Genomic DNA, 111102 nt, shown 5'->3' with positions numbered 1-111102 from the left:
CGTTCGGATCGGGATAGGACAGCACATGGTTCGGGCAGATGTCCGCCGTCCGCTCGAACCAGTAGCGTGCCGTTTGGGTCAGAACCTGGCCCTTCCACGGGATGCAGGCGAGGATCCGGTCGAAGGCCGACAGCCGGTCGGAGGAAATGATGATCCGCCTGCCGTCCGGCAGGTCGTAATTGTCGCGGACCTTGCCGAAATAGGGATGCGGAAGTTCGGGGAAACGGGCTTCGGCCAGAATGCGCATGGGCTCTCCGGGGGGCTGGGGCGATGCGCCCTGTTGCGGCGAATGGCAGGGCTTGTCAATGGCGCAGGCGATCAGCGCAACATGCCCTGCTGCTCCGCAAGCCACATGAACAGCGCGACAAGCAGAAGCGCCACGATCACCGCACCGGCGATCTTCCACGCTGAATACGGGCGCTGGCCCTGCACCTCGCCGGTCTGGCCATTGACAACGAAGGTGAAGCTCCGCCCGCCATATTTATAGGCCGCGGTCCAGACGGGCAGCAGGATATGCTTGAACGTCTCGCGCCGCGCATCCGTTCTGACGGCCTGTATCTGCTGGGCATCGCCGCCGATGTCACGGCGGATGTCTCCTTCGATCACCGCATCCATCTTCTGCCGCGCCATCGCGTGGCCGTCCTCCAGATCGACCGTATATCCCTCGGAGAAGAAGCCGGCGAGATATTCCGGCGCATAGGGCTGCAGCGCGCCGAGATTCCACGGCTCCAGATTCTCCGCTTCCCGCCGGGGCAGGCTGGTCGAGGCCACAATCAGCACGTCGTCGAACTCCCGCGCGACCCGGCCCGCGACAGGCGTCCAGCGGATCTTCTGCACCGGTTGCCGCTGCTGCTGGGGACGGCCATCCACCATCACGGTGACGGTCTGATACTCGACATAAACGGTGCCGCGCAGGCCGCGATACTGCGTCTCCGTCTGCGCATCGAAGGTCCAGTATGGGACGTATATTCCGGTGAGCCGCTTGTCCTTGCGGGCATATTGTCTGAGGCCGTTCGGCGCGAACCAGAGGGAGCCGAGCCAGCCTGTCATGAGGGTTAGCGCGCGTTCTTCCGGGATGGCAAAGGGCACCACGGCTTGTGCCCGGAACAACTGCTCCAGCGCCGGTTCACCGATCAGGGCCGTGGCGCAGAACGGGCAGGTGGTGGCGCGGAGGTTCGCTTCCACCTCGATCTTGGCGCCGCAGTTCGGGCAGGCAAGGATCTGGAGGGTGTCCAGCGCATTGGGAAGCCGTCTTTCGATCGCCGCGCGATAATCTATCTCCGCCAGCGCCCGCCGCCGTTCAGCGGCAGTCGCTCCCGGAATTTCCTGAACATGCCCGCAATAGGGACAGACGAGGGATGTCTGCCCCGGCTGGAACACCAGATCGGCCCCGCAGGCGGAACAGGGGAAATGCAGCCCCTCCGGACGCGCGGTCACCGCGTTTTCCGCCCCCGCGCCCCCCTGACGGGAGACGCGCGGGATGTCACTTGCCATTCGCGATCAGGCCCCACCCGCGGGCGGCAGCGGCGGAGGCGGCGGAGGTGCGACCGTGAAAAGCTGTGCAAGTTCAGGGATTTCGCCTGCAGGCTTCCAGCCATCCTGCCCCGCTGTCCAGACCAGCGTCTGCCGCGTCAGGCTGCCGTCCGTCGCCTGTCGTCCGAGAGACGCACGGGAAAACGGCCCCTTCGCCTCCCCGCCGATAGCAAGATGCCAGACCCTGTCCACGGGCGGCGGAGGGGGCGGCGTGGCTTCTGCGGGCGCCATGCCCCACGGTCCACTCCGGGCCATGTTCATGCCCATTGCCATGCCGAGACCCGCACCGATCCCGTCACCCATGCCGCTTCCGGGCGTACCCGCCGCACGTGTCATGGCTTCGGCGGCGGAGATCTGGGTGTAGGCGGCTAGGTCGCCCTTCAGGATGCCCATGGAGGTGCGTTTGTCGAGCACGGCTTCCACCTCATCGGGGAGGGAGATGTTCTCCACATAAAGCTCGGGCAGGGTCAGGCCGTAGTTGGCGATGGTGGGGGCGATAGCCTCTGCCACGATACGGCCGAGATCGGCGGCATTCGCCGCCATGTCCAGGACCGGAATCCGCGACGATGCCACAGCGCGGGAGAACTCCTGCACGATGACATTGCGGATCTGGAAGGTGATCTCATCGGCGGTGAACTGACCGTCGGTGCCCACGATCTCGCGGATGAATTTCGCAGGATCCGTGACGCGGACGGAATAGGTGCCGAAGGCCCGGATCCGCACCACGCCGAACTCCGGGTCGCGACAGATGATCGGGTTTTTCGTCCCCCATTTCAGATCGTTGAACCGGGTGGTGTTGACGAAATACACCTCCGACAGGAACGGCGACTGAAAGCCGTGGTCCCAGTGCTGGAGAGTGGTGAGGATCGGAAGGTTGTTGGTTTCCAGCATGTAGAGACCGGGGCCGAAGACATCGGCGATCTGTCCCTCATGGACGAAAACCGCGGCCTGACCCTCCCTCACCGTCAGTTTTGCGCCGTATTTAATGGCATGGCCGTAACGCTCGAAGCGCCAGACCATCGTGTCGCGGGTATCATCGGTCCATGCGATGACGTCGATGAACTCGCCCTTGAGCAAGTTGAAAAGTGCCATGGGATGAGCGTCCCCCAAAACGTTTTCTGTAACCGTCCGTCGGGCGATACCCGGCCAGACCAACTATAACCTTTCGGGGCTGCCCCGTGCGAGATATTTGCTCAGCTCGTGATTTCAGGCGGTTCCGCCTGCGATTTCTCAAAGAATTCCTTCAACTTCGCTTCGGATTCATGGGAAAGCGAGGTGCGGATGATCTTGCCCTTCGCCCGGAACGGCTCAAGGGCGGTCATTACCTTGTCAGCGGTGGCGGAGCGGATCAGCGCAAAGACAGCGGCAGTTCCGGGTGTGAGTGTTTCGCCGATCTCTTTCATGACCTTGTCGTCGATGCCGATATCCGTGAAGGCGCCTGAAAGCGCGCCGGCACCGGCACCCACCGCTACCCCCAGGATCGGGTTGAGGAAAAGCACGCCGACGAGCAGACCCCAAAGTGATCCAGTTGCAGCGCCTGCAGCCGTCATGTTGACGGCTTGATGCAGCTTGACCTTGCCGTTCTGGTCATGAGTTACCACGACGATATCATCCATCTCCAGAAGGTAGTCCTTCTGTAGTTTCGCGAGCTCGGCGCGTAGTTCAAAAGCCGTTGCGTCGTCATTGAAGGCGACCACGATCAGATCGGACATTCGATCCTCCTGCATTCATGAATGTGCAGGAGAGAGGATGGCGCAACAGAAAGAGCGGGCAAGCGTCCAGCGCGCGCTCATGTCAAAAAGGCCCGCGATGATCGCGGGCCTTTCTCATCGTGCTGCTGGAAGCGCTCAGCTCTCGTGGCGCGGAAGCGCCTCAAGCTGCTCCTTCGTCATAGAGACGTAGACCCGGTAGGTGTCGCCATCGACCTGCTTGTGAACGTCCATCTCGTTGAAGGGCAGGGCGACAGGTTTCGCGCCGATCCCAAGGAAGCCGCCCACATCGACGATTACCTGTTGCACGTGACCATCTGCGGACATCACGAGGTCGGACACTTTGCCGACGTCGACGTTGTTCGCATCATAGACATTCACGCCCTTGATCTGCTCCGCCGTCAGACCCGAGGCCAGCACACGCTCATAACCCTCGTTCGGTTCCATCCAGCCGGTGCTTGCTGCTGCACCCGTCGCCGCCGCTCCGGTTGCCGCCGCGCCGGTGGCATTGGTGGCAGCTTCCATGTTGCTCATACGCTCCGGCCGCTGATACTCCGGCGCATTTTCCAAGGCTTCACGGGTTGCAGTGAAGACGAGGAAATAGTCGCTCGGGTTCTCACCGTCAGGAATGATACGGATAGAGTCCATGTTCACAGCGACGGTGCGGGCGCCGATGCCGAGGAAGCCACCGACATCGACGAGAACGGCCTCAATGCTTCCGTCGCGCGACATCACCAGGTCATTGATATTGCCGACGTGGTGCCAGTCCCGGTAAAGCTCGGCGGAATTAGCATTCACCTCTACTTCCACATCGCTGGTGTAGAGCCGCTTACCAATCAGATCATCCGCATACAGGGCCTCGGGCTTGGGGGCTGCAAGGAACACGGTTTCCGACGCAACAACCACCGCTGAGCCTCCGGCAGGCGCGGTCTGCGCAAGCGCCGGCAGGGAGGTCATCGCAACGATGGCGGTGGTGACAAGGAGTTTTTTCATCGAACGGTCCTTTCGTTGGGCCTGTCCTGTGCGCAGGACTTACAACCGCCTAACGTCTGCGCGATCGAATGCGTTCCAAGAAAAATAAACGAAATCAACGGGTTTTTATGGAACGTTTCCTTGTCGTCTGCGTTCGCGGGTAAAGCGGGGAATTCCCGCTCCACCTCCGCAATGTCAGTAGTCGCGTTCGAAATAGATGCCGATACCGGTGTTGCCGTCCTCCCCCACGCTTCCCCGAACGGTGAATGATTTGGTGAGGTCGAGGTTGAGGTTGATCTGGGTCTGGTTGCCCGACCCGACGACCACTTCGGTGTAGATGTTCTCCGAGAGGTAACGACCCGCTTTCACGCCGGTGTTGCCTTCTTCATCCGTCACGAGGTCGAAGTCATCCAGACCGACGCTGCTGCGGAATCGCCCGACGAGACTATCGCCCCCGCTGCCCGTGAGCATGGCAACGGCGGAAGCCAGTTGCGCTGCCTGGAGCGGGGAGATGCTGGAAAGGTCGCGGCCGAAGATGATCTGCGCCAGCACCTCCTCCTCCGGGAGAGATGGATTGGACGTGATATTGATGTCGGGATCGTTGACGGGGCCCGTGACGTTGATGATGGCGGTCAAGCCGCTCCCGGTATTGGTCTGCGCCGTGAGGTTGACGAAGCCGTCGAAATTTCCCTGCAGGAAGAAGCTGCCACTGGTGAGGTCAAACCGGCGGTCGAGAAAGTCCAGGCGTCCCCTGACCAGGTCGAACTGCCCCGATGGCACGATATTCGCGGTCGTGCCGCCGATATTGATTGAGCCGCCGAGTTCTGCGTCCAGCCCGCGGCCGCGGATGAAGATGCGGCTCGGCGCGTTTATCGTGACATCCAGCGTGAAAACCCCACGCCCACTCTCCGAGGGTCTCGTTTGGGTCTGAATGAGGTCCGCCCGCGCCCGTGTGGCTCTTGCGGCGGCAGGCTCTGCGATATGGCGGATCGTGGGGATGGTGAACGTGCCGCCAAAGCTGGAAGGTACGCGCACGTCGGTCTGCCCGAGGTTCATCGTGCCCGCGATCCTTGCACCTCCCGTCAGCGGGCCGGTAATCGCGACCGATCCAGTGAGCGAGGTTGTGTAGAGCTGTGGATCCTGCAGCCGCGCCGCCTGCGCATTGACCTGAAGATTGGCGGTAAAGGGCGCGGTCATGGCAATCGTGCCTGCTGCGGTCAGGGTGCCGCCCCCTTCGACGCTGGTGTTCGCATCTATCCGAGCAGTGCCGGACGCCAAGGTCACCCGCGCGCTTCCGCCGCTCAGGGCGATGTTCAGCGCCGGATCGACGATGCGCAGATTGCTCGCAGTCACCGTGCCGCCGAGAGAGTTGAGTCCGAGAGGACCGTTCATTGTCAGGTCGAAACGGACAAGTCCCTGAGCGGAGCGCGCGCCAAGGAAGGGGTTTATCAGCCCAAGCTGAGAGGAGCCGGTCAGCGCCAGGTCAGAGCGGGAGAAATCCCGCGCCATGGTTCCGGTCAGCCGGGTATCGATCTGACCTGGACCCTGCGCCGCGAGGTTGAGGCGGAGTTGATTTTCCGCATCGACAACCGTCCCCCGCAGGGTCACCGGCCCCGGGAAGCCCGGCACGACGATGGCCAGGTTATTCAGCCGTGCATCGACGGTCAGATTGCGCGCTTCGCCCTGCACCTCCCCGTTCACATTTGCGGAAAGTTGCGGGTTCTGAAAGGTGAAGCGGTCGATCTGCAGGAAGCCTTCGGGCGTCCGAAGCACATTGAGTGCGAGCGTGCCGTCGCCCCTGAGAAGCGCGTTCACCTCCGGCTGGCCGCCGAGTGCAAGGCCCGAAGCGCGGCTGTCGGCCGTGATACGGATACCGCCCGGCTCGCTGACAGCGCGTGCGTCGGCCGTAAGCGCGCCGCGGAACCCGCTACCCAGAACGCCAAGATCGGAGAAGTTGAACGCGGCCTGCAGGTCCGTGTCATTGGGGTCGTAGCGGCCGCTTGCCGTAAGCGTCAGAGTCGTCGCGTTTACCGCAAGCCGGTCGAGGGTGATCCGCTCACCGTTCTGCACAGCGGCAAGGTCGATGCGGCTCTGCCCGCGGAGCAGGCCATCCGCCTGTTGCTGACCCACGCGCAGGTCGTTCCCGGACACGTTGGTCTCAAGCCTGAGGCCGTCGGGCGTATCGTGCACCCGCGCCGTCGCGGTACCCGCACCGCCATAACCCTGACCCAGAACGGAAAGGTCGGTGAATGCCCCGTCAAGCGAGACGTCGGTATTGCCCGGCGCATAACGCCCCGTCGCAGTCAGGTTCAGGGTCGTGGCATCGACGGTGGCCGTGTCTATGGTCAGCACATGGCCGTTCTGCACGCCGGCAAACCGGATACGGCTTTGGCCGCGCAGCAGCCCATCCGCCTGCGGCTGGCCGACGCGAAGATCGTTGCCCGTCGCGTCAAGCGTCAGCCGCAACCCTTCGGCCACCTGCCAGGCACGCCCATCAATGTCCACCGAGCCGGAAAAGCCTGGTCCGAGAACGCGTGCATCGGCGAAACGCCCGTTGAGCCTTACATCCGTCGCGTTGCTGGTGATATTGCCGGAGGCCTGCAGGCTGAGCGTCCGGGCGGTAAGCTGGGCATCCCGGATTTCGGTGCCGGTTTCATCCCGCTTGGCGGACAGCGTTATGCGGGATTGCCCTGCGAGGAGCCGGTCGAGCTGCTCCTGCGAAGCCGTCAGGTCCGTCCCCGTCACATCTGCGACGACATCGAACATGCCGGAAAGCGGCTCGAAAGCACCGCTGGCCGCTGCCTCGGCCTCACCGGAAAGCGGACGACCCGCCAGGTCGGAGAAGCGGGAGATGTCGTCAAGGCTCGCCGTCAGCTTGCCGGATACCCTGAGCGCCGCGTTCAGGCCATTGAAGACCAGATCGGCAACGGCGGAATAATCCTCCCCCCGAACGTTAAGAACCGGCATCGTCACGACCCCGTCGCCTGATTGCCAGACAAACACCGTCGTCCCTTCCACCCGGGGGCCCACGGCACGGGCGAGGGCAGGGTCGTCAAGGGCGATGCCATCCCCGCTGAACCGCAGGTTGGCGTCGAGCCGTGGCGCGTCCTGTGCCGTTTCCCGCATGACACCGCCGCCGCCCTCGAGCCGGAGGGTGGAGATCGTCATGCCGGGTCGCTTGAAATCCCGGGCGGTCATGTCGATCGTCCAGGTCTCGCTCACCGTGTCATCATAAGCGATGGCCAGATCGGCGCCCGACAGCTCCGTCGGCGTGGCGATCGGCAGGACCACCGGGCCTTCGGTCCCAGCGGGCGGATGGATGGAGCCGTTCACATCGACAAAGCTCGGCAACCCGTCGGCCGCGATGCGGAGTTCGCCGTTCAGGTTGATGGCCTCGGCGCGCAGCATGAATTCAGGCACCACCATGGAACTGTCAGGCTGGCGGGTGGCATCCGCCGTGAGGGTCAGTTGCGATCCGAAGAAGGCGCGGAACTGCTCGGGCAGCAAGGCCCGGATGTCGCCTTCGAGGTTGAAGGTGAAATGCCGTGCCGACCCCGCCGGCTGCCCCGCCGCCGCCTCAACCGCGCGGGCGGTGACCTGTCCTGTCAGACGGTCCTGATTGGCGGTGGCAAGCCGGATGTCGGCAGCGAAATCGTCAATCGGTGCGTCGCCCTTGACGGAGAGCGTGAGCGCAGGCGCGCCCGGCAGTCCTGCCAGCGTGGTGACGATGCCGCCCGGACCCTCGTCAAGCTCCACATCCACGGTCAGGTGGCGGCTGCTATTTGCGTATGCCCCCGCAATGTTGAAGACGCCGCGCTGGCCGTCCGTCCGCTCCAGCCGGAGTTGTAGCGCGCCTTCACCTCCAGCGAGATTGGCCGAACCGGACGCGCGGGAGACGTTGGCGATGCCGAAGACCGGCTCACCAATGTCCAGCCGGTCGATACGGAGACTGTCTATGTTGATGGAAACCGGCAGATCGGGAAGGGAGAAGGGCTCTGCCTCCGGCGAGGGCGGCGCGGCTTCCGTCTGCGGCAGGCGGGACAGCACCACCTCGGCGGCGGAGAATTCCTGCACCTGAACGCGGCCGGTCAACAGGGCGAGGCGGCTCCAGTTCAGCACGACGTCGCGGGCGGAGAACCACTGACCCTGATCGTCAGAAATCGCCAGCTCCTCTATTCGCGCGGTGGAGGAAAGCGCGCCGGAGAAGCCCCGGATCGTGACCTGCCGCCCCGCGCCGGACAGGCTGCTCTGCAGCAGGCTTTCCAGATAGGATGCACCGTCATTGTCCTGCGCGCGGACGGGGGCCGGCAGCCAGAAGCTCAAAAGGGCGATGAAGAGGATAAGGAACCGCATCAGAAGGCCTGCCCGATACCGACATAAAGTTGAACACCGTTGCCCGTGTCCCCGCCGAGCGGGGCCCCGACGTCTAACCGGATGGGGCCGATGCCCGTGTTGTACCGCAGGCCAAGCCCGATGCCGCCCTGCCAGTCGCCGCTGTCGTCGAAGAACTTGTCCGCGGAAACGTAGCCCGCGTCATAGAACGCGACGACGCCTATGCTTTGGGTCACGCGGGTGCGCACCTCGCCCGAGAGGCCCAGGAAATTCCGTCCACCGATGGTGGCGTCCCGTGACAGGTAATCCGGGTTCGGCACGCCGAGCGACTGGAAGGGCTGGCCCCGTACCGTGCCCGCGCCGCCCGAATAGAACAGGTATTCCCGCGGCGTTTCCGTGATGTCCGCGCCCAGAACGGAGCCGAGTTGCACCCGGCCTGCCAGAACCACGCGCTTGCTTTCGCCGGGGCTCCAGAAGGCGCGGCCATCGAACCGGACCCGGCCACCGGACCCGGCATCGTCGTTGATCCCGTAGAAAGGCCGCGCTTCGCCCTCCAGAAAATAGCCGCTGGTGGCGTTCAGCTTGTCATCGCGCCGGTCATACGTAGCACCCGTGGGCAGCGAGAGGATTTGCAGGTTCGTGGTCTCTCCGAACTCGCGGATACGATAGAAGCCGTATTCCAGCCCGATACGCCCGGTGAGATATTCGTTGAAATAATGCTCCACACCCCCGGTGATGGTGAAGCTGTCGCTGGTATAATCCTGTTCATCGGTGCGCTTGAGCTGGGTGCCGAGCTTCAGCGTCGTATCCGGATCGAAGGTCGCGGGACGGGAGAAGAGAGCGCCGATGCTGTACTCCTGATCGTCGCCGCTTCCCAGACCCTGTCCCTGCAGGTCGAAGCGGAGGTTCTCCGCCCCTCCGAACAGGTTCCGGTGCATCCAGTAGCCGTTCAGGTTCACCCCGTCGGAAGAAGATACCTCGGCGCCGAAGCCGAAGCGGCGGGGCAGGGATTCCACCACCGTCGCAGTGATATCCATGGTATTTCCCGGTCCGAGACGGTCGGCCTCCTGTATCGCCACGGAGGAGAAGGCGCCGGCGCGACGCAGCCGCCGGGCGCTTTCTTCCAGATCGGCGGGATCAAAGACCTCGCCCTCCGGAAGACCGGCAATGGCGTGGACGCGCTCCGTCCGCACATTCTCGTTTCCGGCGACAATGAGCTTGCCAAAGGTCACACGTGGCCCCGGCAGCATGCCGATATCGACGTTCAGGAGGTTCTGCCGATGATCGGCCACGATATCCTGCTTGCCCGTGGCAACCTTGGCATAGCCTGCGTCACGCCATCCGGTCGTCGCCGCATCCACGCCCTGCTGGATCAGCGTCGAGCGCGCGCGTTCCCGCGCACGAAGATCGGAGGGCAGTGTGGTGGAGGGCGTCAGCGGCGCGATGGAAACCTGACCAAACTGAAAGGTGGGGCCGGTCTCGACATTCACATCTATGCGGCGGATCGCTCGGGGGGCCTGCAACGTGGGGATATTTGCCGCCTCGCGCCCGTCCACGAGGATGTTGATGACCGGGGCGTAGTATCCGCGCGAATAGAGAGCACCTATCAGGCGTGCGTAATCGGCCCTGGCAGAAGCGATGAGTTCCTGCGGATCGCCCTGCCGGTTCTCGGCCGCGGCAGAAAGCAGCGACGCCCCGCGCAAAAGGGTTTCCAGATCATCGTCGCGACCACCCCGGATATTGAAATGTATGCCGTCCCGCGACTGCTGGCGCTGTTCCGCGGGCTGGTTTTGCTGGGCGAGAAGTACGGCAGGCACGAAGGAGACGCTACAAATGGCAGCCGTCGCGCATAGCAGGGCGGCATTCCACTTCCCGTCGGTCCTGCGTGTCATCACTGCCCTGCCTTCAGTTTGTGTTTTTCACACAACCTAGCATGCAGGATTCCGTTCCCATTTCCAGCTGGTCAGACACATTGCCTCAGACGGTGAGCCACCTGCGCAACTCCGGCTCTCGCTCACCGCTCATCTCAACCTGAATGCCATCCATCACCACCTCGCCTCTGTCCATGACATAGAAGCGGTCCGCCAGCTCGCGGGCGAAGTCGAAGAACTGCTCCACCAGCAGGATGGCCATGCCCGCTTCATCCCGGAGGTAGCGGATGGCACGGCCGATGTCCTTGATGATGGAGGGCTGGATGCCTTCGGTCGGCTCGTCCAGAACCAGAAGTTTCGGCCGCATCACCATCGCCCGGCCGATGGCAAGCTGCTGCTGCTGCCCGCCCGACAGATCGCCACCGCGGCGCGCCATCATCTCTTTCAGGACGGGGAACAGGGCGAAGACGTCATCCGGTATGGTCTTGCGGCCGCGGGGCAGGGCTGCAAAGCCGGTCTCAAGATTTTCGCGCACCGTGAGCAACGGGAAGATCTCGCGACCCTGCGGCACATAGGCGATGCCGCGCTGGGCGCGCTCCACCGGGGAGAGACGGGCGATCTCCGCCCCCTGCCAGCGGATCGCGCCGGCGGTGATGCCGTGCCGCCCGACGATGGCCCGCAGCAGAGAGCTCTTGCCGACGCCGTTCCGCCCCAGCACCGTCGTCACCTCTCCTTCGCGCGCGGAGACGGTGACCGATTTCAACGCCTGCGCGGCGCCGTAGGACAGGTTGATATGGTCGACTTCCAGCATCTCAGCGTCCCAGATAGACTTCTATGACTTCGGGCATGGCGCTCACCGTCTCCAGGTTGCCCTCCGCCAGAACGCTGCCCTGATGGAGAACCGTCACCTTGCAGTCGAGCGCGCGGACGAAATCCATGTCATGCTCGACCACGATCACCGCGCGCTCCCCGGCGATGGCGCGCAGCAGTTCCGCAGTCCGCATCGTCTCGGCATCGGTCATGCCGGCGGCGGGTTCATCCACCAGCAGAAGCTGCGGATCCTGGGCAAGCAGCATGCCGATCTCCAGCCATTGCTTCTGCCCGTGCGACAGATCGGCGGCTGGGCGGTGGCGCGCATCGCCAAGGCGCACGATCTCCAGCAGCTCCGCCACCCGCCGGGTTTCGGCGGCGGTGGTCTTGTGGAACAGGCTGGCGAACACACCTCGGTCCCCCTTGATCGAGAGGCGGAGATTGTCCTCAACCGTATGGCTCTCGAACACCGTGGGCTTCTGGAACTTCCGTCCGATACCCAGTTGCGCGCAGTCGGCCTCGTCCAGTTTCGTGAGGTCGAGCTGCTGCTCCCAGAGCACCTTGCCGTCATCGGGGCGGGTCTTTCCGGTGATGATGTCCATCATCGTGGTCTTGCCCGCCCCGTTCGGGCCGATCACCGCCCGCAATTCTCCCTTGTCCACCACGAGCGAGAGGTTGTTGATCGCCTTGAAGCCATCGAAGGCCTTGGTGACGCCGTCCAGTTGGAGTTGCTGCACCGTGGCGCTGCCGGGGATGGTCGCGTGCGCGGTCATGCCTCTACCTCCACGGGGTCGCTGGATCGCTGGCGACGGAAGCGTTTCCCGGTGCCTTCGATGGCGCCCAGCACGCCGTTCGGCAGGCCGATGGTCACGAGGATGAACATCGCGCCAAGGAAGAAGAGCCACGCATCGGGGAACCAGCTCGTCAGCAGCGTCTGCGCGAGCGAGACGATGATTGCGCCGAGCGCCGCACCGACAAGCGTGCCCCGCCCGCCCAGCGCCACCCAGATCACGATCAGGATGGAGTTTGCGGCGGAGAATTCAGACGGGTTGATGATGCCGACCTGCGGGGTGTAGAGCGCGCCCGCCACCCCGGCCATCATCGCCGAGACGACGAAGATGAAGAGCTTGTAGTGCTCTACCCGGTAGCCGATGAACCGCGTCCTGCTTTCCGCATCCCGCACGCAGACCAGCACCTGCCCCAGACGTGACTGGGTGATCCAGCGTCCCAGCAACAGCCCGCCGGCCAGCGCCAGGCCCGAGATTACCATGAGCGCCGCCCGCGTGCTGTCAGCCTGAATCGAGAAGCCGAGGATGTCCTTGAAGTCTGTCAGCCCGTTGTTGCCGCCAAAGCCCATCTCGTTGCGGAAGAAGGCCAGCATCAGCGCATAGGTCATCGCCTGCGTGATGATCGACAGATAGACCCCGGTCACCCGGCTGCGGAAGGCGAACCAGCCGAAGACGAAGGCAAGCAATCCCGGCACGAAGAGCACCATCAGCAGGGCGAAGGGGAAGTGGTTGAAGCCTTGCCAGTACCACGGCAGTTCCTGCCAGTTCAGGAACACCATGAAATCGGGCAGGTTCGGGTTTGCATAGACGCCGCGATCCCCGATCTGGCGCATCAGGTACATGCCCATCGCATAGCCGCCGAGCGCGAAGAACGCCCCATGCCCGAGCGACAGGATCCCGCAGTAGCCCCAGACCAGATCCAGCGCCACGGCCAGCAGCGCGTAACAGAAGTATTTCCCGATCAGCGCGACGATGTAGGAGGGGATGGGCCGTTGCTCCATCATCAGGTTGCCAACCGGCACCGCGACAATGACGATAAACAGAACGATGAGCGCGATGACGAGTCGGCGGTTGAAGAAGGTTTCCTGCATCCTCTCAGCCCTCCACAAACCGGCCCTTGACGGCGAACAGGCCGCGCGGACGCTTTTGGATGAACAGGATGATGAAGACGAGGATCAGGATCTTCGCCAGCACCGCCCCTGCAAAGGGTTCCAGGAACTTGTTGATGATGCCGAGCGAGAAGGCAGCCGCGAAGGTGCCCCAGATGTTGCCGGCACCGCCAAAGACGACGACCATGAAGCTGTCCACGATATACCCCTGTCCGAGATTGGGGCTGACATTGTCGATCTGTGACAGGGCGACGCCCGCCAGCCCGGCGATGCCCGCGCCAAGCCCGAAGGTCAGCGCGTCCACCCGCCCGGTCCGGATGCCCATGTTCGCCGCCATCGGACGGTTCTGCGTAACGGCGCGCATCTGGAGGCCGATGGCCGTGCGCTTGAGCACCACCAGCAGGGTCGCAAAGACCACGAGCGCAAAGACGATGATCCAGAGCCGGTTCCATGTGATGGTCATCTGGCCGATCTGGAATGCGCCCGACATCCAGGAGGGATTGCCCACTTCACGGTTGTTCGGGCCGAAGAATGACCGCACCGCCTGCTGCAGGATGAGGCTGACACCCCATGTCGCGAGCAGAGTCTCCAGCGGGCGGCCGTAGAGGTGCCGCACGATGCCGCGCTCGATCAGCACGCCGACCCCTCCCGCCACGGCAAAGGCCAGCGGCAGGGCGATGAGCAGCGACCAGTCGAACAGCCAGGGTGCGTTCTGGCGGATCGCCTCCTGCACCACGAAGGTCGTGTAAGCGCCGAGCATCACGAGCTCTCCATGCGCCATGTTGATGACGCCCATCACGCCAAAGGTGATGGCGAGCCCGACCGCCGCCAGCAGCAGCACGGAGCCGAGAGACAGGCCGAACCACACGTTCTGCGCGGTGTTCCAGAAGGCGCGCGATCTTTCGATCTCGGTGATCGCGTTTCCGGCGGCGGCGGCGATGGCAGGTTCCGGCGAGGCGAGCAGCGGGGTCAGCAGCGAAAGGGCGGACTGGTCGCGGAGATCGCCGATGAGGGCCACGGCCTTTTCCTTCTCGACCACCGGCCGGTCGGAGGCCAGTACCGCCGCTGCATGGGCGAGGGCGAGCCGCGCACCGACCGCCGCGTTGGTCTCCGCCGCCATCGCGGCATCGAGCGCGGAAAGCTGCTCGGGGTCCGGCGCGCGAAATGCGGCTTCCGCAGCGGAAAGGCGTTTGGCCGGGTCGGGATCGCGCAGGGTCAGCACACCGAGCGCTGCGCGGATGTCACGCCGCAGGGAGTTGTTGACCTTCACCTTTTCCGCGGTGCGGCCGGGGTCGGGAATTGCCTCTCCCGTCAGCGCGACGCGGGCCTCCCGGCCCTTCACGATCACCACGGTCCCGTCGGATTTCAGAGCGGCGAGATCGCCTTCCACCAAGGCATTCAGAACATCGACGACGCGCGGATCGCCGGTTGCGGCCAGAGCGCTCACCACGCGTGCGCGATCATTGAAACTGCCGGCAGGCAACTGGGTCACCAGCTCATCCACGCTTTGCGCAGCGGCCATTCCAGCGAGAGTGATGCCGAGGGCGGCAAGAAGAAGACGGAAGAAGGTCATGCACCTGTCCCGGAAATACATGCGGCGCGCGGAAAGGCGCGCGCCGCGACAAGCGGATCAGTTGGCGCCACCGCAGGTCTTGGTTTCGGTGTTGAAGTTCCCGCAGTTCAGCGGTGCCCGCCACACCGAGATCAGCGGCTTCGATTCCGGCAGGAAATCGGACCATTCGTCGCCGAGAACCAGCCCGGGGGTTTCCCAGACCACGTCGAACTGGCCGTCCGCCTGAATCTCGCCGACCAGCACTGGTTTGGTGACGTGGTGATTTTCGCCCATGGAGGCGATGCCGCCCGTCAGGTTCGGTACTGCGACGCCGACGATGTTCTCGATGATCGCGTCCGGATCTGTGGTGCCAGAGGCCTCGACCGCCTTCACCCACATGTTGAAGCCGATGTAATGGGCCTCCATCGGGTCGTTGGTGACGCGTTTTTCGTCCTTGATGAACTTGTGCCAGCCTTCGATGAAGGCCGCGTTCTCAGGTGTGTCCACCGACATGAAGTAGTTCCAGGCTGCGAGGTGGCCGACCAGCGGCGCGGTGTCGAGCCCGGCGAGCTCTTCCTCACCGACAGAGAAGGCCACCACGGGGATGTCTTCGGCCTTGATGCCCTGGTTGCCGAGCTCCTTGTAGAAGGGCACGTTCGCATCGCCGTTGATGGTCGAGACGACGGCCGTCTTCTTGCCGGCTGAGCCGAACTTCTTGATGTCGGAGACGATGGTCTGCCAGTCGGAATGGCCGAAGGGCGTGTAGTTGATCATGATGTCTTCGGCGGCGACGCCCTTGTCCTTGAGATATTGCTCAAGGATCTTGTTGGTCGTGCGCGGATAGACGTAGTCGGTCCCCGCCAGAACCCAGCGCTCGACGCCCTCGTTCTCGGCCAGATAGTCGACCGCGGGGATCGCCTGCTGGTTCGGTGCCGCGCCGGTGTAGAACACGTTGCGCTGGCTTTCCTCGCCTTCATACTGGACCGGGTAGAAGAGCAGGCCGTTCAGCTCCTCGAACACCGGCAGCACGGATTTGCGGCAGACGGAGGTCCAGCAGCCGAACACGGCGGCGACCTTGTCCGTCTCCAGCAGCTGCCGCGCCTTCTCCGCAGCGAGCGGCCAGTTGGAGGCGATGTCCACGACGACCGGCTCCAGCTTCTTGCCGAGCAGGCCACCCTTCTCGTTCTGCTCCTCGATCAGCATGAGCATGACGTCTTTCAGCGTCGTCTCCGAGATCGCCATCGTGCCGGAAAGCGAATGCAGGATGCCGACCTTGATCGTGTCTTCCTGGGCGCGAACAGGCGCACCAAAGACGGCGGCCAGCGCTGCTGCCGCCAGAAGGGATTGTCCCAATTTCATTCTGTTCAATACTCCCGGTCGATGGCGGCAGTCCGCACGACGCGCCGCACGCGACCGCCGTTCGTCTCCCCCCGTTGTTGTTGTCCCGCGGTCCGCCGCAATGGCGCGGCGTTATCCCGGTCCCGCATTCCGGCGGGATGACGGAGCCTTGCCACGCCGCTGCCAGCCGGCAAAGGATTCTGGAAGAGCCGCCAACCGCCCCACCTGAGATGCACATTTTGTGGGCGCTTCTGAAGCGGAGAAGCTTATAATATGTGCGTGAAGCAATTTTCTTCGACAAAGCGTCGCCTTCACGCAAGACTCTCCTGCCGGTTTTCACGCGGGATCACGGCAGATCAAAAAACATGCATGGGGCAGGTTGACGCAGGACGGTGTTTTGCTACGTGTTTGCGCAGCGCCGGAGGGGAAGCTCCCGGTGCGGAAACCGGTACCGGGCCCCTCTGGCGAGAGTTCATCGGCGCTCTCGCGATGTCGGTGCCGCTGTGGAAACAGCCGGCGGAACTATGAACACATGAACAACGCGACCAACGGTCGTGCAGCGGCGGGCCGGGCCTGCGCTTGCGCGTTTGGCCACGGGGAGCTGCGCGGATGAGCGACGCGAGCCACAAGAACACGCTCTCCTATTTCAAATGGGCTTTCATCGTCACGGCACTCGGTCTCGGGCTGGGCGCGTGGCTGGGCTGGCAGACAACCGGGACGACGCAGGGGATGCTGTCGGTCTTCTTCATCTGCTGTGTGCTGGCGGTGCTGGAGATCTCGCTCTCCTTCGACAATGCCATCGTGAACGCGAACAAGCTGAAGGACATGACCCCGGAGTGGCAGCACCGCTTCCTGACCTGGGGTATCCTGATCGCCGTCTTCGGGATGCGGATCGTGTTCCCGCTGCTGATCGTCGTCATCGCGGCCAAGGTCGGCCCCTGGCAGGCGCTCGTCATGGCGGCGAGCCAGCCCGAGGAATACTCCCGCATCATGCATGATGCGCATCTTCCCATCGCGGCCTTCGGCGGCACCTTCCTGATGATGGTCGGCCTGACCTTCTTCTTCAACCACGAGAAGGACGTGCACTGGGTCAGGTGGGTTGAGGAAAAGGCCGCGCGCTATTCCTCCGTCAAGGGGATCGAGATCGCGGTCGTTCTCATCATCATGCTGGCCTTCTCCCGCATCATCCAGTCCGATCCGGACCTTGGCCCGGTCGCGGCGAACACCTTCTTTCACGCGGCGGTCTGGGGTCTTCTGACCTTCCTGCTCGTGGAGGTGGTCGGTGGTGTGCTGGACAAGCGCGAGGAGACGATGTCGGCCGCCGCCAAGGGCGGGCTGGGCGCCTTCATCTATCTTGAGGTGCTGGACGCCAGCTTCTCCTTCGACGGGGTGATCGGAGCGTTCGCGCTCACCAACAACCTGTTCGTCATTGCCATCGGTCTGGGCATCGGGGCGATGTATGTCCGCTCCATGACCATCATGCTGGTGGAGAAGGGCACGCTCGCCCATTTCCGCTACCTGGAGCACGGGGCGTTCTACGCGATCCTGATCCTGTCGGTCATCATGTATGTGCAGTCGCTCGTGCATATCCCGGAGGTCATCACCGGGCTTGGGGGCGCGGCGTTGATCGGGATCTCGCTGTGGTCCTCGATCATGTACAACCGGCGTCATCCGGAGCATTCGGATGCTTCGCCCTCCGGCCCGCAGGGCGACCGGCTGTAACAGTGAAAAGGGCGGCCATCACGGCCGCCCTTGATCGTTAGTCCCGGTTGAAGACGCGCACCGGATGCAGCTCACCGCTCCGGTAGGTGCCGACGGCGACCGCCTGCCCCTCGAAGGAGGCCCATGCCTCCTCCCCATATTCCACATCGGAAGTGGGAAGGACGATGCCAGGGTTGCCGTTGCGCAGTCTGGCGGCACCCTCCGGCGTCGCCCGCAGTTCCGGCAGATCCTCCAACCCCTCCTCCAGCGGCTGGACGAGGGCGTCCAGCTCCGGTTTCCGGGCCAGCTCCTCGATCCGGTCCATGGTGACGCCCTTCTCGGCCTCGAACGGCCCGGACCAGACGCGGCGCAGCCATTCGACATGGCCGTAGCAGCCCAGAGCCTGCCCGAGATCACGTGCGATCGACCGGACATAGCCGCCCTTGCCGCAGACCATCTCCAGTTCCACGTGATCCGCATCGGGCCGCAGAACGATCTCAAGGCTCTCGACCCAGAGCGGGCGGGCGGCGAGCTCCATCTCCTCGCCCTCGCGCGCCAGCGCATAGGCGCGCTCGCCGTCCACCTTCACAGCGGAAAACTGCGGCGGCACCTGCATGATCTCTCCCCTGAAGGCCGGGAGCGCGGCGGCGATATCGGCATCCGTCGGGCGATTGGCGGAAGTGGCTATGACCTCTCCCTCCGCGTCGTCTGTGTTCGTCGCGGCACCGAGGCGGATGGAGAAGCGGTAGCATTTCAGCGCGTCCGTGACATAGGGCACGGTCTTGGTCGCCTCTCCCAAGGCGATGGCGAGAACCCCTGTCGCTGCCGGGTCGAGCGTTCCCGCATGGCCTGCCTTCTTTGCGTCAAGCGCCCAGCGGACCTTGTTGACTACCGCGGTGGAGGTGATGCCCGCAGGCTTGTCCACCACGAGCCAACCCGAAATGTTGCGTCCCTTGCGCCGTGCCAAGCTCCGCTCCTTCCCTGTTTCCGAAAGCGGGCTTGCTAGCGCCCGCGGACCGGGTCGTCAATCGTCGGCGTTCTCCGCCGTGACCAGCCCGAGGATCGGGCCCATCGGAAAGCCGAAGTCGTTGCGCCGGAGCGCGGGGGCATAGAGCCGGGAGATCTTGCCGTCGAGGTAAAGGGCGTTCGGTGTCTTCAATCCGTCTAGGAACAGCCGGCCGAACTCATAGAAGGTCACGGGTCGATCGGAGATCGCGAATACCGCAGTCCCATCCTGGCGGACACCGACACCGTTGCGGATGAAGCGGGAGTCGCTGTCGGGCAGGAAACGGGGATGCAGCTTGCCGTCGATCACGAGCATGGGCCCGGACTGGGTGGCAAAGCTGCAGGGCAGGGGATGGCGGGCAAAGGCCCGGCTCTCGACAACGGCGAAGCCGCTCTCGCCGATGCAGAAGAGGCCATTCGGCAGCATGCCGAAATTGCCCGTGCTCGCGCCTGTGACGAGGGGAGTGTGCTCGACGCCTTCCGTCACAAGCAGCCCGACAGGCGCACGGTCGGCGTGATACATGCCGCCGTTCATGGCAAAGCCGAGACGCCGCCCCTCCATCCGCAGGTCATTGTCGATCCGCCGGAAAGAGCCATAGAGGCTGCCGGAGGCATCACTGTGCCACACGCGAAGGTCGGCGCCCTTTGGCACGGTGCACAGCACGTAATCCTCGCCCTCGAACGTCATCCGCTCGCAGGGCGCCGCTGCTGCGGGAGCAGCAACGGGGATGAGGCTCATCAGGGCGGCGAGGAAGAGCAGGACAGGCGCGAAGGGCCCCTCAATCCTGCCGGTCATCGTCCCTGTCGTCTTCCTCATCACTCTCCAGATCGCGGCGCACGTCATCGCGGGCGAAAAGGCGACGGGTCTCGTCCATCCGGTCGAAGGTCTCGTCCAGCGTGAACCGCAGCTCCGGCGCGAATTTCAGCGACAGGCCGGAAGCGACCAAGCGGCGAAGCTCATGCCGGTTGCGGCGGAGGGCGGCCAGAGCCTCCTCCTGTCCTGCACCGCCGAGCGGCATGACATAGGCCGTCGCGACATGCAGATCGGGGGAGGTGCTGACCTCCGCCACGGTGATCGACATGCGGGACAGGTCCGGATCATGGATGTCGCCGCGCGCCAGCACCTCCGACAAGGTGCGGCGGATCAGCTCGCCGACACGGAGCTGGCGTTGCGAGGGGCCGGAGCCCCTGTGTGAATCCCGAGGTGTGCGCTTCTGTGCCATGATCCTCCATCTAGGTCATGCGAGGGCCGCCCGCAATGCGCCGGTTTGCCAAGACTGCGCCTGCCGGTTAGGGAGAGGCAAACGGAGGGCGTGATGACGGAACTCGAAGCAGGCGAAACCCGGCCCGGCGTGGTCGTCACGGGGGTATCCGGGCGGATGGGGCGGACGCTCGCGGCCCTGGTGCTCGACAGCCCGGACATGCGGCTGGTGGGCGGCCTGGAACGGCCCGGTGGTGCGGCGGTGGGTGAGGATATCGGCCGTCTGCTGGGCCGCGATCCGGTGGGCGTGATCGTCGAGGACGACCCCTTGCCCGCATTCGCGCGAGCGCAGGCGGTGATCGACTTCACCTCTCCGGCCGCGACCGTGGAATTCGCCGCGCTGGCCGCGCAGGCGCGTGCCGTCCATGTCATCGGGACCACCGGTCTGGAAGCCGGCGATCTGGCCCGGATTGCCGCCGCCGCGCGCCATGCGACGATCATTCGCGCAGGTAACATGAGCCTCGGCGTGAACCTGCTGCTCGGCCTGACCCGCAAGGTGGCGCAGGCACTGGGGCCGGAATTCGATATCGAGATCGTGGAGATGCATCACCGCCACAAGGTGGACGCACCCTCCGGCACCGCGCTGATGCTGGGAGAGGCCGCGGCGGAGGGGCGTGGCGTGGCGCTCGCCGATGTCTCTGACCGGGGGCGCGACGGAATCACCGGGGCTCGGGAGCCGGGCCATATCGGGTTTTCCGCTGTTCGGGGCGGAGATGTCGTGGGCGAGCATGACGTGATCTTCGCCGGTCCGGGAGAGCGCGTGATCCTCCGGCATGTCGCCACGGACCGCGCGATCTTTGCGCGGGGCGCGCTGCACGCCGCGCTCTGGGGGCAGGGGAAGGCGCCCGGAGAATACACGATGGCGGATGTGCTCGGGCTCTAGCGCTTCAGCAGCTCCTCTACCCAGGAGGGCACGATCTCGGTGGCAAGGCCTTGCCGCGTCTCATCGAAATCCGAATGGGTGGCGGAAGCTTCCAGGTTGAGTTCGATCGTATATGCGCCTGCGCGGGCCGCATCCTGCACAAAGGCCGCCGCCGGATAGACATTGCCGGAGGTGCCGATGGCGACAAAGATCTCCGCCTTCCGGAGGGCGTTCCAGATCTCCTCCATGTGATAGGGATATTCTCCGAACCACACGATATCCGGGCGTCCGGCCGGCGCGCCACAGGCCGGGCAGACCTCCTCTACCGCCATGATCGCAGGTGCTGCCCAACGATGGGCACAGGCCGCGCAGAGCGCTCCTTCCAGCGATCCGTGCATATGAAGCACATTCCGCGATCCTGCCCGTTCGTGCAGGTCGTCGACGTTCTGCGTGACGATCATCACCTCACCCGGCAGCATCGCCTCCAGCCGCGCGAGCGCCGCATGGGCGAGGTTGGGCACAGCCGCGCGCGAGGTGCGGCGGCGGGCGTTATAGAAGGTCTGCACAAGATGCGGGTTGCGGGTGAAGGCTTCGGGCGTCGCCACATCCTCGATGCGATGATCTTCCCAAAGACCATCCGAATCGCGAAAGGTTCTGAGCCCGCTTTCGGCGGAGATCCCCGCCCCCGTCAGGATGACGATACGCATGTCTATGCTCCTGTCGCGCATACTTTTAAATATTTCCCGGAAACCGACTGTATTTCACTTTATGGTTAACAAGGACGTGGTAGTCTCGCTGCACGGTCATCGTACTTTGCATTATCGGAGTTTTATAAAATGACCCGCGTTTCCATTCTTGCGACTACCGCCACTCTCGTTCTGCTTTCTCCCCTTGCTGTCAACGCTGCCGTTATCCGCGTGACAGAAGATAACTTTACCGCCGCAGCAGGAAAGCTCACCTTTTCCGAATTCGCCTACGGCACAGAAAATCCCGTTTACACTCCCGCCGACTATGGCGGGGGTACGGATTCTCCCACGGTCTATACCGGTGGATACTTCGTTGGCCAGTCGATCAGCGCCGACCCCTTCACCGACTGCCCCGGCGCTTCCCCTACCGGCTGCATTGTCGGTTCGCCCACAGGGCCGCTGACGCTCGACGACACCGCGCCGCCCGCGTTCATAACGACGGACGGCGCCTTTCCTACCTCTCCCACCCTGAGCGGCACCCCCCGCTTCAATGGGCCGGTCGCTCTTCTGTTCAGTGAAGATCAGACCGGAGTGGGCTTCGAAGCGGGTTACTTCGATGCCGTGGGCAGCACCGGCATCACCGCTTTCGCGCGCGACGGCTCCATCCTTGGAACCGTCGTGAACACCGTGACCGGTATCGAGTTCCTTGGTCTCGTCACAGACGACCTGAAACCGGCGATCGCCGGGGTGTTCCTCGATCTCGTGGGGTATGAACCCGCGGGCTATAACATCGACAACGTGCGCTTCGGTGTGGGTGACGAAATCATCCCGCCGATCTCCACAGTGCCGCTTCCCGCAGCGCTGCCCCTGTCGCTCGCAGGGCTTGGGGCGATCGCTCTCCTCCGGCGCCGCAAGAACGCCTGAGTATCGTATAAACTGTGGCAAGGGCGTCCTCCGGGACGCCCTTTTCGCTTTTGGTGGCTTGTGCGGTGGCAGGGCGCGTGCTGCAGTATGACGATACAACCGGAGGGCGTTCATGCCGGTCAAACGCATCCTTTTCGTCTGTCATGGCAACCTCTGCCGCTCCCCCATGGCCGAGGGGGTCTTTCGCAGGATGGCTGCAGAAGCAGGGCTTGCTGTCTTGGCGGAGAGTGCGGGCACCGGCGTCTGGACCGGGGGCGCGCCGCCAGATCTGCGGGCCTTCGAAGCGACGGAGGCGCGCGGCTACAGTCTTGAAGGCATCCGGTCCCGGCGGCTTGCCGCGGCAGATTTCTCCACCTTCGATCATGTGATCGCAATGGACAGGGCTAATCTCGCTGTCGTTCGGCGTCTGGCCCCCGCCGGGTCATCGGCGGAGACGGGCCTGCTGCTCCGACATGCCGGGCGATGGCTTCGCGTGCAGATCCCCGACCCTTACACCGATGGCCGCTTCGATCACGCGCTCGATCTCATCGAACGCGGGTGCAGGGGTCTCGTCGCATCGCTTCAGCGGAAGACGGCGGCTCAGCGGGAGCAGTATGTCTCAGCGGCGGTGCCGAAGCTGCGGTAGCGTGTCCAGAACTCGTTGTCGGACGTCTTCTTCGACACGCGGACTTCCTGCGCTTCGTTCGGATCCTTGAAGAACCGCGCGGCGCGGCGTTGGTCGGAGCCGGAGAGGGTCATGTCGGCAACCTGCTGGATGCAATTGCACATGGCTCCCGCCCGTGCGCCCCTGTCTGAGCCAAGGCAGGCGTTTTCTATCGCTCCGCGCGCCTCTGCTCCGGTTGCGATGGCAAGACCGGAGACGGCCATGCCGATGGCCAGAATCACGTATTTCATGCTGCTGTCCTCGTTCGCCCTGGGGTGGCGTTGTCTCGCCCCCCGATTTGTTGATCCGATGACGCTAGCACGGCAGAACCCTTTTCGCTACCTTTCCGCCATAGGCGATATGCAGTGGATCCAGCGTCGCTTCGCTACAAGATCGGTCCCTTGGGGCGGCTTCCGCCCGCGCGAATCAGACGCCCGCTTGACCGCCTGCCGAAACCCGCTCATATGGCGCCATGACCGAGCTTTCGCTGATCCGCAACTTCTCCATCGTGGCCCATATCGACCACGGCAAATCCACTCTCGCCGACCGGCTGATCCAGCTGACCGGGACGGTGGCCGAACGCGATATGAAGGCGCAGCTTCTCGACTCGATGGATATCGAGCGGGAGCGGGGGATCACCATCAAGGCGAACACCGTGCGGATCGACTATCCGGCGAAGGACGGCAAGACCTACGTCCTGAACCTGATCGACACGCCCGGCCACGTCGACTTCGCCTATGAAGTCTCGCGCTCCATGCGCGCGGTGGAGGGCTCGCTCCTCGTCGTGGATGCGACGCAGGGGGTGGAGGCGCAGACGCTCGCCAACGTCTACCAGGCCATAGACGCGGGGCATGAGATCGTGCCCGTGCTGAACAAGATCGACCTGCCGGCCTCCGACCCGGAGCGTGTGAAGGAACAGATCGAGGATGTGATCGGCATCGACGCCTCCGACGCCGTGCCGATCTCCGCCAAGACCGGTCTCGGCATTCCGGAAGTGCTGGAGGCTATCGTTCACCGTCTGCCCGCACCAAAGGGCGACCGTGATGCGCCGCTGAAGGCGATGCTGGTCGATTCATGGTACGATCCCTACCTCGGCGTTGTCGTCATGATCCGCGTCATGGATGGCGTGATCCGCAAGGGTGATCGCATCAAGATGATGCAGACCGGCGCGCTGTACGGGGTGGACAAGCTCGCCGTGCTGAAGCCGCAGATGGTGGACATCGCGGAACTCGGCCCGGGTGAGATCGGCGTTCTCACCGCCTCCATCAAGCAGGTGCGCGACACCCGCGTCGGCGACACGATCACGCATGAGCGCAAGGGCACCGACACACCGCTTCCGGGCTTCAAGCCGGCGCAACCGGTGGTGTTCTGCGGCCTGTTCCCGGTGGACAGCTCCGAGTTCGAGGCTTTGCGCGACGCGATCGAGAAACTGGCGTTGAACGACGCTTCCTTCAGCTATGAGATGGAGACCTCCGCCGCGCTCGGCTTCGGGTTCCGCTGTGGCTTCCTCGGGTTGCTGCATCTTGAGGTGATCCGCGACCGGCTGGAACGGGAGTACGACATCGACCTGATCACCACCGCGCCCTCGGTGGTCTATCACGTCTATATGCGAGACGGCTCCATGATGGAGCTGCACAACCCGGCCGACATGCCCGATCTCACCCATGTCGATCATATTGAGGAGCCGCGGATCAAGGCGACGATCCTCGTGCCCGACGAGTATCTGGGCGACGTGCTGAAGCTCTGTCAGGATCGGCGGGGCGAGCAGCTCGACCTCTCCTATGCGGGGAGCCGGGCGATGGTGGTCTATGACCTGCCGCTGAACGAAGTGGTGTTCGACTTCTATGACCGGCTGAAATCTGTGACTAAGGGCTATGCTTCTTTCGATTACCAGATGGCGGGTTATCGTGAGGATTACCTCGTCAAGATGCAGGTGCTGGTGAACGATGAGCCGGTGGATGCGCTCTCCATCATGGTGCACCGCGACCGTGCGGAAGCGCGGGGCAGGGCGATGGTGGAGAAGCTGAAGGAGCTGATCCCCCGTCACATGTTCAAGATCCCGATTCAGGCGGCCATCGGCGGGCGCGTCATCGCGCGGGAAACCATCTCCGCCATGCGCAAGGATGTGACCGCCAAATGCTATGGCGGGGACGTGACGCGGAAGAAGAAACTGCTGGAGAAGCAGAAGGCCGGTAAGAAGAAGATGCGGCAGTTCGGCAAGGTCGAGATCCCGCAGCAGGCCTTCATCAATGCGCTGAAGATGGACAACTGACCGCGCGCTCTGCGCCCGGTCACGCCCGTAGCTTCAGGATCATATCGCAACGGTCAAGTCCCTCGCCGAAGCCATCGGGCGTGATGGCTTCGGCGGTGAAGCCGAACCGCTCGTAGAACGCGCGGGTGTGCTGGCTCGTGGCGAGAGCAATCTCTGTAATGTCCGGCAGGCGCCGCGCGATCGCGAGTCGCGCCTCGGTGAGCGTCCGACCCAGTCCCTGGCCGTGAGCGGTGCGATCGACCATGCCCCAGGAGAGAACAGCCCGGTGCGCTTCAACGGTGACGCCACCGCAGGCCATGACCCGCCCATTGGACATGAGCACCAGATAGGTCGCGGCATCCATGGTCCGCAGCTGAGTTTCGAACGCCTCCCGCTCCGCTGGCGCAAAGAAGCGGGGCACATTGCTATCGAATATCGCAAGGCAGGCAGGCATGTCCTCTGACAGCCAGCTACGGATGGCAATATCGTCCGGCTCAACTGTCATCGGTCTTTGCCAATTAAAAGGGCTGCCCGGCGGCAGCCCTTTCTCAGTTCGTCATACGGCTCACATCTGTGCCTGGGTCTTCCGCGCTTCCCCGGTGAGGGCGGCGCCGCCGGACTGGATGTCACGTCCAGCACCTGCCATGGTGTTGCACGCGGCAAGGCCGAGAATTGCCAGCAGCGGCAGAAGGCGAAGCGAGCTTTTCATGTCGAATACTCCTTTGGAATGCTGCCGTCTAACATTCGGGAAAGGGCATGAGTTCCCGCTCAAGAAAGAAATTTCTCGGCAGCCGCCTCAAACTCGCGTGGACGTTCCGCGTGGAGCCAATGGCCTGCACCGGCGATCTCCTCGAACACCGCGTTCGGGAACAGTTCCTGAATGCGCGCGTGCATCTCCGGGCGGACGTAGCGGGACTCGGCTCCGCTGAGAAACAGGGCAGGGCCGTCGAACCGGCCGGAGACTTCCGGGAAGCCCACGGCATTCGACATACCGCGTTCAAGCTCGTCCAGATTGAGTTTCCAGCGGGGGCCACCCTCGGCGCGCAGGTCGAGCGACTGAAGCAGGAAAGCGCGTGTGGACGGATCTTCGACGCCAGCCGCCAGCCGCTTGTCCGCTTCACCGCGGGTCGTGAGGTCGGAGAGGTCGAGGCCCTTCATCGCGTCGATCAGCGGCTGCTGCGTGTGACGATAGGCCACTGGGGCGATGTCGGCGACGATGAGCCGGCGGATCAGCGCCGGCTGTTGAAGCGCAAGGATCATCGACGCCTTGCCGCCCATGGAATGCCCCAGCACATCGGCCCGGCCGCCATGCGCGCCGATCACCTCGGCGATATCTGCGGCCATCGAGGGATAGTCATGCGGCGTGGCCCAGGCGCTGTCGCCGTGGTTGCGCTGGTCGACCGCGATGACCTGACGCCCCGCCGACAGGCGCTTTGCGATGACATTCCAGTTCCGCGCCGAGCCGAAGAGGCCATGCACGATGACGAGCGGAGGGTTCTCGGCCGGTTCGCCGGTGATGATCGTGTTCAGCATATCCGCGTCATATCGCCTGCCATGCGTTCCGCCAAGGGGTTGCTGCGAACGCAGGGCGCACTAGTTTCCTCACGGAAACGCGAGGTAGGTGATGCGCAGGACGGATGACCGGGCGGGCGATATTTCCACGCTGCTGTCGCGGCGCGCAGGGCTGCGCGGCCGGACTCTCGGCGACAAACTCTCGCATGCGCGCGGGGTGGTGCCGGGTTATGTGCGGAAAGAGGCCGGGCTGCTGGCAGAGGCGGAGCGCCTTCGCGGTCACCCGAAGCTTGCCGGACGCATCGCGGAGCGTGATCTCGACCACGCCTATCGCGTCTGCCGGGGCCATCTGGAGGGGCGGGACAGGCGGGGTCTCCGCCGGTCCCGGTTTCTCGACTGGCTGGCCGGGCTGGCCTTTCAGTTTCTGCTGCTCGCGCTGCTGATCGGCGCCGTGCTGGTCTGGCGCGGCTTCGTATAGGTCAGAGCGTCGGATAGAGCGGGAAACGTCCGCAGAGCGCGGCGACTTCCGCCTTCACCTTGGCCTCCACATCCGCGTTGCCCGCGTCGCCGTTCGCTGACAGCCCGTCAGTCACCTCGACGATCCAGCGCGCGATCTGGCGGAACTCCTCCTCGGCAAAGCCGCGCGTAGTGCCCGCGGGCGTGCCCAGACGCACGCCGGAGGTCACGAAGGGCTTCTCCGGGTCAAACGGCACGCCGTTCTTGTTGCAGGTGATGTGGGCGCGGCCAAGGGCTGCTTCCGCCGCCTTGCCGGTCACGGATTTCGGACGCAGGTCGGCCAGCATCAGGTGGTTGTCCGTGCCGCCGGAGACGATGTCGATCCCGCCCTTCTGAAGCTCGTCCGCCATGGCCTTCGCGTTCTTCACGATCTGCGCGGCGTAGGTCTTGAACTCGGGGCGCAGCGCTTCGCCGAGGGCCACCGCCTTCGCTGCGATCACATGCATGAGCGGGCCGCCCTGAAGTCCGGGGAAAACGGCCGAGTTGATCTTCTTCGCGATATCCTCGTCATTCGTGAGGATCATCCCGCCGCGCGGACCACGCAGGGATTTGTGGGTCGTGGTGGTCACGACATGCGCATGCGGCACGGGCGAGGGATGCTCGCCCCCGGCGACCAGCCCGGCGATATGGGCCATGTCGACCATCAGATAGGCGCCGACTTCATCCGCGATCTTGCGGAACTCGGCCCAGTCCCAGATGCGGGAATAGGCGGTGCCGCCCGCGACGATCAGCTTCGGCTTCGTCTCATGTGCAGAGGCGCGGATCGCCTCCATGTCCAGAAGCTGGTCCTGCTTGCGTACGCCGTAGGAGACGACGTTGAACCACTTGCCCGACATGTTGACCGGCGATCCATGAGTCAGGTGCCCGCCCGAGTTCAGGTCAAGGCCCATGAAGGTGTCGCCCGGCTGTAGCAGTGCGAGGAACACCGCCTGGTTCATCTGGCTGCCGGAGTTCGGCTGCACGTTGGCGAATTTCGCGCCGAACAGCTCCTTGGCCCGTTCGATGGCCAGCGTTTCCACGATGTCCACATACTGGCAGCCGCCGTAGTAGCGCTTGCCCGGATAGCCCTCGGCATATTTGTTGGTCAGCACCGAACCCTGCGCTTCGAGCACGGCGAGCGAGACGATGTTCTCGGAGGCGATCAGTTCGATCTCCTCCCGCTGCCGACCAAGCTCCTTGCCGATCGCGCCGAAGATCTCAGGATCGCGCGCTTCGAGTTGTTCGGTGAAGAAGCCGCTGTCGCGGATCGCTGCGGTCATGGGTGCCACTCCCTGCGGGTGCTGAAAGATGGGCGCTTTTAACGCAAGCCTCTGCGCGCCGAAAGCGGTAATGCGCCGCTTCTCCGCCCGAGCTGCTTGCCAATGGGTTGCGGGCAGGCGAAGACAGCGGGGCAGGGGGACAGAATGACGGACAAAAGGCGGATCGCCTTCCTCGCTTCGACTTCCGATCTCGCGCAGGATGCGCGGGCGCGGTTGATCGCGCGCTATGGAGATGCCCCGGTCGAGGCTGCTGATGTGATCGTGGCGCTCGGGGGAGACGGATTCATGCTCCAGACGCTGCACGGCACGCAGCATCTCTCCGTGCCGGTCTATGGCATGAATTGCGGCACCGTCGGTTTCCTGATGAACGAATTCGCGGAGATGGGGCTCACCCGCCGTCTCGCCGATGCGGAGGAGGAGGTCATAAATCCCCTCGCCATGACGGCGGAGGATGCCGCGGGCCGCATCCATGAGGCGCTGGCCATCAATGAGGTGTCGCTGCTCCGCGCCGGCCCGCAGGCGGCCAAGCTGCGAATCACGGTGGACGGCAAGGTGCGCATGGAGGAGCTGATCTGTGACGGCGCGCTTGTCGCGACGCCGGCGGGCTCCACCGCTTACAACTACTCCGCGCATGGGCCGATCCTGCCCATCGGCTCGGCCGTGCTGGCGCTGACGCCCATGGCGGCGTTCCGGCCGCGCCGCTGGCGGGGCGCCTTGCTGCCCCGTACCGCCACCGTCCGCTTCGATGTGCTGGAACCGCAGAAGCGCCCGGTCATGGCCGACAGCGACGGACGCTCGGTGCGCGATGTGCTCTGGGTTTCGGTCCGCTCCGACCCGGCCGTGCGACACCGCATCCTGTTCGATCCCGGCCACGGGCTGGAAGAGCGGCTTATCCGTGAACAATTTGTCTGAGGAACGACATGACCAAGCGCTTTGGAGAGCCCGTCGCCGACTGGACTGCCGCCCGGAAGCCGGAGGCGATGCCACTGGCTGGTCGATACGTACGGCTTGAGCGGCTGGACGAGGATGCCCATGCGGCCTCGCTCCACGCGGCGAACGGCGCTGATGACGCGATCTGGGATTACCTGCCCTATGGACCTTTTGCCACGGCGGAGGCGTATGGAAACTGGGTTCGCGATGTCTCGGGGCTGGAGGATCCATTCTTCTTCGCCATCCGCGACCTTGACCGGGAAAGCACTCCCGCCGGTGTGGCGAGCTTCCTGCGTATCACGCCGGATGTAGGCACCATCGAGATCGGGCACATCAACCTCTCCCCTGCGTTGCAGGGGCGGCGCGCGGCGACGGAGGCGCTGTCGCTGATGATCGGCTGGGCCTTCGATGCGGGCTACCGGCGGATGGAGTGGAAATGCGACAGCTTCAACCTGCCGTCCCGCCGGGCGGCGGCCCGGCTGGGTTTCAGCTATGAGGGGACGTTCCGCCAGGCGACCATCACCAAGGGCCGCAACCGCGATACGGCCTGGTTCGCCATCATCGACAAGGACTGGCCCGCTATCCGCGCGGCCCATGCCGCCTGGCTTGATCCCGGGAACTTCTCAGCGGACGGACGTCAGAAGACACGGCTTTCGGACCTGACCGCGCCCATGCTCGTCGCCCGTGACCCCGGGGCCGCGGGCTGAAACACGCCCCGGAGATTGCACGACGCGGCCCCCGCGTGTAAGAGCGGCACCCAGAAAACCGCCGGAGAAGGCAGGAGGAACGAGCATGCGCAGGGTCGTTGTCACAGGTCTCGGACTGGTCACACCGCTGGCGTCGGGAGTGGAGGAAACCTGGTCCCGGCTGTTGGCGGGGGAATCGGGGGCAGGCCCCATCACCCGGTTCGACACGACGGGCCTCGCCACCACCTATGCCTGCGAAGTACCCTATGGCGACGGCACGGATGGCACCTTCAACCCTGACGACTGGATGGAGCCGAAGGAGCAGCGCAAGGTCGATACCTTTATCCTCTACGGCATGGCCGCCGCCACGCAGGCGATCCGCGACAGCGGCTGGGAGCCGGCGACGGAGGAGGACAAGGAGCGGACCGGCGTGATGATCGGCTCCGGCATCGGCGGGCTGAATTCCATCGCCGATACGGCCGTGCTCATCAAGGAAAAGGGTCCGCGCCGCGTGTCGCCCTTCTTCATTCCGGGCGCGCTCATCAACCTCGTGTCGGGGCAGGTGTCGATCCGCTTCGGCTTCAAGGGACCGAACCATTCCGTCGTTACCGCCTGCTCCACCGGCGCCCATGCCATCGGCGATGCGGCGCGGCTCATCATGCTGGGCGATGCGGATGTGATGGTCGCGGGCGGGGCCGAGGCCGCGATCTGCCAGATCGGCATCGCGGGCTTCAACGCCTGCAAGGCGCTGTCCACCAAGCGGGCCGACGATCCCAAATCCGCCTCCCGTCCCTATGACGCGGATCGTGACGGTTTCGTCATGGGCGAGGGCGCGGGAATCGTCGTGCTGGAGGAATATGAGCACGCCAAGGCGCGCGGCGCGAAGATCTACGCCGAAGTGCTGGGCTATGGCCTGTCCGGAGACGCCTATCACATCACCGCACCGTCGGAGGATGGCGACGGCGGCTTCCGGTCGATGAAGGCCGCGCTGAACCGCGCGGGTCTGGAGCCGAAGGATATCGACTATATCAACGCGCACGGCACCTCGACCATGGCCGACACGATCGAACTCGGCGCGGTGGAGCGGCTGATGGGCGATGCGGCGGCCTCGGCCACCATGTCCTCCACCAAATCGTCGATCGGCCACCTGCTGGGCGCGGCCGGATCGGTGGAGGCGATCTTCTGCATCCTGGCGATCCGTGATCAGGTGGCGCCCCCGACGATCAATCTGGACAACCCGGCGGTGGAGCCGAAGCTCGACCTCGCGCCGAACAAGGCTGTGAAGCGCAAGATCGACGTGGCCCTTTCCAACTCCTTCGGCTTCGGCGGCACCAATGCGTCGCTGGTGATCGGCCGGGTGGCCGACTGATGTGGCGCAACATCGCCTCCAACGCACTGACGCTGTTCATCGTGCTTCTGGCGGCGGTGGCGGGGGTCGTGGCCTGGGGCAAGCGGGAGTTCACCGGACAGGGGCCGCTCACGCAGGCAATCTGCTTTCAGGTGCCCCGCGGCGCTTCCATGAGCGGTGTCGCCGAACGGCTGGCAGACCAGGGGGCGATTTCCCATGCGGCCATCTTTCGCATCGGCGCGAATTACCGGGAGCAGTCGGGCAACCTGAAGTTCGGCTCCTACCTCATCCCGCCGGGCGCGCCGATGGAGGCCATTCTCCAGAGCCTCACGCAGGCCGGCCAGAGCACCTGCGGGACGGAGATCAACTACCGCATTGGCGTGCTTGTCGCCGATACCGTGGTGCGGGAGCTTGATCCGACCACCAACCGTTACGTGGAAGTCGTGAAGTTCGACCCAGCGACGGAAGCTGCCCCGCCGCAATATGTCGATCTCGCTCAGGGGCAGGACGTGCGCTACCGCGTGACGCTGGCCGAGGGTGTCACAAGCTGGCAGGTGATCGAGGCGCTGAAGCGCGCTGAGTTCCTCTCGGGCGAGGTGAGCACGGTTCCGGCGGAGGGGTCGCTTTCGCCCGACAGCTATGAGGTGACCCGCGGCGGCAACCGGGCGCAGCTCATCGGTCAGATGGAGAACCGGCAGGCGGCCACACTGGCAGACCTCTGGGCGAACCGTGCCGAAGGTCTGCCCTACACGACGCCGGAGGAGGCTCTCGTCATGGCTTCCATCGTGGAGAAGGAGACCGCCGTGCCCGAAGAGCGCCGCCGTGTCGCCAGCGTGTTCGTCAACCGTCTCGAACAGGGGATGCGGCTCCAGACCGACCCGACGGTTATCTATGGCGTGACTGAAGGGAAAGGCGCGCTCGGCCGGGGTCTGAGGCAGAGTGAACTGCGAAGACCCACGCCATACAACACCTATGTCATCGCCGGGCTGCCGCCGACGCCCATCGCCAATCCGGGCCGGCTGTCGATCGAGGCGGCGCTGAACCCCGAACAGACGGATTACCTCTTCTTCGTTGCGGATGGCACGGGCGGGCACGCTTTTGCCACGACGTTGCAGGAGCACAACCGCAACGTCGCCCGCTGGCGGGAAATAGAGCGGACGCAGGGTCTGCCTGCCGATACGACAGGCACCAATGTCGGCGGCGCGGATCAGTAACCCGCGCCGTGACCCTGGCGGGCAGGATCAGACCTTGCCCGCCAACCTTGCCTGTTCCTTGCCGAGCGCGGCCAGGATCATTTCCGCCTCATAGGGCTTCTGCACCACGGGTATGTTCTCGAAGACCGAGGGTATGATGGAGCTGTCCCCGTAGCCGGTGGCAAAGACGAACGGGATCCCGCGCCGGATCAGCTCCTCCGCCACGGGGAAGGACGTGTCCCGCCCAAGGTTCACGTCCAGAACCGCGAGATCGGGCGCCGCGCGGTCTATCATCGACAGCGCCTCTCCCGATGCGCGGGCCGCTGACACGTTGTCGTAGCCAAGATCGCCCAGCATCGCCTCGACATCCATCGCGATCAGCACCTGATCCTCGACCAGAAGGATGTTCAGGTCACGCGCGGGTGCGTCTGCATCAGACTCCGGTTTGGGCAAGGACATGGCTTCCTCCGTTGCTGCGTCCTCCACGGCTGCGGCGTGGTGCTCGCTCGGCGTAACATGTGCGCAGGGATCAGGAAACGGGCGCGCAATCCCTCCGGCGCGAAAGTCACCTCCGCCTCGCCGTCCAGATCATGCGGGATGGAGCGGGTGATGAGGGTCGAGCCAAAGCCGTCACGCTTCGGCTCAACGACCTCCGGTCCGTCGCTTTCCGTCCAGGTGATTTCCACCGCTCCGTCGGCGCGGCGTTGCCAGTCGACGAGCAGCCTTCCCTCAGGCTCCGACAAGGCGCCGTATTTGGCCGCATTGGTTGCCATTTCGTGGAGCACAAGCGCGAGGACCGGGAAGGCGCGTACGTCAAGGTGAACCGGCTCCCCGGAAAGTGTGACCGCATGACCGAGGTAGGGGCCGAGTTCCGCCCGCATGAGATCATCCAGCATTCCGCCATCTTCGCCGCGGATCACCTGATCATGGGCATAGGCGAGCGCCTGAATGCGTCCGCGAAGGTCTTCGACATACTCCCGCAGATTTCCGCCGTCGGCGACGGGCTGGCCAATCAGCGACTTTATGAGCGCCAGCACGTTCTTCACCCGGTGGTTCAGCTCATCGTTCAGCACCCGTTGCCTCAGCGCAGCGCGGTCGCGCTCATCGGCCAGCAGCTCGCTGTGTCGGAGAAGGATTTCCGTAATCGCGCTGCGGATCGATTCTGCCGCATCTATTTCCTGCACGGTCCAGGGGCGAGACTGCTGATAGACGGTCTCCTTCCAGATGGCGAAGCTGCGGCGGGGCGTCAGCCGGTCGCCATGGGGGCCGGTAGTATAGGTCTTGTTCGGGTCTCCTGCCCAGTCGAGCGACTGGATGATCTCCTTGCGGAAGAAGAACATGTAATCGCGCGGCAATTGCGACAGCGGGATGATGAGCACCCCGGAGGCGGCAGCGTGATATTCCGCCGCTTCGGGCAGGACCGAAGACAGCGCATTGGTGGACCAAACCCGACCCTGCGCCACATCCCGCAAATCAGCCACGATGCCGCGCGCCGCGCCCGGTGGGGGAGTGGTGCCGGTTTCGGTCCAGAGCCCGTCGATCAGCAGGGCGGCGCCGTCGGCATTGAGCACCTGCGCAAGCTCCGGAAGGCTGCGGACCAGCACCCGATCCGGCGGGGTGGTGCTGCCGAGGTAGGTCAGCCGGTCCACCGTCGCCCGCACCTCGCGCGCGAGCTCCAGCTTCTCCTGCCGCTGGAGGGAACTGAGCTGGAGCGAGAGGAATTCGCCGAACATCTCCATCGACACGCGGAGCGACATCGGCAGGACACGGCTGTCGTAATGGTGGCAGGCGATCAGCCCCCAGAGGCGACCATCCAACACGATGGAGATCGACATGGACGCGCCGACCCCCATGTTGCGCAGGTATTCGCAGTGGATGGGCGAGACCGCGCGCAGATGGGCCTGCGACAGATCGAGCTTGCGGCCGTCGTCATCAACCTCCGGCAGAAGCGCTACGCGGTGATCTGATGAATCGGATATGATGCGGATGGTGTTGCGCAGGTAGAGCGCGCGGGCCTGTATGGGAATGTCGGCGGCCGGGAAATACTGGCCGAGGAAGCTTTCCAGATCATTCCGTTTCGTCTCGGCGATCACCTTGCCGGAGCCGTCCTCCTGAAACGCATAGGCCATCACCCGGTCATATCCCGTCGTACCACGGACCAGCCGGACAGCCTGCTGGAGCAGGACAGATTCCTGATCAATGCGGCGGATGCGGGCCATCAGCGTGCGGCTGATCTCCAGCGGTGCGCCGCCCCCTTCCTCGGCAGGCTCGAACTCCACCACGATCTCATCGCCTGAGCGATGGATGGCGATGTCGAACAGCGGCCCATCTTCCCGTGCCGCCACCGCGAAGAGCAGGGCGGGGCGGTCAATGGCCAGCAGGAGAGCGTTGCGGAGCCGGTGAAGGGTCGCGCGTCCCAGAACATCCGCGGTCGAGGAGCCACGGCGGAGGTCGGGCGCCTGCAGCATTGCCGCCGCATTGGCGGAGAGACGGTGCACCACCGTGAGATCGCCGTTCAGCGCAAGAAGACAGCCATGCTGTTGGATGGCACCGGGAATGTGGATCGGCTCCCGGTCGCAGGTTGTCAGATCGAGCTGGAATTCTCCCTGCATCACTCAGTCTTTCCGAAGGCGTTCTGGGCGAGGGCGAAGCAGGCGCTGCTCGCGGTCGCGGCCAGACCCAGATCGAAGTCGCTCTCGGCCTCAAGCCGGGTGAGGAACTCTCGCCACTGAGGCACGCGCCCTGCCTGAAGGGCGAGATGCCGGGCGCCGTGCTGGCTCGTCAGGCCAAGTTTCTGTGCCCGCCGCAGAAGCACCTGCGCGCCAAGCGTCGCGCCTTCCAGAACATAAAGCGTACCATAAGCGGTCTCACCCCGCGCATCGAGCAGGGGGCCGCCTGACAAGGGGGGCAATGGTGCGAGGTCAAGATCGCCCATGTCAGAGAGAAGGGCCGGGGCCACGCTGGCAGGTTGCCAGCCGCGAAGCCCCTCCGGCAGCACAATCCCCTTCAGCGCCGTCTCCACCACCGCCCTGAAGCGATGGAGCGCCAGCACGTAATCCCCGTACCCGGCGAGGGTATCCACGCCCCCGACGACCCTGTCCACCGCGTCATGCGAGGCATGAGTAGCGGCCCTTAGGTGCCAGCGTCGCGGCATATCCGTCATCATCGATCCCTTCTCGCCGGGCATTCCGGTGCAAGTCGCACCCTTCCCGTACGCGACCAGGTAACGCATGGGACACGGGGGGAGGTATAGTGCTCTTTGGCGCTCTCGCCAGAGCTAGTGAACGCTTTCGCTGATCGGTTTCAGCGGCAGATCGTCATGGGGGGGCACGGTCTGGCGCTCGATCATTCGATGAACGCGGGGCGGCGCATCGCCGGAATGAAGCATGCGGAGCCGCTTGGTGATCTCGTAATCCCCAACGGTACGGCGCTGGTTATGGCGGAGATAGTCCATCCATGTCGGCACATGATAGCTTTCCGTCCAGAGATCGGGCTGCTCGAGGTCACGCAGAAGTGCCCATTGGCGGGCGCCGTCCCGGATGCGGATGCGGCGACGCTCGCTCATCGCGGCAAGGAAATCGTCCGTGTCCTCCGGGCGGATGACGTAATCGACCATGATCATCAGCGGCCCGCTCCGCTGTTTGATGTCAAGCCGCAGCGCCGGTTCGTTGAAGCGGTCCAGGGGGTCGAGATTGACGGTACCAAAGGCTGGCAAGCTCCAGGCCAGCCCGAGCGCCATGCCGAGGACGAGCGTGATGGACGCCGCGAGCAGCGAGGTATCCACCCCATATTCCTCGGCGATCATGCCCCAGACCCAGCTCCCGATCGCCATGCCTCCGAAGGTGAAGGTCTGATAGAAGGCAAGCGCCCGACCCACGACCCAGCGTGGCGTGGAAAGCTGCACCGTCACGTTGAAGAGCGACAGGGCCAGAACCCATCCCGCGCCGCCAAGCAGAAGGAACAGGCAACTCAGCCACAGATCCCGGCTGACCGCGAGCATGGCAGTGGTGATCGCCACCGCGAGAAAGCCGCAGCGGGCCACATTCTCGTTCGACAGCACCTCCCGCATCCTCGAATTGGAGAACGCCCCGCCGATCGCGCCCAACCCGAAACAGCCAAGCAGCAAACCATAGGTCAGCGCGGTGCCGTTCAGCAGCCGCTGCGACACGACAGGAAGCAGTGCGAGGATGGAAACTGCGGAGAAGCCGAAGCAGAAGGCCCGCAGCATCACTTTCAGCAGATGCGGCGACATGGAGACATAGCGCAGGCCAGAACCGATGGCCCTTCCCAACGGCTCCCGCGCGAGCGGCGCGGGCTTGGGGTCCGGCTTCCAGCGCCAGAGGGCGAAGATGAGCGAGACATAGCTGAGCGCGTTCAGCGCGAAGGCCATGGCCGCGCCTGCTGTCGCAACGATGATACCCCCGATGGCCGGGCCGACGCTCCGCATCAGGTTGAAGCCCATGGAGTTCAGCGACACGGCCTGTGCCAGATCCTGCCGCGGGACGATGTCGCCCATGGAGGATTGCCACGACGGGTTGTGAAGCGCCGTTCCCACCCCGATCATGAAGGTGAACGCCAGAAGCGTCCAGGGCGTCAGCAGCCCCGCAAAAGCGGTGAGCGCCAGTCCGATGGACACGAGCAGCATGAACGACTGCGCAAACAGCATGATCCGCCGCCGGTCAAGCGTATCGGCCAGTGCACCCGCCGGGATGGAGAACAGCATGATCGGCAGCGTGGTGGAGGCCTGAACCAGGGCAACGAGACCCGTCGACGTGGTCAGCGTGGTCATCATCCAGCCCGCGCCCACGCCCTGTATCAGCCCGCCGAGATTGGAGAGCAGCGTGGCCATCCAAAGCATCCGAAACGTCCTGTGACGGAAGGGGGCGAGAGAGGAGGGGCGTTCAGGCACGGAAGCGTCCTCGCATGGCGGCTTAACGACCGAATATGTCGTTCTCGCCGCCACGGCAATGGCGGGATGGCTTCCCATCGCAGGATGTGACCTTTCCGCGATAAGCAGGAACATCGCCGCTTAAGCGGCGTTTCATACCCGATCGCGGGGGGTATGAGATGCGCGATGAGGAGTTGATACTGCCGCTTGCCCAAGAGCACGTCTCGATCTCCGTGAGAGATGCCGTGACGGGGCGGGTAAGCGTTCATCTTCGTACCGAAACCGTCGTCGAGACTGCAGAAGTGGAACTGGTCTCCACTGAGCTGGAGGTAAAGCGTGTTGCGATCAACCGGGAGGTTGAGGCGGTCCCCGACACACGTGTCGAGGATGGCGTCACCATCATTCCGGTGGTTGAGGAACGTCTGGTCGTCCAGAGGCGGCTGGTACTTAAGGAAGAGATACATCTGATCCAGCGCCAAAGGCGCGAGGCCGTTTCCGTGCCCGTGACGCTAAGGCGTCAGCGGGCGGAGATCGTCCGAAGCGGCAGATCGCCCGAGGCTTCATCCATGAGAGAGGACCATATCATGGCCGACTATGGAAACCGGAACTTGACGGCATTTTTCGACAGCAAGGCGGAGGCAGACCGGGCGCGCGACGCGCTCAACGCTCTGGGTCTGCCCGAAACCTCCATCCGTATCACGGGCGGTGAGGAATATGTCGGTCGCGCGTCTTCCGATTATGAGGATCGCGGCTTCTGGGAGAGCATCTCAGACTTTTTCTTCCCGGATGATGAGCGGGAGACCTATGCGGAGGGGCTTCGCCGCGGCGGCTATCTGGTAGCGGTGAGCAATGTGCCCGATGAGAAGCATGACGACGTGCTCGACATACTCGAGGATGAGGGCGCCATTGATCTCGATGTTCGGGCGGGCGAGTGGCGAGAACAGGGCTGGCGTGGCGAATCCGCGACCGGAGCGGCCACCGTCGCTGCGACGGGTGCCGCAGCAACTGCCGCCGCCGCGATGAGCAGCACCCGCAGCGATACGGCGACCCAGCAGATGGCCGCCTCTCAGCCTGCCGCTTCCGGCCAGATGGGTGGGAGCGTCGGCGGCGCTCCGACGGCGGCGGCTTACAACGCTGCGCGCACCTATTCCGACGAGGATGTGGAAGAATATCGCGCCACCGACGAGATCATTCCGATTGTCGAGGAGCAACTCCGCGTCGGCAAGCGGGACGTGAACCTCGGCCGGGTTCGGGTCCGCTCCTATGTGGTGGAGACACCGGTCTCGGAGGAGGTCACTCTGCACAGCGATCACGTGGAGATCGATCGCCATCCCGTGGATAGAGCCGTGAAGGCGGGCGAGGATCTGTTCCGCGAACGTGTGATCGAGGCGGAGGAACACAGGGAAGAAGCGGTGATCAGCAAGGAAGCTCGCGTGACGGAGGAGATCGCCCTTCGCCGTCATCAGGAGGATCACACGGAGACCGTGACCGACAAGGTGCGCCACACCGAAGTGGAGATCGAGGACGCCCGCACCGACCTGAAAACCCGGAGCGCCGATGTCGTGGATTCCAGCGATATGGCGGCGATGAGGGATACGAAGGACAAACCCGTCCGTCCCATCTGACCGCAGGGCGTCTGACGACTGAAAGTCCATTTTGAAGGGGCGGCCTCCCACGGCCGCCCCTCTTACATGAAGAAACTCAGTCTTCGGACCGGTCTTCCATGGCTTTCAGCTCATCTATGAAACCGGAGATCATCGACAGGCCCTTGTCCCAGAAGGCCGGATCGGTCGCGTCCAGCCCGAAGGGCGCGAGAAGCTCCTTGTGATGCTTGGACCCGCCGGCCTTCAGCAGCGCGAAATACTTGTCCTGGAACGAGGGATCGCCTTCTTCGTAGACCGCATAAAGCGCATTCACCAACCCGTCGCCAAAGGCATAGGCATAGACGTAGAACGGCGAGTGCACGAAGTGCGATATGTATGTCCAGTAGGTCTCGTAACCGTCCATGAAACGGAAAGCGTCGCCAAGACTTTCGGCCTGCACGGACATCCAGAGCGCATTGATGTCCTCTGGCGTGAGTTCGCCCTCCCGCCGTGCGGCATGCAGCTTGCATTCGAAGTCATAGAACGCGATCTGCCGGACGACGGTGTTGATCATGTCCTCCACCTTGCCGGCGAGGAGGGTCTTCTTCTCCTCCGGCGTCTTCGCCTCCGCCAGCAGTTTGCGGAAGGTCAGCATCTCCCCGAACACGCTCGCCGTTTCCGCCAGCGTCAGCGGGGTGGAGGACAGAAGCTCCCCCTGTTCTGCGGCCAGAACCTGATGCACGCCGTGGCCCAGTTCATGGGCGAGTGTCATCACATCCCGGGGTTTGCCGAGGTAGTTCAGCATGACATAGGGATGTACTTCGGCGACGGTCGGATGGGCGAAGGCACCGGGCGCCTTACCGGGCTTCACGCCGGCGTCGATCCAGCCCTTGTCGAAGAACGGCTCCGCGATTTCAGCCATTTTGGGGGAGAAGTCGGAATAGGCGTCAAGCACGGTCTTCTTCGCCGTCGCCCAATCCACCGGTATCGGCGCATCGAGCGGCAGAGGGGCATTCCTGTCCCAGATCTCCAGATGATCAAGACCCATCCACTTCGCCTTCAGCCGGTAGTAGCGATGCGAGAGCTTCGGATAGGCCGCGACCACGGCGTTCCGCAGCGCCTCCACCACTTCCGGCTCCACCTGGTTGGACAGGTGGCGGGCGGTCTGGGCAGTAGGCATCTTGCGCCAGCGGTCCTCGATCTCCTTCTCCTTGGCCAGCGTGTTGTGCACGCGGGAGAAGAGCTTGATGTTCTGGCCGAATACCCGCGCCAGCTCCCGCGCTGCCGCTTCGCGCGTCGCGCGGTCGGTGTCGGTCAGCAGGTTGAGCGTGGCTTCAAGATTGAGCGTTTCGCCCTTGACGGTAAACTCCAGCCCGGCGGTCGTCTCATCGAACAGCCGGTTCCAGGCGGCTGCCCCGACGGCTGACTGGTCGTGCAGGAAAGTCTCCAGCTCGTCGGAAAGCTGGTAGGGGCGCATGGCGCGGATCCGCTCGAAGATCGGCTTGTAACGGGCGAGATCGGCGTTCTCGGCAAAGCGCGCTTCCAGCGCCGCATCGTCGATCCGGTTCAGTTCGAGCGAGAAGAAGACCAGCGGCGTGGTGAAGGATGTGATCCTGTCCTGACAGTCAGAGAGGAACTTGGCGCGCGCGCTGTCCATGGTGTTCTGATAGTAGCGCAGCCCGGCATAGGACATGACCCGCCCGGCCACCGTGTCGATCCGCTCATAACGGCGGACGACTTCCAGCAGCTCCGCCGCGTCCAGATCGGCCAGACGCCCCTGATAGACGGCGGCGAAATCGGCGCATTCGGCCTCAAGCCAGTCCATGTCCTGCTTGAGCTTCGGCGCGTCCGGGGCGGTGTAGAGGTCGGTCAGGTCCCATTCCGGCAGATCGCCGAACGCGGCTGCGCCGGAGGCGGTATCGTAAACGGGTCGGGGGAGGGGCAGGGCCATGGCAAGTCTCCTTTTGGGCATAAACTGGTGCGGGCGGCCGGAGAGTGCAAGCTGTAGCAGCGCCTCACGGTGGCGCGGCAAGGGGTGGGGACGGCCGGGCGGCTCTTGCGGAACCATACAAGGCGCTTCATTCTCGCAACGATCAGCGGGCTGAAGGGCGCGGCTTCACCCTGCGGGGCACGCAGAGGATATTCATGCTCAAGGTGGCTTTGGTAACCGGAGGTTCCCGCGGCATAGGCAGGGCCATAGCCGAGCATCTGCGACGGGACCACAAGGTCGTCATTACCTGGCGGACAACCGCGCCCGAGAGCCTTTCCCCTGATATCGTCGCCATTCGCGCTGACCTCGCCAGGCCCGATGCAGCTGTTAAAGTGGTTGCAGAAGTGATGGCGCAGCTGGGGCGCTTGGATATCATCGTCAACAATGCGGGTGTCGTTCGTCCTTCCCCGAAGGAGAGCTTCGATGCAGTGTCGGCAATGGACATTCTCGCGGTAAACCTGCTTGCGCCGCAGGCTCTGCTCGCGGCGGCCCTGCCGCATCTGAAGCCGGGCTCTGCGATCGTCAACATATCCTCGGTGAACGCGGTGCTGCCGCCGCGCGATGCGTCCACCTATGGGGCGAGCAAGGCCGCGCTGAACCTCTGGACGCGTGCGATGGCGAAGGAACTGGGCGGCAGGGGGATTCGGGTGAATGCAGTCGCCCCGGGTGCCGTCAACACGCCCGAACAACCCCGTTCCGCGGAATTGACGGCGCTTTTTGTCGGAGAGACCGCCCTCGGCCGGATAGGCGAGGCACGGGACATCGCCCGCGCCGTTCGCTTTTTGGTGAGTGAGGAGGCCGGGTTCATTACCGGTGAGGTTCTTACCGTGTCAGGCGGCTATCGCCTCTGACAGCGGGTGATGATCGCCGTCCTCCGCCGCGCGGGCATGAGGTCTGCCAGAGGCTCTCGACGATCCTGTCGGGGGTCAGATGCTCTGCAAGGCTCGGGGCCGCTACTCCGGCGGTGCGGGCCGGGCTTCCGCCTCCGCAAGCAAGGCGCGGAGTGTGTCGAGCGTGTCGATCTCCGAGACGGGCTTGTCGTGGCGCCAGCGGAGCATCCGGGGAAAGCGGAGCGCGATGCCGGATTTGTGGCGGGGGGAGGGCTGGATGCCCTCGAAGCCGATCTCGAACACGAGTTCGGGCGGCACACGCCTGACCGGGCCGAAGCGTTCGAGCGTATGGCTGCGGACCCATTGGCTGATCTTGCGGAACTCCGTATCCGTCAGGCCGGAATACGCCTTGGTGAAGGGGACGAGGTCATTGCCGTCGCGCACCGCGAAGGTGAAGTCGGTATAGAGCGTCGCGCGCCGTCCATGTCCGGCCTGGGCATAGATCATCACCGCATCGACGGTCATGGGGTCAACCTTCCACTTCCACCAGTCTCCCCGCTTCCGCCCGCCGGTGTAGGGAGAGGCGAGCCGTTTCAGCATCAGCCCCTCCGCCCCGATCATCCGGGAGCGGTCCCGCTGCGCGGGCAGGCTCTCCCAATCGGTGAAGTCCAGAAGCGGCGAGAGGTTGAGCGGCAGGTCCGGTGGCATAGCCCCGATGAGTGCCTCCAGCCGGGCCCGGCGTTCCGCGAGCGGCGTGTCCCGGATGTCCACCCCCTCCGCTTCGAGCAGGTCATAGGCCAGCAGCACCACGGGCGCGTCGCTGAGCACCTTGCGGGAAAGGGTCTTGCGCCCGATACGCGTCTGAAGAGCGGAGAAGGGGAGCGGGGCCTCCCCCTCCCACGCGAGTATCTCCCCGTCGATCACGGTCCCATCGGGCAGGAAGTCGAGCGCGCGGGCAAGCTCCGGGAAGCGGTCGGTGACCAGCTCCTCCCCCCGGGACCAGAGGAAATGCGTGCCTCCGCGCCGGATGAGTTGACCCCGGATACCATCCCATTTCCATTCCGCGATCCAATCCGCCGGCGGTCCCAAGGCCACTGCCTCTCCCTCCAGCGGCGAGGCGAGGCAGAACGGATAGGGCCGCGAGAGGTCCGCCTCCGGGTCGGGTTCAAGCACGAGACGCGCGAAGGTGGTGTTGTCCGGCGTCCAGCCGCCCATCAGCCGATGGGCGAGCGTGGCTTCCTCCATCCCGGTTGCCTGAGCCAGCGCGCGGGTCATCAGCCCCTGACTCACGCCCATGCGGAAGCCGCCTGTGATGAGCTTGTTGAAGATGAAACGCTCCTCGCCGCCCAGCCGGTTCCAGCTGTCGAGGATCACCTGCTTGCGCGCGGGTTCATCCAGGAGCGCCATGTCCCGCAACCGCGCGATCCAGTCGGAAAGCGGCAGGTCTTCCGCGCCTTCGGGGGGCGGGAGCAGCAGGGCGATCGTCTCGGCAAGATCGCCGACCATCGCGTAGCTTTCCTCGAAAAGCCAGAAGGGCAGCCCGGCAGCCTCCGACGCCCATTCGGCCAGCCGCGTGGCATTCACCGCGCGCTTCGGACGGCGGCCGGACAGGAGCGCGATGGTCCAGAGTCTGTCCGCGTCATCGGCGGTGCGGAAATAGTCCGCCAGCGCCGTCACCTTGGCGCCCGTCTTGGTCGTGCGGTCCAGTGCGGCGAAAAGGGCGGCGAACCGCTTCATTCGACCACCTCGTCGCCGGCTTCGTCGCCTTCGTAACGGGTCTCGACGATACCCGCGTCGAAACCCTCCTCGGCAAGCCATCTGCGGAAGGGCTGGGTATAGCCGTGGGTGACGAAGACCTTCTCCGCCCCGGTCGCCCGGATCGCGCTGTTCAGCCCCGCCCAATCGGCATGGTCGGACAGCACGAAGCCCCGCTGCACGCCACGGTTCCGCCGCACGCCGCGCAGTGCCATCCAGCCGGAGGCGAGCGCCGTCTCCGCCGCGCCAAAACGCCGCACCCAGGGCGAGGCCAGCGCAGAGGGCGGCGCCACCACCAGCCCCCCCGGCAGCGCCCGGAGATCGGTCTCCGGCGTCACGCGGACCGTGTCGGGCAGGGAAACACCCGCCGCCCGCAGCGCCTCGGTCGTGCCCTCGATGGCGCCATGGGTGAGCAGGGGGCCGATTCCATTGTCGACGGAGGCGAGGATCCGCTGGGCCTTTCCCAGCGAATAGGCTCCGATGACGGAAAACCGACCGGCGGCGGCATTCGCCCGCCACCAGTCGTTCACCGCGCCCATGATCTCCGCCTGCGGCTGCCAGGAAAAGATCGGCAGGCCGAACGTGCATTCGGAGATGAAGGTATCGCAGGGCACCGGCTCGAACGGCTCCGAGAGGCCGTCAGGCTCGGTCTTGTAGTCGCCCGATACCACCCAGACCTCTCCGCCCCGCTCAATCCGCACCTGTGCGGAGCCTGGGACATGTCCGGCCGGATGGAAGGAAAGCGTTACCCCGCCGATCTGCCGCCGCTCCCCGTAAGGCAGCGGCTCGACCCGAACGTCGCCAAGCCGGTAGCGCAGAATGGGCGCGGTGAGCGGCGTGGCAAGGTAACGGTTGCTGCCGCCCCGGGCATGGTCCGAATGGGCATGGGTGATCACGGCACGGTCCACCGGCCGCCAGGGGTCTATGTGGAAGCCGCCCTCGGGGCAGAATATCCCGGCATCGGTAAAGGTAAGGAGAGAGTTGCCCCGCATGCCTGAGAGATAGCGGCGTCGCCCGCGTCGGCCAGCCCCGTCAGGCGCGAGGGATGATCATGGCGGGCGCGAATGTGGCGACGGTCGTCGTTTCGCGGAGCATCCCGACAGGGTGGTGATGCTCCTCTGCGCGGGTTGCGGGCCTCTGCGGTGAAGCAAGCGGCGGACAGCGCCTTTTCCTTCGCCGCTCTTGCTCTAGATGCAGAAAAATGTGGCACAATTAGAAGAATGTGATGGCTTTGCGATGAAAAGACCGACAGTCGTGCAGGTGGTAAAGCCTATGAGCCGGTGCCGCTCTTCCCTAATGCCAAGCGGGCTGCTTAAGTGAGGCAGATCACGGCAGGCCGGCGGGACATGGCGACGACCTATTTTAATGAAATGTTCGATGGCGGGATTGTCCGCCCCCCCTATTCAGGATTGGAAGACTGGACGAAGTCCATGCCTGCCGAACTCCGAACGCTGAAGCAGGCGGAGGCGGAGGCGCTTTTCCGGCGTATCGGGATCACCTTCGCTGTCTATGGCGAGGGCGGCGACCCGGATCGGCTCATTCCTTTCGACATGTTTCCGCGGGTGTTCACCCAGAACGAGTGGCGCAAGCTCGAACGCGGGATCAAGCAACGGGCGCGGGCGCTGAACGCCTTTCTCGCCGATGTCTATGGCCGGGGGGAGATGATCCGGGCGGGGCGCATTCCGGCATCGCTGGTCTATCGCAACGAAGCCTATGAGAAGGCCGCCGCCGGCTTCATGCCGCCGCGGGGGGTTTTCTCTCATATCGTCGGGATCGACCTGGTGCGGACAGGGCCGGATCAGTTCTACGTGCTGGAGGACAATTGCCGCACCCCCTCCGGCGTCAGCTACATGCTGGAAAACCGCGAGATCATGATGCGCATGTTCCCGCAGCTTTTCCGGGAGAACCGGATCGCGCCGGTGGACCGCTACCCCGAGCTTCTGCGGCGGACTCTGAGCTCTGTCGCCCCCAAGAAATGCGACAGCGACCCGACCATCGTCATCCTGACGCCCGGGCACTTCAATTCCGCCTATTACGAGCATTCCTTCCTGGCCGATCTCATGGGTGTGGAGCTTGTGGAGGGGCAGGATCTGTTCGTGGAGGGGGAATTCGTCTGGATGCGGACGACGGAAGGGCCGAAGCGGGTGGATGTGATCTATCGCCGGATCGACGACGCCTATATCGACCCGCTCTGCTTCCGGCCGGATTCCATGCTGGGCATCCCGGGACTGATGGATGTCTATCGCTCCGGCGGCGTCACCATCTGCTCTGCGCCCGGCGCGGGGGTGGCGGATGACAAGGCGGTCTATACCTATGTGCCGGACATGGTGCGCTTTTACCTCGGGGAAGAACCGATCCTGCAGAACGTGCCCACGTGGCAATGCCACAAGGCGGACGAATATAAATACGTCATGGAAAATCTCCCCGATCTGGTGGTGAAGGAAGTGCACGGCTCGGGCGGCTACGGCATGCTGGTCGGCCCGAAATCGACCAAGGAGCAGATCGCCGCCTTTGCCGAGCGCATCCGCGCCAATCCCTCCAACTATATCGCTCAACCTACGCTCGCGCTTTCCACGGTGCCGAGTTTCGTGCAGGAGGGGATCGCGCCCCGCCATGTCGATCTCCGGCCCTATTGTCTGGTGGGAGAGCGCGTGGAGCTTGTGCAGGGCGGGCTGACGCGCGTCGCGCTGACGGAGGGATCGCTCGTGGTGAACTCCTCGCAAGGCGGTGGGGTCAAGGACACCTGGGTTCTGGCGGAGTGACGATATGCTGAGCCGGACGGCAGACAATCTTTACTGGATCGCGCGGTATATCGAGCGGGCCGAGACAATGGCACGGCTGCTCGAAGTGGGCGCGCGGATCGCACTCATGCCGTCGGCTGACGGCTATCGCAGCGAGTGGGAATCGCTGCTGCAGGCCTCCGGGACAGCGGCCGGGTTCCAGCACAAATACGGCGACCCGGTTCAACGCAATATCGAAAGCTACCTGTTCTTCGACCAGGACAATCCGTCCTCCGTCGTCTCCTGCTTCGGCATGGCGCGGGAGAATGCGCGGATCGTGCGCACCGCGCTTACTGCGCAGCTCTGGGACGCGCTGAACGGTGCGTTCCAGGAGCTGCGCAAACTGGAGCGCATGGAGCGGAGTGAGCTTGACGTCAGCACCATGGTGGAATGGACGATGCGCCAGTCCGCATTGATCCGCGGTGCCATGGACACCACGCTTCTGCGCAACGATGGCTACGATTTCCTCAACTTGGGCTTCTATCTCGAGCGGGCGGACAACACTGCGCGGCTGATGGACGTGAAGTATTACGTTCTGCTCCCGACGGTTGATCTGGTGGGGTCGGGGCTCGACAACTATCAGTGGACGACGCTCTTGCGGGCGATGTCGGCGCAGCGAGCCTTCCACTGGGCCTATGGCGGGGACGTGACGGCGGCGAAGATCGCGCATTTCCTGATCCTGAACCCGCAGAGCCCGCGCTCTCTCCTGACCTGCATGCATTCCGCGAACTCTCACCTTGATCGCCTCGCCCGTGGCTACGGGGAAACGACCGAAGCACAACGCATCTCCCGGCGTCTGCTCGCGTCCCTTGCCGATACCCAGGTGGAGGAAATCTTCGATGAAGGACTGCATGAATTCCTGTCACGCTTCATTCAGGACATCGCAGGGCTGGGTCACAGTGTCTATGAAGCCTATTTGAGCGGCGACACCCGATGATTCTCAATGTTCAGCACCGCACCATCTACCACTACGACATTCCTGTTCGCGGTGTGGTGCAGAGCTTCCGCCTCACCCCGTCCGTTTTTGACGGGCAGAGAACGCAGGCCTGGTCGATAGAGGTGAGCGATGGCCTGCCCGGAGGCAGCTTCAGAGACGGGTCCGGCGATCGTGTCACCAGTTTCTCTGTTCGTGGTCCGGTGAGCGAGATCACCGTCGCTGTCAGCGGCACGGTGGAGACGGTGGACACCTCCGGTGTCCTGCGCAACCACCGGGAATATGTCGCGCCGGATGCCTATCTTCGCGATACGCCGATGACACGGTCGAATACCGCCTTCGCAGATCTGGCCGCGAGCGTGGGCGATGTGTCGGATGCGCTCGACCTCGCCCATCGCCTTTCCGAAGCCGTGTCGGAAGCCATCGCCTATACGCCGGACGTGACGGTTGCAGGCACGACCGCGGCGGAGGCGCTCGCCCTCGGGCAGGGGGTATGTCAGGATCAGTCTCATGCGCTCATCACGTTGGCGCGGCTGAAGAATATCCCCTCGCGCTATGTCTCGGGCTATCTGCTGGCAGATGAGGCCAAGGGCGATTCCGTCAAGGAGCATCGCGCCGCCCATGCCTGGGCGGAGTTGTTTGTGGCCGGGTTGGGCTGGGTGGGTTTCGACGCGGCCAACCGATGCTGCCCGGATGAACGCTATATCCGTCTGGGGTCGGGTTACGACTCGGTGGATGCCGCGCCGATCCGGGGTATCTCCCGCGGGACGGGAGAGGAGAGACTTGACGTAACGGTTGCCGTTCAGTCCGTGCAGCAATAGTGTTCGCAGCGCTGTAAGCTGCGGGACTGCCTTCCATGACCTATTGCGTGGGAATCCTTCTGAACGAAGGGCTGGTGATGCTGTCGGATACGCGCACCAACGCGGGTCTGGACAATATTGCCACCTATCGGAAGATGTTCGTCTTCGAAAAACCGGGCGACCGGGCGATCTGTATCCTGACAGCGGGAAGCCTGTCGGTGACGCAGACGACCATCGCGCGGTTGAAGGAGGCGATCAAGGATCCTGACGGCGGGCATGGCGCTTCCATCATGGAGGCGCAATCCATGCTGAAGGTCGCCGAGATCGTGGGTAACGCCCTGGCCGATGTCTCGCAGGATGTGTCCGAAAAGCTGGAGCGCATGCATCAGAGCGCGCGCGCTTCCATGATCGTTGCCGGGCAGCGCAAGGGCGGCGACATGCGGATGTTTCTCATCTATCCGGAGGGGAATTTCATCGAGGCGACGGAAGACACCCCGTTCCTTCAGATTGGCGAGCATAAATATGGCAAGCCGATCTTGGACCGCGTCGTCACGATGGAAACGCCGATCGAGGATGCGCAGAAATGCGCGCTGCTTTCGATGGATTCGACCCTGCGTTCGAACCTGTCCGTGGGGATGCCGCTCGATCTTCTGGTGATTCGCCGGGATGAGCTGAAGGTCGGGCTGCGTCGCCGGATCGACGCGGGAGACGAGAGCTTCATGAAGATGAGCGCAGCTTGGTCGGATGCGCTGCGGGACAGTTTCATTCGCATCAAGATCTGACGCGGCTTCGGTACAACCTGAGGACGTGCTCCATGAAGTGCTGGCGATGATGCGGTGCTTCCATCATCAGCTCATGCCGAGCCCCGGGAAAGATCTCGACCTCCGCACCGGGCCAGCGTGCCATACCGCGCCGGATCGCGCGCGCATCCACCACGCGTTCGTCGCTGCCGACACCCGCATAGGCGGGGATCCGGGGTGAGGGGAGGGTGGCAAGCGCCCGCATTTCCAGCAGCGCCTCATGCAACCAGCGGAGGCTCGGGCCGCCAAGCGCCAGTTCCGGGTTCGCTTCCATCGCCGCCCGCATCTTGGCCAGCATCATCGGATCGCTGGTGAGGTTGTTGAGTGCCGGGCGCGCGGTCAGCACATAGGGCGTCGCGGGATGGCCCGGCGGATACAGGCCCGGTCTTCCTGCGCGGAGTGCGACCGAGGAAAGGAGCCAGGCGAGCGGCCGGGTAAGGCCGGGAAGGGTCAGCCCCCACATCGGCGCGCTGAAGGCCGCTGCCTCTACTGCCAGCCCGTCATGCAAGGCGCGCCGTGCGATGGCTCCCCCCATGGAATGGGCGAGCAGCAGGGCGGGGGAGGGCAGGTCGAGCGCTTGGGCCGTGGCGAGCATGGCCCGCACATCCTGTTGATAATCCAGGAAATGCTCCACATCGCCCATGCGGATGGCCGGGTCTCGGTGGGCGGACAATCCTTGCCCACGCCAATCGACAGCAAGGGTGGCAAAGCCAGCGTCCTGGAGAATACGGGCGATGGCATCGTATTTCTCTACATACTCCGTACGGCCCGGAAACAGCAGCACGGTGGCGAGAGCGCCGGGTGCGGGCCAGAGGGCGAAACGCAGGCGCGTGCCGTCCTCCGCCCGCCGCCAGTAGGCCGCGGCCCCGGACGAGCCGTCCGCGCCGAGATGGAGCGGGGCCGGCTCAAGGCGCATCTCAGGCCAGTGCCGAGCCGAGCTTCATCGCCGTGCCCATGTTGCCGTCAAGCTTCAGCTTGCCGCTCATGAAGGCCATCGTCGGGCTCAGGTCGCCGGCGAGAATCGCCTGGAAGGTCTTGACGTCAGCCGTCAGTGTCACATCCGTCTCGTCATCGCCTTCCCGCACGCCAGACTGGTCGATCACGATGGCGCCTTCGTCCTTGATGACGAATTTCGCGCTTCCGTCGAACCCGTCCGACAGGCGGCCCGAAAGGGTCTTCACCGCTTCGTCGATGACATTGCTCATTACCCAAATCCTCCAATTGTGACCATCCACAGCGTGGGACGGTATTCGCAGGCGGCTTCGCTTGCGCTATCTTCAGGTTATGGTGTCGATAGTCTCCAAGCTCAATCCTTTCGTGACGGCAGCTTTCGCAGCCGTGATCGCACTCCCGCTCCATGCGGAGGAGACAGTGGAGCAGCGCCTTCTGCGGGAACTGAAGGATCCGCAGAACACCGCCTGGCAGAGGACGGAAAGCGATCTGCAACGCGAATGGTCACGTTCGGGTTCTGCCTCCATGGACCTGCTCCTGCAGCGGGGACGCGATGCGATGGAAACCGGCGACACGCAGGAGGCGATAGAGCATCTCACCGCACTGACCGATCATGCCCCCGACTTCGCCGAAGGCTGGAATGCGCTGGCCTCCGCCTATTTTCAGGCCGGTAAGTTCGGCCCTGCGGTGGATGATATCCGCCGCGCTCTCGCCCTCAATCCCAATCACTACGGCGCACTCTCAGGATTGGGAATGATCCTGGAGGACATGGGCTACGATGCCTCTGCCCGTGATGCCTATCATGCGGCGCAGGCTATACATCCTCATCAGCCCGACATAGAAAAGGCCGTGGAAAGGCTGGATCGCGAGATGTCCGGTCAGGCACTCTAGAGGCCCCGTTCAGGGGGAATCGGAACACCCATGCGCGACCAGACGAGGATCGTGGCGGTCCTTGGTCCCACCAACACCGGCAAGACCCATTATGCCATCGAACGGATGCTGGCGCACCGCACGGGAGTGATCGGCCTGCCGCTCCGCCTGCTCGCGCGCGAGGTTTATGACCGTATCGTGGCGCAGCGCGGGCCATCCGTCGTGGCGCTGGTGACGGGTGAGGAACGCATCGTGCCCGAGCGCGCCCGCTACTGGGTCTGCACGGTGGAGGCGATGCCGCAGGAGATCGGCGCCGATTTCGTTGCGGTGGACGAAATTCAGCTCTGCGCGGATCTGGAGCGCGGTCATGTCTTCACCGACCGGCTTCTACGCGCGCGCGGCTTGCACGAGACGATGTTTCTGGGCTCCGACACGATGCGCGGCGCGATTGCCGCGCTCGTTCCGGGGGCGACCTTCCTCCATCGCGAGCGGTTTTCCAAGCTGAGCTACAATGGCTCCAAGAAGATCAGCCGGATGCCCGCCCGGTCAGCCATCGTGGGGTTTTCGGTGGAGAACGTCTATGCCAATGCGGAGCTGATCCGGCGGCAGAAGGGCGGCTGTGCGGTGGTGACGGGCAGTCTCAGCCCCCGGACGCGGAACGCACAGGTCGCGCTTTATCAGAATGGCGATGTGGACTACCTCGTGGCGACCGATGCGATCGGCATGGGGCTGAACCTCGACATCGGTCATGTCGCCTTCTCGGCGCTGTCGAAATTCGACGGGCACCGCATGCGCCCGCTTTTCCCCCATGAGATGGGTCAGATCGCCGGGCGCGCAGGCCGCCACACCCAACCCGGCAGTTTCGGCGTGACGGGCGAGGCGCGCGCGCTGCCGGAGGAGCTGGTGGACGCGATCGAGAACCATCGTTTCGCTCCGATCCGCAAGCTGCAGTGGCGCAATTCCGATCTGTCGTTCGGCTCCGTAGAACGGCTCATCGCCTCGCTGGAGGCTGGAACCGGCAATGAATGGCTCACCCGGGCGCGGGAGGCGGATGATCTGGCGGCGCTTCGTCATCTGGCCGCAATGCCGGAAACGCTGGACCTTGTAAGGGGTACTGCGGGCGTGCGGCTTTTGTGGGATGTGTGCCGGATTCCCGACTTTCGAGGAATTTCCCCTACGGAACATGCGGGACTGCTGGCGCGAATCCATGGTTTCCTGCAAGCTGACGGACGGGTACCCGATGACTGGCTCGCCCGAAACGTGAAGCGGATCGACCGGACGGACGGCGATATCGACGCGCTGTCGAAGCGGCTCGCACATATCCGCACCTGGACATACGTAGCGCAGCGAAGCGGCTGGGTCGCGGATGAAAACCATTGGCGCGGCGAAACCCGCGCGGTAGAAGACCGGCTGTCGGACGCGCTTCACATGCGTTTGACCCAGAGATTTGTCGACCGGCGCACCAGTGTGCTCCTGCGGCGGTTGAAGCAAAAGGAGAGCCTTGTGGCTGAGGTGAACGACAAGGGCGAAGTGACGGTCGAGGGCGAATTCGTCGGCCGGCTGGAAGGCTTCCGCTTCCATCAGGACGCAACGTCCGGCCCGGATGAGGCGCGTACGTTGCGCTCGGCGGGCCTTCAGGCGCTGAAGCCGGAATTCCATCTGCGGGCCGACCGTTTCTACAACGCGCCGGATACCGAGCTGGACTTTACCGAGCAGGGCGGCCTGATGTGGGGCTCTTCCGCGGTAGGCAAGCTCATTGCCGGAGCCGATCCAATGCGCCCGCAGGTCGAGCCTTTCGTGGACGAGGAAGCCGGCCCCGACGTGACGGAGAAGGTCCGCCGCAGGCTCCAGCATTTCATCGACCGGAAGGTGGCCACTCAGTTCGAGCCGCTGGTCGCCCTGTCGAAGGATGAGACGCTTACCGGCCTGGCACGCGGGTTTGCCTTCCGGCTGGTGGAGTCGCTGGGTGTCCTGCCGCGCGATCAGGTGGCTGATGAGGTCAAGCAGCTGGATCAGGAAGCGCGCGGCGCCTTCCGCAAGCACGGTATTCGATTCGGCCAGTATACGATCTTCTTGCCGGTCCTGCTGAAACCCGCACCGACCCGGCTTCGGCTGGTGCTGTGGTCGCTCGCCAACGGCTTGCAGGAATTCCCCGAAAGCCCGCCGCCCGGACTTGTCACCATTCCGAACATCGTCGAAGTGCCGAAGCAGCACTATACGCTCGCGGGCTATCGTCCGGCGGGCAAGCGGGCGATTCGCATCGACATGCTGGAGCGTTTGGCAGACCTGCTCCGTGCGAAGGACTGGCGTGCCGGCTTCGAGGCGACGCCCGAGATGCTCTCCATCACCGGCATGACGCTGGAGCAGTTCTCTGACCTGATGGAAGGTCTGGGCTTCAAGGCGGAGCGGGGCGAGCGGCCCAAGGTCCGGGCAGAGCAGGCGGCCAAGGAAGCTGCGCTGCGGGAGATGCCCGTGGGTCTTGCTGAAGATGTGGAGGCCGTCGCTTCCGGCGCCGATACGGTGTTCGATGCGACCGGAGCGGAGGCGGACCTGGAGGATGCGCGTGTGCCGGTGGAAGCCGTGGACGGCCTCGTGCCCGGCCAGCCCGTGCGCACACCTGCCTTCCCGGACGAGGAGCCTGACGACCCCGCGGATGAGACCGGCTCCGATATGGCGCCCGAGGTCACCTCTGACGACGCGCTCGGCGCAATTCCGGTCTCAGACGAGGCCCTTCGCTCTCTGGCGGCGGAAGATGGCGTGGAAGCTCCGGTAGAGCCGGTCGAGTCGGAGGTGTTCTATACCTTCGTCTGGGCGCCCCGGCCGCGTCACAACCGCAACGCCCCTCGCGGCGAAGGCCGTTCGCGCGGCCGTCAGGAGCGCCAAAACGGGGAACGTCAAAACGGAGAGCGTCAGGCAGGCGAACAGGCTGCGGGCGAAAACCGGGGTGAGCGGCGTGAGGGTCAGTCCCAGGGCCAACCGCGCGGTGAACGCAGGAACAAACCCGAAGGCGGCAAGCCGGATCACCACGGCAAGCGGCAGAAGTTCGAGGGCAAAGAGGGTCGTCACGGCGGCAAGGGCAAGGAAAAGCGCTCCGATCAGCCGCGAAGCTTTGAAGCGCGCCCGCCCCGCAACGATCGTATTGATCCGGATAGCCCTTTTGCCATCCTGGCTGCGTTGAAAGAGCGGAAGTAACCCTTGGCCGTTCTCGCCACGCGGGAGACGATGCGGCTCGACAAATGGCTCTGGCATGCCCGCTTCTTCCGTACACGGACGCTTGCGTCCGAAGTGGTGGAGGCGGGTCATGTGCGTGTGAACGCGCGGCGGGTGCAGAAGCCCGCCTTTGGTATCGGCGAGGGGGACACGCTGACCTTTCCGCAGGCTGGCCGAATCCGCGTCGTCCGCGTGCTCGGATCGAGCCTGCGGCGCGGTCCGGCGACAGAAGCGCAGGCGCTTTACATCGATATCGCGGCGGAAGGTATTCCGGCATCTCCGGCATCGGAGGAATAGCCATCCTCCAGCACGCGACCTCCGGGGGGCGCCGGGCCTTTCCGTTGGTCACTGTCTTGATCCCGGCCAGTTGTTGGACTAGCTAGTCCCCGCCAGACGTGAAAGACCGATCCCATGACTTATGTCGTCACCGACAACTGCATCGCATGCAAATATACCGACTGCGTGGAAGTCTGTCCGGTGGACTGCTTCTATGAGGGCGAGAACATGTTGGTCATTCATCCCGATGAATGTATCGACTGTGGCGTCTGCGAACCCGAATGCCCCGCCGATGCAATCCGCCCCGATACGGAGCCGGATGTAGAGGAATGGGTGGCGTTCAACCGCAAGTATGCCGAGCAGTGGCCGGTGATTCTCTCTCGCAAGGACCCGCTGCCCGAGGCGACGGAGCGGGACGGCGAAACCGGCAAGCTTGAGAAATACTTCTCCGAAACGGCCGGCGAAGGATCGTGATTCGGGCGCTGCGGCCCGTTTTCGCTGTGGCAGTTTGATGACAAGTGCTTGATGGCGCTTGCCCGCTGTTTACGCTCGAGTCACGACGCTTTAAAACAGCAGTGCTTTGTGCTATATTTCCTCTACAAAATGCTTGGAATGCCGAAGGCAGGCGGTCTCTCACCCAAACGATCCGCCTGAAGCAATCAGCTTGTCCGATCATTCTCCTGAAGCGGAAGCGCTTCCGGCGGATGGTTTTGTGGCCTTTCCGATTCCCATGAGAGGAAGCGACTGAATGACGAAGACCAAGAAGTCCGAGTTTCATCCCGACGATTTCGTGGTGTATCCGGCCCATGGCGTCGGCAGGATCATCTCGATCGAGGAACAGGAGATCGCTGGGCTCAAGCTGGAGCTTTTCGTGATCTCGTTCGAGAAGGACAAGATGACTCTCCGGGTGCCGATCAACAAGGCGGCTGAAATCGGTATGCGCTCGCTTTCGACGCCCGATATCGTCTCCAAGGCGCTCGAGACGCTGAAGGGCAAGGCGAAGGTGAAGCGCGCCATGTGGTCGCGTCGTGCTCAGGAATATGAGCAGAAAATCAATTCCGGTGATCTGCTTTCCATTGCCGAGGTTGTCCGGGATCTGCATCGGTCCGACGATCAACGCGAACAATCCTATTCCGAACGTCAGCTTTATGAAGCAGCGCTCGAACGGCTGACGCGCGAAGTAGCTGCGGTTGCCGGAGTGGATGAAGCGAATGCGCAGAAGAAGGTCGATGACGTTCTGCTGTCCCGCGCCGCCTGAACTCTTTCGATGATTGCGAAGCCGCGCCCGTTATGGCGCGGCTTTTTCTTGCCGTCAGAGCAAGGCGACAAGTGTTGCCAGAGCGGCGATCTCAGCGAGCTGCTGGCTCGCTCCCAGCACATCGCCCGTCTGCCCGCCTATCTTGCTCCACGCGCTTATCGCAACGATCACCGCCGCCAGAAAGGCTGCCAGCGTCGCCGCGAGGCCGGGGATCCCGCATAATCCGAATGAAATCACCGTTCCCAAGGTGAATGACGCGATTGCAGCCGCCCTGTGAGGACGGCCGATGGAGGCCGCCAGTCCGCCGTTGCGCGCAAATGGCAGCGTAGCCATCAAGCCCGGCATGATGGCTCGCGACAGCGAACCTGCCACGATCAGCGCGAATAGTGCCTCCCCCTTGGACAGCAACTCTGTGATCAGCGTTGCGCGCGCCATGAGCGATAGAATGAGTGCCAGAACGCCATAGCTGCCGATACGGCTGTCTTTCATGATCTCCAGGCGGCGCTCCATCGTCCGGCCGCCCCAGAAGCCGTCCGCCGTATCCGCCAGCCCATCCTCATGCAGCCCACCTGTCAGCAGTATCGCCACCGTCAGCGCACAGACTGCGGCGAAACCAGCAGGCAGACCGATATCTGCCAGCAGAATGCTCATAGCCGCCGCCAGAGCATTCACGACCGCCCCGACGACCGGCCATGCCCAGCAGGATCCCACAGGCGAAGCCCCGGCGACCGGGAGCCGCGTCAGCAGCCCGAAGGCGTTCCTCAAGTCGCGAAAGGGCCTCACGTCGCGCTCCGGTTGCATCTGCCGCGGCCTTGGATAGAGAAGGGGCGTTCCGCAAGCAACGGATGAAACATGCCTGTCTTCACCTCCTCAGCCGATTTTCGCGCCGTCCTCACCGATCTGCCGCCGCCGTATGGCGCCGCGCTCTCTGCTGCCGAAGCGCGAAACGGCCGGCTGACGAAGCCGCAGGGGGCTTTGGGCCGTCTCGAGATGCTGGCGATCTGGTACGCCGGTTGGCAGGGGACACCCGCCATCACGCGGCCGCAGATCGTCGTCTATGCGGGCAACCACGGGGTTGCGGCGAACGGCATCTCTGCCTTTCCGCCGGAAGTGACCGCGCAGATGGTTGCGAATTTCGCCGCAGGGGGCGCAGCAATCAACCAGCTCGCGCGCGAGGGTGGAGCGACGCTTGATGTCATATCGCTCGATCTCGACCGACCGACCGCCGATTTCACGCAAGGGCCCGCAATGACGGAGGAAGACCTTGTGAGCGCGCTCTCGGCGGGATGGGAGTCGGTGGACCCGCAGGCGGATGTGTTCATTGCCGGGGAAATGGGGATCGGCAACACCACCGTCGCCGCGGCTATCGCTGCGGCGCTTCTGGGTGGCGGGGCCGAGGCATGGATTGGCAGGGGCACCGGTCTTGACGATGCCGGCCTCGCCCGCAAGCGGGCGGCGGTGGAGGCGGGGCTGCGCCGCCACGCCGCTACGCTCGGTGATCCTCTGGAGGTGCTGCGCTGCCTTGGCGGACGGGAAGTGGCGGCCATGACCGGAGCCATTGCCCGGGCGCGGGTCGAACGCATTCCCGTTATCCTCGACGGCTTCATCTGCTGTGCTGCGGCGCTTGTGCTGCAACGGCTCAACGAGGGCGGCCTCGACCATGCCGTGGCTGGCCATCTTTCGGAGGAGACAGCGCATCGCCGCCTTCTGACCGCGCTCGGCAAAGAGCCTATCCTGTCACTCGGTCTCCGGTTGGGAGAAGGCTCCGGCGCCGCTCTCGCGCTGCCGGTTCTGAAGGCCGCGGTCGCCTGCCTGTCCGGCATGGCGACCTTCGGTGAGGCGGGTGTGACAGAGGGCTGAACCCTAGCGGATGATGGAGAGAAAGCGATCCACTTCCTCTTCCGTCGTCGCCCAGGAGCAGACAAGGCGTGCGGCGACGGGATCCTCTCCCGGACCGTCGAGCGACTGGTGGCCCGGCCACAGGTAGTAATACGCCCCGGCCTCCTGCGCGCGCCGGTGACCCTCCCGCGGCCAGGCGGCAAACACCGCGTTTGCCTCGGTCGGATGTACGAGTGAAGCGCCCGGCAAGGCCGCGATACCTTGTGACAGCCGGGTGGCCATCGCATTCGCGTGACGGGCGCTGCGCAGCCATAGGTCATCGTCCAGATAGGCGAGCATCTGGGCCGAAAGGTAGCGATGCTTGGAGAACAGATGGCCACCCCGCTTGCGGCGCAGCTCGAATTCCCACGCCTTCGCAGGATCGAAGATCACGACGGCCTCGACGCCCAGGAGACCGTTCTTGGTACCGCCGAAGCTCAGGATGTCCACCCCCGCCTTCCACGTCATCTCGGCGGGGGAAGCGTTGGTGGCGGCAAGGGCGTTGGCAAATCGCGCCCCGTCCATGTGAACCGGGATGCCCGCCGCCCGCGCGATGGCGCAAAGCCGCTCCACTTCCGCCACGGTGTAGACCGTGCCGTTCTCCGTCGCGTTGGTGAGGGAAAGCGCGCCCTTCTGCACGTTGTGGACGCCCGCGCCTGCTGCCGATCGCAGGGACTGCTCCAGCCCGGCCGGGTCGATCTTCGCGTGATCGCCGTCAAGCAGGGTAAGCTTTGCACCCCCCATGTAGAACTCCGGTGCCGCGCATTCATCCTCTTCGATATGGGCATGGCGGTGACAATAGACCGTCTGCCAGGGCTGAACGAGACAGGCGAGCGAGAGCGAATTGGCGGCCGTCCCGGTCGCGACAAGATAGACGGCAGCATCCGGCGCCTCGAACACCGCGCGCATCCGGGCCTCCACCTCCCGCATCAGCGGCTCCCCCCCGTAGGAGGCCATGGCACCATGGTTCGCCCGCTCGATCGCGTCGAGCACCTGGCGCGGGACGGGGGCGATATTGTCGGAGGCGAATTGCATCAGATGTCCTCTTCGATCACGTGGTCTTCCCATTCATCCTCGGCGACCTCGAATTCCGAGACGGTGCGGCCCTGGACGGAGACACCGGCCCGATGCACCTCCTCCCTGTCGCCGCAGAGGAGATGGTGCCACGGGTAAAGCGGCCGTCCCTCATTCAGCAGCCGGTAGGCGCAGGTGCGGGGCATCCAGTAGGAGATGTTGTCGATATTCGCGGGGGTCAGCACCACGCATTCGGGCACGAACTGGCGGCGGTTCTCGTAATGTGAGCAGCGGCAGGAGCCGTCATCGAACAGGCGGCAGGCGATGTCGGTAAAGAACACCTCGCCCGTGTCGGCATCCTCGATCTTGTTGAGGCAGCATTTGCCGCAGCCGTCGCAAAGCGCCTCCCATTCCGGGGGCGTCAGCTCTCGGAGGGGGTAGCGCTCCCAGAACCGGGCGCGGAGGGGAGGTGTGGGCTGGCGTTTCATCGGTTGCGGACCATGCACCTGTTGCGCGGCGGTTTAAAGCCCGATCACGCTCTCCGCGCCGCATAGACGACATGCGGACGCAACGGATGTCCCTCCGGCAGCGCGGGGTGATCGAAATCCAGATCGGCGCGACGGGCCATGCCGATCCGTTCCATCACCCGGCGGGAGGCGTGGTTGTCAGTCGCGGTGAAAGCCACGATCTCATCAAGGTTCATCGCTCCAAAGCCGTGATCGAGCCACGCCCGCGCGGCCTCGGAGGCGAGACCCATGCCCCAGAAAATACGTGGCAGACTCCAGCCCACCTCCACTGCGCCGGTCAGGGGGCCTTGCAGCACGGGGTTCAGTCCGACCATTCCCGCAAAGGTACCGTCCGACCGCCGCTCCACCGCCGCGAAGGAGAAGCCCTTCTCCGCCGCGCGGGCAATGAGCTTGTCCAACAACGCGTCGCTTTCCTGCCGGGTGCGCGGAGCGGGGAAGTAGCGCATGACCTCCGCATCGGCGTTCATGGCGGCGAATGGCGCGCGGTCCCGCGGCTCCCAAGGGCGAAGGATGAGTCTGTCAGTCGTCAGGATCATGCGGGCAGGGTATCCAGGATGTCTCGCGCGCGGGCGCAATCGGCATCCATCCGGGCGATGAGCGCATCGAGGCTATCGAACTTCAACTCCGGTCGTAGCCACTCGATCAGGGCGACCGACAGATGCTCACCATAGAGATCTCCGGAAAAGTCGAAGATGAAGGTCTCGATATTCGGAGTGTTCTCGCCGAACATCGGCCGCGTACCGATGGAAGCCGCACCGCCGTAGTCCCCCGCATGAGGGCCGCTGAGCACCCGGACCTTCACAGCATATACGCCAAAACGCGGGGGGTGAATGGCGGCGATGGACATGTTCGCGGTCGGAAAGCCCAGCTCCCGCCCACGGGCGTCTCCGTGCAGAACTTCCCCCTCGATCCGATGCCAGTGGCCCAGCATCCGGCGGGCGTCACCGGGACGGCCTTCGGTCAAGGCACGTCGGATCGCGGTGGAGGAGATCTCCTCCACCTCATCCGAAACGAGCGGTGCCACCGTGACGCCGAAGCCGATCTCCCGGCCCAGCTCCTCCAGCCGCCGCGCATCGCCGCCCCTGTCATGGCCGAAGTGGAAGTCCGCGCCCACGACCGCATGACGAATGCCCAGCCCCTGATGGAGAACCTGCCGCGCGAAATCCTCGGCAGAGAGGGCGGCCAGCGCCGCGTCGAAGGGAAGTTCGTAGAGAATATCCACCCCGAGCCGCGAGAGCCGGTTCTCTTTCGCTTCCGCATTCATCAGCCGAAAGGGGGGGGCGTCAGGCTGAAAATACTCGCGGGGGTGCGGCTCGAAAGTGATGACGCCGAGGGGGCTACCTGCTGCCCGCGCAATGTCGATCACGGACTGATGGCCCAAGTGAACGCCGTCGAAATTGCCGATGGCGACCGAAGCCCCCCGGTCGCTGTCAGTGACGGTCCTGTAATCCCGGATGATCCGCATGGCCTTCCCGTATCCCCGTGCCACCCCCGCCGCAAGCGCCTTAACGGAGGCGCCCGATGGTGTACTGCGGGTCCAGTCCCTTTTCCCGGAGATAGGCGGTGAGCGCCTCCGGCTCCGGTTGCTCTTCCGTCCGGGTTTCCCACGCGGCCAGCCCGCCGGAGACGAATATCGCGTCGATGCCGTTCTCCAGCGCGCCAATGACATCCGTCGCCGGACCGTCGCCGATACCGGCAATGCGCCCTGCGTCGATGCCGATCTGCTGGAGCCGGCGGCGGGCCAGGTCATAGATCGGCGCATGGGGCTTGCCGAAGTAAAGGCTCGTGCCGCCCATCGTCTCATAAAGCTCGGCAAGGGCGCCGGCGCAGTAGATACGCTGATCCCCCTGATCGACGACGATATCGGGGTTGGCGCAGAGCAGCTTCACGCCACGGTCCACCAATGGCTTGAACCGCTCCACGTAATCGGCGGGTGTTTCGGTCATCTCGAAGAAGGGGCCGGTGCAGACGATGCCCTCCGCGGCCTCCGCGGGAACGAGTTCGATGGGGGGCAGGCTTGCGGCTTCGGCTGCCGTGTCCTTGGCCATTTCCGTGAAGAAGCTCGAATGCTCCTTCGCCCCGATGTGCCAGACCTTCCGCCCAACCGCGCCTTCCACCATCGCGGTCTGCGCCGCGTCGCCGGAGGTGGTGATATCGTCATAGCATTCCGGCGGCACGCCGAGCCGTTCGAGCTGCCGCCGAACGGAGGGGCGGGGGCGGGGGGAGTTCGTCAGGATCATCACCCGACGCCCCTCCGCCCGCCATGTCTTCAATGCCTCGACAGCGGCGGGAAAGGCGCGCACCCCGTCATGGACGCAGCCCCAGAGATCGCAGAACAGAACGTCATATTCGTCCGAAACCTCGGCGATGTGCTCAATGATACGGGTCATGCGTGCCGCCCGATCACAGGCTCAGAACCGGGATGATCTGCTTCTTGCGGCTCATCACCCCAGGCAGAACGACGGTATCGCCCGCGACGGCCGCGCCAAAGCTCTTTTCTGCCACGACCCTCACCAGATCGTTGGGGACAAGCAGCGTCGCCTCCTCGCGGAGGATATCCACGATGAAGAGCAGCACCTGATCCGCGCCATCCTCTGTCGCGACCTGCGGCATGGAGGCCATCAGGCTTGCCTTGCGGTCAAGAACGACTTGGGGAGCGGTGGTTTCCAGCACGCTCACGCGGAACTGCTTGCCGCCGACTTCGTATTCCTTCGAATCCATACGCAGGAGCTCCGCGTCGGAGAAGGCGGAGACGTCCGACTTTGCCGCGAACATCTGTGCTGCGTAGGTGGGAATGGAGACGCCCAGATCGCCCGCCAGCTTCTCCGCCACGTGCCGGTCATGCGGCGTCGTGGTGGGGGAGCGGAACTCCAGCGTATCCGACAGGATGCAGGAGAGCGCCATCGCCTTGATCGCATCCGGCATCTTCGCGGCATCGTCGCCCATCAGGTCGATCATGACCGTGGCGGTGCAGGCGAGCGGACGGATCGTCACATCGATCGGCGTCTTGGTCTTGATCCCGCCGGTCAGCAGGTGGTGGTCGATGATGGCGATCACGTCGGCACCGGGCAGCGACTCGGGAAGCTCGAGCGGGTTGTTGGTGTCGACGATGACAACCTGCGCACCCGGCTCCAGCTCGGAGATGATTTCCGGCTTGGCGACCCCCCAGTGGGAGAGGATGAAGGCCGCCTCCGTATTGGGTTCGCCAAGAAGCTTCGGCACAGCGGGGGTGCCTTTCACCTCCGTCAGGTACCAGGCCCAGACGATGGGGGAGCCGGTGGAATCTGTGTCGGGCGACTTGTGGCCGAGGACCTGGATCATGGTGCAACCGTCCTGAAAGAAATACCGGCTGCGTTATAGGGGCTGGACTCGGCCTTGTCACGGCCCCGCGGCGGAGGATCAGATGCCGGCGTGCAACGGCGTCTGCTGGTGCTGAACGAGCCGCCAACCTTCGGGGTCGCGCCGATAGACCGAGGTACAGATCGCCCTGTAGCTCGACCCGCCGCGCTCTGCGCTTGCCACATAGCCCAGCACCACCATGGAATCGCTCTCTGTCAATCGCCGTCCGGTCATGGCGACGGAGCGCCAGCGCGGCGCGCTGTCAACCGCTTCCAGAATGGCATCATTCTGCAGCAGGCCCGATTCTGGAAAGGCATGAGGCATCCGGGTGCCATGTGATTCATGTAGGTGAGGCGTCCCCCGATCCAGAGACTTTCTTCCTGCTCCCAAATGCCGTCGGCAGGCATCCGCACCTCCATTTACTATATACTCGACCATAAACTGTCGGCGAACAGATGACGTTCCACGGTTCGTTTTTTGCGCTGCAAAACCGTTGACAGGCGGGGAGTGCTTGCCTACCTAGGCTGTCGTTGGCACTCACCTGAATGGAGTGCTAACGTCGCATAACCTGAACCCCAAGGGAGTTCTCAGATGGCATTCAAACCCCTGCACGACCGCGTTCTGGTCCGTCGCGTCGAAGGCGATGAAAAGACCAAAGGCGGCCTGATCATCCCCGATACCGCGAAAGAAAAACCGGCCGAGGGCGAGATCGTGGCGGTTGGCGAAGGCGCCCGCAAGGATTCGGGCGAACTGATCGCTCCTTCCGTCAAGGCTGGTGACCGCGTGCTTTTCGGCAAATGGTCGGGCACCGAAGTCACGATCGACGGCAAAGAGCTGCTCATCATGAAGGAAAGCGACATCCTCGGCATCATCGCCTGAGGATCGTTCCTTCCCCGCAACACCAACCAAGGAGCTAAATATGGCTGCCAAGGACGTACGTTTCGAATCCGACGCCCGCAACCGCATGCTGCGTGGCGTCAACATCCTCGCCGACGCTGTGAAGGTGACGCTTGGCCCGAAAGGCCGTAACGTTGTTATCGAGAAATCCTTCGGTGCTCCGCGCATCACGAAGGACGGCGTCTCCGTCGCCAAGGAAATCGAACTGGAAGACAAGTTCGAGAACATGGGCGCGCAGATGGTGAAGGAAGTCGCTTCCCGCACCAATGACGAGGCCGGCGACGGCACCACCACCGCCACCGTGCTCGCGCAAGCGATCATCAAGGAAGGTCTCAAGTCGGTTGCCGCCGGCATGAACCCGATGGACCTGAAGCGCGGCATCGACCTCGCCACCGCGAAAGTCGTGGAAGCGATCAAGGCCGCCGCCCGCCCGGTGAACGACTCCGCTGAAGTCGCTCAGGTCGGCACGATCTCCGCCAATGGCGAAGCCGAAATCGGCAAGCAGATCGCCGATGCGATGCAGAAGGTCGGCAACGAGGGTGTCATCACCGTCGAAGAGAACAAGGGCCTCGAGACCGAAACCGAAGTCGTCGAAGGCATGCAGTTCGACCGCGGCTACCTGTCGCCCTACTTCGTGACCAACCCGGACAAGATGATCGCCGAACTCGACGACGCGCTCATCCTGCTGCACGAGAAGAAACTCTCCTCGCTGCAGCCGATGGTGCCGCTGCTCGAAGCTGTGATCCAGTCGCAAAAACCGCTCCTCATCATCGCCGAGGACGTGGAAGGCGAAGCGCTGGCGACCCTCGTGGTCAACAAGCTGCGTGGCGGCCTGAAGATCGCTGCCGTCAAGGCGCCGGGCTTCGGTGACCGTCGGAAAGCCATGCTGCAGGACATCGCGATCCTGACGGGTGGCCAGGTGATCTCCGACGATCTGGGCATGAAGCTGGAGAATGTCGGCATCGACATGCTCGGCCGCGCCAAGAAAGTGCAGATCAACAAGGACAACACCACGATCGTGGACGGTGCCGGCGACAAGGCCGAGATCGAAGCGCGCGTGGCCCAGATCCGCACCCAGATCGAGGAAACCACCTCCGACTACGACCGTGAAAAGCTGCAAGAGCGCGTGGCCAAACTGGCTGGCGGCGTTGCGGTGATCCGCGTTGGCGGCATGACCGAAGTCGAAGTGAAAGAGCGCAAGGACCGCGTTGATGACGCCCTGAACGCGACCCGTGCGGCCGTGCAGGAAGGTATCGTCGTCGGTGGCGGCGTGGCTCTGGTTCAGGCCGCGAAGGTGCTCGAAGGCCTGGAAGGTGAGAACTCCGACCAGAACGCCGGCATCGTGATCGTCCGCAAGGCGCTCGAGGCTCCTCTGCGTCAGATCGCCCAGAACGCGGGCGTGGACGGCTCCGTCGTCGCCGGCAAGGTGCGCGAGTCCAACGACAAGACCTTCGGGTTCAACGCGCAGACCGAAGAATATGGCGACATGTTCAAGTTCGGCGTGATCGACCCGGCGAAAGTTGTGCGCACCGCTCTGGAAGACGCGGCCTCGGTCGCCTCGCTGCTCATCACCACCGAAGCCATGATCGCCGAGAAGCCGAAAGAGGCTGCGGCCCCGGCCGGCGGCATGGGCGGAATGGGCGGCATGGACGGGATGATGTAATCCCGGCCCTGCGCTGTTCTTAAGGAAAAGGGGGCCCTCGCGGCCCCCTTTTTCGCATGTGAAGCCGGGTCTCGTCACAATCACCGGCGAACGACGAGGAAGAACAAGATCTTCGCACCGCCATCGGCGAATGTCGCCACTCTGCTGAGCTGTAAGTTTAGATGGCGGAGAGGGTGGGATTCGAACCCACGGAACGCTTGCACGCTCAACGGTTTTCGAGACCGCCCCGATCGACCACTCCGGCACCTCTCCGCATTTGAGGGTCGTCGCGGCGCTATTAGAGGGTTGATGCAGCGGCTGCAAGTGGTTTTCCGCGTGCGGCAAGCGCTTGGCCTTGGAAATCGGCGGAGGGGCGCATAGGCTTTCGCGATGTCGATCTCGGCATATCCACCAGGGAGCGCCGGATGTCTCGCTTTACCGTCTTTGTCTTGTCTCTCGTGCTGGTGATCCCGGCGGCGACCGTGACTCGTGTTCAGGCAGAAGGCGTGCTGACCGAGACATCCACGGCAGAGGTGACGCTTCTTCTGAACGCGCTCCACATGGAGGAGACGCTTGACACCTTGCGGCGGGAGGGGCTGGCTTACGGCGCCTCGATCGAGGGGGATCTTTTCCCGGGACGGGGTGGCAAGCGCTGGGAGGAGCTTGTCTCGGCCATCTATGCGCCTGACCGGCTCAAGAACGATTTTCTCGCCGCGTTCTCGCCTGCATTCCTGCGCCTGAGCGCGGCCGACCGTCAGGCTGCGCAGCGGTTCTTCACCGACCCTCTGGGGCAGAGGGTGGTCCTGCTCGAGAACGAGGCGCGCGTTGCGCAACTCGATGAGGCAGTGGAGGATGCGAGCCGCGACCGGGCAGAGGAAATGATCGCGCAGCAGGATCCGCGTGTCGGGCTGATCGACCGGTTTGTGGAAGCGAATGATCTTGTGGAAGCTAATGTCGTGGGCGCGCTGAACGCGAATATAGCGTTCTATTCCGGGCTGAACGACGGGCGCGCCTTTGACGCCCCGTTGAGCGAGGAGGACATTCTGAAAGACGTCACCTCTCAGGCAGACGATGTGCGGCAGGAGACGGAGGACTGGCTCTATTCCTATCTGCTGATGGCCTACCAGCCCTTGACGGATGCGGAGCTGGAGCTTTACACGGCTTTCACCCTTACCCCGGCGGGACAAGGGCTCAACCGCGCACTGTTCACGGCTTACGACGGGCTGTTCGAACGGGTTTCCTACGATCTCGGCCGGAGTGCCGCGCGCTTCCTGTCCGGGCAGGATCTCTAGGCTTTACTTGTCGCCCCATGCTCGCTATAGGACTGCCTCCGGCGGGGAATCTCCCTGTTCCGGGTTTAATTTATGTCGTCCTGAAAGGGGCGCGCTGTCCGAGGTGCGGTGATTGCCGCGTGAACGCCGGGTAGGCCGGGACCGAAAGACGCGGTTGAGAAAGGGAAGACCATGTTTGCGGTCCTGAAGACCGGTGGCAAGCAGTACAAGGTGCAGGCGGGTGACGTTCTGCGCGTGGAAAAGCTTGCGGCAGAAGCCGGTGAGAAAGTCCAGTTCAACGATATCCTGGCCGTGGGCGGCGACAGCCTGACCCTCGGCGCGCCCTTCGTCGCCGGTGCTGCCGTGCAGGCGGAAGTGATCGACCAGATCAAGGGCGACAAGGTGATCCACTTCGTCAAGCGCCGCCGGAAGCACTCCTCGCAGCGTACCCGTGGGCATCGTCAGCAACTGACGCTCGTGCGCGTGACGGACATTCTGGCCTCCGGCGCTGACGCGAGCGGCGTCAAGGCCGCGATCGGCTCGGGCACCAAGCAGCCCGTCGCCGCGGAATAAGGAGAGAGCAGATGGCACACAAGAAGGCAGGCGGTTCGTCCCGCAACGGTCGCGACTCTGCGGGCCGTCGTCTCGGCGTGAAGCTCTATGGTGGCCAGGCGGTCATTCCGGGCAACATCATCGTGCGTCAACGCGGCACCACCTGGTGGCCGGGCGACAATGTCGGCATGGGGCGTGACCATACGATCTTTGCGCTGACCGAGGGTCGCGTGGAGTTCAAGAAGGGCCTCAAGGGCCGCACGTTCATTTCGGTACGTCCCGCGGTGGAAGCCGCCGAGTAAGCCGAACCTTTACATTTCGGATGTAAGCGGGGGGTCGGCGTAAAAGCCGGCCCCCTTCCGCTTCCGGCGGTACCGCAAGGGCGGGGGGAGCCTGGTGCGCAGGATGCGACAATTTTCCGCTGGGCTTATGGCAAGAATGTGTCTTGCCGCAAGGCCTTCGGGATGCAGATCTTTTTGACCGGGCGATGCTCGGGAGGGAATTGGAGGGTTGGTATGAGTGTCAATGCGATTCTGGATGGAAGCGCGGTTACGCCGGTGGAGCCTCAGCCCGTGATCCGGGCGGAGCGACTCGTGCTGCGTCCGCTGCGAAAATCCGACGCGGGGCTTCTTTCGCTTTACTCGGGCGACCGGCGTGTGGCCGAAGGTACCCGCGCCATCCCTCATCCCCTGCCGCCCGGCATGACGGAGGCCTATATCGCGCGCGCTGAGTCACCGAAGCGGGTGGAGGATGTCTGGGCGCTTGATGGTTCGGAGCAGGGGTTGGCCGAGCTTCTGGGTGTGATCAGCCTCACTCATATCGACAACAACCAGTCGGAAGTGGGCTATTGGGTGGCGCCTGCGTTCTGGAATGCCGGTTTCGCGTCGGAGGCCATGGCGGCCCTGCTCGCGGCGAACCCGCACAAGTCGCGCACTCTGTTTGCCGAGGCCTTCCAGGACAATCCCATTTCGGCCCGCGTGCTCACCAATGCCGGGTTCCGTTATCTCGGCGATGCCGAGGCCTATTCCATCGCACGGGGGAGCAATGTGCCCACCTGGACCTATCTCCGCCCGATGACCTGATCCGCGCGTCAGCGCAGCCTCCGAAGGGCCGGCTTGAGACTTGCCGGCCCTTCGCCTATTCAAGACCATTCCGCAGACAAGGCGCGCCAGCATGAAATTCCTCGATCTCGCCAAGGTATATATCCGCTCGGGCGGCGGTGGCTCCGGTTGCGTCAGCTTCCGGCGGGAGAAGTTCGTGGAATTCGGCGGGCCGGATGGCGGGGATGGCGGCCGGGGCGGCGATGTCTGGGTGGAGGCGGTTGACGGGCTGAACACGCTCATCGACTTCCGCTACCAGCAGCATTTCTTCGCGACATCCGGTCAGCCCGGCATGGGGCGCCAGCGGACGGGCAAGGATGGTGACGACATCGTTCTCCGCGTCCCCGTCGGCACGGAGGTGCTGGAAGAGGACGAAGAGACCGTCATCGCCGATCTGGTGGAGATCGGCCAGAAGGTGCTGCTGGGTCGCGGCGGCAACGGCGGCTTCGGCAACCTGCATTTCAAGAGCTCCACCAACCAGGCGCCGCGCCGCGCCAATCCCGGTCAGCCGGGGATTGAGCGGACGATCTGGCTCCGGCTGAAGCTGATCGCCGATGCGGGGCTGGTCGGATTGCCGAATGCGGGCAAATCCACCTTCCTCTCGGCTGTGTCGAATGCCCGGCCCAAGATCGCGGACTATCCCTTCACCACGCTGCATCCGAACCTTGGCGTCGTCGGGGTTGACGGCAAGGAGTTCGTGATGGCCGACATTCCCGGCCTGATCGAAGGGGCGAGCGAGGGCAGGGGGCTGGGTGACCAGTTCCTTGGCCATGTGGAACGGTGCGCGGTGCTGCTCCATCTGGTCGATGGCACGTCCTCCACCATCACCAAAGACTACCGCACCATCATCGCGGAGCTTGAGGCCTATTCGGAAATCCTTGCCGATAAGCCGCGTATCCTCGCACTGAACAAGGCCGATGCGCTGGATGCCAAGACGCGCTCCTCCCGCCGCCGTGCGCTGGAGAAGGCGTCAGGCGGGCCGGTGCATGTCATCTCCGGCGTTTCCGGCGAGGGGGTGCAGGACGTCCTCCGCATCCTCTGGGCCGAGATCGCCGCCGCACGGGGCGAAACGCCGGACGGCGAGGAGATCGCGGAGCCCGGCGCATGGCAGCCCTGACCTCCGGCGCCGCGGATACCGCCGAACGCCCCGATATCCGTGCGGCGCGGCGGCTGGTCATCAAGATCGGTTCGGCCCTTCTGGTGGATGCTGCATCGGGCCGCCTGCGGTCCGATTGGCTGGAAGGTCTCGCCGCCGATGTGGCGGAAGCCAAGGGGCGGGGGACGCAGATGATCCTCGTCTCCTCCGGCTCCATCGCGCTCGGGCGGCGGGTGCTGGATCTCCCGCCGGGCGTTCTGTCGCTGGAACAGAGCCAGGCCTCCGCCGCCGTCGGGCAGATCCGGCTGGCGCGCGCCTATGAGGAGGCGCTCTCGCCGCATGGGATCACCACAGCGCAGGTTCTGGTGACGCTTGAGGACACGGAGGATCGCCGGCGCTATCTCAATTCGCGCGCGACGATGGAGACGCTCCTCTCGCTGGGCGTCGTGCCGATCGTCAATGAGAATGACACGGTCGCGACGGATGAAATCCGCTATGGCGACAACGATCGCCTCGCCGCCCAGATTGCGGTGACGGTGGGCGCAGACATGCTTGTCCTGCTGTCCGACGTCGACGGCTTCTATACGGCCAATCCCAAGGAAGACCCGACCGCCCGACGGTTCGATGTGGTCCCGCGCATCACGCCGGAAATCGAGGCGATGGCGGGCGATCCGATCTCCGGCCTGTCGAAAGGCGGGATGAAGACGAAGATCATGGCTGCGAAAACCGCCGTTGCGGGCGGCTGCGCCATGGCCATCATGGAAGGTTCGGTGAACCGGCCGCTGACGGCATTGCTGGACGGCGCGAATGCGACGTGGTTCGTCGGGGAACGCGACCCGCAGGCCGCACGGAAGCGCTGGATCGGGGCGATGAAGCCACGGGGCAGTGTCGTGGTCGATGGAGGCGCGGCGCGGGCGCTGACAGCGGGCAAATCCCTCCTCCCTGCCGGGGTCACCCTCGTCTCCGGCCGCTTCGGGAGGGGAGAGCCTGTGGCGATCCACGGACCGGCGGGTGAACGGCTGGGCCTTGGCCTCACCCGGTATACGGCCGATGAGGCGCGGGCGATCTGCGGGCGGCACAGCGATGAGATCGAGGGCATCCTCGGCTATGCGGGCCGCGCGGCGCTGATCCATCGGGATGACATGGTGCTGTGATCCTGCTGCGGTTCCCATCGGACGCGTTGGTGTCCGGTGGATCGTGGGGTTGCTGACGGCAGCGCCGGCGTTGCAGCGTGATCCGGGTAGCAAAGCGCGCAGAACTCGCCTATCTCGGAAGCCTCAGCAAAGGGCCAGAGCCATGGATATTGCGACCACTTCCGCGAAGAAACTCATGACGGACCTCGGACGGGCTGCCCGTTCGGCGGCTGCGGAGCTTGCCTTTGCGCCAGCGGAAAGCAAGCGGGCTGCCCTGCTTTCCGCGGCGGAGGCCGTCTGGCGGGAGCGCGACGCCATACTCCGCGCCAATGCGGAAGATCTGCGGGCTGCTCAGTCGCGCGATCTCAGCTCTGCGATGATCGACCGCCTGACCTTGGACGAAGCGCGCATCAGCGGCATCGCCGATGCCCTTCGCAATGTTGCCGAACAAAAGGATCCCGTGGGAGAGGTGATCTCTGAATGGGATCGCCCCTCGGGGCTGCATATCCGCCGGGTGCGCACGCCGCTGGGTGTGGTGGGAGTGATCTACGAAAGCCGCCCCAACGTCACCGCGGATGCGGGCGCGCTGTGTCTGAAGGCGGGCAATGCGGTGATCCTCCGGGGCGGGTCGGAGAGCCTGAACTCCTCCCGCGCGATCCATGCCTGCATGGTGGAAGGACTGCGGGACGCCGGTCTGCCGGAAGCTGCGATTCAGCTTGTGCCGACCCGTGACCGTGAGGTGGTGACGGAAATGCTCCATGCGATCGAATGGATCGACGTGATCGTTCCTCGCGGCGGCAAGGGGCTCGTGGGCCTCGTTCAGCGGGAAGCGCGGGTGCCGGTCTTTGCGCATCTCGAAGGCATCTGTCACGTCTATGTGGACGCGGACGCGGATGTGGAGATGGCCCGCCGGATCGTGCTCAACGCCAAGACCCGCCGGACGGGCATCTGCGGCGCGGCGGAATGTCTGCTGATCGACCGGGAGTTCCATGCGCGCCACGGTGCACCGATGATCGAGGATCTGCTGAGGGCGGGGGTGGATGTTCGGGCCGAAGGTCCGCTCTCCGATATTCCGGGAACGGTGAGGGCCACCGCCGAGGACTTCGGAAAGGAGTTTCTCGACATGGTGATCGCGACAAAGCTGGTGGACGGAGTGGACGGCGCGATCTCGCATATCCGTCGTTACGGCTCGCAGCACACCGATGCGATCGTCACCGCGAATGACGCGACATGGCAGCGGTTCGCGACGCGGCTCGACAGTGCGATCCTGATGCGCAACGCCTCCACCCAGTTCGCGGATGGCGGTGAGTTCGGCATGGGCGGCGAGATCGGGATTGCCACGGGCAAGATGCATGCGCGGGGGCCGGTGGGCGCGGAGCAGCTGACGAGCTTCAAATACCTCGTCGAGGGGAACGGCACGCTCCGCCCTTGATCCGGCGGACGCCGCTGACGCGGCGGCGTCTCCCGAGCCACGCGCCGCCTTCGGCTTTGCGCGGCGCGTCGTGGCAGGGCTGCGCTTGGCGCACAGTCCGGACGTGGCGCGGGATAATGCTAGTCCCGGTATGAGCCGGGCAGGGCCAGGTTCAACAGCGGCTCGACTTCAACGACGACCCGACGATTTCGGTCACAGGGCCGTTGTCTCGGTCTTTCAGCTCGGTAGTAGCCGTCAGGCTCCAGAGACCCGGACGACGGTTGCCATGCGCGTTTGGCGTCGGTGATGATCCTCCCGTCGACACGTTTGCCGCCCCTGTTGTCCCAGATGATGGCTCGGGAGCGGGTGCTTCTGTTCAGCCGGTCGTGGGGTCCAATGGTATGGGCGCTCACCCGCAGGCGGGAGGCGGCTCTCCTGCCTGCGGCCGGAGTGCGCTCAGACGAGCGCACCCTCCGCTGTGATCCGGGTCCGTCCGCCGAGATAGGGATGGAGCACCGCGGGAAGCTCAACGGAGCCGTCCTCCTGCTGGCCATTTTCCAGAACCGCAATCAATGTCCGGCCCACGGCCAGACCGGAACCGTTCAGGGTATGGACGAATTCCGGCTTGCCCCCGCCTTCGGGGCGGTAGCGGGCATTCATGCGGCGCGCCTGAAAATCGCCGCAGACGGAGACTGAGGATATCTCCCGATAGGTATCCTGCCCCGGCAACCAGACCTCAAGATCGTGCGTCTTCGTCGCGCCGAACCCCATGTCTCCGGTGGAGAGCACCACCGTGCGATACGGCAGGCCGAGCTTCTCGAGGATACCTTCCGCGCAGCCTGTCATCCGGTCATGCTCGGCAAGGCTGGCCTCCGGCGTGGTGATGGAGACCATCTCCACCTTCTCGAACTGGTGCTGGCGAAGCATCCCAGCGGTATCCCGCCCGGCGCTGCCGGCCTCCGAGCGGAAGCACTGGGTATGGGCGACGAAGCGACGGGGCAGGTCCGCCTCCGCGCTGATCGTGTCGTTGACGATGTTGGTCAGCGTCACTTCCGCCGTGGGGACGAGCCACCAGCCCTCACGGGTCTGATAGCTGTCCTCGCCGAATTTGGGGAGCTGGCCGGTGCCGAACATCATCTCCTCACGCACGAGGACCGGCGTCCAGGTTTCGGTCAGCCCGTTCTCCGTCACATGCGTATCCAGCATGAACTGTGCCAGCGCCCGCTGCACCCGGGCCACCGCGCCGGACAGCACGACAAAGCGCGCGCCCGACAGTTTGGCGGCGGTCTCGAAATCCATACCGCCCTGCACGGCCGGAAGCTGGTAGTGCTCCTTCGGGGCGAAGTTGAACTGTCGCGGCTCTCCCCAGCGGCGGATTTCCACATTGTCGCTTTCGTCCTTGCCCTCCGGCACCTCGGGCAGCGGCAGGTTCGGGATGGTGAGAAGCAGATCGCGGAGTCGCAGGTCATCTGCGGCGGCGGCGGCCTGCATGTCGGCGACCTCGGTCTTCTTGGCGGCGACGAGCGTGCGCAGACGCTCGAACTCCGCGTCATCCCCGCGCGCCTTGGCGGCACCGACCTGTTTGGAGGCAGCGTTCTGGGCGGCCTGTGCCTCCTCCGCCACACGGATACGGGTGCGGCGCTCCTCGTCTATGGCGAGGATGTCGGACGACATCGGAGACAGCCCGCGCCGGGCAAGTGCGGCGTCGAAAGCGGCGGGGTTGTCGCGGATGGTGCGGATGTCGTGCATGATGTCACCGGAGTTGGATCGTCCGGGCCCCATATGCCCGACAGAGCCGAAGGGGGAAAGGCTTTTCCTCCCCGGCCGTCACGCGAAACGTTCAGGGTGCCGCGCGCGGCAAGTGCGGCCCCGACCCCGAGCCGAACACGGATTCGCGCTGTCCCGCCGCCTTGCGCTCCAGAAACCCCGACTATAGGGTGCGCGCCAGCCTTCCGGGGGGGATCTCCCGGGTGACCCAAAGGGCCAGACATCAGGAGGACCCCATGTTCGCAACTCCCGCTTTCGCGCAGGCTGCCGGAGCCGGCGGCGCAGCTTCAGCTCTGACCAGCTTCGTGCCGCTGATCCTGATCTTCGCGATCATGTATTTCCTGCTCATCCGTCCGCAGCAGAAGCGGCAGAAGGAGCACAAGGCGATGATCGAGGCGGTAAAGCGCGGTGACCAGATCCTGACCAACGGCGGCATCATCGGCAAGGTGACCCGCGTCAAGGACGATGGTGAGCTTGAAGTCGAGATCTCCGAGGGTGTGCGGGTGCGCGTGGTGCGCTCCATGGTCGCGCAGGTGCTTTCCAAGACCGAGCCGGTCGCCAATACCTGATCCCGTTCACGGGCGGCGCGCCGATTGAGCACCCGCCCGCCGATCCGTCCCTGAGGCCGAGAACCCCATGCTGCACTTCCCCCGCTGGAAGCGGATCCTGATCTGGGCGATAATCGCGATCGGTATCGCCGTTGCCCTGCCGAACGCTTTCTATGACCGGGTCGAGCGTCACAACGACGCCGTCGCTCAATACGAGCATACCGGACAGGCGACCGACCCGGAGACGGTGGGGGCGCTGGCGCTCTGGCCGTCCTGGATGCCGTCGAAGATCCTGAACCTCGGGCTGGACCTGAGGGGGGGCGCGCATCTTCTGGCGGAGGTGCATCTTTCGGAGGTCTATGCCGGGCGGGTAGACAGCCTCTGGCCCGAAGTGCGGGACGCTCTGGTACAGGAACGCGCGACGGTCGGTTCCGTGCGGCGGCTCGCCTCGGAGCCGGGGGTACTTCAGGTGCAGATCTCCCAGCCGGAGGGCATGCCCCGCGCGCTGGAGATCGTGCGGACCCTGTCGCGTCCGGTGACGACGCTGACGGGTGTCGGAGCAAGCGACCTCGCCATCAATGCGCAGGGCGACACGATCACCATTCAGCTTTCCGAAGCGGAGCGGCATGCCTCGGACGAGCGGACCATGGCCCAGTCGCTTGAGATCGTCCGTCGCCGTGTCGATGAGGTCGGCACCCGGGAGCCGACCATCGTGCGGCAGGGTGAGGACCGCATTCTCATTCAGGTGCCGGGTCTCGGCTCTGCGGATGAGCTCAAAAGCCTGATCGGCACCACCGCGCGGCTGACCTTCAACTCCGTCGTAGGCCGTACACAGGATCCGAATGCCAACCCCGGCCCGCGCAACAGCCTCTATGCCGCACAGGAGGAGCCGGGCGTCTACTACATCGTCCAGACGGAGCCGGTGCTTTCCGGCGATCTGCTCACCGACGCCCAGCCCGCCTTCGACCAGAACGGCCGCCCGGCGGTGAACTTCCGCTTCAATGCGACCGGCGCCCGCGTCTTCGGGGATTATACCGCCACGCATATCGGCCAGCCCTTCGCCATCGTCCTCGATGACAAGGTGATCTCCGCTCCGGTCATCCAGAGCCACATCGCTGGCGGCTCCGGTATCATCACCGGTAACTTCAACGTCGAGGGATCAACGGAACTTGCCGTGCTGCTCAGGGCCGGGGCGTTGCCTGCGAAGATGACCTTCCTTGAGGAGCGGACGATCGGGCCGGAACTCGGGCAGGATTCGATCGACGCCGGACGCCTTGCCGCGACAGTTGCGATGATCGCGGTCATGCTGTTCATGGTGGCAGGCTACGGTTTCTTCGGAATGATCGCCAACGTGGCGCTGATCCTGAACCTGATCTTCATCATCGCCCTGATGTCGCTTATCGGCGCGACACTGACCATGCCGGGAATCGCGGGGATCGTGCTGACCATCGGCATGGCCGTCGATGCGAACGTGCTCATCCTCGAACGGGTGCGGGAGGAGTTGCGCAACGGGACGCGTCCTGCGCGCGCGATCGAGCTTGGTTATGAGAAGGCGTCCTCCGCCATCATGGACGCGAACGTCACCACGCTGATGATCGCCGTCATCCTCTTCGCGCTCGGGTCCGGGCCGGTTCGCGGCTTTGCCGTGACGCTTGCGCTCGGCCTCGTCACTTCCCTGTTCACCGCGGTATCCGTCACCCGTCTGCTCATCTCCATGTGGTATGACTGGCGCCGGCCGAAGACGCTGAAGGTCTGACATGTATCGGCTCAAGCTCGTTCCCGACAATACGAACTGGGACTTCTTCCGTTTTGCGCGGGTGGTGTTCCCGGCCTCGGTTCTTGCCATGGTCATCGCCATCGCAAGCTGCTTCACGCTGGGGTTCAACTTCGGCATCGACTTTCTTGGCGGGACTACGATCCGCACGGAAGCGAGCCAGCCCGTGGATATCGGTGCCTACCGCAATGCCCTGGAACCGCTGGGTTACGGTGATGTGACCCTGACGCAGGTCTATGATCCGACGTTCCGGTCGGATCAGCATGTGGCGCAGATCCGCATCCAGGCGCCCGACGACGCGCATATGCTCTCATCAGAGCAGATCGCGGCGGCGGAACGTGCACTGCAGGCAGTGGATCCGACCATCCGCTTTCAAGCCGTGGAAACCGTCGGGCCGAAGGTGTCGGGAGAACTGGTTTCCATGGCGCTGCTCTCGCTCGGCGCGGCGCTCATCGGGATCATGTTCTATATCTGGATGCGCTTCGAGTGGCAGTTCGGTGTCGCGGCGGTGGCGGCGCTTCTGCACGACGCGGTCATGACCATCGGCGTTTTCTCCCTGTTCCAGATCAAGTTTGACCTCACAGTCGTTGCGGCGGTGCTGACGGTCGTCGGCTATTCGATCAACGACACGGTGGTGATCTTTGACCGGGTCCGCGAAAACCTTGTCAAATTCAAGAAACGCAGCCTCAAGGATATCGTGAACCTCTCGCTCAACGAAACCCTGAGCCGGACGATCATGACGACGATGACGACGTTTCTCGCGCTTCTGGTACTGCTGGCGCTTGGCGGCGACGTGATCCGCGGCTTCTCTTTCGCGATGGTCTTCGGGATCTTCGTGGGCTGCTACTCGACCATCTTCATCGCCTCGGTCGTGTTGATCTGGCTCGGCGTCGATCGCTCGGACAAGACGGAGAAGGTCGGCAAGGACGCGGCGAAAGCCGCGCCCTGAGGATCATTCCGCGGTCGGCGGGGCCAGCCCGAAGGGTTCGTCCTCCGTCCGCGTGATGAAGCGCGCCACCGCATCGGCAAGTCCGGTGGCCAGCGGCACGGAAGGGTCGGAATAGCTGGCCAGATTGGCCGCCTTGTCGCCGGCCGGAACCTCCTTCAGCACATGGTTCATACCTGGGAGAACCAGGGTTACGGCGTCGTTTCTCGCCTGCGTGAGCGTCGCGGCATCGGTCGGGTCCAGTTGCAGATCCTCGCCTCCTGACACGATCATCAGCGGCCCGCCGTAGCGCCGCGTCATCTCCCCCGGATCGTGGGAGAACAGGTCGATCAGGTAGCCCTGTATCTGCGGCCCGAGCATCGGTCGGAGCGGTTCCGGGATCTGATCCTCCGGCACGCGCTGACCGCGTTGCAGGCTGTCGAGTGCCGCATCTGCCGCGCTGCGAAGGCTGTCGTCCTCAAGGCTCCGGGTAAGTTGATCCTCCAGCACGACGGCGAGCGACCGGCCCGGCGTTGCCAGCAATATCACGCCGCAGAAGGCACGTTCATCGTTCGCCACCGCGCTCAGGGCGACGAGCCCGCCCTCGCTGTGGCCGATGAGCCAGGTGCAGGGCAGGCCGGTTTCCCCGGCAAGGCTGGCCGACCAGACGATCGCGTCACGCCCATAGGCGGCCAGGGTCACGTCATTCGGATCGGCGATCGCAGCAGCGCTTCCGAACAGGCCGCGCTTGTCGGCCCTGAGGGTCGCGATGCCGCGTTCCCCAAGCGCCTCGGCAAGCTGTTTGTAGGCGTCCGTATGAAGGCCAAGCGGGCCGTTGCCGTTCCTGTCAGTGGGCCCGGAGCCGGGCAGGATCAGCGCGACGGCCTGCGGCGACTGCGGTGTAAGATATGTTCCGGAAAGCGCCCCCAGCGGACCGGGGGCTGTCATCTCCTTTTCCGTCAGGCCATCGGCCAGCGCGGGAGAGGCAAGGGGGATAGCCGCGAGAAAAGCGGCGCGGGCGAATTGCAGCATTATGAACCTCCGCCGGGGCAAGATAGTGCCCGATGCCGGTTCGCCAACCGATACCCTGTGAAACCCGGAGGATTGGCGATATCATGGGCGCAACACTGAGGAGGGTGAGATGCGCCTCAACGAAATCGAATACAACGATGCGCGGCCGATTGATGGCTATGGCCCGGGGTTTTTCCGCGTCGCCGGAAAAGTACTGGAGGGGCCGGTGCTGGTTTCTGCGCAAGGCGCGGTGACCTGGGGTGGGCTGGAGGACACGGCGCCGCTGCTCGCGCTCAAGGAAAAGATCGACGTGCTGTTCATCGGTACCGGGGCGGAAGTGGCCTTCCTGCCCCGCGCCCTTCGCGAACAGCTGGAAGAGGCAGGTCTCGCGGCGGAGGCCATGGCGACACCCGCCGCTGCACGGACCTACAATGTTCTCCTTTCCGAAGGACGGCGGGTGGCGGTGGCGCTTCTCCCCGTGATGGCGCCGTGATGGCGCCGCCCGAGGGGGCATGATCGCTGCATCAGCCACTTGGGCGGCTTTTCCCGCTCTCCGCGATAGGCTATCCGCGGGATATGACGCTTGAGGTAAGAGATCTGGCCTGCGCGCGCGGCGGGATACCGGTGCTGGAGGGGGTGAGTTTCACGCTTCCGGCAGGCGGCGCCCTTGTGCTGCGCGGCCCGAATGGCGCCGGCAAGACGACGCTGCTTCGGACACTGGCGGGATTGCAGCCGCCGCTTGCCGGCACGATCTCCGCTCCGCCGGAGGCCATCGCCTATTCCGCCCATGCGGATGGGCTGAAGGCGACGCTGACCGTGACGGAGAACCTCGATTTCTGGGCCCGGCTGCATGGACAGCGCGAGATCGGCCCGGCGATGGCGACGTTCGGCCTTGGCCCTCTGCGGGAGCGTCCGGCACAGAACCTTTCGGCGGGCCAGCGGCGGCGGCTGGGCCTCGCGCGGCTTTTGGTCACCGGGCGACCGATCTGGCTGCTGGATGAGCCGACGGTTTCGCTGGACAGTGAGGGCGTGACGCTTTTCGCCGAAGCGGTGCACGCGCATCTGGCGGGCGGCGGTGCAGCGCTGATCGCCACACATGTCGACCTTGGCCTTGGCACGCCGCCTGTCCTGGATATAGCGGCCTTCCGGGCGCGGGCCGAGGCGATGCAGGATTTCGACCTGGCTTTCGGTGATATCTCGTGATCGCGCTTCTCCTGCGTGATCTGCGGCTTGCCTTTCGTAGTGGGGGAGGCTTCGGGCTTGGGCTGGCCTTCTTCCTGATCCTCGCGGTTCTGGTGCCTTTGGGGGTCGGGCCGGACGGGGCCACGCTGGGGAGGATCGCGCCCGGTATCATCTGGGTCGGGGCGCTGCTTTCCGCGCTGCTGTCGCTCGACCGGATTTTCGCTTTGGATTATGAGGACGGCTCGCTCGACCTCATCGCGACTGCGCCCATTCCGCTGGAAGGGGTGGTCTTCATCAAGGCGCTGGCCCATTGGCTCACGACGGGTTTGCCTCTCACCCTCATCGCGCCGCTGCTGGGGTTGTTGCTGAATCTGCCGTCGCAAGGCTATCCGTGGCTCCTGGCCTCTCTCGCGGCGGGGACGCCCGCGCTCTCCGTCATCGGCACCTTCGGCGCCGCGTTGACAGTGGGGCTCAAGCGGGGCGGGCTGCTCCTGTCGCTCCTGGTACTGCCGCTCTATGTGCCCACGCTGGTCTATGGAGCAGAGGTCGTGCGCCGCGGCGCGGAGGGGTTTCCGCTCACGACGCCATTTCTGTTACTTGGCGGTATCACGGCGGGGGTGTTGGGGCTTTTGCCCTTCGCCACGGCCGCGGCAATTCGTATCAACCTCAGGTGACTGTGCGGGACGCCCAAAAGCATGCTAGAGCCATGATGACACAGGAGCAGAACAGGATGCGCGCGAGCTCCCTCTGGGAATATGCCAACCCCGTCCGTTTCATGCAGACCTCCGCGCGCCTGCTGCCGTGGTGTATTGGCCTGACGGTGGTCTGTCTGGTTGTCGGGCTCGTCTGGGGCTTCTTCCTGACACCGGACGACTACCGTCAAGGCTCCACGGTCAAGATCATCTTTCTGCACGTGCCCGCGGCGCTCATGGCGATCAATGCCTGGCTGATGATGCTGGTGGCATCGCTCATCTGGTTGATCCGGCGGCATCACGTTTCCGCTCTGGCGGCGCGGGCAGCGGCACCCGTGGGAATGGTCATGACCCTTGTCGCGCTCTTTACCGGTGCGGTGTGGGGACAGCCGATGTGGGGAACGTGGTGGGCCTGGGATCCGCGGCTGACCTCCTTCCTCATCCTCTTCCTGTTCTACCTCGGCTATATCGCGCTTTGGCAGGCGGTTGAGGATACGGATACCGCCGCCGACCTGACGTCCGTGCTCTGTCTTGTCGGTTCGGTCTTTGCCGTGCTCTCGCGCTACGCGGTTAATTTCTGGAGCCAGGGGCTGCATCAGGGCGCCTCGCTGAGCCTCGACCGGAAGGAGAATGTGGACAATGCCTTCTGGATACCGCTCGTCATCTGCATGGTGGGCTTCGGGCTGCTGTTCCTGACATTGGTGCTGATCCGTACGCGAACCGAGATCCGGGCGCGCCGCCTCAAGGCGCTGGAGTTGCGGGAGCGGATGGCATGATGCCCGATCTTGGAAAATATGCAGTTTCCGTTCTCTCCGCCTATGGGGTGACCTTCCTGCTGCTTGCGGGGACGGTAGCGCTGACACTGCTCCGTGGGGCGAGGGTGAAACGGCGGCTGGAGGAAGCGGAAGAAAGGCGTCGCGGCCGTGGCTAGAATATCTCCCCTCGTTCTGATTCCTCCGGTTGCCTTCGCGGGGCTGGCTGCCCTGTTCTTCTTCGGTATGGGTCGGGATGACACATTGCCCTCCACCCTCGTGGGTCGTGAGGCCCCCGCCATTGCCGTAACTCCGCTGGGGCCTGGCGCGAGCTTCGACACGGCTGTGCTCAAGACACCGGGAGTGAAGCTTGTCAATTTCTGGGCAAGCTGGTGCGCGCCCTGCCGCGCCGAACATCCCATGTTGGAGAGGCTCGCCGCCGAGGGTGTGCCGATCTATGGCATCAACTACAAGGACGATCCGGCAAAGGCGCTCGCTTTCCTTCAGGAACTGGGCGATCCCTTCCACGCGATCGGCGCGGATGCCTCCGGCCGGATGGCGCTGGACTGGGGGGTGTATGGCGTGCCTGAGACCTATGTGATCGACAGCGCAGGCAAGGTCGTCATGCGCTTTGCCGGGCCGATCACTGCGGGAGAGCTGGACCGGACGCTCCGTCCCGCCATTCAGGCTGCACGCTAGATCCGCATCGTCTCGATCCCCGCGAGCAGCACTTCCCGCGACTGGGAGCCATATTCCCGCCGCCAGATCACCGCCAACGTGATGAGGGTGCTCATGATCAGCGCCAGCGGCCCGGCCAGCCAGCCGAGCGCCGCCAACGCGAAATAGATCGAGCGAAGGCCCCGGTTAAAGCCACGTGCCGCGCGGATGTTGATCTCGGCTGCCTGGTCCGCGATGACCGTCGCCTTCGGATCGGCGGGATCGTTCGGAACCGCCCCCATGAGGATGGTGCAATAGCCAAACAGCCTGTGCGCCCAAAGGAACTTCAGAAACGCGTTGGTCACGAAAAGCAGGACCAGTAGCATCTTCACCTCCCATACCACGGGGCTGAGTTCGCCAAGCGTGAGGTCTTCGGCCACATTACCCACTCGCTCCCGGTTGCCGATGAGCGCGAGGCCGCCGCCAATGGCAATCATGCAGGCGGACGCGAGAAACGATGTGCCCTGCCGGAGGCTCGCCATGACATTGGCGTCAAAGAGGCGCGGGGTGCGCGTGATGAACTGGCGCATCCATTCGCGGCGGTAATGCTCCATCAGCGTCGCGACGGACAGACGCGAAGCATCGGTCCGTTCAATCAGGTAGCCGCTGACCAGCCAGACCAGCAACAGCAGGCCGACGGCGATGACATCGGCGAATGTGAATGGGGCGAATGTGAAGATGTGCTGCATGGACCCTGACCTTTGCCGAACAGTCTCACGGCTCTCAGCGTGGTGCCAGAGGACATGCGTCGCGGACGTGGCGTGTTGTGCGGAGTGATGTAGAATTCCCCCTCGAAGGCCATTCTGCCGCGTCCCTGAAGCCGGAGCCTGTCATGCCGAAATCTGTTCGTCTCTTCAGCCTGCTTGCCGGGGCGGTGATCCTGTCAGGCATCTCTTCGGCCGGCGCGACGGACTGGCCCGCCATAGGCCGTCTCGACTCGGGGAAAAGCGTCTGCAGCGCAGTGCTCATCGCGCCTGATCGCGTGTTGACGGCGGCGCATTGCGTGAGCCTCTCCGACGGTACGCCGTTTCCGGCGGGAAGCATCGTCTTTCGCGCGGGCCGTTCGCAGGGCACGGAGGTGGCGCAATCGGTGGCAGGGCGGGTGGTGCTTCATCCCGATTATCGGCCGGGGGCGGAGGCGAAGAGCCGTCTTGCCTCTGATATCGCGCTGGTGGAGCTGCTCACGCCCCTTCGTGTGCCGCCGATTCCGGCTGAGGAAGCGCTGCTGCCGCCCGATGAGATGACCGCCATCACCTATTCCCGCCAGCAGCCGGAGGAGCCGCCCCAGGTCCTCTCCTGTCCGTTGCTCAGGCGAAGCCTTGGCGCGCTGCTCATCGATTGCGCTGTGACGGGCGGGGCCTCAGGGGCGCCACTGATCGCAGGGCCATTCGGGGCAGAGCGGCTCGTCGGTATCGTGGTGGCGCGCGGCGAGGCACAGGGCCGCGGCATCGCTTTCGCCGTGCCGGTCGCGGATGCGCTTCCCACGTTGCAGAACGCGGCCCGCGCCCCTTGAAACGACACTGTCTATCACCCAGATCAGTGTCACCGGGATGCCCATCAAGGGGCCCGGTTACACGGCCGCCTTGCCCCGAACGGGAAGGCAGAAAATGCATCGCTCAATGGAGGATGATAATCCATGCGAACCTTTGATCTCGCCCCGCTTTATCGCGCAACCGTGGGTTTTGACCGTATCGCCGACCTGATGGACAGGGTTCTGGCGGCGGATGTCCAGCCCGGTTACCCGCCCTATAATATCGAAAAGACCGCCGAAAACGGCTACCGGATCTCCATCGCCGTCGCCGGATTCTCGCCCGAGGAAATGTCGGTCGAGATGCGTGACAACGCGCTTATCGTCAGCGCGCGCAAGGTGAAGGAAGACGGTGAACGCAGCTTCCTGCATCGCGGGATCGCCACGCGCGCGTTTGAGCGGCGTTTCGCTCTTGCCGATCACGTGCGTGTCTCCGGCGCCACTCATGCTGACGGGATGCTGCACATTGATCTGGTGCGGGAAGTTCCCGAAATGCTGAAGCCGCGCAAGATCGAAATCACCTCGACCCTGTCGGAGCCGAGTGCGATTGAAGCCAAGGAAGCGGAAGGCGAAGGTCAGGCCGCCGCCTGATACGCTTTACCGCCGAGCTTTCGAGGGGCGCGCAATGGGCGCGCCCTTTTCGTTTCGGCCTTCCGTGCCGTGGACCAAATTCGTCGCCCTGCGTCCGTGGCGTCAGCCCTCGTCGGCAGCCTGCGCCGGCGGGATGACCAGCACCTTGTCGATCCGGCGTTCGTCGAGATCGACCACCTCGAACTTCCACCCATGCCGCTCGAACGTGTCACCCAGCGCGGGCATGCGCTGCAACTCATCCAGAACCAGGCCTGCGACAGTGGCGTAATCGGCGTCTGGCTTGCGGGGATAGCCCAGCTGGTCCGAGAATTCGTCAACCGACATCCAGCCTGCGATGAGGTAGCTGCCATCGTCGCGAAGGAACAGGGCGGGTTCCCCTGTCTCATCCTCATCGAAAACGCCCGCGATCGCCTCAAGCACATCGCCGGTGGTCACGATCCCCTCGAACTCGCCATATTCGTCAAAGATCAGCGCGATATGCGGGGGTGAGCGGCGCAGGACTTCCACGACGTCCAGCGCTTTCGCGCGGTCGGAGACGACGGGCACTTCCCGCATGAGATTGGCCACGCTGAACGGGCGATCCGTTGTCCGAGCCTCGAACACATCGCGGGAAAAGAGCACCCCGGGGACGTCATTCGTCGTCCTGTCGCGCACCGGCAGCTTGGAGAAGCGCGATTTGTGAAGCGTCGCGAGCACTTCTTCCTCTGTTGCATCCAGATCAACCATTTCCACGTCCCGCCGCGGCGTCATGAGCCCGCGCGCATTGCGGTCAGCCAGCCGCATGACGCCGGAAAGCATGGCCGATTCGCCCGTTTCGATGACACCGGCGGACTGCGCTTCCGACAGGACGGTGCGGACTTCCTCCTCCGTGACCTTCGACTCCTCGCTGTCCGTCTGGCCAAGCAGGCGCAGGACGGTACGGCCCGAAAGGTCGAGAAACCACACGAGCGGCGCCGCGACCTTTGCCAGAACAGCCATGAGCGGCGCCACGCGAGAGGCGACATTCTCCGGGTTCCGGAGGGCGATCTGCTTGGGCACCAGTTCTCCGATGATGAGGGAGAGGTAAGTAATCGCCACCACGACGATCAGAACGCCGAGCGCATCGGCCGTCGCGGGCGAAAGCCCATGGGTGCGGAGCCATTCCGAGAACCGTGCCCCCAGAGTAGCCCCGGAAAACGCGCCTGACAGTACGCCGACCAAGGTGATGCCGATCTGAACCGCAGAAAGGAAGCGGCCCGGATTCTCGGAGAGATTGAGCGCGATCCTGGCCCCGCTGCTGCCCTTGTCAGCCAGTGTGCGAAGGCGGACGGGCCGGGATGAGACAATGGCGAGCTCCGCCATCGCCAACACACCGTTCACCAGAATGAGGGCGAAAACGATAAATAACTCAAGGAACAAGAGGGTGGCCTTTCCTGTGCCGCATCTCAATCGGGAGCATGACGCGCGGCCCATGACGGCTGCCGGTCGCCCGGCGCGGGGCGGGCGGCATGGATGGCGCGGGCAATTGCGCGGGCAAGGCAGCAGGCTGCGGCATGGCCGAGACGATACAGGTCCGCCCCGCCTTCTGCCAGAGGCTGCGCGCCCGTCGCTGCCGCAAAGACCAGATCGCCGTCGAACAGGGTGTGCGAGGGAACGATGGCCCGTGCCATGCCATCCTGAGCGGCCGTGGCGAGCCGCATGGCCTCCGCCTGCGTAAGCCGTGCGTCAGTGGCGACAATGGCGATGGTCGTCGCCTCTCCCAACCGTTTGCCCGGCCCCTCCACATCCTGCGGTGGCAGCGGAGAGGGCAGGCCAAGGCCACCAAATTCATTCTCCAGCTCCCAGGGCGCGGCCCAGAACTGTGGCCCGTCGCCCAGCGTCACGGAGCCGAGCGCGTTCACCGCCACCAGGGCACCCACCGTCAAGCCGCCTTCGAGCACGGCGGAGGCGGAGCCAAGCCCGCCCTTCCAGTTCCGCGTGGTGGCTCCCGTACCCGCGCCGACGCTGCCGATATCGAAGCAAGGCCCCGCATTGGCGAGGGCGGTACGGCCAAGTGCCTTGTAAGGGTTCTCCCGCCATGACTTGTCGCCGCCATTGGTCAGATCGAAGAGGATCGCTCCCGGAACGATGGGCACGCGCTGACCCCCGACGTCAAACCCGCGGCCCGCTTCCCGCAGCGCATCGGCCACACCGGATGCGGCATCGAGACCGAAAGCCGACCCCCCGGAAAGAACGAGTGCGTCCACCTCCTGAACCAGCCGGTCGGGGGCGAGCAGGTCCGTCTCCCGCGTGCCGGGGGCACCTCCCATGACGGAGACGGCGGCGGTGAATGGTCGCTCTCCCACAAGCACGGTCGCGCCGCTTTTCAGCCGGCCATCGGAGGCGTTGCCGACCGACAGCCCCGCGACATCGGTGATGAGATTGCGCGGACCGGGCCGCATCATGCCGTCTCCTCCAGCCAGCCCGCGGGAATGCGGGGCGTCGCCGCGATCAGCTGCGCGGTGTAGGCTTGGCGCGGGGCGCCGAAGACCTCGGCCGTCGGGCCGTCCTCGATGATGCGACCCTTGCGCATGACCATCACCCTGTCGGTTATCCCGCGCACCACGGCAAGATCGTGGCTGACGAACAGATAGCTCAGTTTCAGGCGTTGCTGCAGATCGGCAAGAAGATCGAGGATTTGCGCCCGCACACGGACATCCAGCGCGGAAACGGCCTCATCCAGCACGATGAGAGCCGGCCGGATGATGAGCGCCCGAGCAATGGCGATCCGCTGGCGCTGACCGCCCGAGAATTCATGGATGTATTTCCGCATGTCATCGGGCGAAAGGCCGACCTCCACCAACGCCGCCGCCACACGCTCCCTCTGTTCCGCGCGGGGGCAGGGCCGCAGGTGAAAGGGTTCAGCGACCAGCCGTTCGACCCTGTGGCGGGGATCGAAACTGCCGAAGGGATCCTGAAAGACAACCTGAACGCGCGCACGCTGTTCATGGCTCATCCGGCCAGCGATGACGGGTTCCCCGCCAAGACGAATCTCTCCCGACTGTATCGGGTCAAGGCCCAGGATGGCGCGGGTGAGGGTGGATTTGCCGCAACCGGATTCACCCACCAGCCCGACGCTTTCGCCCTCCCGCAGCGTAAGGCTCACGCCGTCCACCGCCCGCAGCGTGCGCGGGCTTCCCAAGAGCCCGTCGCGGGGAAGGGGATAGGCCCGGACGACATCGCGAACCTCCAGGAGGGGGGCGCCGAGAGGAGGGGGGGCACGCCTTGGCACATGGGCGGAGGCGGCGAAAAGCTGGCGCGTGTAAGGCGCGCTTCTCTGCCGGAACACGGCTTCGGTCCGGCCCTGTTCCACGATGCGGCCCTGGCTCATCACGGCCACGCGGGCGGCCATGCGAGAGACGACGGCGAGGTCATGGGTGATGAGCAGCAGGCTCATACCCTCCGTCGCCACCAGATCCTTGAGCAGCTCCAGGATCGCCGCCTGTGTCGTGACGTCGAGCGCGGTCGTGGGTTCGTCCGCGATCAGCAGCTTCGGACGGAGGGCGGTTGCCATGGCGATACAGACCCGCTGCCGCTGGCCGCCCGACAGCTCATGCGGGAACCGGTCGAGGGGGACGCGGGCGGCGTCCAGCCCGACACGGTCAAGCCGCGCCCGCGCGATCTCCAGCGCGTCCCACCGCGAGGCCCGCCGGTGGACGACGAGCGCTTCCGCCACCTGCGCGCCGATGGTCTGCATCGGGTTGAGCGCCGTCATCGGCTCCTGAAAAATCATGCCGATCTCCGCACCCCGGAGACGGCACATTTGCGGCTCGGGGAGCGGGAGCAGGTCCACTCCGTCCAGCAAGGCGGCGCCTTGCGCCTCGGCCCGGTAGGGCAGCAGCGCCATGAGTGCCAGCGCGGTCATGGATTTGCCCGACCCGGACTCACCTACCAGCCCCATCACCTCGCCCGGTGCGATATCGAAGGAAACGTCCCGCACCAACGGCGCGCCGCGGAGGGTCACGGCAAGATCCCTGACGGAGAGCATCGGCGCGCTCATCTGCTCTGCCTCAGCCGCGGGTCCAGCACGTCGCGGAGGCCGTCGCCCATCAGGTTGAGACCGAGCACCGTCACCACGATCGCCAGCCCCGGCAGGATGGCGACATGGGGCGCGAGGGCCACCAGCGTCTGCGCCTCTGCCAGCATCCGGCCCCAGGACGGGATCGGCGGCTGCGCTCCCAGACCCACGTAGGACAGCCCCGCCTCCGCCAGAATGCCAAGCGAGAACTGGATCGTCGCCTGAACGATCAGGAGATTGAGGATATTGGGCAGGATATGTTCCAGCGAAATCCGCGCACGCCCCTTGCCTGCCACCTGCGCCGCGCGGACGTAGTCGAGCGTCCACAGGCTCAGCGCGCCGCCACGTGCGACACGGGCGAAGACGGGAATGTTGAAGATGCCGATGGCAAGGATCGCATTGACGGCGGACGGTCCCAGAACGGCGGTGATCAGGATGGCGATGACGAGGCTGGGGAAGGCGAAGATCACGTCGTTGCCGCGCATGATCGCCTCGTCCAGCAGACCGCCCCTGCTCGAGGCGGCGGCAAGTCCCAGCGGCACGCCGATCACCACCCCTATACCGACCGCGATCAATGCGACGGAAACGGAGGTCCGCGCTCCTACCATCAGCATGGAAAGGATGTCCCGCCCGAGCTGGTCCGTGCCGAGCAGATAGCCCGGCGTTCCGATGGGTTTCAGCTTGGCCGCTACCGCCAGCGTCTCCACCGAATGCGGCGTCCAGATGAGCGACAGCAGCGCCGCAAGCAACACGATGAGAGACAGCACACCGCCCACGATCAGGGAGACCGGCAATTTCACGCGCGCGCCCTCAACCGGGGATCAACGAGCATATAGGCGAGATCAGTCAGGAAGTTCACCACGATGACGGCAAACACCAGCAGCATGACAGCCGAGCGCACGACGATCAGATCCCGCTGGGTAATGCCCTGAAAGATCAGCCGCCCCAGGCCGGGAAGATAGAACACGTTCTCGATGATGATCGCGCCCGCCAGCAGAAAGGAGAACTGCAGCCCCAGAATTGTCAGAACCGGGATCAGCGCGTTGCGGAGCGCGTGGCCCAGTATGGCGCGGTGGAGGCTCAGGCCCTTGGCGCGCGCGGTACGGATGTAATCCTGTCCCAGCGTTTCGATCAGCGCTGACCGCATGACACGCGCCAGGATGGCGGCCTGCGGCAACGCAAGGGCAACGGCTGGAAGCGTCAGCGACTTTACCACCGGCCAGAAGCCTGCGCCCCAGCCCGGAAAGCCGCCGGAGGGGAGCCAGCGAAGCGTGATCGAAAAGAGCAGGACCAACAACATCGCGAACCAGAAGTTAGGCACCGCGATGCCAAGCTGGGTCATGCCCATCACCGACCAGTCGGTCACGCTTCCCCGGCGCGATGCCGCGAGCAGGCCGGCCGGCAGACCTATGACGACGCTCAACACAAGGGCGTAGAGGGCAAGGGGGAAGGAGACGGTGATCCGCTGGCCGATGAGCTCTCCCACCGGTACGCGATAAGTATAGGAGATGCCGAAATCGCCTGTCGCCATGCCGCCCATCCAGCGGAGGTAACGCTCGGCAACCGGGCGTTCCAGGTCCATCTCCCGGCGCAGGGCTGCAATGGTGTCGGGCTCGGCATTCATGCCCAGCATGAAGGTGGCCGGATCACCGGGCACGCTCTCGATCACGGCGAATATCGCTACGCTCGCAACGATGAGGCTCAACAGGAGCGAGGTGATGCGGGACAGGGTGAAGCGGAGCATGGGACCAGACGTGTTACGCCAAAGCGTAGATGTCACGCCCGGCGGGGTCCAGATGTTTTGCAGCGGGCGGCTTCGGGGTTCACGGTCCGTCCGGGTGGAAACTCGATATCGCGCCAGAGCCAGCCTAGATGATCCACCGCCTGAGCCTGTAAACGATCAGCGGGGTGAAGGGCGGTTGCCGCGATTCTTTCCTTACCGCTGCGCGGGTCTTTAGCAGGATGCTGAAACGGCATTCCGGATTTGCTCCGGGGCGGAGAACTTCCCTCCACGGGTGAAGAACTCCGCGGAAACCGGCGGTTTTGGCTCGTGACCGGACTGATTTCCCAACGCAAGGCCGGATAACCACGACTTTTCAGAAGCTTGCCGGGGGCCCGCGTCATATACGCAGCCCTCGAGAGAGGGGCCGGGGTGGCCGGAGAAAAGGCTTCCCGCCCGTAAGGCGGAAAGCCGAGAAGGTCAGGCATTTCCCCACCCGCAGGGCGGGGAAACAGTCATGCTACCATCAGGATCGGGTTTTCGAGCAGGTCAGCCATAGCCTTGAGGAATTCCGCCCCCAATGCCCCATCGATCACGCGGTGATCGACGGAGAGGGTCACGGACATGACCGTAGCCACCTCGATCTCATCGTTCTTGCCGACGACCGGCTTCTTTACGCCCGCCCCGACGGCGAGGATCGACCCATGCGGCGGGTTGATGACGGCATCGAAGTTGTCAATGCCATACATGCCGAGGTTGGAAATGGCGAAACTGCCGCCGAGATACTCATGCGGCGCAAGCTTGCGGTCCCGTGCCCGATGGGCAAGGTCGCGCATCTCCGCCGACAGGGCGGAGAGAGACTTCTTGTCCGCATCGCGGATCACCGGCGTGAACAAGCCGCCCTCTACCGCCACGGCGACCGCCACGTCGGAAGGCTTCAGCTTCAGGATACGGTCGCCCGCCCAGACGGCATTGGCATCGGGCACCTGTTGCAGCGCGACCGCACCCGCCTTGATGATGAAGTCGTTGACCGACAGCTTCACCCCCCGGCCCGCAAGCTGGTGGTTGAGGGTCTGGCGGAACTCCATCAGCGCATCGAGCCGGATCTCGCGGCGCAGATAGAAATGCGGGATGGTCTGCTTGGCCTCGGTCAGTCGCGCGGCGATGGTACGGCGCATCCCGTCGAGCGTCACTTCCTCATAATCGCGGTCGGCGTAGAGCTTCTTGACCGTATCTGCAGAGGCGCCGGTAGCCATGGCCGCTTTCTGCGGTTCGGGCTTCGGCTCCGGCGTGGAGGCCTTGGCTTCCGCCGCAGGGGCGCTGGCCGGCTGGCCGGGTTTCGCCGTTTCCACATCGGCCTTCACGATCCGGCCGTGCGGGCCGGAGCCGGCAACGGCAGAAAGGTCGAGGCCCTTTTCCGCCGCGATCCGGCGGGCGAGGGGCGAGGCGAAGACACGCGCGCCCTCGGCGCGCGCGGGCGCCTTTTCAACGGCCTTGGGCGCGGCTTCGGGCGCAGCGGCGGCTTGTTTCGGAGCCTCCTCCGCCTTGGCCGCGGCTTTGGGCGCGGGGGTATCGCCCACGCTTTCGCCGTCTTCGACCAGCACGGCGATGGGCGCGTTCACCTTCACGCCCGCAGTACCCTCGGGGACGAGGAGCTTGCCGATGACCCCCTCGTCCACAGCCTCGAATTCCATCGTGGCCTTGTCAGTCTCTATTTCCGCGATGATGTCGCCGGAGGAGACGGTATCCCCCTCCTTGACCAGCCATTTCGCGAGCGTCCCTTCCTCCATCGTGGGAGACAGGGCAGGCATCAGGATTTCAGTCGCCATTCTCTCCCCCTTCAGCGGTAGGTGACTTTCTTGACCGCCGCGACGACATCGTCCGCGGTGATCAGCGCCAGTTTCTCAAGGTTTGCGGCATAGGGCATGGGCACGTCCTTGCCCGCGCAGTTGATCACGGGCGCATCGAGCCAGTCGAACGCGTTCTCCATGATATAGGCCGATAGGTGGTTGCCGATGGAGGCAACGGGGAACCCTTCCTCCACCGTCACGCAGCGGTTGGTCTTCTGCACGGAAGCGATGATCGTGTCGTAGTCGATCGGCCGCAACGTGCGCAGGTCGATGACCTCCGCCGAGATGCCTTCCTCCGCCAGCTTGTCCGCCGCCGCCAGCGCGTGGCTCATCCCGATGCCGAAGGAGACGATGGTGACATCCGTGCCCTCCCGCCAGATTTTCGCCTTGCCGAACGGGATGGTGAAATCGTCCAGATCCGGCACTTCGAAGGAGCGACCGTAAAGGATCTCGTTCTCAAGGAAGATGACCGGATTCGGATCGCGGATCGCGGATTTGAGCAGGCCCTTTGCATCGGCTGCGGAATAGGGCTGCACCACCTTCAGTCCCGGAATCTGTGCATACCATGCAGCATAATCCTGGCTGTGCTGGGCGGCGACGCGGGCGGCAGCGCCGTTCGGGCCGCGGAACACGATCGGACAGCCCATCTGGCCGCCCGACATGTAGAGTGTCTTGGCGGCGGAGTTGATGATCTGGTCGATCGCCTGCATGGCGAAGTTGAACGTCATGAACTCCACGATCGGCTTCAGGCCGCCGAAGGCCGCGCCGACGCCAATACCGGCAAAGCCGTGCTCCGTGATCGGCGTGTCCACCACGCGGCGGGCGCCGAATTCATCCAGCAGTCCCTGACTGATCTTGTAGGCGCCTTGGTATTCACCGACCTCCTCGCCCATCAGGAAGACGGTGTCGTCTGCCCGCATTTCCTCCGCCATCGCCTCGCGGAGCGCCTCGCGCACGGTCATGGTCTTCATGGGCGTGCCATCAGGCCAGTCCGGCGTGGTGTCGGCGGCCTTCTGCGGATGCGGCGCGGCTTCCACGGCGGAGGCTGCCTTGGCTTCCGCGGGCGCCTTTGCTTCGGCGGGCGCTTCCGACTTCGCCGGTGTCGCGGTCTCGGCGCTTTCGCCGTCTTCCACCATCACTGCGATGGGGGTGTTGACCTTCACCCCGGCCGTGCCCTCCGGGATGAGAATCTTGCCGACCGTGCCTTCATCGACGGCCTCGAATTCCATCGTGGCCTTGTCGGTTTCGATTTCCGCGATGATCTGGCCGGAGGACACCTCGTCCCCCTCCTTGATCAGCCATTTCGCGAGCGTGCCTTCCTCCATCGTGGGGGACAGGGCCGGCATCAGGATTTCGGTTGCCATTCTGTCTTTCCCCTCAGGCGTAGATGTCGGTGTAAAGTTCGGAGAGATCCGGCTCCGGGCTTTCTTTGGAGAATTCGGCGGCCTCGTTCACGATGCCCTTGATCTCCTTGTCGATGGCCTTGAGGTCGTCCTCCGTCGCGTGGCCGCCTGTCAGCAGCAACTCACGGACGTGTTCGATGGCATCGCGTTCTTCGCGCATCTTCTGCACTTCCTCCCGCGTACGGTATTTTGCCGGGTCCGACATGGAGTGGCCACGGTAGCGGTAGGTCATGACTTCAAGGATATAGGGCCCGTTCCCGGCGCGGCAGTGCGCGACGGCCTTCTCCCCGGCAGCCCGCACGGCCAGAACATCCATGCCGTCCACCTGTTCACCGGGGATGCCGAACGCCTCGCCACGGCCGAAGAGGGTCTTGGACTTGGTGGAGCGCTTGACGCTCGTGCCCATGGCATACTGGTTGTTCTCGATGACGAAAACCACCGGCAGGCTCCACAGTTCGGCCATGTTGTAGGTCTCATAGACCTGGCCCTGGTTGGCGGCGCCGTCACCGAAATAGGCGAAGGTGACGCGACCGTTGCCGAGATACTTGTCCGCGAAGGCAAGGCCCGCGCCGATCGGGACTTGCGCCCCCACGATGCCATGGCCACCGTAGAAGTGGCGCTCCTTGGAGAACATGTGCATGGAGCCGCCCTTGCCCTTGGAGTAGCCTCCCTCCCGGCCGGTCAGTTCCGCCATGACGCCTTTCGCATCCATGCCGCAGGCAAGCATGTGCCCGTGGTCGCGATAGGAGGTGACGCGCTTGTCGCCTTCCTCCGCCGCGGCCTCCAGGCCGACGACGACGGCCTCCTGCCCGATGTAAAGGTGACAAAAGCCTCCGATGAGGCCCATTCCGTAGAGCTGTCCCGCCTTCTCCTCGAACCGGCGGATCAGCAGCATCTCCCGATAGTAGTGGAGAAGCTCGTCCTTGGACACGTTCGGCTTCTCGGCGGGTTTCCTGGCGGCCATGCGCAACTGCTCCCTCTGGGTAATAGTTCACCATTAAACCATTTTGTGAAGATGGCAAGTCGGGGCATGTGCTGTCCCGTTGCCCTCCCTGTCTCGCACAAAGAAAAAGGGGGCAGACTGCCCCCCGGTTCCCGCTCACGCTGCATTGTTTCGCTGTGGTTCAGCGGATGACGATCTCGTCCTGCCGCGTATAGCCTAGCACGTCGCGCGCCTGCTGGTCGAGCAGATCGAGGTCGAGATACTGGTCGGAGAGGCGACGCGTGCGGTTGCGCAACTCGTCCACGTCCGCCTTCAGTCGATCGCGCTCCTCGGTGAGCTTTTCCGCTTCGGCCATGATCTGAACCCGGCTGAACACACCGTGATCCCCCTGAACGGCGGCGAAGGTGAAATAGGTGGCCAGCGTGCCCGCGACCACGAAATACATCACCGCGCCGAGCGGGGGGCGCTTTCGCTGACTGCTCATCATCCTGTCCCTCTGCCGGACGCCTGCCGGGAGTTTCGTCGTAACATCTCTCGCGGATGTTCGCAGCCGAGTGTCGCACAGGCGCAGCGGAATGCAACCACCTGCGCCAGCTGCGCACTTGCCCCATGCGGCGGATCGCCTAGGCTTGGAAGAACTGGTTGGAGGAGGGGGAGCCATGCAACCTGTCAGCCGTCTGCTCACCCATGAGGTGGAGAACCAGCCCGATCCGCCGGGGGATCGGGATCTGTGGCAGGAGGATCCCGCGCTGCGGGCCGCCGTGAACCGGGAAGGGGGCGATGCAGGGGGTCTCGCCCGCCACGGCGGGGAACTCGGGCGCTCATCCTGGCGGGAGGCCGCGCGGGACGCCAATCGCGTTGCTCCTGAACTGCGGCTCTACGATGTCGCCGGGCGGCGGTGCGATGAGGTGCATTTCCACCCCTCCTATCACGATTTCCTGCGGCTCGGGCTGGGCGCGGGCTATGCGGCGCTTCCCTGGGAAGGCGCGCGCGGCGGTCACGTGAGCCATGCGGCGCTGGTTTATCTTCATAGCCAGGTGGAGCCGGGCACCTGTTGCCCGATGACCATGACCTATGCCGCATCGGCGGCCCTCGGCGCGGCGCCAGAGGTTGCGGCGCGCTGGCTTCCGGGCCTTCGGTCCCGGGATTACGATCCCCGCCTGCTGCCGGTTGACAGGAAGTCAGGCCTGACGCTCGGCATGGCGATGACGGAGAAGCAGGGAGGGTCGGACCTTCGCGGCTCCTCCACGCGCGCGGAACGCACAGGCGATGGCTGGCGCCTCACCGGGCACAAGTGGTTCTGCTCTGCGCCGATGTCGGACGGGTTCCTGACGCTGGCACATGCGGAGGAGGGCTTGACCTGCTTTCTCGTCCCCCGCTGGCTGGAGGACGGGCGGAATGCCATTCGTCTGCGCAGATTGAAGGACAAGCTTGGCAATCGCTCCAATGCCTCGGCAGAGATCGAATACGAAGGGGCGCTCGCGGACCTTGTGGGAGAGCCGGGGCGGGGTGTGGCGACCATCATCGCGATGGTGCATCACACGCGTCTGGATACCGCGTTGGCGCCAGCCGGTCTGATGCGCGCCGCGCTGGTGGAGGCGCGGGACTGGGTTCTGGGCAGACGGGCGTTCCAGCGGCGGCTGATCGACCAGCCCCTGATGCGCGCCGTGCTGGCGGATATTGCGCTCGACTGGCTGGGAGCTGTGGCGCTTGGCTTCCGGGTCGCGCGGGCCTTCGATGAAGGCGATACCGCCTTTGCACGGATCGGCGTCGCGCTCGCCAAATTCATCGCCAACAAACGCTGCCCGGTAGTGGTTGGCGAGGCCTTGGAGATCAGGGGCGGCATGGGCTATGTGGAGGATACCGGCCTGCCGCTTCTTTACCGCGAGGCCCCGCTCAACGGTATCTGGGAGGGGTCGGGCAATGTCATCTGCCTCGACATCCTGCGGACGCTCGACCGCGACCCCGCAGCGGCCGTAGCGTTGCAGACAGAGCTGGAGGCGGCGCGCGGCGGCGATCCCCGCTATGACCGGGCTCTGGCGGCCCATATGGCCCGCTGGCCGGACCTGCCCGAGGAGGCGGAGGCGCGCTGGTTCGCCGAGCGGCTGGCGGTGTTGCTGACCGCGAGCCTGCTCCTTCGCGCGGGCGATGCGGCAGTTTCCGACGGGCATCTGGCGACGCGGGTGGAGGCGGAAGCTGGCCGGATACCGGGCAGCGTCTCCGGTCTCGACACCGGCGGCATTCTGGATTGGCTGTAGGAGGTTGCTGGAAAAGGCTTTTCTGCGCCGGATCGTTCGCAGTCCAACCCAGTCCAGCCGGAAACATCCAAGACCGCGATCATGCTAGCGCGTGTTTCTCAGGCTTCTTGAAGCCCTGGATATGAGACTGCGGACATTTTCCGCCGACCTCGCACCGCATGAAAAAGGCCCCCGCGAAGGGGGCCTTCATTGATCCGTCGCGGCGGGTCAGCCCGCGATGGATGCCTCATAGGTGGTCTGCACGGTTTCCCCCAGAACACGGTCGAAATCCGCATCGGCCTGATCTGCCGACAGGCCCTCGGTCAGCGCGCGGGAGAAGGACGCGATGATGCCCGTATTCTGGGCCAGCTTGGCGTTCGCCTCCTCGCGGCTGTAGCCGCCGGAAAGCGCCACGACCTTCAGCACTTTCGGATGATCGACCAGCGGCTTGTAGAAGTTCGGAACGGTGGGCAGCGAGAGTTTCAGCATCACCGGCGCGGAAACCGTCTCCAGCCCCTTCAGCAACGCGTCCTGCAGCAGCGCTTCCGCTTCCGCCTTGTCGGCGATGGAGATCGTCACCTCCGGCTCGAGGATCGGGACAAGCCCGTGGGCCAACACCTGCTCCCCCACCTCGAACTGCTGATCCACGATCTTCTGGATCCCGACCGGGTTCGCCGCGTTCACGACGGAGCGTTCCTTGGTGCCGAAGATCCCAGCCTTCGCCGCCCTGTCGAGCAGTGCGTCCAGCCCCGGCATCGGCTTCATCAGCTGCACACCGTCGGCTTCGGCCTCCAGCCCCTTGTCGATCTTCAGGAACGGCACCACGCTGCGGGTTTCCCACAGATAGGTCGCGGTGGGTGTACCGTCGATATCGCGATCCATGGTCTGTTCGAACAGGATCGCGCCCACGACCTTGTCACCGGTGAAAGCGGGGGATTTGATGATCCGCGCCCGCATCGCGTGGATCAGGTCGAACATCTCGGTTTCGCCCGAATAGGCGCTTTCCTCGATACCGTAGAGCCGGAGCGCCTTGGGGGTGGATCCGCCAGATTGGTCAAGCGCGGCGATGAACCCCGCGCCCTTCTTGATCTGCTCGGCCTGTTTAGCATTCGGCATGGTCATATCCCTGAAAATGACTTGGAGGGGCGTCATTTTCAGGTCTAGCCGGAGCATCGCGGCCCCGCAATCTCTGGTGGCGCTAACGGTTGCCCGGAGGCGTCAGACCATGTCCAATGCCTTCACCCCCGGCAATTCCTTGCCTTCCATCCACTCGAGAAACGCCCCGCCTGCGGTGGAGATATAGGTGAAGTCGCCCGCCACCCCGGCCTTGTTCAGGGCGGCCACGGTATCGCCGCCCCCGGCGACGGAGACAAGGCGTCCCGCCTGCGTCAACTTGGCCGCATGGCGCGCGGCCTCCGTCGTCGCCCTGTCGAACGGCTCCAGTTCAAATGCGCCGAGCGGGCCGTTCCAGATCAGTGTCCGGCACGCATCGAACACCTTCTCCAGCTCCTTTACCGTCTGCGGCCCGGCGTCGAGAATCATCGCATCCGATGGGCAGTCGTCGGCCGGAAGTATTTCATGCGGCGCGTTCGCCTTGAACTCCCGCGCGACCACGATATCGACGGGAAGGTGGATGGAGCAGTTGGCAGCCTTCGCACGCGCAAGGATGTCACGTGCGGTCTCCGCCATATCCGGTTCGGCGAGCGACTTGCCGATCTGCTTGCCTTGCGCGACGAGGAAGGTGTTCGCCATCCCCCCGCCGATGACGAGATGGTCCACCTTCGTCACCAGATTGCCCAGCAGATCGAGCTTGGTGGAGACCTTTGCCCCACCCACGATCGCCACCAAGGGCCGTTTCGGATCCCCGAGGGCCGCAGCCAGCGCGTTCAGCTCAGCTTCCATCTGTCGCCCCGCGCCGGAGGGGAGGAGCTTCGTGATGGCCTCGACCGACGCATGGGCGCGGTGGGAGACGGAGAAGGCATCGTTGATATAGACGTCGCCCAACTCGGCAAGCTGCCGGGCAAAGGCCGGGTCGTTCTGCTCCTCGCCCGCATGGAAGCGGGTGTTTTCCAGCAACACGACCTCACCGGGGCGGGCCTGCTCGATGGCTTCCTCCGCGCGGGAGCCGGTGCAGTCCTCGGCAAAGACGACCTTGGTGCCGAAGGCCTTTTCCATCGCGGGCACGACGACCCTGAGAGACATCGAAGGTACGACCTTGCCTTTCGGGCGGTCGAAATGCGCGAGCAGGATCGGCCTTCCGCCCTTCTCCAGGACAGAGTGGATGGTGGGCGCTATCTTCTCGATTCGGGTGGCGTCGGTGACCTTGCCGTCCGCTACGGGGACGTTCACGTCCACGCGGATGAGGACGCGCTTGTCCTTCAGGTCGAAATCGTCGAGCGTTTTCCAAGCCATGTGCTGTTCCTCGCAGTGGTCGCCGCGGTATCTCGCCCGAAGGGATGGTGTGCGTCAACTCGCCCATATGTTTCAGCCGGTCGCCAGACACGACGCTTTGCCCTTTTCCTTGCGGGTTCCAGCTACTAGGTTGCGCCCAAAGCCAAGGAGGACAGGCCATGGCCGAGATCAAGGATCCGGAAAACACCATCATCATCGAGCTGAAGGACGGCCCCGTCGTCATTGAGCTTCTTCCCGACGTTGCTCCCAAACATGCGGAACGCATGAAGGAGCTTGCCCGCGCTGGAAAATACGACGGCGTCGTGTTCCATCGTGTGATCGACGGGTTCATGGCCCAGACGGGCGATGTGGAGAACGGCAATGCGACCGTCGACACATTCAACCTGCGGCGCGCGGGCACGGGCGGGTCCGATCTCCCGGACCTTCCGGCGGAATTCTCCCGCCTGCCGCATGATCGCGGAACACTGGGCGCCGCCCGCGCGATGGACCCGAACTCGGCCAACAGCCAGTTCTTCATCAACTTCAAGGACAACCATTTCCTGAACGGTCAATACACGGTCTATGGCCGCGTGATCGAGGGGATGGACAACGTAGACAAGATCAAACGGGGCGAGCCGCCGGCAGAGCCGGATCGCATGATCTCCGTCAAGGTCGCCGCGGATGGCTGAGAACGACCTCGTCCGGCGCGGGATGTTCTTCGGGGCGGCGGTTGCCGTCGCCCTCGCGACCTTTGGCACGTTCAGCATCGGTGCGACCTTTCTGGGTCGGGCGGATGCGGCGGAAGAGGATGGACCCGGCCCGGATCTGGTGATCCAGGTGGAGGGGCAGGCGAAGGGCCGCGTGGTCATCGATCTGCTACCCGAGGTGGCGCCCGAGCATGTGAAGCGTATCGTCACGCTGGCGGAGGCGGGAGAATACGACGGCGTGGTGTTCCACCGCGTCATCGAGGGCTTCATGGCCCAGACCGGGGACGTGGAATTCGGCAAGCATGCCGGAGATACATCGCGGGCGGGAATGGGCGGCTCCGACTTGCCCAACCTGCAAGCGGAATTCTCCAGCCAGGCGTTCAAGCGTGGTACTGTCGGCATGGCGCGTTCGCAGGATCCCAATTCGGCGAACAGCCAGTTCTTCATCATGTTCGACGACGCTCCGCATCTTGACGGCCAATATACCGTTGTCGGACGCGTGGTCGAAGGCATGGATGTGGTCAACAAGATCAAGCGCGGGAACAGCGGCCGCAACGGGGAAGTGAGCAATCCCGACTGGATGACCAAGGTCACCGTGGAGAAATAGGCCGCTCGATCATTCGATGCTGGCCATTTGAACTGAAACCCGCCCTGATGCGTTGTCTGGGCGGAATTCTGACAAGGGAGAGCCAGATGAAATCGGATGCCGAACGCCGCACTCAGCTTGATGAACGGCTGGCCGAACTCGAAGACCGCGTCGAGGATATCGACGAGGAAATCGGCTCCGAAGACAGCGACGATTGGGAAGACCAGGCGTCTGAGCGACAGGGCGATGAAGTGCTCACGGGCCTCAGCGAATCTGCGGTGAACGAGATTCGCATGATCAAAGCAGCGCTCAAACGGCTGGATGAGGGCGAATACGGTTACTGCACCATCTGCGGCAAGCGTATCTCGGAAGACAGGCTCGACCTTCTCCCGGCGACACCCTTCTGCAAGGACGATGCGCGCTGAACCACGGCGCTGCACGAAGACGATTGCTCTGACCATGGGCCTCCGATACGGAGGCCCTTGCCATGTCAGAACGCATCCCCATTCTTTCCCATGTCAAGGCGCTGCTCGCGCTTGGCATTCCGCTCATCGGCAGCAATGTCGCCCAGGTGGCGTTGCATGTCAGCAATACGGTGATGCTCGGATGGTATGACGTCACCGCGCTGGCGGCGGCGACGCTGGCCACGGCCTCCTATATTGTCCTGTTCCATTTCGGCGCAGGTTTTGCACAGGCGGTGATGCCGCTTGTTGCGGAGGCCGCGGGAACGCGGGATGAGACGACCGCCCGGCGCGTGACCCGGATGGGCATGTGGCTTTCCGTGTTCTACGGAATCCTGCTGCTGCCCCTGATGTTCTGGTCGCGGCCGCTTTTCGGGGTGCTGGGACAGGATCCGGTGGTTTCCGAACTGGCGCAGACCTACCTCCGCATCGTCGGCCCCGCGCTCATACCGGCGCTTGTCGTCATGGTGCTGCGGAGCTATCTCGCGGCGCTGGGGCGGACGCAGGTTGTCCTCTGGGTGACGTTGACGGGGCTTGCCGTGAACATCGTGGCGAACTGGGCGCTGATCTTCGGCAACTGGGGCTTTCCCGAACTCGGCATCGCGGGGGCGGCGACGGCGTCGGCACTCGTGCAGCTCGTGACGATGGGGTTGCTGGCCGGTTACGCTGCCTGGCTCCCCGAGCTACGCCACAACCGGCTTTTTCAGCGGATCTGGAAGCCTGATTGGCAGGCATTCGGACGGGTCTTCCGTCTCGGCTGGCCAATCGGGCTCACCAGTCTGGCGGAATCAAGCCTTTTCACGGCGGCAGCGGTGATGATGGGCTGGATCGGGCCGAAACCGCTCGCCGCGCATGGAATCGCGATGGAACTGACCGCGCTTGCCTTCATGCTGCATGTCGGTCTGTCCAATGCGGCCACCGTCCGCTCCGGTCGTTTCCTGGGTGAACGGAACTGGCCGGAACTCCGGCGTGGCGCTGTCGTGGCGATCTGCCTTTCTGCGATTTGCGGGGTGGGCATCATTGTGACGATCCTGACCATTCCCGGACCGCTGATCGAGCTGTTCCTGTCCCCTTCCGAGACGGATCGGGAGGCGATCATCGCCATCGGGACGGCGCTTCTGGCTGCCGCGGCGGTGTTTCAGTTCGGCGATGCGGCGCAAGTCATGGCGCTCGGTCTGCTGCGCGGGGTGCAGGATACGCGGGTGCCCATGTTCATCGCGGGTCTCAGCTACTGGATCGTCGGGGTTCCGGCCAGTTATCTGTTGGGCTTCCATTTCGGCCTGGGGCCAGAGGGGATCTGGTATGGCCTTGCGGTGGGCCTGATCCTGGCCGCAACGCTGCTGCTCCTGCGGTTCTGGACCCGCGCGCTCCGCCAGCAATGAGAAAGGCGCGCCAGTGGCGCGCCCTCCATCCTCAATCTTCCGCCAGCACCGCGTCCTTCAGGCCGGGCGACATATGCCCGGTGGGAATCGGCCGACCGTCCCCCTTGACGGGATGTCCGCCAAGGGCCGCGTTCAGTTTCTCGGTGTCCAACTCGTTCTCCCACCGCGCGACGACGATGGTGGCAACGGCGTTGCCGATGAAGTTGGTCAGGGCACGGCATTCCGACATGAACCGGTCCACGCCAAGGATGAGTGTCATCCCCGCGACGGGCACCGAAGGCACCACGGAAAGCGTCGCCGCCAGGGTGATAAAGCCCGCTCCCGTGATCCCCGCCGCGCCCTTGGACGACAGCATCGCCACCGCCAGAAGCAGAAGCTGCTCCCCCCAGCTGAGGTCGATATCCATCGCCTGCGCGATGAACAGGGCGGCCATCGTCATGTAGATGTTCGTGCCGTCGAGGTTGAACGAGTACCCGGTCGGCACTACCAGCCCAACGACGGACCGGGAAGCGCCTGCGCGCTCCATCTTCTCCATGAGCGAGGGCAGCGCCGCTTCGGAGGACGAGGTGCCGAGCACGAGGAGCAGTTCTTCCTTCAGATAGGAGATCAGCTTCAGGATGGAGAAGCCGTTGTACCGGGCGACCGCGCCCAGCACGAGCAGCACGAAGAGCAGCGCGGTGATATAGAAGACCGCGACGAGGAAGAACAGGTTCACGACCGTGCCGATGCCGTATTTGCCGATGGTGAAGGCCATCGCGCCAAAGGCACCAATGGGCGCGGCTTTCATCAGGATCGCCACCAGCTTGAACACCGGAATGGTGAGCTGCTGGAGAAACTCGGTCACCGGACGTCCCAGATCACCCACCGCCGCCAGCGCCAGCCCGAACAGCACCGCGATGAACAGCACCTGGAGGATATCGCCATCGGCAAAGGCCCCGACCAGCGTCGTCGGGATGATATTCATCAGGAAGCCGGTGATCGTCGAATCATGGGCCTTCGCCGCGTATTGTTGCACGGCGGAGGCGTCGAGCGAGGCCGGGTTGATATGCAGGCCAGCCCCTGGTTGCAGTGTATTCGCAACGATGAGGCCAATGACGAGCGCCAGAGTCGAGAAGGTCAGGAAGTAGAGCATCGCCTTGCCCGCGACGCGCCCGACCTTCTTCATGTCCGTCATGCCGGCGATGCCGGTGGAGACGGTGAGAAAGATCACCGGTGCAATGATCATCTTCACCAGCCGGACGAAAGCATCGCCCAGAGGCTTCAGCTGTTCGCCGAACACCGGCCAGAAATGGCCGAGCAGAATACCCGCGACGATGGCCACGAGCACCTGAAAATACAGGTGGCGATAAAAGGGGACCGGCTCCGCCGGAGCCGTTGTTGTCGTGTGCATGCTGATCCTCCCATGCGTGTCGCGGGTCGGCCAGGTTCCTCATCCTCGCCGGTCCCATCCGTCTTGGCGACGGAAATGGATATCAGCCTGCATGCGCCCCAGGGGGATCCGAATCAATCGGGGCCGGCGGTGAAAACCGGCCGGCCCCAGAGGAGTTGGGTGGAAATCCACCCATTATGGATACGGGAGCGGGTGGAAATCCACCCAATACGCTCCTTAGCGCAGGGAAGCGCAGAAGTCCTTGATCCGCGTGCAGGCTTCTACGAGCACGGCGTCAGAGGTCGCATAGCTCACGCGAAAGTTGGGGGACAGGCCAAAGGCCGCGCCGAACACCACGGCCACGCCCTTTTCCTCCAGCAGCGCGGTGGCGAAGGTCTCATCATCGACGATCGCCGTTCCGGCGGGGGAGGTCTTGCCGATGCAGCCTGCTACGGAGGGATAGACGTAGAACGCGCCCTCCGGCACGGGGCAGGTGATCCCATCCGCCTCGTTCAGCATCCTGACCACCAGGTCACGACGACGCTCGAACGCAAAGCGGCTTTCCGTGATGTAGTCCTGCGAGCCGTTCAACGCCTCGACCGCTGCCCATTGGCTGATGGAGCAGGGGTTGGAGGTCGATTGGGACTGCACCTTGCTCATCGCCTTGATGAGCATTTCGGGGCCTCCGGCATAACCGATCCGCCAGCCGGTCATCGCATAGGCCTTCGACACGCCGTTGCAGGTCAGAGTGCGGTCATAGAGCCCCGGCTCCACTTCGGCGGGTGTGACGAACTTGAAGTCGCCAAACACCAGATGCTCATACATGTCATCGGTCATTATCCAGACATGCGGATGGCGCATCAGCACATCGGTCAGCTCCTTCAGCTCCTCGCGGCTGTAGCCCGCGCCGGAAGGGTTGGAGGGCGAGTTGAAGATGAACCACTTGGTCTTGGGCGTGATCGCGGCTTCCAGCTGCTCGCCGGTGATCTTGTAGCCGGTTTGCATCGGGCCTTCGATGAACACCGGCTCGCCGCCCGCAAGCAGCACCATGTCGGGATAGGACACCCAGTAGGGCGCGGGGATGATGACCTCGTCGCCCGCGTTCAGCGTGGCAACCAGCGCATTGTAGAGCACCTGCTTGCCGCCCGTGCTCACCGTGATCTGGGAGGGCTTGTAGCTCAGCCCGTTTTCCCGCTCGAACTTTGCGCAGATCGCCTTCTTGAGTTCGGGGATGCCGTCCACGGCCGTGTATTTCGTCTTGCCCTCGTCAATCGCGCGCTTGGCGGCGTTCTTGATGTTCTCGGGCGTGTCGAAATCCGGTTCCCCCTGCGACAGGCCGATGATGTCGCGGCCTTGCGCAGCAAGCTCGCGCGCGAGGTTTGACACGGCGATCGTGGGGGAGGGTTTGACGCGGTCGAGCGTTTCCGACAGGAAGGGCATGGCGGGGCTCCGGCTGGGACAGGTAGGCCCGCTTTAGGGCGCGCCGTGCGCCCGATCAAGGCCGAAGAGGATCACCATGACCGAGACCCGTGAAAACCGGCTGAAACGCCTCAAGATGCGGTCATGGCGGCGCGGGATGAAGGAGATGGACCTGATTCTCGGCCCCTGGGCTGATGGCACGCTGGAGGAGTTGTCGCCCGAGGATCTCGACCTGCTGGAGGATCTGCTGGAGGAGAACGATCAGGATCTTTACCGCTGGATCGTGTCGGGGGGCGCGCCGGAGCGGCTATCCCCGCTGCTCGACCGGATCGCCGCCCATGCGCAGGCGCGATTTCGCGGCTGAGGCGGGGCGGGCGCCTCCTTAACCGGATATTGGTAATTCTTGTTCATTCTGATGCACATGCGACAGACGGAGCGAGATATGACAATCGTCCAGAAACTGCCCCAGCCGCCCACCGATGACCTGCCGTTCACCGGCTATCTGGACATCCTGAGCCTGATCGAACGGCTGCACCGCCTGCTGCTCGATGTCATCAAGGATGAGTTCGAGCGCGTCGGCGTGATGGAGATCAACGCGGTTCAGGCCCTGCTGCTGTTCAACATCGGCGAGAATGAGGTGACGGCGGGGGAACTGAAAAGCCGCGGCTACTACCAAGGCTCCAACGTCAGCTACAATCTGAAGAAGCTCGTGGAGACGGGCTACATGCACCATCAGCGCTCGCAGATGGACAGACGTTCGGTGCGGGTGAGCCTCACGCCGAAGGGGCGTGAGGTGCGGCAGGCGATGGAGGATCTGTTTGCCCGTCATGTGGACGGGCTGGAGGCGCGGGGCCGGGTGGATGCCCAGGGCCTGCGCTCCACCGGAGAGGCGCTTCGCCGGATGGAGCGGTACTGGACGGATCAGATCCGCTATATCTACTGAGCGCTTACCAATGCCCGGTATTGGGCATGGAAGCCCAGGGTTCGGCCGGAGCCAGCGCCTCGCCTGCCTGAAGAAGCTCGATGGAGACATTGTCGGGGCTGCGCACGAACGCCATGTGACCGTCTCGCGGCGGCCGGTTGATGGCCACGCCCTGATCCATCAGCTTCTGGCAGAGCGCGTAGATATCCTCCACCTCATAGGCCAGGTGGCCGAAGTGGCGGCTGTCGGAAGGCAGGCCGGTATCGCCGTCCCAGTTCCAGGTCAGTTCAACCGGCGCCTGATCGTCTCCCGGCGCGGCCATGAAGACGAGGCTGAAACGTCCCTTGTCATTGTCGATGCGCCGGATCTGGCGCAGGCCGAGCAGCTCATAGAAGGCCATCGACTTTTCGAGATCCAGCACGCGCACCATCGTATGCAGATATTTCATGTCGTCTCCTTGTACGGTGAGTGGAAACTAGCGCAGTCGGCCCGGGTCGGGAAGTCGGCTTGCCGGGGCGCGTCACGGGGGATATGGTCTCCAGGTTCCCACCATATCTTGTGGCCACTCTATCGGAGACCCCATCATGCCGATCAATCCCGACCAGCAATCCCAGATAGATGCGCTGCGCGCTACCCCGCGTCAGACGCTGCGCGCTGTGTCGGAGGGCATGGAGAAGCACCTCTACCTTGCCCATGAGGTTCTCGACCACGGCTTCGTGCGCGTGGTGGATTACATGGGCGACGATGCCGCCATCGTGCAGGCCGCCCGTGTGAGCTATGGCGCAGGCACCAAAGCCACGCGGGACGATGCGGGGCTGATCCGGTATCTCATGCGTCACTGGCATTCCACGCCGTTCGAGATGTGCGAAGTGAAGCTGCATGTGAAGCTGCCGATCTTCGTGGCGCGGCAGTGGATCCGGCATCGCACTGCCAATGTGAACGAGTATTCTGGCCGCTACTCGATCCTGGACAGGGAGTTCTATATCCCTGCGCCCGAGCATCTCGCCGCCCAGTCGCGCAAGAACCACCAAGGCCGCGATCAGGTGTTGGAGGGTGAGGAGGCCGCGCGCGTGCTCGCGCTGCTCAAGGAGGACGCGGACCGCGCCTATGACCATTACGAGGCGATGCTGAGCGATGAAGGGCAGCAGGGACTCGCCCGGGAGCTCGCCCGTATGAACCTGCCGGCGAATATCTACACCCAGTGGTACTGGAAGACCGACCTGCACAATCTCTTCCACTTCCTGCGGCTTCGCGCTGATTCGCACGCACAGTATGAGATCCGGGTCTATGCCGATGCGATCTGCCGTATCGTTGCAGACTGGGTTCCGCATGCCTATGCGGCTTTCGAGGATTACCGCATGGGGGGTGTTCAGCTCTCGGCGAAGGGGGTCGATGTGCTGCAGCGCCGCTTGCGGGGAGAGACGGTCACCCAGGAAAGCTCAGGCATGTCCAAAGGCGAATGGCGTGAGTTCGCGGTCGCTTGGGGAGAGGCTGAATGATCACCCTCTACGGTATCCCTACGTGCGACACCTGCCGCAAGGCGCTGGCGAGTCTGCGGGAGAAAGGGGAGGTGACCTTTCACGACATTCGCAAGCAACCGCTCTCCGACACGGAAATCGGCCGCTTTCTGAACGCCTTCGGGGACAAGCTCATCAACAGGGCTTCGACGACATGGCGCAGCCTCTCGGAGGAGGAGCGCGGCCAGTCTCCGCAGGCGCTTCTTGCCGCGCATCCGGCCCTCATGAAGCGACCGGTGATAGAAAGCGGGGACCGCCTTACTCTGGGGTGGAAGGACGACGCGCGGAAGGTCTGGCTCTGACTGCCGCATCAGCGGGAGCGGGCGTCGTCGCCGGAATGCCCGCCGCTGTGAGCGCGCCCGCGCCGTCAGAGGGCGGACTGTTCCTGCATTGCCAGGAGCACCACGCGGGCCTCAGATTCCCAGCCTGCTCGCAGGCCAGGACTACAAATGGGAACGGCCCGAAACCGCGTGACGCGTGTTCCGGGCCGCCCGAATGATGGTGGCGCTGTTAGAGCAGGCGCAGGTCCGAAGCCGACGAACGCCCGTCGCGGCCGGATTGAAGTTCGTAGCCGATCTTCTGGTTGTCGTTCAGGCCTTTCAGCCCCGCACGTTCAACAGCCGAGATATGCACGAACACATCCTTGCCGCCATCGTCCGGAGCGATGAAGCCATAGCCCTTCGTCGTATTGAACCATTTCACGGTGCCAGTCGGCATTCCGTCTCTCCTTTTAGAACTCCCGACGCGGGACTGCGGCGGGCCGTGCTGCCGGGTCTTCCAAGTCTCCGGCTGCCTGGGTCATCAGGAGGCGGTCGCAGAAAGTCCGTTGTCACGGACAGAAGGAATGACTCATCCCCCGCCAAAATCAAGACGGTTTCTGCACAAGGTCGTTAGGCGCGCGGCTTTTAGCCCTGCGCCGAAGGGGTAGCAAGATCGGGCGGAAGGGCTTCCCTGGCAAGTTGCTCCACCGCTGCGGCGAGCGCCAGCGACTCGCTTCGATTCTCGCCCAGACGACGGAGAGAGACTGTCCGCTCCTCCACTTCCTTCATGCCGATGGCCAGGATGACGGGCACCTTGCCCACCGAATGCTCGCGGACCTTGTAGTTGATCTTCTCGTTGCGAGTATCAGCCTCCGCCCGTAGTCCGGCAGCGCGCAGAGATTTAACGATTTCAAGGACGTAGTCATCCGCATCCGACACGATCGAGGCGACCACCACTTGCCGCGGCGCGAGCCAGAACGGCAGCTTGCCCGCATAGTTCTCGATCAGGATGCCGATGAACCGCTCAAATGACCCGAGGATCGCGCGGTGCAGCATATAGGGGCGGTGCTTGCCGCCATCCTCGCCCACGTATTCCGCGCCGAGCCGGGTGGGTAGGTTCGGATCGACCTGGAAGGTGCCGCACTGCCACTCCCGACCGATGGCATCGGTCAGTTTGAAGTCGAGCTTCGGCCCGTAGAAGGCGCCTTCGCCGGGATCGACAACATAGGGCACGTCCACGTGCCGGATCGCCGATTCCAGCGCGTTTTCCACCTTGTCCCAGGCCTCGTCGGAGCCGATTCGCACGTCGGGCCGGGTGGAGAGCTTGATGTCGAACTTCTCGAAGCCCAAGTCACGATAAACGGAGGCCAGCAGCGCGATGAAGCTCGCGCATTCTGCCTCGATCTGATCCTCGGTGCAGAAGATATGTGCGTCGTCCTGGGTGAAACCGCGGACACGCATCAGCCCGTGCATGGAGCCTGAAGACTCGAACCGATGGCAGGAGCCGAACTCCGCCAGTCGCAGCGGCAGATCGCGGTAGGACTTCAGGCCCTGATTATAGACCTGCACATGGCAGGGGCAGTTCATCGGCTTCAACGCGTTGATGCGCCGTTCCTTGTGCTCATCCTCGTCCACTTCGACGATGAACATGTTCTCGCGATAGGCTTCCCAATGGCCGGATTTCTCCCAGAGCACGCGGTCCACCACCTGCGGCGTGCGAATCTCGCGGTAGTCGGCGCGGGCCAGCCTGCGGCGCATGTAGTCTTCCAGCGTGCGGTAGATGGTCCAGCCGTTCGGATGCCAGAACACCATGCCGGGCGCTTCCTCCTGGAGATGGAAAAGATCCATCTCCTTGCCCAGCCGCCGGTGGTCGCGCTTGGCCGCTTCCTCCAGCATGGTGACATAGGCCTTCAGGTCGTCGCGGTTGCGGAAAGCCACCCCATAGATGCGCTGAAGCTGCTTGTTGTTCGAATCACCGCGCCAGTAGGCGCCAGCCACGGACATCAGCTTGAAGGCATCCGGGGGCAGTTGTCCGGTGTTCTGGAGATGCGGGCCGCGGCAGAGATCCTGCCAGTGGCCGTGCCAGTACATGCGGATCTTCTGCTCTTCCGGAATCGCCTCGACCAGTTCGACCTTGAACGGTTCGTGCCGCTCTTCGTAGTAGGCGATGGCGCGGGCACGGTCCCAGACCTCGGTCTTCACCGGATCACGGAGGTTGATGATCTCCTTCATTCGCTTCTCGATGGCGCCCAGATCCTCCGGGGTGAAGGGCTCCTCCCGGTCGAAGTCGTAATACCAGCCGTTCTGAATGACCGGACCGATGGTGACCTTCACCTCCGGCCAAAGCTCCTGCACCGCGCGCGCCATGACATGCGCCAGGTCGTGCCGGATCAGTTCCAGCGCCTGCGCCTGATCCTGCATGGTATGGATCTCGATCGCGGCGTCGAACTCGATCGGCCATTGCAGGTCGAAGTGGGCGCCGTTCACCGTGGCGGAGATCGCCTTCTTGGCCAGGGAGTTGGAGATGGAGGCCGCGACCTCGCCCGGTGTGGTGCCGGCGGGGTAGTCACGTTTCGATCCATCGGGAAAGGACAGGGAAATCTGGGCCATTGAAGGCTCTCCTCGTCGGTCTGGCGCCCACGGAACGCCCGGTTGCGGGTTGTCCCGTCTCTCTAGGGCCGCGCCGCTTGGGATGTCAACCGCATGGCGAAAGGCGCCTGTCATGCTATGACGGAGACAACAGAGGAGGAGAGATCATGGGCGAAGTGGCCTTGCTGATCGTCGACATGCAGAACGACTACTTTCCCGGCGGTCGCTGGCCGCTGGCGGGAGCGGAGGAGGCCGCAACCCGCGCCGCAGGTCTTCTCGCCGCGTTTCGCGCGGCAGGGGAGCCCGTGATCCATATCCGCCACGAATCGACGCGGGAGCCTTCGCCCTTCTTCACGCCGGGAACGCCGGGGGCGGAGATCCACCCGTCTCTCGCGCCGGAGCGGGGGGAGGCCACCATCGTGAAGAACTTTCCCAACAGCTTTCGCAGCACGGGTCTTCATGAGGTGCTGGAGGGCTGGCGTGCGGAGCATCTGGTGATCGTGGGTGCGATGACCCACATGTGCATCGACGCGACTGTCCGTGCCGCAGCCGACCTTGGTTACCGGGTGACGGTCGCGGGGGATGCCTGCGCCACGCGCGCGCTGGAATTCCGTGGCAGGGAAGTGTCTGCGGATGATGTGCAGGCGGCCTATCTTGCCGCCCTGGCCTTTGGCTATGCCTCTGTCATCACGGCCGACGAGGCAGCGGGCCTCGTGTCGGCCTGAGAGCTTGCGGCAGCGCGGCGCGGCTGGCATCACGACCCGAACGCTTTCGGAGGATGCCACCATGCCCGATCATCTGCTCACGCCGGAAGGCCGCAGTCTCGCCTACAACCGCATCCCCGGTCGTGGGCCGGGCGTGGTGTTTCTGGGCGGCCTGCGATCCGACATGACGGGGACGAAGGCGCTCTATCTGCAGGATTGGGCGGAAACGCAGGGCCGTGCCTTCCTGCGATTTGATTACTCCGGCCACGGCCAGTCCTCCGGCACCTTCGAGGAAGGCGCGATCGGCGACTGGCTTGAGGATGCGCGCCATGTGATCGACCGGCTGACGGAGGGGCCGCAGATCCTCGTCGGCTCATCCATGGGCGGTTGGATCGCGCTCCTGCTGGCGCGGTCGATGCCGGAACGGGTAGCGGGACTGGTGACCATCGCCGCAGCGCCCGACTTCACCGAGGATGACATGTGGGCGGGTATGAGCGATGCGGAGCGCGAGCTGCTGCTCGCGCGTGGCTATGTCGAGCAGCCCTCCGATTACGACGGGCCCTATCGCATCAGCCGCCGGTTCATTGAGGACGGGAGGGACCACCTCGTTCTTCGCAGCCCGCTGCCGCTGCCGTTTCCCGTCCGTCTCCTTCACGGGACGGGAGATGAAACCGTACCATGGGAGCGCGGGATGCGGGTGCTTGAACATGCGTCCGGCGAGGATATCCGGCTGACGCTGGTCAAGGATGCCGATCACCGTTTCTCGACGCCCGCATGTCTCGACCTGATTGCGGCGACCCTCGGCGAGGTGCTTGGGTAGGAGGATGCCGGGCTTGCATTGCCCGGCGATCATCGATCCACGGTCAGACCGGCACGCTATCCGGCATCGCGCCGCTGCCAGCGGAAGAAGAGACCACGCTCGCCTTCCGGCGCCCTGCTGGCTTCGACTCTGCGTCCTGGGATTTGCCGGCGCGATCCAGGAAGTCGAGCACGTAGGGGCGGATGTTCTTGCGCCAGGAGGAACCGGCGAAGATGCCATAATGGCCCGCATTCGGCTCCAGATAATAACCCTTCATTTCCTCCGGCAGACCGGTGAGGAGGTCAAGCGCGGCCTTGCACTGTCCGGGGGCGGAAATGTCATCCTTCTCGCCTTCGACGACGATGACAGCGGTCCTGTCGATCCGGCCGATATCGACGGGTTGGCCCTCGATGGTGAAGACATTCCGCGCAACCTCGCGATCCTTGAAGATGCGCTCCACCGTGGACAGGTAGAATTCCGCCGTCATGTCCATGACCGCAAGATATTCGTCGTAGAATCGGTTGTGTTGATCGTGGTCGCCGGCGGTGCCCTGGGCAACGGCGAGGATCTGATTCATGAACGCCTCGGTATGACGTTCCCGGTTCATCGCGATGAAGGAGGAGAGTTGAAGCAGGCCAGGATAGACCAGCCGGCCGACGCCCGGATACTTGAAGCCGACACGTTCGATGAACAGCCGCTCGAGCTGACCCATGGTGACGCTGTCCCCGAAATCGGTCACTTCGG

At 64.3% G+C, this 111102-nt stretch carries 111 protein-coding genes and 1 tRNA gene (2 of these 112 cut by a window edge); 53 read left to right on the top strand and 59 right to left on the bottom strand.

The features are described 5' to 3' along the window. The 12 genes from CN97_RS02995 to urtA all read right to left on the bottom strand — a co-directional run. On the bottom strand, positions 1–247 hold the start of the coding sequence (locus CN97_RS02995) for a phosphoribosylaminoimidazolesuccinocarboxamide synthase (RefSeq protein WP_035706689.1). 713 nt of this gene lie to the left of the window's left edge; the window shows 247 of its 960 coding nt (coding positions 1–247); its start codon is at positions 245–247; its stop codon lies off the left edge, out of view. 71 nt (positions 248–318) lie between these two features. Continuing rightward, a complete protein-coding gene (locus CN97_RS02990; RefSeq protein ID WP_242685174.1) occupies positions 319–1494 on the bottom strand; it encodes a primosomal protein N' (replication factor Y) - superfamily II helicase in 1176 nt (391 codons plus the stop codon). Positions 1495–1500: 6 nt separating this feature from the next. After that, positions 1501–2625 carry an SPFH domain-containing protein gene (locus tag CN97_RS02985; RefSeq protein ID WP_035706687.1) on the bottom strand — a complete coding sequence of 375 codons (1125 nt, stop codon included), beginning with the start codon at positions 2623–2625 and terminating at the stop codon, positions 1501–1503. A gap of 101 nt (positions 2626–2726) precedes the next feature. Then, positions 2727–3245 (bottom strand): DUF1269 domain-containing protein, encoded by a 519-nt coding sequence (locus CN97_RS02980; RefSeq protein ID WP_035706684.1) that lies wholly within the window; start codon positions 3243–3245, stop codon positions 2727–2729. Positions 3246–3380: 135 nt separating this feature from the next. Further along, positions 3381–4235 carry a PRC-barrel domain-containing protein gene (locus CN97_RS02975; RefSeq protein ID WP_035706681.1) on the bottom strand — a complete coding sequence of 285 codons (855 nt, stop codon included), beginning with the start codon at positions 4233–4235 and terminating at the stop codon, positions 3381–3383. A 174-nt stretch (positions 4236–4409) separates the two neighbouring features. Next, entirely contained in the window at positions 4410–8567 is a 4158-nt protein-coding gene (locus CN97_RS02970; protein WP_051910916.1) for a translocation/assembly module TamB domain-containing protein, read from the bottom strand. Continuing rightward, the gene (locus CN97_RS02965; RefSeq protein WP_051910915.1) at positions 8567–10438 is read right to left on the bottom strand and encodes an autotransporter assembly complex protein TamA; all 1872 of its coding nucleotides are present in this window, start codon (positions 10436–10438) and stop codon (positions 8567–8569) included. Before CN97_RS02965 ends, CN97_RS02970 begins: the two co-directional genes overlap by 1 nt. An 85-nt stretch (positions 10439–10523) precedes the next feature. Then, positions 10524–11228 carry an urea ABC transporter ATP-binding subunit UrtE gene (urtE, locus tag CN97_RS02960; protein WP_035706679.1) on the bottom strand — a complete coding sequence of 235 codons (705 nt, stop codon included), beginning with the start codon at positions 11226–11228 and terminating at the stop codon, positions 10524–10526. A 1-nt stretch (position 11229) separates the two neighbouring features. Then, positions 11230–12000 carry an urea ABC transporter ATP-binding protein UrtD gene (gene urtD / locus CN97_RS02955; protein ID WP_035706678.1) on the bottom strand — a complete coding sequence of 257 codons (771 nt, stop codon included), beginning with the start codon at positions 11998–12000 and terminating at the stop codon, positions 11230–11232. Beyond that, positions 11997–13106, bottom strand: a complete 1110-nt coding sequence (gene urtC, locus CN97_RS02950; RefSeq protein WP_035706676.1) for an urea ABC transporter permease subunit UrtC — start codon at positions 13104–13106, stop codon at positions 11997–11999. The genes urtD and urtC overlap by 4 nt, the downstream gene beginning before the upstream one ends. Positions 13107–13110: 4 nt before the next feature. After that, the gene (urtB, locus tag CN97_RS02945) at positions 13111–14697 is read right to left on the bottom strand and encodes an urea ABC transporter permease subunit UrtB (RefSeq protein ID WP_035706672.1); all 1587 of its coding nucleotides are present in this window, start codon (positions 14695–14697) and stop codon (positions 13111–13113) included. Positions 14698–14754: 57 nt separating this feature from the next. Beyond that, the gene (gene urtA, locus CN97_RS02940) at positions 14755–16035 is read right to left on the bottom strand and encodes an urea ABC transporter substrate-binding protein (RefSeq protein ID WP_035706669.1); all 1281 of its coding nucleotides are present in this window, start codon (positions 16033–16035) and stop codon (positions 14755–14757) included. A gap of 588 nt (positions 16036–16623) precedes the next feature. On the opposite strand from urtA, the gene CN97_RS02935 reads away from it, so the two are divergent. Further along, positions 16624–17736 (top strand): DUF475 domain-containing protein, encoded by a 1113-nt coding sequence (locus tag CN97_RS02935; RefSeq protein ID WP_035706666.1) that lies wholly within the window; start codon positions 16624–16626, stop codon positions 17734–17736. 37 nt (positions 17737–17773) lie between these two features. Here the strand turns inward: CN97_RS02935 and truB are convergent, their stop codons facing one another. Genes truB through rbfA form a run of 3 tightly spaced genes read right to left on the bottom strand, consistent with a single transcriptional unit; the run spans position 17774 to position 19943 of the window. Continuing rightward, complete coding sequence (truB, locus tag CN97_RS02930; RefSeq protein ID WP_035706664.1) at positions 17774–18682, bottom strand: tRNA pseudouridine(55) synthase TruB; 909 nt, start codon at positions 18680–18682, stop codon at positions 17774–17776. A gap of 57 nt (positions 18683–18739) precedes the next feature. Beyond that, on the bottom strand, positions 18740–19516 hold the full coding sequence (locus CN97_RS02925) for a phosphodiester glycosidase family protein (RefSeq protein WP_407059727.1): 777 nt from the start codon (positions 19514–19516) through the stop codon (positions 18740–18742). Then, on the bottom strand, positions 19500–19943 hold the full coding sequence (gene rbfA / locus CN97_RS02920; protein ID WP_035706662.1) for a 30S ribosome-binding factor RbfA: 444 nt from the start codon (positions 19941–19943) through the stop codon (positions 19500–19502). The genes CN97_RS02925 and rbfA overlap by 17 nt, the downstream gene beginning before the upstream one ends. A gap of 93 nt (positions 19944–20036) precedes the next feature. Here rbfA and dapB point away from each other — a divergent pair, with 93 nt between their 5' ends. Continuing rightward, positions 20037–20864 (top strand): 4-hydroxy-tetrahydrodipicolinate reductase, encoded by an 828-nt coding sequence (gene dapB, locus CN97_RS02915; protein WP_035706660.1) that lies wholly within the window; start codon positions 20037–20039, stop codon positions 20862–20864. Here dapB and CN97_RS02910 read toward each other — a convergent pair. Beyond that, entirely contained in the window at positions 20861–21550 is a 690-nt protein-coding gene (locus CN97_RS02910) for an NAD-dependent deacylase (protein WP_035706659.1), read from the bottom strand. The genes dapB and CN97_RS02910 overlap by 4 nt on opposite strands. Positions 21551–21679: 129 nt before the next feature. Between CN97_RS02910 and CN97_RS02905 the strand changes: the two genes are divergently transcribed. Both CN97_RS02905 and CN97_RS02900 read left to right on the top strand, forming a co-directional pair. Then, positions 21680–22453, top strand: a complete 774-nt coding sequence (locus tag CN97_RS02905; protein ID WP_035706658.1) for a VPLPA-CTERM sorting domain-containing protein — start codon at positions 21680–21682, stop codon at positions 22451–22453. Positions 22454–22565: 112 nt separating this feature from the next. Beyond that, the gene (locus CN97_RS02900) at positions 22566–23078 is read left to right on the top strand and encodes a low molecular weight protein-tyrosine-phosphatase (RefSeq protein ID WP_051910914.1); all 513 of its coding nucleotides are present in this window, start codon (positions 22566–22568) and stop codon (positions 23076–23078) included. Here the strand turns inward: CN97_RS02900 and CN97_RS02895 are convergent. Next, positions 23033–23347 carry a hypothetical protein gene (locus CN97_RS02895; RefSeq protein ID WP_035706657.1) on the bottom strand — a complete coding sequence of 105 codons (315 nt, stop codon included), beginning with the start codon at positions 23345–23347 and terminating at the stop codon, positions 23033–23035. The genes CN97_RS02900 and CN97_RS02895 overlap by 46 nt on opposite strands. Before the next feature lie 221 nt (positions 23348–23568). On the opposite strand from CN97_RS02895, the gene lepA reads away from it, so the two are divergent. Further along, a complete protein-coding gene (gene lepA, locus CN97_RS02890; protein WP_035706654.1) occupies positions 23569–25368 on the top strand; it encodes a translation elongation factor 4 in 1800 nt (599 codons plus the stop codon). A 19-nt stretch (positions 25369–25387) separates the two neighbouring features. Here lepA and CN97_RS02885 read toward each other — a convergent pair whose 3' ends face one another. From CN97_RS02885 to CN97_RS02880, 3 genes are read right to left on the bottom strand one after another with little or no spacing between them, the layout of a single operon-like run. Beyond that, on the bottom strand, positions 25388–25852 hold the full coding sequence (locus CN97_RS02885) for a GNAT family N-acetyltransferase (protein WP_035706652.1): 465 nt from the start codon (positions 25850–25852) through the stop codon (positions 25388–25390). 60 nt (positions 25853–25912) lie between these two features. After that, complete coding sequence (locus CN97_RS20100; protein WP_084683951.1) at positions 25913–26056, bottom strand: entericidin A/B family lipoprotein; 144 nt, start codon at positions 26054–26056, stop codon at positions 25913–25915. A 59-nt stretch (positions 26057–26115) separates the two neighbouring features. Next, complete coding sequence (locus CN97_RS02880; RefSeq protein WP_035706650.1) at positions 26116–26880, bottom strand: alpha/beta fold hydrolase; 765 nt, start codon at positions 26878–26880, stop codon at positions 26116–26118. Positions 26881–26971: 91 nt separating this feature from the next. Between CN97_RS02880 and CN97_RS02875 the strand changes: the two genes are divergently transcribed. After that, a complete protein-coding gene (locus CN97_RS02875; RefSeq protein WP_035706647.1) occupies positions 26972–27337 on the top strand; it encodes a hypothetical protein in 366 nt (121 codons plus the stop codon). A gap of 1 nt (position 27338) precedes the next feature. On the opposite strand, the gene glyA is transcribed toward CN97_RS02875, so the two are convergent. After that, positions 27339–28634, bottom strand: a complete 1296-nt coding sequence (gene glyA / locus CN97_RS02870; RefSeq protein ID WP_035706644.1) for a serine hydroxymethyltransferase — start codon at positions 28632–28634, stop codon at positions 27339–27341. A 144-nt stretch (positions 28635–28778) separates the two neighbouring features. Here glyA and CN97_RS02865 point away from each other — a divergent pair, with 144 nt between their 5' ends. The 4 genes from CN97_RS02865 (at position 28779) to mltG (ending at position 32812) form a co-directional block, all read left to right on the top strand. Next, entirely contained in the window at positions 28779–29546 is a 768-nt protein-coding gene (locus CN97_RS02865) for an NAD kinase (protein WP_035706641.1), read from the top strand. An 8-nt stretch (positions 29547–29554) separates the two neighbouring features. Then, complete coding sequence (locus tag CN97_RS02860) at positions 29555–30271, top strand: GNAT family N-acetyltransferase (RefSeq protein WP_035706639.1); 717 nt, start codon at positions 29555–29557, stop codon at positions 30269–30271. Positions 30272–30356: 85 nt separating this feature from the next. Continuing rightward, a complete protein-coding gene (gene fabF / locus CN97_RS02855) occupies positions 30357–31619 on the top strand; it encodes a beta-ketoacyl-ACP synthase II (RefSeq protein WP_035706634.1) in 1263 nt (420 codons plus the stop codon). Next, positions 31619–32812 carry an endolytic transglycosylase MltG gene (mltG, locus tag CN97_RS02850; protein WP_051910913.1) on the top strand — a complete coding sequence of 398 codons (1194 nt, stop codon included), beginning with the start codon at positions 31619–31621 and terminating at the stop codon, positions 32810–32812. Before fabF ends, mltG begins: the two co-directional genes overlap by 1 nt. 27 nt (positions 32813–32839) lie before the next feature. Here the strand turns inward: mltG and CN97_RS21080 are convergent, their stop codons facing one another. From CN97_RS21080 to CN97_RS02835, 4 genes are all read right to left on the bottom strand, one after another. Further along, positions 32840–33250: a response regulator gene (locus CN97_RS21080; RefSeq protein ID WP_211253655.1), complete on the bottom strand. Its 411-nt coding sequence runs from the start codon at positions 33248–33250 to the stop codon at positions 32840–32842. Continuing rightward, positions 33199–35403 (bottom strand): HWE histidine kinase domain-containing protein, encoded by a 2205-nt coding sequence (locus CN97_RS02845; protein WP_211253654.1) that lies wholly within the window; start codon positions 35401–35403, stop codon positions 33199–33201. Before CN97_RS02845 ends, CN97_RS21080 begins: the two co-directional genes overlap by 52 nt. Next, positions 35403–35954, bottom strand: a complete 552-nt coding sequence (locus CN97_RS19715) for a biliverdin-producing heme oxygenase (RefSeq protein ID WP_140418214.1) — start codon at positions 35952–35954, stop codon at positions 35403–35405. The genes CN97_RS02845 and CN97_RS19715 overlap by 1 nt, the downstream gene beginning before the upstream one ends. 114 nt (positions 35955–36068) lie before the next feature. Beyond that, positions 36069–37700 carry an MFS transporter gene (locus tag CN97_RS02835; RefSeq protein WP_035707066.1) on the bottom strand — a complete coding sequence of 544 codons (1632 nt, stop codon included), beginning with the start codon at positions 37698–37700 and terminating at the stop codon, positions 36069–36071. Between the two features lie 158 nt (positions 37701–37858). Here CN97_RS02835 and CN97_RS02830 point away from each other — a divergent pair, with 158 nt between their 5' ends. Continuing rightward, entirely contained in the window at positions 37859–39304 is a 1446-nt protein-coding gene (locus CN97_RS02830; RefSeq protein ID WP_051910911.1) for a YsnF/AvaK domain-containing protein, read from the top strand. Between the two features lie 76 nt (positions 39305–39380). Here the strand turns inward: CN97_RS02830 and CN97_RS02825 are convergent, their stop codons facing one another. Beyond that, positions 39381–41213, bottom strand: coding sequence for a M3 family oligoendopeptidase (locus CN97_RS02825; RefSeq protein WP_035706632.1), 1833 nt, complete (start codon positions 41211–41213; stop codon positions 39381–39383). Between the two features lie 194 nt (positions 41214–41407). On the opposite strand from CN97_RS02825, the gene CN97_RS02820 reads away from it, so the two are divergent. Then, positions 41408–42103, top strand: a complete 696-nt coding sequence (locus tag CN97_RS02820; protein ID WP_035706630.1) for an SDR family NAD(P)-dependent oxidoreductase — start codon at positions 41408–41410, stop codon at positions 42101–42103. A 102-nt stretch (positions 42104–42205) separates the two neighbouring features. On the opposite strand, the gene CN97_RS02815 is transcribed toward CN97_RS02820, so the two are convergent. Together CN97_RS02815 and CN97_RS02810 are read right to left on the bottom strand one after the other, a co-directional pair. Beyond that, positions 42206–43819 (bottom strand): ATP-dependent DNA ligase, encoded by a 1614-nt coding sequence (locus tag CN97_RS02815; protein WP_035706628.1) that lies wholly within the window; start codon positions 43817–43819, stop codon positions 42206–42208. Next, a complete protein-coding gene (locus CN97_RS02810; protein WP_035706620.1) occupies positions 43816–44829 on the bottom strand; it encodes a ligase-associated DNA damage response exonuclease in 1014 nt (337 codons plus the stop codon). Before CN97_RS02810 ends, CN97_RS02815 begins: the two co-directional genes overlap by 4 nt. 354 nt (positions 44830–45183) lie before the next feature. On the opposite strand from CN97_RS02810, the gene CN97_RS02805 reads away from it, so the two are divergent. From CN97_RS02805 to CN97_RS02790, 4 genes are read left to right on the top strand one after another with little or no spacing between them, the layout of a single operon-like run. Further along, positions 45184–46599 carry a circularly permuted type 2 ATP-grasp protein gene (locus CN97_RS02805; RefSeq protein WP_035706617.1) on the top strand — a complete coding sequence of 472 codons (1416 nt, stop codon included), beginning with the start codon at positions 45184–45186 and terminating at the stop codon, positions 46597–46599. Positions 46600–46603: 4 nt separating this feature from the next. Then, on the top strand, positions 46604–47554 hold the full coding sequence (locus tag CN97_RS02800) for an alpha-E domain-containing protein (protein WP_035706614.1): 951 nt from the start codon (positions 46604–46606) through the stop codon (positions 47552–47554). Beyond that, positions 47551–48372 (top strand): transglutaminase family protein, encoded by an 822-nt coding sequence (locus tag CN97_RS02795; protein ID WP_035706611.1) that lies wholly within the window; start codon positions 47551–47553, stop codon positions 48370–48372. The genes CN97_RS02800 and CN97_RS02795 overlap by 4 nt, the downstream gene beginning before the upstream one ends. Positions 48373–48407: 35 nt before the next feature. Then, on the top strand, positions 48408–49133 hold the full coding sequence (locus CN97_RS02790; protein ID WP_035706607.1) for a proteasome-type protease: 726 nt from the start codon (positions 48408–48410) through the stop codon (positions 49131–49133). Here the strand turns inward: CN97_RS02790 and CN97_RS02785 are convergent. Together CN97_RS02785 and CN97_RS02780 are read right to left on the bottom strand one after the other, a co-directional pair. Beyond that, entirely contained in the window at positions 49123–50067 is a 945-nt protein-coding gene (locus tag CN97_RS02785; RefSeq protein ID WP_035706604.1) for an alpha/beta fold hydrolase, read from the bottom strand. The two genes, CN97_RS02790 and CN97_RS02785, sit on opposite strands and share 11 nt — an antisense overlap. Position 50068: 1 nt before the next feature. Beyond that, complete coding sequence (locus CN97_RS02780) at positions 50069–50356, bottom strand: SCP2 sterol-binding domain-containing protein (protein ID WP_035706601.1); 288 nt, start codon at positions 50354–50356, stop codon at positions 50069–50071. A gap of 61 nt (positions 50357–50417) precedes the next feature. Between CN97_RS02780 and CN97_RS02775 the strand changes: the two genes are divergently transcribed. From CN97_RS02775 to CN97_RS02755, 5 genes are all read left to right on the top strand, one after another. Then, positions 50418–50993 (top strand): tetratricopeptide repeat protein, encoded by a 576-nt coding sequence (locus tag CN97_RS02775; protein WP_242685173.1) that lies wholly within the window; start codon positions 50418–50420, stop codon positions 50991–50993. Positions 50994–51023: 30 nt separating this feature from the next. Then, positions 51024–54164 carry a helicase-related protein gene (locus CN97_RS02770; protein ID WP_035706598.1) on the top strand — a complete coding sequence of 1047 codons (3141 nt, stop codon included), beginning with the start codon at positions 51024–51026 and terminating at the stop codon, positions 54162–54164. Positions 54165–54167: 3 nt separating this feature from the next. Continuing rightward, positions 54168–54479 carry an RNA-binding S4 domain-containing protein gene (locus CN97_RS02765; protein WP_338085391.1) on the top strand — a complete coding sequence of 104 codons (312 nt, stop codon included), beginning with the start codon at positions 54168–54170 and terminating at the stop codon, positions 54477–54479. A gap of 114 nt (positions 54480–54593) precedes the next feature. After that, positions 54594–54932: a ferredoxin FdxA gene (gene fdxA, locus CN97_RS02760; protein ID WP_035706592.1), complete on the top strand. Its 339-nt coding sequence runs from the start codon at positions 54594–54596 to the stop codon at positions 54930–54932. A 274-nt stretch (positions 54933–55206) separates the two neighbouring features. Next, positions 55207–55716 carry a CarD family transcriptional regulator gene (locus CN97_RS02755; RefSeq protein WP_035706589.1) on the top strand — a complete coding sequence of 170 codons (510 nt, stop codon included), beginning with the start codon at positions 55207–55209 and terminating at the stop codon, positions 55714–55716. A 54-nt stretch (positions 55717–55770) separates the two neighbouring features. On the opposite strand, the gene cobS is transcribed toward CN97_RS02755, so the two are convergent. After that, complete coding sequence (cobS, locus tag CN97_RS02750; RefSeq protein WP_242685172.1) at positions 55771–56499, bottom strand: adenosylcobinamide-GDP ribazoletransferase; 729 nt, start codon at positions 56497–56499, stop codon at positions 55771–55773. 69 nt (positions 56500–56568) lie between these two features. Here cobS and cobT point away from each other — a divergent pair, with 69 nt between their 5' ends. Next, positions 56569–57576, top strand: a complete 1008-nt coding sequence (cobT, locus tag CN97_RS02745; protein WP_035706582.1) for a nicotinate-nucleotide--dimethylbenzimidazole phosphoribosyltransferase — start codon at positions 56569–56571, stop codon at positions 57574–57576. 3 nt (positions 57577–57579) lie between these two features. Here the strand turns inward: cobT and CN97_RS02740 are convergent, their stop codons facing one another. From CN97_RS02740 to CN97_RS02710, 7 genes are all read right to left on the bottom strand, one after another. Further along, a complete protein-coding gene (locus tag CN97_RS02740) occupies positions 57580–58629 on the bottom strand; it encodes a threonine aldolase family protein (protein ID WP_035706579.1) in 1050 nt (349 codons plus the stop codon). Next, a complete protein-coding gene (locus CN97_RS02735) occupies positions 58629–59096 on the bottom strand; it encodes a YcgN family cysteine cluster protein (RefSeq protein WP_035707058.1) in 468 nt (155 codons plus the stop codon). The genes CN97_RS02740 and CN97_RS02735 overlap by 1 nt, the downstream gene beginning before the upstream one ends. Positions 59097–59140: 44 nt before the next feature. Then, the gene (locus CN97_RS02730; protein ID WP_035706576.1) at positions 59141–59671 is read right to left on the bottom strand and encodes a GNAT family N-acetyltransferase; all 531 of its coding nucleotides are present in this window, start codon (positions 59669–59671) and stop codon (positions 59141–59143) included. Beyond that, positions 59668–60600 (bottom strand): bifunctional riboflavin kinase/FAD synthetase, encoded by a 933-nt coding sequence (locus CN97_RS02725; protein ID WP_035706574.1) that lies wholly within the window; start codon positions 60598–60600, stop codon positions 59668–59670. The genes CN97_RS02730 and CN97_RS02725 overlap by 4 nt, the downstream gene beginning before the upstream one ends. 40 nt (positions 60601–60640) lie before the next feature. Continuing rightward, positions 60641–61525 carry a TIGR01459 family HAD-type hydrolase gene (locus CN97_RS02720; protein WP_035706572.1) on the bottom strand — a complete coding sequence of 295 codons (885 nt, stop codon included), beginning with the start codon at positions 61523–61525 and terminating at the stop codon, positions 60641–60643. A gap of 13 nt (positions 61526–61538) precedes the next feature. Further along, positions 61539–62456, bottom strand: a complete 918-nt coding sequence (locus CN97_RS02715; RefSeq protein ID WP_035706566.1) for a manganese-dependent inorganic pyrophosphatase — start codon at positions 62454–62456, stop codon at positions 61539–61541. 78 nt (positions 62457–62534) lie between these two features. Then, entirely contained in the window at positions 62535–62798 is a 264-nt protein-coding gene (locus CN97_RS02710) for a hypothetical protein (protein WP_051910910.1), read from the bottom strand. A 267-nt stretch (positions 62799–63065) separates the two neighbouring features. Between CN97_RS02710 and groES the strand changes: the two genes are divergently transcribed. Together groES and groL are read left to right on the top strand one after the other, a co-directional pair. Next, positions 63066–63353: a co-chaperone GroES gene (gene groES, locus CN97_RS02705; RefSeq protein WP_035706563.1), complete on the top strand. Its 288-nt coding sequence runs from the start codon at positions 63066–63068 to the stop codon at positions 63351–63353. A 40-nt stretch (positions 63354–63393) separates the two neighbouring features. Next, on the top strand, positions 63394–65034 hold the full coding sequence (gene groL / locus CN97_RS02700) for a chaperonin GroEL (RefSeq protein WP_035706560.1): 1641 nt from the start codon (positions 63394–63396) through the stop codon (positions 65032–65034). A 162-nt stretch (positions 65035–65196) separates the two neighbouring features. Here the strand turns inward: groL and CN97_RS02695 are convergent. Further along, positions 65197–65286 (bottom strand) — tRNA-Ser (locus CN97_RS02695). A 152-nt stretch (positions 65287–65438) separates the two neighbouring features. Here CN97_RS02695 and CN97_RS02690 point away from each other — a divergent pair. The 7 genes from CN97_RS02690 to CN97_RS02660 all read left to right on the top strand — a co-directional run bounded on the left by CN97_RS02690 (position 65439) and on the right by CN97_RS02660 (position 71597). Further along, the gene (locus CN97_RS02690; protein ID WP_051910909.1) at positions 65439–66305 is read left to right on the top strand and encodes a hypothetical protein; all 867 of its coding nucleotides are present in this window, start codon (positions 65439–65441) and stop codon (positions 66303–66305) included. Between the two features lie 171 nt (positions 66306–66476). Next, on the top strand, positions 66477–66857 hold the full coding sequence (gene rplU, locus CN97_RS02685) for a 50S ribosomal protein L21 (protein WP_035706553.1): 381 nt from the start codon (positions 66477–66479) through the stop codon (positions 66855–66857). Between the two features lie 11 nt (positions 66858–66868). Then, entirely contained in the window at positions 66869–67138 is a 270-nt protein-coding gene (gene rpmA, locus CN97_RS02680; RefSeq protein ID WP_035706550.1) for a 50S ribosomal protein L27, read from the top strand. Between the two features lie 213 nt (positions 67139–67351). Beyond that, a complete protein-coding gene (locus tag CN97_RS02675) occupies positions 67352–67918 on the top strand; it encodes a GNAT family N-acetyltransferase (RefSeq protein ID WP_084683950.1) in 567 nt (188 codons plus the stop codon). Positions 67919–68009: 91 nt separating this feature from the next. Further along, positions 68010–69053 carry a GTPase ObgE gene (gene obgE / locus CN97_RS02670; RefSeq protein ID WP_035706548.1) on the top strand — a complete coding sequence of 348 codons (1044 nt, stop codon included), beginning with the start codon at positions 68010–68012 and terminating at the stop codon, positions 69051–69053. Continuing rightward, positions 69041–70186 carry a glutamate 5-kinase gene (proB, locus tag CN97_RS02665; protein WP_035706545.1) on the top strand — a complete coding sequence of 382 codons (1146 nt, stop codon included), beginning with the start codon at positions 69041–69043 and terminating at the stop codon, positions 70184–70186. The genes obgE and proB overlap by 13 nt, the downstream gene beginning before the upstream one ends. Before the next feature lie 142 nt (positions 70187–70328). Continuing rightward, the gene (locus tag CN97_RS02660; protein ID WP_035706544.1) at positions 70329–71597 is read left to right on the top strand and encodes a glutamate-5-semialdehyde dehydrogenase; all 1269 of its coding nucleotides are present in this window, start codon (positions 70329–70331) and stop codon (positions 71595–71597) included. Between the two features lie 435 nt (positions 71598–72032). On the opposite strand, the gene serS is transcribed toward CN97_RS02660, so the two are convergent. Further along, positions 72033–73325: a serine--tRNA ligase gene (serS, locus tag CN97_RS02655; protein WP_035707053.1), complete on the bottom strand. Its 1293-nt coding sequence runs from the start codon at positions 73323–73325 to the stop codon at positions 72033–72035. A gap of 254 nt (positions 73326–73579) precedes the next feature. On the opposite strand from serS, the gene yajC reads away from it, so the two are divergent. From yajC to secF, 3 genes are all read left to right on the top strand, one after another. Beyond that, positions 73580–73912 carry a preprotein translocase subunit YajC gene (gene yajC / locus CN97_RS02650; protein WP_035706536.1) on the top strand — a complete coding sequence of 111 codons (333 nt, stop codon included), beginning with the start codon at positions 73580–73582 and terminating at the stop codon, positions 73910–73912. Between the two features lie 67 nt (positions 73913–73979). Continuing rightward, entirely contained in the window at positions 73980–75647 is a 1668-nt protein-coding gene (gene secD / locus CN97_RS02645) for a protein translocase subunit SecD (protein ID WP_035706534.1), read from the top strand. A gap of 1 nt (position 75648) precedes the next feature. After that, complete coding sequence (secF, locus tag CN97_RS02640) at positions 75649–76614, top strand: protein translocase subunit SecF (RefSeq protein WP_035706530.1); 966 nt, start codon at positions 75649–75651, stop codon at positions 76612–76614. Between the two features lie 3 nt (positions 76615–76617). On the opposite strand, the gene CN97_RS02635 is transcribed toward secF, so the two are convergent. Beyond that, complete coding sequence (locus CN97_RS02635) at positions 76618–77622, bottom strand: alpha/beta hydrolase (RefSeq protein WP_051910908.1); 1005 nt, start codon at positions 77620–77622, stop codon at positions 76618–76620. A 109-nt stretch (positions 77623–77731) separates the two neighbouring features. Here CN97_RS02635 and CN97_RS02630 point away from each other — a divergent pair, with 109 nt between their 5' ends. The 6 genes from CN97_RS02630 (at position 77732) to CN97_RS02605 (ending at position 80926) form a co-directional block, all read left to right on the top strand. Next, complete coding sequence (locus tag CN97_RS02630; RefSeq protein WP_035706528.1) at positions 77732–78094, top strand: Mth938-like domain-containing protein; 363 nt, start codon at positions 77732–77734, stop codon at positions 78092–78094. Between the two features lie 83 nt (positions 78095–78177). Continuing rightward, the gene (ccmA, locus tag CN97_RS02625; RefSeq protein WP_035706525.1) at positions 78178–78804 is read left to right on the top strand and encodes a heme ABC exporter ATP-binding protein CcmA; all 627 of its coding nucleotides are present in this window, start codon (positions 78178–78180) and stop codon (positions 78802–78804) included. Then, entirely contained in the window at positions 78801–79457 is a 657-nt protein-coding gene (gene ccmB / locus CN97_RS02620; protein ID WP_035706519.1) for a heme exporter protein CcmB, read from the top strand. The genes ccmA and ccmB overlap by 4 nt, the downstream gene beginning before the upstream one ends. Before the next feature lie 56 nt (positions 79458–79513). Continuing rightward, on the top strand, positions 79514–80251 hold the full coding sequence (locus CN97_RS02615) for a heme ABC transporter permease (protein ID WP_035706517.1): 738 nt from the start codon (positions 79514–79516) through the stop codon (positions 80249–80251). Further along, positions 80248–80406 carry a heme exporter protein CcmD gene (gene ccmD, locus CN97_RS02610; protein ID WP_084683949.1) on the top strand — a complete coding sequence of 53 codons (159 nt, stop codon included), beginning with the start codon at positions 80248–80250 and terminating at the stop codon, positions 80404–80406. The genes CN97_RS02615 and ccmD overlap by 4 nt, the downstream gene beginning before the upstream one ends. Then, positions 80399–80926 carry a DsbE family thiol:disulfide interchange protein gene (locus tag CN97_RS02605; RefSeq protein ID WP_035706515.1) on the top strand — a complete coding sequence of 176 codons (528 nt, stop codon included), beginning with the start codon at positions 80399–80401 and terminating at the stop codon, positions 80924–80926. Before ccmD ends, CN97_RS02605 begins: the two co-directional genes overlap by 8 nt. On the opposite strand, the gene CN97_RS02600 is transcribed toward CN97_RS02605, so the two are convergent. After that, the gene (locus tag CN97_RS02600) at positions 80923–81633 is read right to left on the bottom strand and encodes a DUF599 domain-containing protein (protein ID WP_035706513.1); all 711 of its coding nucleotides are present in this window, start codon (positions 81631–81633) and stop codon (positions 80923–80925) included. The two genes, CN97_RS02605 and CN97_RS02600, sit on opposite strands and share 4 nt — an antisense overlap. A gap of 143 nt (positions 81634–81776) precedes the next feature. On the opposite strand from CN97_RS02600, the gene CN97_RS02595 reads away from it, so the two are divergent. Together CN97_RS02595 and CN97_RS02590 are read left to right on the top strand one after the other, a co-directional pair. Then, complete coding sequence (locus CN97_RS02595) at positions 81777–82457, top strand: trypsin-like serine peptidase (RefSeq protein ID WP_035706505.1); 681 nt, start codon at positions 81777–81779, stop codon at positions 82455–82457. A gap of 123 nt (positions 82458–82580) precedes the next feature. After that, complete coding sequence (locus CN97_RS02590) at positions 82581–83063, top strand: Hsp20 family protein (protein ID WP_035706502.1); 483 nt, start codon at positions 82581–82583, stop codon at positions 83061–83063. A 102-nt stretch (positions 83064–83165) separates the two neighbouring features. Here CN97_RS02590 and CN97_RS02585 read toward each other — a convergent pair whose 3' ends face one another. The 9 genes from CN97_RS02585 to CN97_RS02545 form a co-directional block, all read right to left on the bottom strand. Then, positions 83166–84461, bottom strand: coding sequence for a hemolysin family protein (locus CN97_RS02585; protein WP_035706497.1), 1296 nt, complete (start codon positions 84459–84461; stop codon positions 83166–83168). A 26-nt stretch (positions 84462–84487) separates the two neighbouring features. Then, the gene (locus tag CN97_RS02580) at positions 84488–85483 is read right to left on the bottom strand and encodes a P1 family peptidase (RefSeq protein ID WP_035707044.1); all 996 of its coding nucleotides are present in this window, start codon (positions 85481–85483) and stop codon (positions 84488–84490) included. Beyond that, complete coding sequence (locus tag CN97_RS02575; RefSeq protein WP_407059724.1) at positions 85483–87081, bottom strand: ABC transporter ATP-binding protein; 1599 nt, start codon at positions 87079–87081, stop codon at positions 85483–85485. Before CN97_RS02575 ends, CN97_RS02580 begins: the two co-directional genes overlap by 1 nt. Further along, positions 87078–87893, bottom strand: coding sequence for an ABC transporter permease (locus tag CN97_RS02570; protein WP_035707039.1), 816 nt, complete (start codon positions 87891–87893; stop codon positions 87078–87080). Before CN97_RS02570 ends, CN97_RS02575 begins: the two co-directional genes overlap by 4 nt. Positions 87894–87895: 2 nt before the next feature. After that, positions 87896–88843 carry an ABC transporter permease gene (locus tag CN97_RS02565; protein WP_035706495.1) on the bottom strand — a complete coding sequence of 316 codons (948 nt, stop codon included), beginning with the start codon at positions 88841–88843 and terminating at the stop codon, positions 87896–87898. A gap of 491 nt (positions 88844–89334) precedes the next feature. Beyond that, complete coding sequence (locus CN97_RS02560; RefSeq protein WP_035706494.1) at positions 89335–90648, bottom strand: pyruvate dehydrogenase complex dihydrolipoamide acetyltransferase; 1314 nt, start codon at positions 90646–90648, stop codon at positions 89335–89337. Between the two features lie 11 nt (positions 90649–90659). Further along, on the bottom strand, positions 90660–92033 hold the full coding sequence (locus CN97_RS02555; RefSeq protein ID WP_035706491.1) for a pyruvate dehydrogenase complex E1 component subunit beta: 1374 nt from the start codon (positions 92031–92033) through the stop codon (positions 90660–90662). Between the two features lie 13 nt (positions 92034–92046). Beyond that, entirely contained in the window at positions 92047–93036 is a 990-nt protein-coding gene (gene pdhA / locus CN97_RS02550; protein WP_035706488.1) for a pyruvate dehydrogenase (acetyl-transferring) E1 component subunit alpha, read from the bottom strand. Positions 93037–93196: 160 nt separating this feature from the next. Continuing rightward, the gene (locus CN97_RS02545) at positions 93197–93499 is read right to left on the bottom strand and encodes an FtsB family cell division protein (RefSeq protein WP_035707036.1); all 303 of its coding nucleotides are present in this window, start codon (positions 93497–93499) and stop codon (positions 93197–93199) included. A 175-nt stretch (positions 93500–93674) separates the two neighbouring features. Between CN97_RS02545 and CN97_RS02540 the strand changes: the two genes are divergently transcribed. Beyond that, entirely contained in the window at positions 93675–95273 is a 1599-nt protein-coding gene (locus CN97_RS02540) for an acyl-CoA dehydrogenase family protein (RefSeq protein ID WP_035706485.1), read from the top strand. A 207-nt stretch (positions 95274–95480) separates the two neighbouring features. Here CN97_RS02540 and CN97_RS02535 read toward each other — a convergent pair whose 3' ends face one another. Continuing rightward, positions 95481–96368 (bottom strand): fructose bisphosphate aldolase, encoded by an 888-nt coding sequence (locus tag CN97_RS02535; protein ID WP_035707033.1) that lies wholly within the window; start codon positions 96366–96368, stop codon positions 95481–95483. 102 nt (positions 96369–96470) lie between these two features. Continuing rightward, entirely contained in the window at positions 96471–97664 is a 1194-nt protein-coding gene (locus CN97_RS02530; RefSeq protein ID WP_035706482.1) for a phosphoglycerate kinase, read from the bottom strand. A gap of 158 nt (positions 97665–97822) precedes the next feature. Here CN97_RS02530 and CN97_RS02525 point away from each other — a divergent pair, with 158 nt between their 5' ends. From CN97_RS02525 to CN97_RS02510, 4 genes are all read left to right on the top strand, one after another. Next, positions 97823–98332 (top strand): peptidylprolyl isomerase, encoded by a 510-nt coding sequence (locus CN97_RS02525; protein ID WP_035706481.1) that lies wholly within the window; start codon positions 97823–97825, stop codon positions 98330–98332. After that, the gene (locus CN97_RS02520) at positions 98325–98957 is read left to right on the top strand and encodes a peptidylprolyl isomerase (protein WP_242685171.1); all 633 of its coding nucleotides are present in this window, start codon (positions 98325–98327) and stop codon (positions 98955–98957) included. Before CN97_RS02525 ends, CN97_RS02520 begins: the two co-directional genes overlap by 8 nt. 86 nt (positions 98958–99043) lie before the next feature. Further along, entirely contained in the window at positions 99044–99361 is a 318-nt protein-coding gene (locus CN97_RS02515; RefSeq protein ID WP_035706475.1) for a TraR/DksA family transcriptional regulator, read from the top strand. 62 nt (positions 99362–99423) lie between these two features. Further along, positions 99424–100779, top strand: coding sequence for an MATE family efflux transporter (locus CN97_RS02510; protein WP_035706472.1), 1356 nt, complete (start codon positions 99424–99426; stop codon positions 100777–100779). A 31-nt stretch (positions 100780–100810) separates the two neighbouring features. Here CN97_RS02510 and CN97_RS02505 read toward each other — a convergent pair whose 3' ends face one another. After that, entirely contained in the window at positions 100811–102169 is a 1359-nt protein-coding gene (locus tag CN97_RS02505; RefSeq protein WP_051910907.1) for a dicarboxylate/amino acid:cation symporter, read from the bottom strand. 216 nt (positions 102170–102385) lie between these two features. Further along, a complete protein-coding gene (locus CN97_RS02500) occupies positions 102386–103588 on the bottom strand; it encodes a pyridoxal phosphate-dependent aminotransferase (protein WP_035706469.1) in 1203 nt (400 codons plus the stop codon). Positions 103589–103664: 76 nt separating this feature from the next. Here CN97_RS02500 and CN97_RS02495 point away from each other — a divergent pair, with 76 nt between their 5' ends. Both CN97_RS02495 and CN97_RS02490 read left to right on the top strand, forming a co-directional pair. Beyond that, a complete protein-coding gene (locus CN97_RS02495; RefSeq protein ID WP_035706467.1) occupies positions 103665–103931 on the top strand; it encodes an FAD assembly factor SdhE in 267 nt (88 codons plus the stop codon). A gap of 78 nt (positions 103932–104009) precedes the next feature. Beyond that, positions 104010–104510, top strand: coding sequence for a MarR family winged helix-turn-helix transcriptional regulator (locus CN97_RS02490; RefSeq protein ID WP_051910906.1), 501 nt, complete (start codon positions 104010–104012; stop codon positions 104508–104510). A 4-nt stretch (positions 104511–104514) separates the two neighbouring features. On the opposite strand, the gene CN97_RS02485 is transcribed toward CN97_RS02490, so the two are convergent. Then, on the bottom strand, positions 104515–104937 hold the full coding sequence (locus tag CN97_RS02485) for a VOC family protein (protein ID WP_035706464.1): 423 nt from the start codon (positions 104935–104937) through the stop codon (positions 104515–104517). Between the two features lie 136 nt (positions 104938–105073). Between CN97_RS02485 and thyX the strand changes: the two genes are divergently transcribed. Then, positions 105074–105988, top strand: a complete 915-nt coding sequence (thyX, locus tag CN97_RS02480; protein ID WP_035706457.1) for an FAD-dependent thymidylate synthase — start codon at positions 105074–105076, stop codon at positions 105986–105988. Beyond that, positions 105985–106308, top strand: a complete 324-nt coding sequence (locus tag CN97_RS02475) for an arsenate reductase family protein (RefSeq protein ID WP_407059723.1) — start codon at positions 105985–105987, stop codon at positions 106306–106308. The genes thyX and CN97_RS02475 overlap by 4 nt, the downstream gene beginning before the upstream one ends. 208 nt (positions 106309–106516) lie before the next feature. On the opposite strand, the gene CN97_RS02470 is transcribed toward CN97_RS02475, so the two are convergent. Together CN97_RS02470 and thrS are read right to left on the bottom strand one after the other, a co-directional pair. Further along, the gene (locus CN97_RS02470) at positions 106517–106723 is read right to left on the bottom strand and encodes a cold-shock protein (protein WP_035706451.1); all 207 of its coding nucleotides are present in this window, start codon (positions 106721–106723) and stop codon (positions 106517–106519) included. Between the two features lie 188 nt (positions 106724–106911). Continuing rightward, positions 106912–108876, bottom strand: a complete 1965-nt coding sequence (gene thrS / locus CN97_RS02465) for a threonine--tRNA ligase (RefSeq protein ID WP_035706449.1) — start codon at positions 108874–108876, stop codon at positions 106912–106914. A gap of 146 nt (positions 108877–109022) precedes the next feature. Between thrS and CN97_RS02460 the strand changes: the two genes are divergently transcribed. Together CN97_RS02460 and CN97_RS02455 are read left to right on the top strand one after the other, a co-directional pair. Continuing rightward, complete coding sequence (locus tag CN97_RS02460) at positions 109023–109580, top strand: cysteine hydrolase family protein (protein WP_035706447.1); 558 nt, start codon at positions 109023–109025, stop codon at positions 109578–109580. Between the two features lie 61 nt (positions 109581–109641). After that, positions 109642–110379 (top strand): alpha/beta hydrolase, encoded by a 738-nt coding sequence (locus tag CN97_RS02455; RefSeq protein WP_035707017.1) that lies wholly within the window; start codon positions 109642–109644, stop codon positions 110377–110379. Between the two features lie 43 nt (positions 110380–110422). On the opposite strand, the gene phaZ is transcribed toward CN97_RS02455, so the two are convergent. Next, a protein-coding gene (phaZ, locus tag CN97_RS02450) for a polyhydroxyalkanoate depolymerase (protein ID WP_051910929.1) crosses the window boundary here: on the bottom strand, positions 110423–111102 show its 3' portion. 649 nt of this gene lie beyond the right edge of the window; only the last 680 of its 1329 coding nucleotides appear in the window; the start codon falls outside the window, past its right edge; it ends in the stop codon at positions 110423–110425.

Source organism: Haematobacter massiliensis (assembly GCF_000740795.1).
Lineage (GTDB): Bacteria > Pseudomonadota > Alphaproteobacteria > Rhodobacterales > Rhodobacteraceae > Haematobacter > Haematobacter massiliensis.
Note: the sequence above shows the minus strand (reverse complement) of the source record. Positions and strands in the feature narration are given on the sequence as shown.

Excerpts from the sequence above, each read along its gene's own strand:
- CN97_RS02990 (WP_242685174.1), bottom strand. The coding sequence starts at position 1,494 with ATGGCAAGTGACATCCCGCGCGTCTCCCGTCAGGGGGGCGCGGGGGCG.
- CN97_RS02985 (WP_035706687.1), bottom strand. The coding sequence starts at position 2,625 with ATGGCACTTTTCAACTTGCTCAAGGGCGAGTTCATCGACGTCATCGCA.
- CN97_RS02980 (WP_035706684.1), bottom strand. The coding sequence starts at position 3,245 with ATGTCCGATCTGATCGTGGTCGCCTTCAATGACGACGCAACGGCTTTT.
- CN97_RS02975 (WP_035706681.1), bottom strand. The coding sequence starts at position 4,235 with ATGAAAAAACTCCTTGTCACCACCGCCATCGTTGCGATGACCTCCCTG.
- CN97_RS02970 (WP_051910916.1), bottom strand. The coding sequence starts at position 8,567 with ATGCGGTTCCTTATCCTCTTCATCGCCCTTTTGAGCTTCTGGCTGCCG.
- CN97_RS02965 (WP_051910915.1), bottom strand. The coding sequence starts at position 10,438 with ATGACACGCAGGACCGACGGGAAGTGGAATGCCGCCCTGCTATGCGCG.
- urtE (WP_035706679.1), bottom strand. The coding sequence starts at position 11,228 with ATGCTGGAAGTCGACCATATCAACCTGTCCTACGGCGCCGCGCAGGCG.
- urtD (WP_035706678.1), bottom strand. The coding sequence starts at position 12,000 with ATGACCGCGCACGCGACCATCCCCGGCAGCGCCACGGTGCAGCAACTC.
- urtC (WP_035706676.1), bottom strand. The coding sequence starts at position 13,106 with ATGCAGGAAACCTTCTTCAACCGCCGACTCGTCATCGCGCTCATCGTT.
- urtB (WP_035706672.1), bottom strand. The coding sequence starts at position 14,697 with ATGACCTTCTTCCGTCTTCTTCTTGCCGCCCTCGGCATCACTCTCGCT.
- urtA (WP_035706669.1), bottom strand. The coding sequence starts at position 16,035 with ATGAAATTGGGACAATCCCTTCTGGCGGCAGCAGCGCTGGCCGCCGTC.
- CN97_RS02935 (WP_035706666.1), top strand. The coding sequence starts at position 16,624 with ATGAGCGACGCGAGCCACAAGAACACGCTCTCCTATTTCAAATGGGCT.
- CN97_RS02925 (WP_407059727.1), bottom strand. The coding sequence starts at position 19,516 with ATGACCGGCAGGATTGAGGGGCCCTTCGCGCCTGTCCTGCTCTTCCTC.
- rbfA (WP_035706662.1), bottom strand. The coding sequence starts at position 19,943 with ATGGCACAGAAGCGCACACCTCGGGATTCACACAGGGGCTCCGGCCCC.
- dapB (WP_035706660.1), top strand. The coding sequence starts at position 20,037 with ATGACGGAACTCGAAGCAGGCGAAACCCGGCCCGGCGTGGTCGTCACG.
- CN97_RS02910 (WP_035706659.1), bottom strand. The coding sequence starts at position 21,550 with ATGCGTATCGTCATCCTGACGGGGGCGGGGATCTCCGCCGAAAGCGGG.
- CN97_RS02905 (WP_035706658.1), top strand. The coding sequence starts at position 21,680 with ATGACCCGCGTTTCCATTCTTGCGACTACCGCCACTCTCGTTCTGCTT.
- CN97_RS02900 (WP_051910914.1), top strand. The coding sequence starts at position 22,566 with ATGCCGGTCAAACGCATCCTTTTCGTCTGTCATGGCAACCTCTGCCGC.
- CN97_RS02895 (WP_035706657.1), bottom strand. The coding sequence starts at position 23,347 with ATGAAATACGTGATTCTGGCCATCGGCATGGCCGTCTCCGGTCTTGCC.
- lepA (WP_035706654.1), top strand. The coding sequence starts at position 23,569 with ATGACCGAGCTTTCGCTGATCCGCAACTTCTCCATCGTGGCCCATATC.
- CN97_RS02885 (WP_035706652.1), bottom strand. The coding sequence starts at position 25,852 with ATGACAGTTGAGCCGGACGATATTGCCATCCGTAGCTGGCTGTCAGAG.
- CN97_RS20100 (WP_084683951.1), bottom strand. The coding sequence starts at position 26,056 with ATGAAAAGCTCGCTTCGCCTTCTGCCGCTGCTGGCAATTCTCGGCCTT.
- CN97_RS02880 (WP_035706650.1), bottom strand. The coding sequence starts at position 26,880 with ATGCTGAACACGATCATCACCGGCGAACCGGCCGAGAACCCTCCGCTC.
- CN97_RS02875 (WP_035706647.1), top strand. The coding sequence starts at position 26,972 with ATGCGCAGGACGGATGACCGGGCGGGCGATATTTCCACGCTGCTGTCG.
- glyA (WP_035706644.1), bottom strand. The coding sequence starts at position 28,634 with ATGACCGCAGCGATCCGCGACAGCGGCTTCTTCACCGAACAACTCGAA.
- CN97_RS02865 (WP_035706641.1), top strand. The coding sequence starts at position 28,779 with ATGACGGACAAAAGGCGGATCGCCTTCCTCGCTTCGACTTCCGATCTC.
- CN97_RS02860 (WP_035706639.1), top strand. The coding sequence starts at position 29,555 with ATGACCAAGCGCTTTGGAGAGCCCGTCGCCGACTGGACTGCCGCCCGG.
- fabF (WP_035706634.1), top strand. The coding sequence starts at position 30,357 with ATGCGCAGGGTCGTTGTCACAGGTCTCGGACTGGTCACACCGCTGGCG.
- mltG (WP_051910913.1), top strand. The coding sequence starts at position 31,619 with ATGTGGCGCAACATCGCCTCCAACGCACTGACGCTGTTCATCGTGCTT.
- CN97_RS21080 (WP_211253655.1), bottom strand. The coding sequence starts at position 33,250 with ATGTCCTTGCCCAAACCGGAGTCTGATGCAGACGCACCCGCGCGTGAC.
- CN97_RS02845 (WP_211253654.1), bottom strand. The coding sequence starts at position 35,403 with ATGCAGGGAGAATTCCAGCTCGATCTGACAACCTGCGACCGGGAGCCG.
- CN97_RS19715 (WP_140418214.1), bottom strand. The coding sequence starts at position 35,954 with ATGACGGATATGCCGCGACGCTGGCACCTAAGGGCCGCTACTCATGCC.
- CN97_RS02830 (WP_051910911.1), top strand. The coding sequence starts at position 37,859 with ATGCGCGATGAGGAGTTGATACTGCCGCTTGCCCAAGAGCACGTCTCG.
- CN97_RS02825 (WP_035706632.1), bottom strand. The coding sequence starts at position 41,213 with ATGGCCCTGCCCCTCCCCCGACCCGTTTACGATACCGCCTCCGGCGCA.
- CN97_RS02820 (WP_035706630.1), top strand. The coding sequence starts at position 41,408 with ATGCTCAAGGTGGCTTTGGTAACCGGAGGTTCCCGCGGCATAGGCAGG.
- CN97_RS02815 (WP_035706628.1), bottom strand. The coding sequence starts at position 43,819 with ATGAAGCGGTTCGCCGCCCTTTTCGCCGCACTGGACCGCACGACCAAG.
- CN97_RS02810 (WP_035706620.1), bottom strand. The coding sequence starts at position 44,829 with ATGCGGGGCAACTCTCTCCTTACCTTTACCGATGCCGGGATATTCTGC.
- CN97_RS02805 (WP_035706617.1), top strand. The coding sequence starts at position 45,184 with ATGGCGACGACCTATTTTAATGAAATGTTCGATGGCGGGATTGTCCGC.
- CN97_RS02800 (WP_035706614.1), top strand. The coding sequence starts at position 46,604 with ATGCTGAGCCGGACGGCAGACAATCTTTACTGGATCGCGCGGTATATC.
- CN97_RS02795 (WP_035706611.1), top strand. The coding sequence starts at position 47,551 with ATGATTCTCAATGTTCAGCACCGCACCATCTACCACTACGACATTCCT.
- CN97_RS02790 (WP_035706607.1), top strand. The coding sequence starts at position 48,408 with ATGACCTATTGCGTGGGAATCCTTCTGAACGAAGGGCTGGTGATGCTG.
- CN97_RS02785 (WP_035706604.1), bottom strand. The coding sequence starts at position 50,067 with ATGCGCCTTGAGCCGGCCCCGCTCCATCTCGGCGCGGACGGCTCGTCC.
- CN97_RS02780 (WP_035706601.1), bottom strand. The coding sequence starts at position 50,356 with ATGAGCAATGTCATCGACGAAGCGGTGAAGACCCTTTCGGGCCGCCTG.
- CN97_RS02770 (WP_035706598.1), top strand. The coding sequence starts at position 51,024 with ATGCGCGACCAGACGAGGATCGTGGCGGTCCTTGGTCCCACCAACACC.
- fdxA (WP_035706592.1), top strand. The coding sequence starts at position 54,594 with ATGACTTATGTCGTCACCGACAACTGCATCGCATGCAAATATACCGAC.
- CN97_RS02755 (WP_035706589.1), top strand. The coding sequence starts at position 55,207 with ATGACGAAGACCAAGAAGTCCGAGTTTCATCCCGACGATTTCGTGGTG.
- cobT (WP_035706582.1), top strand. The coding sequence starts at position 56,569 with ATGCCTGTCTTCACCTCCTCAGCCGATTTTCGCGCCGTCCTCACCGAT.
- CN97_RS02740 (WP_035706579.1), bottom strand. The coding sequence starts at position 58,629 with ATGCAATTCGCCTCCGACAATATCGCCCCCGTCCCGCGCCAGGTGCTC.
- CN97_RS02735 (WP_035707058.1), bottom strand. The coding sequence starts at position 59,096 with ATGAAACGCCAGCCCACACCTCCCCTCCGCGCCCGGTTCTGGGAGCGC.
- CN97_RS02730 (WP_035706576.1), bottom strand. The coding sequence starts at position 59,671 with ATGATCCTGACGACTGACAGACTCATCCTTCGCCCTTGGGAGCCGCGG.
- CN97_RS02725 (WP_035706574.1), bottom strand. The coding sequence starts at position 60,600 with ATGCGGATCATCCGGGATTACAGGACCGTCACTGACAGCGACCGGGGG.
- CN97_RS02720 (WP_035706572.1), bottom strand. The coding sequence starts at position 61,525 with ATGACCCGTATCATTGAGCACATCGCCGAGGTTTCGGACGAATATGAC.
- CN97_RS02715 (WP_035706566.1), bottom strand. The coding sequence starts at position 62,456 with ATGATCCAGGTCCTCGGCCACAAGTCGCCCGACACAGATTCCACCGGC.
- CN97_RS02710 (WP_051910910.1), bottom strand. The coding sequence starts at position 62,798 with ATGCCTCATGCCTTTCCAGAATCGGGCCTGCTGCAGAATGATGCCATT.
- groES (WP_035706563.1), top strand. The coding sequence starts at position 63,066 with ATGGCATTCAAACCCCTGCACGACCGCGTTCTGGTCCGTCGCGTCGAA.
- groL (WP_035706560.1), top strand. The coding sequence starts at position 63,394 with ATGGCTGCCAAGGACGTACGTTTCGAATCCGACGCCCGCAACCGCATG.
- CN97_RS02690 (WP_051910909.1), top strand. The coding sequence starts at position 65,439 with ATGTCTCGCTTTACCGTCTTTGTCTTGTCTCTCGTGCTGGTGATCCCG.
- rplU (WP_035706553.1), top strand. The coding sequence starts at position 66,477 with ATGTTTGCGGTCCTGAAGACCGGTGGCAAGCAGTACAAGGTGCAGGCG.
- rpmA (WP_035706550.1), top strand. The coding sequence starts at position 66,869 with ATGGCACACAAGAAGGCAGGCGGTTCGTCCCGCAACGGTCGCGACTCT.
- CN97_RS02675 (WP_084683950.1), top strand. The coding sequence starts at position 67,352 with ATGAGTGTCAATGCGATTCTGGATGGAAGCGCGGTTACGCCGGTGGAG.
- obgE (WP_035706548.1), top strand. The coding sequence starts at position 68,010 with ATGAAATTCCTCGATCTCGCCAAGGTATATATCCGCTCGGGCGGCGGT.
- proB (WP_035706545.1), top strand. The coding sequence starts at position 69,041 with ATGGCAGCCCTGACCTCCGGCGCCGCGGATACCGCCGAACGCCCCGAT.
- CN97_RS02660 (WP_035706544.1), top strand. The coding sequence starts at position 70,329 with ATGGATATTGCGACCACTTCCGCGAAGAAACTCATGACGGACCTCGGA.
- serS (WP_035707053.1), bottom strand. The coding sequence starts at position 73,325 with ATGCACGACATCCGCACCATCCGCGACAACCCCGCCGCTTTCGACGCC.
- yajC (WP_035706536.1), top strand. The coding sequence starts at position 73,580 with ATGTTCGCAACTCCCGCTTTCGCGCAGGCTGCCGGAGCCGGCGGCGCA.
- secD (WP_035706534.1), top strand. The coding sequence starts at position 73,980 with ATGCTGCACTTCCCCCGCTGGAAGCGGATCCTGATCTGGGCGATAATC.
- secF (WP_035706530.1), top strand. The coding sequence starts at position 75,649 with ATGTATCGGCTCAAGCTCGTTCCCGACAATACGAACTGGGACTTCTTC.
- CN97_RS02635 (WP_051910908.1), bottom strand. The coding sequence starts at position 77,622 with ATGCTGCAATTCGCCCGCGCCGCTTTTCTCGCGGCTATCCCCCTTGCC.
- CN97_RS02630 (WP_035706528.1), top strand. The coding sequence starts at position 77,732 with ATGCGCCTCAACGAAATCGAATACAACGATGCGCGGCCGATTGATGGC.
- ccmA (WP_035706525.1), top strand. The coding sequence starts at position 78,178 with ATGACGCTTGAGGTAAGAGATCTGGCCTGCGCGCGCGGCGGGATACCG.
- CN97_RS02615 (WP_035706517.1), top strand. The coding sequence starts at position 79,514 with ATGCGCGCGAGCTCCCTCTGGGAATATGCCAACCCCGTCCGTTTCATG.
- ccmD (WP_084683949.1), top strand. The coding sequence starts at position 80,248 with ATGATGCCCGATCTTGGAAAATATGCAGTTTCCGTTCTCTCCGCCTAT.
- CN97_RS02600 (WP_035706513.1), bottom strand. The coding sequence starts at position 81,633 with ATGCAGCACATCTTCACATTCGCCCCATTCACATTCGCCGATGTCATC.
- CN97_RS02595 (WP_035706505.1), top strand. The coding sequence starts at position 81,777 with ATGCCGAAATCTGTTCGTCTCTTCAGCCTGCTTGCCGGGGCGGTGATC.
- CN97_RS02590 (WP_035706502.1), top strand. The coding sequence starts at position 82,581 with ATGCGAACCTTTGATCTCGCCCCGCTTTATCGCGCAACCGTGGGTTTT.
- CN97_RS02580 (WP_035707044.1), bottom strand. The coding sequence starts at position 85,483 with ATGCGGCCCGGTCCGCGCAATCTCATCACCGATGTCGCGGGGCTGTCG.
- CN97_RS02575 (WP_407059724.1), bottom strand. The coding sequence starts at position 87,081 with ATGAGCGCGCCGATGCTCTCCGTCAGGGATCTTGCCGTGACCCTCCGC.
- CN97_RS02565 (WP_035706495.1), bottom strand. The coding sequence starts at position 88,843 with ATGCTCCGCTTCACCCTGTCCCGCATCACCTCGCTCCTGTTGAGCCTC.
- CN97_RS02560 (WP_035706494.1), bottom strand. The coding sequence starts at position 90,648 with ATGGCGACTGAAATCCTGATGCCTGCCCTGTCTCCCACGATGGAGGAA.
- CN97_RS02555 (WP_035706491.1), bottom strand. The coding sequence starts at position 92,033 with ATGGCAACCGAAATCCTGATGCCGGCCCTGTCCCCCACGATGGAGGAA.
- pdhA (WP_035706488.1), bottom strand. The coding sequence starts at position 93,036 with ATGGCCGCCAGGAAACCCGCCGAGAAGCCGAACGTGTCCAAGGACGAG.
- CN97_RS02545 (WP_035707036.1), bottom strand. The coding sequence starts at position 93,499 with ATGAGCAGTCAGCGAAAGCGCCCCCCGCTCGGCGCGGTGATGTATTTC.
- CN97_RS02540 (WP_035706485.1), top strand. The coding sequence starts at position 93,675 with ATGCAACCTGTCAGCCGTCTGCTCACCCATGAGGTGGAGAACCAGCCC.
- CN97_RS02535 (WP_035707033.1), bottom strand. The coding sequence starts at position 96,368 with ATGCCGAATGCTAAACAGGCCGAGCAGATCAAGAAGGGCGCGGGGTTC.
- CN97_RS02530 (WP_035706482.1), bottom strand. The coding sequence starts at position 97,664 with ATGGCTTGGAAAACGCTCGACGATTTCGACCTGAAGGACAAGCGCGTC.
- CN97_RS02525 (WP_035706481.1), top strand. The coding sequence starts at position 97,823 with ATGGCCGAGATCAAGGATCCGGAAAACACCATCATCATCGAGCTGAAG.
- CN97_RS02520 (WP_242685171.1), top strand. The coding sequence starts at position 98,325 with ATGGCTGAGAACGACCTCGTCCGGCGCGGGATGTTCTTCGGGGCGGCG.
- CN97_RS02515 (WP_035706475.1), top strand. The coding sequence starts at position 99,044 with ATGAAATCGGATGCCGAACGCCGCACTCAGCTTGATGAACGGCTGGCC.
- CN97_RS02510 (WP_035706472.1), top strand. The coding sequence starts at position 99,424 with ATGTCAGAACGCATCCCCATTCTTTCCCATGTCAAGGCGCTGCTCGCG.
- CN97_RS02505 (WP_051910907.1), bottom strand. The coding sequence starts at position 102,169 with ATGCACACGACAACAACGGCTCCGGCGGAGCCGGTCCCCTTTTATCGC.
- CN97_RS02500 (WP_035706469.1), bottom strand. The coding sequence starts at position 103,588 with ATGCCCTTCCTGTCGGAAACGCTCGACCGCGTCAAACCCTCCCCCACG.
- CN97_RS02495 (WP_035706467.1), top strand. The coding sequence starts at position 103,665 with ATGACCGAGACCCGTGAAAACCGGCTGAAACGCCTCAAGATGCGGTCA.
- CN97_RS02490 (WP_051910906.1), top strand. The coding sequence starts at position 104,010 with ATGACAATCGTCCAGAAACTGCCCCAGCCGCCCACCGATGACCTGCCG.
- CN97_RS02485 (WP_035706464.1), bottom strand. The coding sequence starts at position 104,937 with ATGAAATATCTGCATACGATGGTGCGCGTGCTGGATCTCGAAAAGTCG.
- thyX (WP_035706457.1), top strand. The coding sequence starts at position 105,074 with ATGCCGATCAATCCCGACCAGCAATCCCAGATAGATGCGCTGCGCGCT.
- CN97_RS02475 (WP_407059723.1), top strand. The coding sequence starts at position 105,985 with ATGATCACCCTCTACGGTATCCCTACGTGCGACACCTGCCGCAAGGCG.
- CN97_RS02470 (WP_035706451.1), bottom strand. The coding sequence starts at position 106,723 with ATGCCGACTGGCACCGTGAAATGGTTCAATACGACGAAGGGCTATGGC.
- thrS (WP_035706449.1), bottom strand. The coding sequence starts at position 108,876 with ATGGCCCAGATTTCCCTGTCCTTTCCCGATGGATCGAAACGTGACTAC.
- CN97_RS02460 (WP_035706447.1), top strand. The coding sequence starts at position 109,023 with ATGGGCGAAGTGGCCTTGCTGATCGTCGACATGCAGAACGACTACTTT.
- CN97_RS02455 (WP_035707017.1), top strand. The coding sequence starts at position 109,642 with ATGCCCGATCATCTGCTCACGCCGGAAGGCCGCAGTCTCGCCTACAAC.